Raw genomic sequence first — 114,591 nt, 5'->3', positions numbered from 1 at the left:
CCGCTCTACACGGTGGACGGATACGAGCTGGGCGCCGAGGCGGTCATCGACACCCTGCCCGGCTACGCCGGGTCCCGGCCGGTACGCGTCGGCAACCTCGCCAACCACCAGCTCCAGCTCGACGTCTTCGGCCCGGTGGCCGACCTGATCGCCGCCGTGGCCGACCTGCGCGGCTCGGTCCGCGAGACGGAGTGGCGGGTGCTGGAGTCGATGGTCGAGGCGGTCAGCCGCCGCTGGCACGAGCCCGACCACGGCATCTGGGAGGCCCGCCTCCCACCCCGGCACCACATCTTCTCCAAGGTGATGTGCTGGATGACCGTGGACCGGGCGCTGCACGTCGTACGGCAGCACGGCGGCGAGGACCGCCCGGAGTGGGTGGACCTGCGCGACCGGATCGCCGCCAACGTGCTGGAGTACGGCTGGCACGAGCACGCCGAGGCGTACAGCGTCGCGTACGGCGACGAGGACATGGACGCCTCCTCGCTCTGGATCGGCCTCTCCGGTCTGCTCCCGGGCGACGACCCGCGCTTCCTGTCCACCGTGCTCAAGATCGAGGCCGACCTGCGTAGCGGCCCGGTGGTCTACCGCTACCACTGGGACGACGGCCTGCCCGGCCGGGAGGGCGGCTTCCACATCTGCACGGCGTGGCTCATCGAGGCGTACCTGCGCACCGGTCGGCGCACCGATGCCGAGGAGCTCTTCACCCAGATGATCGACACCGCTGGGCCGACGGGTCTGCTCCCCGAGCAGTACGACCCGCTCGCCGAGCGTGGTCTGGGCAACCACCCGCAGGCGTACAGCCACCTCGGCCTGGTCCGCTGCGCCCTGCTGCTGGACAACATGCTCAAGCAGTAACCCGAGCACGGAGGAACGGCGGCCGGGGGACGTGTCCCCCCGGCCGCCGTCGCACATCTGGCGTCGCCCGGGCCGGCGTTCCCCGGCCGGCGTCGCGCGTCTGGCGTCGATCATGAAGTTGTTGCTGCGACCCGCCGGGGCGGGCGGCAACAACGTCATGATCACGCACGCCTCGCGGGAGGAGGTGGGGGTGGGGGTTAGGGGGTTAGGGGGTTAGGGCGGTCACTACGTCGCCGATGACCACCACGGCGGGTGGACGCAGGTCGGCGGCCGTGACGTCGGCGGCGACCGCGCCGAGGGTCGAGCGGATCGTCCGCTGCGCGCCCGTGGTGCCCTCCTGCACGACGGCGACCGGGGTCTGCGCGGGGCGGCCGTGCGCGACCAGGGTCGCGGAGATCGCGGCCAGGTTCTTCAACCCCATCAGGATCACCAGGGTGCCGCGGAGCGCGGCGAGCGCGTCCCAGCGCACCAGCGAGGCCGGCGAATCCGGCGCCACATGCCCGGACACCACCGTGAACTCGTGGGCCACCGCCCGGTGGGTGACCGGTACGCCGGCCACGGCGGGCACCGCGACCGCGCTGGTCACCCCGGGTACCACGGTCACCGGCACGCCCGCCGCCGCGCAGGCCAGCAACTCCTCACCACCCCGGCCGAAGACGTACGGGTCGCCGCCCTTGAGCCGTACGACGAACCGCCCCGCCAACGCCCGGTCGACGATGATCCGGTTGATCTCCTCCTGGGTACGGGCCGGCCCGTACGGGATCTTGGAGGCGTCGACCAGCTCCACGTCGGCCCGCAGCTCGTCCAGGAGCAGGCCGGGCACCAGCCGGTCGGCGACCACCACCTCCGCCTCGGTGAGCAGCCGCAGCCCCTTCACCGTGATCAGCTCAGGATCTCCCGGCCCGGCGCCGACCAGGGCCACCCGCCCACCGGGGACGTTCGCCGGGACCCCGGCGCCAACCGGCTCGTTCGACAGTGGCTGCCCCGCAGCCAGCAGGTCGCGCACCGCGTCCCGGACGGTCATCGCCCGGCGCGGGTCGCCACCGCCGAACACCGCCACGGTCACCGGACCGTGCCGGGTCACCGCGGGTGTCCAGGCGGTCGCGGCATCCCGGTCGTCGGCGCGCACACAGAAGATGCGCCGCTGCGCCGCCGCGGCACTGACCGAGGCCGCGGCGAGCGGGTCGTCGATCGCGACCTGGACCAGCCAGGCCCCGTCGAGGTCGGCGGGGGTGAACGGGCGCTCCACCCAGCGCAGCCGGCCGGCGTCGACGTGCGCGCGCAGGGCCGGGGTCAACTCCGGGGCGACCAGCAGCACGTCCGCACCGGCGTTCAACAGCGCCGGTACCCGCCGGGTGGCGACCGTCCCGCCGCCCACCACGACCACCCGCAGCCCGGCCAGCCGCAGCCCGAGCGGGTACGGGGCCGCGCTCACGCCGCCACCCCCGCCGCGACGCGCGACGCCGACAGCGCGCCACTCTTCCCGCCGACTGCCGGACGGCTTCGAGGCACGTTGCCGGGCTGCTCGCCCGACCCGCTCCGCCCGTTCACTTCTCGGCCACGCCCGCGGAGTCGAACGTGGCCACCTCGTGCAGCACCCGGACCGCCCCGGTGACCACCGGCAGGGCCAGCAGCGCGCCGGTGCCCTCGCCGAGGCGCAGCCCGAGGTCGATCAGCGGCTCGAGACCGAGTCGCCGCAGCGCGAGCGTGGCGCCGGGCTCGGCCGAACGGTGCCCGGCGACCATCGCGCCCACCGCGTCCGGGGCGAACACCGCGGCGGCCAGCGCGGCGGAGCCGGCGATCACCCCGTCCAGCAGCACCGGGACCCGCCGCGCGGCCGCGCCGAGGATCAGCCCGGTCAGTGCGGCGTGCTCCAGGCCACCGACCGCGGCCAACACACCCAGCGGGTCACCGGGGTCCGGCCGGTGCCGGTCCAGCGCGGTCCGCACCACCTCGACCTTCCGCCGGTACGTCGGATCGTCCACGCCGGTGCCCCGCCCCGTCGCCTCGGCCGCGTCCGCGCCGGTGAAGGCCGCGATCAGCGCGGCGGCCGGAGTGGTGTTTCCGATACCCATGTCGCCGGTGAGGAGGATGCCGGCGCCGGCCCCGATCAGCTCGTCGGCGACCCGGATACCCGCCTCCACCCCGGCCCGGGCCTCGTCGCGGGTGAGGGCGGCGGTCAGCGTGAGGTCCCGCGTGCCGCGCCGGACGGTGGCGCCGACCAGCCGGGGCACGGCCGGGTCGAGCGGGACGACCGCACCGCCGGAGACCGGGTCGGCGGGAGCACCGGGAATCGGGGTGGCCACGCCGACGTCGACGACGGTGACCCTGGCACCCGCCTGCCGGGCGAACGCGTTGACGACCGCGCCGCCGGCCAGGAAGTTGGCGATCATCTGGGCGGTCACCTCCTGCGGCCAGGGGCTCACCCCCTGGGCGTGCACGCCGTGGTCGCCCGCGAAGATCGCCACAGCGGGAGCGCCCGGCAGCGGGGGCGGACAGGCGCCGGCGAGGCCGGCGAGGCGTACCGACAGCTCCTCCAGGGCGCCGAGCGAACCGGCCGGTTTGGTCAGCCGCCCGTGCAGCTCACGAGCCTCGGCCATGGCGGCCTCGTCCAGCGGCTCGATCGCCGCGATCGTGCTCTCCAGCATCATGCCTCCAGGATCTCGCCCAGTACCCGGGTGAAAGCGTCGGTGGTGGCCCGGTCCCGGACGGCCACCCGCAGCCAGTCGGGCCCGAGACCGGGGAAGGTGTCGCCCCGGCGTACCGCCCAACCGCGCTCGCGCAGTCTGACCCGGACCGCTGCGGCGCCCGGCAGGTGGATCAGCACGAACGCGCTCGCCGGCCGGCCGGCGACGCGTACGCCCGGCAGGTCGGCGAGGCGGGCGACCAGGTGGTCGCGGTCGGCGGTGAGCTGCGCGGCGATGGCGCGCTCGGCCTCGACGGCGACGGGGCCGGCGCAGGCGGCAGCCGCCGCCAGCGCGGGCGAGGAGACCGGCCAGAGCGGCTGTACGGCGGCGAGCCGGGCCAGCAGCTCCGGCGCGCCGAGCAGGTAGCCGATCCGGAGTCCGGCCAGTCCCCAGGTCTTGGTGAGGCTGCGCACCACCAACAGACCGGGCAGATCGCGGCGGGCGGCGAGCGACTCGGGCTCGCCGGGCCGGCCGGGGGCGGCGGTCGTGTCGGCGAAGGCCTCGTCGACCACCAGCACCCGCCCCGGCCGGGCCAGCGCGGCGACGTCCCCCGCCGGATGCAGCACGGAGGTGGGATTGGTCGGGTTGCCGATCATGACGAGGTCGGCGTCGGAGGGAACCCGGGCCGGGTCCAGACGGAAGCCGTCGGCGGCGTCGAGCAGGACCCGTTCGACCTGGTGCCCGGCTGCCCGTAGCGCCGCTTCCGGTTCGGTGAACTGCGGATGTACCACCACCGGACGGCGTACGCCGCGCAGCGCCTGGGCGATCAGCACGAACCCCTCGGCGGCACCGGCGGTGAGCAGCACCTCGTCCGGGTCGCGGTCGTGCCGGGCGGCGACCGCGGCCCGGGCCGGCTCGGACTCCGGGTAGCTGGCGAGGTCGGCCAGCGACTCGGTGATCGGTCCGGCGAGCCACGGCGGCAGCGGTGCCCGCCGGACGTTGACCGCGAGGTCCACCAGCCCCTCCCTCACCTCCACGTCGCCGTGGTGGCCGAGGTCGTGCTCGGGGTGAGCGGCCGGGTCGATGACGTCGGGGCCGGCCGGGTCGCCGGCGCGGACTGGGACTTCGACGCCCGGGACTGTCCCGCTCGGCTGACCACGCATGCCCGCGATCCTGCCGGGAAGGCAGCGTGTGGGACAGCTGATCACGGCGTGGGCCGCGTCACCACCCATTCGCCGTACGGCCGTTTATGAATTCTTCTCATTTCCGAATCGGAAATGTCATAGCTTGACCGTGTGAGCAACCGACCCCTTGCTGCCGCTGGTCGTACCGTTCCTCTTCTCCGCGCCGGCCTCATCGCCGGCATCGTGATCGCCGCCCTCGCCTATCCCCTCGCCGCCGTCACCGGGTTGGGCGCGAAGGCCACCGCGCACGCCACGGAGCACAAGACCAGGCTGCTGGCCAAAGCCCTTCCCGCCGAGACCTCGTACCTCTACGCACCGGACGGCAAGACCATGCTGACGATGTTCTACGAGGAGTACCGGCAGTACACGAAGCTGTCGGACATGTCGCCGAACATCCAGCAGGCCATCGTGGCCGCCGAGGATTCGCGCTTCTACCAGCACAAGGGCGTCGACCCGAAGGGCGTCGTCCGGGCCTTCGTGGCCAACGCCCAGGCCAGCGGGGTGTCCCAGGGCGCGTCCACGCTGACCATGCAGTACGTCCGGATGGCGCTGCGGGACAGCGCGACGACCCCCAAGGAAGTCCAGGAGGCCACTCAGCAGACCAGCCTGCGCAAGATCAAGGAGATGCGGCTGGCGCTGGACCTGGAGAAGGAACTCAGCAAGGAAGAGATCATCGAGCGCTACCTGAACTCGGCGTACTTCGGGCACCGCGCGTACGGCATCTACGCGGCCAGCGAGATCTTCTTCTCCAAGACCCCCAAGGACCTCACGCCGGTCGAGGCGGCGACACTCGCCGGGCTGGTCAAGTCCCCGAGCCAGTACGACCCGGCGACCTCGGACCAGAAGGAGGCCACCGCGCGGCGCAACTACGTCCTCGACCGGATGTCCCAGCTGGGCTACCTCTCCCCGGACGCGGCCACGTCGGCCAAGGCCGAGCCGATCCGGCTCAAGCTCACCAACCCGCCGAACGACTGCGCCGCCGTGCCGGAGAAGTTCAACAGCTGGGGCTTCATCTGCGACTACCTGAAGAACTGGTGGAGCTCGCAGCCCGCGTTCGGGCAGAACCGGCTGGAACGGATGGACAAGCTGCGCCGTGGCGGCTACCGGATCGTGCTCAGCATCGACCCGAAGATCCAGGAGGCGGCCGAGAAGAACCTCGGGGCCGGTACCGGCAGCCCGTTCGCCAACGGCATCGTGCTCAGCGAACCGGGAACCGGACGGGTCAAGGCGATGGCGGTGAACCGGACGTACTCGCTCGACCTGAGCGAGAACCCGCCGAGCTCGAACCCGGAGGCCGGGCCGAAGGTGAAGGCGAACTACCCGAACACGGTGGCGCCGCTGCTCGGCGGTGGTGACCTGCCGGGCTACCAGGCCGGGTCCACGTTCAAGATGTTCCCGATGCTGGCCGCCCTCAACGAGGGGATGCCGCTGTCCACCTCGTTCAACGCGCCGCACCGGTACCAGTCGGCGATCTACGACGGGTGGGCGCCGACGAACGCGAGCGGCGCGATGACCGGCATGCAGACCATGTGGTCCGGCTTCGGCAAGTCCGTCAACACGTACTTCGTCTGGCTCGAGGAGCGGGTCGGCGCGGACAAGGCGGTACGCCTCGCCGAACAGCTCGGGCTGCGCTGGCGTACCGACGTCGACCGCGAGCAGGCCTCCCCGTCCAAGGTGAAGAAGTGGGGTGCGTTCACCCTGGGTGTCTCCGACGCCACCCCACTCGAGATGGCGAACGCCTACGCGGCGGTCGCGGCGGACGGCCGGTACTGCGAGGCGATGCCGGTGCAGGGCATCTTCAACCGGGACGGCACACCGGCGACGTACACCACCGCCTCCGGGATCAGCCGGGAAGTTGCCAAGCCGCGCTGCCGGCAGGTGGTGACCGCCGACGCCGCCCGGGCGGCCACCGACGCGGCGCGCTGCCCGACCGGGGACACCCCGGCGCGGGGAGGCTGCGGTGGCTGGTCGACGGCGGACAGCGTGCGAGGCACGGTCGGACGGCCGGTGGCCGGCAAGACGGGTACCACGGACAGCACCCGGTCAGCCTGGTTCGTGGGATACACACCGGAGCTGGCGGCGGCGAGCTTCATCTCCGATCCGGACAACCCGTTCAACGCGGTCGGTGACGGCCAGTCGCAGATCCCGGTCAACACGGTCGCGGAGACCCTGCGGGACGCCCTGAAGGGCAAACCGACCCGCGAGTTCACCCCACCCAGCGACGCCATCGTCGGCTGACCGCCCCGCCCCTCCCGGACCCGATGATCATGAGTTGGCGGCGCGGAATCGGACAGGTCCGCCCGCTGACCTCATGATCATCGGCGGAATCGAGGCGGTCAGTCGATCAGTGGAGATCGGCGGCCACGAAGGACCACAGTTCCAGGTCGGCCCGGGCACCGCGGACGTAACCGGCGTTGCGGAGCAGGCCCTCGTAGCTGAAACCGGCCTTCTCGGCCACCCGCCGGGACGGCGTGTTACCGGGCGCCACCCGCAGTTCGACCCGTTGGAAGCCGTGCTCCAGGATCAGCGCGATGGCCACCGCGTCCACCGCCTCGACAGCCAGCCCGAAGCCACGCGCGTGCGGCGCCATCGCGTACGAGATCTCGGTGAGCCGGGCGCCCCAGTCGGTACGCCGGGTCCAGAGGCAACCGACCAGCTGGGCGTCCTCCCGGCGGATCACCCCGTAGTGGTCGCCGTCGCCACTGTCCCGCCGCTGCCGGGCCAGGTCCGTGCACCAGGCGAGCCCGTCGATCGGGCCGGAGTCGTCGGCGAGCGGCAGCCAGCGCCGGGTCAGCTTGTCGGCGAAGATCTCCCCGGCCGCCGCCGCGTCCACCTCCCCCAGCTGCCGCACCTCGGTACGGGGCGTGGAGACGGTCAGCGCCGGGAAACGGCGCACCGCGACCTGACCGATCACGCCGGCACCCCACCGGGCCCGGCCGGCACCAGCGCGGACGCGGGCTCTGCCGCCGCGGCGGCCACCAGCCGGGTGGCGATCCCCGGATGGCCCGCCCAGTTCAGGGCCAGCTGCGAGGCGTGCACGTTACGCCAGACGAAGCCCTCCGCCGGGCCGCCGTCCCAACTCCACGCCGGACGCCGGCCCGCCCGCGGACTGAGCACCGCCCGGTGCTCCTTGTGCCCGACGAGCACCGCGCCCTCCGCGGCGACCACGCTCGTGGTACGGGCCGTCGCCGTCCGGTAGCCGACGACCAGGCCGTCCCGGCTGGCGCCAACCGCGTCCAGCACCCCGCACATCGGCAACCCGTCGAGCTCCCGCGCCAGCCAGAGCAGGCCGGCCCCCTCGGCGATGACCGGCCGACCGGTACGGGCCAGCTCGGCGACCGCGATGCAGAGGCGCCGGTTCGCCGACAGCTGTTCGGCGTACGACTCGGGAAGCGCCCCGCCGACGATCAGCGCGCGGGTGCCCGGCGGGAGCGCCTCGTCGCGCAGCGGGTCGAGCATCACCACCTGGGCGCCGGCCGCCCGCAACAGCTCGGCGGTCTCCGGCGTGCTGTAGCTGCCGCCCGAGGCCCCGGCCAGCGCGACCACCGGGGGATCCGCCGGGACGGCCGGGGCGGCCAGCGCCCCGCGGGGCGACCAGGCCACGGCGGGCAGGGGCGGAGCGGACCGGGCCAGCCCGATCAACCGCTCCAGGTCCACGGTCGCGGCGACCGCCTCCCCCAGGCGGCGTACCGCCCGGCTCGCCTCGCCGGAGCCGTCGATCACCGGCACCACCCCGTGCCGCCGATCGGGCAGCACCGCGGGCAGGTCCTGCCGGCGCAACGCCCCGTAGACCGGCACCCCGGCGTCGTCGAGCGCTTCCCGCAGCATCGCATCGTGACGGGAGGAGGCCACCCGGGTGAGGATCACGCCGCCGAGCCAGAGCTGCTCGTCGTACGACCGGAAGCCGTGCACCAGGGCGGCCACTGACTGCCCCATCGCCGCGACGTCGACGACCAGCACCACCGGGCTGCGCAGCGCGGTCGCCACCGCGGCGGTGGAGTCCTGGTCGGGGCGACCGGTGACGCTGTCGTACAGCCCCATGCTGCCCTGGACCACGGCGAGGTCGGCGCCCTCGGCGCCGTGGGCCAGCAGCGGGGCGAGCCGGTCGGCGCCGACCAGCAGGGGGTCGAGGGTACGGCCGGGACGGCCGGCGGCCAGCCCGAGGTAGGCGGCGTCGACCCGGTCCGGTCCGACCTTGAACCCGGCGACCTCGACATCGCGGTCGGCGAGCGCGGCGAGCAACCCGATCGTCAGCGCGTTCCTGCCGTGCCCGGAGGACGGCGCGCTGAGCACCAGGCGCGGCACGACGGTCATCATCGACTCCTCGGGTGCAGCGGGTACGCGGTTGCGGGCCCGTGGGAGCGGTTCGCCCGGTGACGATACCGGCCCACACCGGTGGACGAGCGACACGCAACGGCCCTGTCGCGCCCCGCAGCCGGACCATCGCGGGCAGTGGTGCCGGTCATACGGGTAGCCTCGTGGCTGTGTACCGGTTCCTGCTGACTCCGCGCTGGCTCGGCTATCTGGCGCTGGCCCTGGTCGCCGCCGTGGTGATGGTGTTCCTGGGTAACTGGCAGCTGGACCGCTACCGCGGACGCACGGAGATCAACGAGCGGATCGACGCGGGCCAGCGGATGACCCCGGCGCCGTTGCGCGACGCGCTGCCCGCCCCCACCGGCGGCGCGGGCACGGCCGGTCCGGCTCCGGCCGAGGAGAAGGTCTACACCCGGGTCACCGTCACCGGCCGGTACGACGCGACGAACACGGTGCTGGTCCGCGGTCGCACGGTGGACAGCCGGGTCGGGTTCGAGGTGCTCACGCCGCTCGTGCTGCCCGACGGCAGCGCGGTGCTGGTCGACCGGGGCTGGATCCCGCCGGCGCCGGGCGGGGCGACCGCCCGACCGGAGGTGCCCGCCGCCCCCACCGGCGACGTGACGGTGGTCGGCCGGGTGCACGAGAGCGAGAGCCGTCCCGGCCCGGTCGAACGGCGCGACGGGCGGTTGGAGACCCGCCGGATCGCCGTCCCCCGGCTGGCCGGCGAGTTGCCGTACCCGGTCTACGGCGCGTACGTGCTGCTGGACGAGCAGACTCCCCAGGCCGACCCGACCTTCATCGCGGTACCGGTCGGGCACACCAACAACTGGCAGAACCTCGGCTACATCGTGCAGTGGTGGCTCTTCGCCGTGATGACGCTGTTCGCCTACGGCTGGGCGGCCCGCCGGGAGGCCCGAAGGGCAGCGGGCCTCGACGCCCGGCCGGTCGACCGGGCCGCCGAGCCGGCACCGAGCACCCCGGTCTGACGGCGGGTCAGCCGCTCGACGGGCCGGCGGGCGCAGCCCCCGGTGCTCAGGCGGTGGGGCGACCGGCGTGGATAGCCCGGACCGCATCGATGGTGTCCGCCTCGGCGGCCGTCTTGTCCGTGCGGTAGCGCACCACCCGGGCGAAGCGCAGCGCCATCCCGCCCGGGTAGCGGGAGCTGGTCTGCACCCCGTCGAAGGCGATCTCGACGACCTGCTCGGGGCGAACACGCACCACCCAGTCGCCCTTCTCCACGGCCAGGTCGAGGAACCGTTCGGTCTGCCAGCGCAGCAACTCGTCGGTGAGGCCCTTGAACGTCTTGCCGAGCATCACGAACTCACCGGTGCGCGGGTCGCGGGCGCCCAGGTGGAGGTTGGACAGCCAGCCCTGGCGTCGGCCGCTGCCCCACTCGACCGCGAGCACCACCAGGTCGAGCGTGTGCCGGGGCTTGACCTTGACCCAGGCCGCGCCGCGCCGGCCGGCGTCGTAGGGCGCGTCCGGCGCCTTGACCACCACGCCCTCCTGGCCGGCTTCGATCGCCGCCGCGAACGTCGCGCCCGCCTGCTCCGCGTCGTCGACCAGCACCCGGCCGACCAGCAGCGACTCGTCGACCGCGCCGGCCAGCGCGGCCCACCGGTCGCGGCCGGGCAGGTCGATCAGATCGTCGCCGTCGAGGTGCAGCAGGTCGAAGAAGTAGGGCGTCAGCACCGTCTGGCCGGTGGCTTCGGCCGCGGCGAGCACTGCGGGAGCGACCGGCGTGCGGCCGGAGGTGCTCGGTGTGGTGCGCCGGGCGGCGCGGCTCGAGGTCTGCTGGAACGGCAGGGGCCGCCCGGCCTCGTCGAGCCCGATCGCCTCGCCGTCGAGGACCAGCTCCCGGGCCGGCAGGGCGCGCACCGCGGCCACCACCTCGGGCACCCGGGAGGTGATCTCGTCGAGGCTGCGCGTGAACACGGCGATGTCCTGGCCGGAACGGTGCACCTGGATCCTGATGCCGTCGAGCTTGACGTCGACCACCGCAGGCGTACCGGTCGCGGTGAGCGCCTCGTCGACCGAGGGCGCGCTCTGCGCCAACATCGGGGCCAGCGGGCGCCCTACCTGGAGACCGAACCCGGCCAGCGCGGCGGCGCCCCCGTCGAGCGCGGCCACCGCGACCGTGCGCAGGTCACCGGAGAGCAGCAGAGCCCTTCGGACGGCCGCCACCGGCACTTCGGCGGCCCGCGCGATGGCGTCCGCGAGCAGCCCGGCCTGAGCACCCTGGCGCAGCTCGCCGCTGAAGAGGCCGGTCAGCAGGCGTTGCTCCTCGGCCGTGGCCGCTGCGTAGAGCGCGCCGAGCAGCGCCCGGCGGCGGGCCTGCGAACCGGCGCCGTGCACCGCCGCGATCCGATCGATCTCCGCGTCGACGGCAGCCACCGTCAACGTCGGTTCGGCGGTGGGTGGGGGGAGGTCGCGCAGGCTCGCGTAGCCCACGCCGGTCTGCCGCTGCCGCAGCTCGCCGGCGAGCCAACCGGCGCCCGCCGGCACCTCGGCCGGGTCGAGCGCCCGCAGCGCGCCGGCCAGCAGCTCCACCTTGGCCCGCCGGCCGCTGGTGGCGGCCACGGCGGCGGAGGTGGCTGCCAGATCGAGGAACCGCACGAGTTCATCCTGCCAGCCACCTCCGACACCACCCGGGCATTGCCGTGCCCGGGAGCTGACGAACCGCCACCGCCCCGCCGGCCGGGGCGGTGGCGCCCCAGTGCCGGCGGAGCCGCATGGTCAGGCCGAGACGGGCTCCTCGATCCGGAGCCCGCGCGCGCGGACCTCATCGGCGACCCGGGTGAGCATCGAGTCGAGTGCGACCAGAGCTGCGGAGAGCTCACCGAGCTGTTCCTTGAGCGTGTCCTCGGGCCACGCGGAGACGTCGACGTCCCCCAGAGCGCTGACGGCGGCCTGCAACCGGGCCATCACCTCGTTCGTACTCATGTTCGAAAGGCTATACCAGTTGCGCGTACGACACGCCGTAAAGTCCAGAATCGACCGCGCCGTTACGGTTTCGACGCACGCGCTCGCTTCGGGTTCGACACCCGCCCTAGCTTCGGGCCGTCTCCGCGACCTTGCCGAGCAGCAACGCCTCGGCGAGGCAGACCCGGGCGAACTCGCCCAGGTGCAGGCTCTCGTTCGGCCCGTGCGCCCGGGCGTGCGGGTCCTCCACACCGGTCACCAGGATCGCGGCCTGGGGGAACATCTCCTGGAACGTGGCGATGAACGGGATCGAGCCGCCCACCCCGATGTCGACCGGGTCGGTGCCGTCCCAGGCGGCGCGGAAGGCCGACCGGGCGGCGTCGAACATCGGGCCGGTCGCGTCGATCACGCACGGGTCCCCGTCGTGTTCGAAGGTGACCGTCACCTGGGCGCCCCACGGCGCGTGCTTCTCCAGGTGGGTGCGGACCGCCTCGTACGCCCGCTTCCGGTCGTCGCCGGGCGCGAGCCGTACGCTGAGCTTGGCCTTCGCGGACGGCACCAGCGCGTTCGGCGCCTCCCCGGTGGCCGGCGCGTCGATGCCGAGCACGGACAGGGCCGGCTTGGTCCAGAGCCGGTCGGTGAGCCGGCCGGTGCCGATGAACTCCACGCCCTCGACGACGCCGGCCTCGGCGCGGATCCGCTCCTCCGGGTAGTCGACCGTCGCGCCCTCCTGGCCGACCAGCCCCTCGACGGCGACGTCACCGGCGTCGGTGTGCAACGTGGCGAGCAGCCGCACCAGGGTGGTCAGCGCGTCCGGGACGGGGCCGCCGAACATGCCGCTGTGCACGGCCTGTCCCAGCGTCCGGACCTCGACGAAGCAGTTCACGATGCCGCGCAGCGAGGTGGTCAGCGCCGGTACGCCGACGTCCCAGTTTCCGGAGTCGGCGATCACGATGACATCCGAGGCGATCTCGTCGCGGTGCTCCTCGAGCAGCCGCTCCAGCGAGTCGGAGCCGTACTCCTCCTCGCCCTCGATGAACAGGACCACGCCGACCGGCAGCCGGTCGCCGTAGGCGCGCAGCGCGGCCACGTGCGCCATGACGCCGGCCTTGTCGTCCGCCGCGCCCCGGCCGTAGAGCCGACCGTCGCGCTCGACCGGCTCGAACGGGTCCGACTCCCACAGTGACAGGTCGCCGACCGGCTGCACGTCGTGGTGCGCGTAGAGGAGCACCGTCGGCGCGCCGGGCGGGGCCGCCTTCTTTCCGATCACCGCCGGCTGCCCGCCGGAACGCGCGATCTTCACGTCCAGGCCGCAGCCGCGCAGCAGCTCGGCCACCGCCTCGGCGGAGCGCTCCACGTGCGAGTGGTCGAAGCCGTCGAACGCGATGCCGGGGATGCGGACGAGGCGTTCCAGGTCGGCGCGGACGCCGGGCAACTCCCGCTCGACGGCGGCCCGCACCTCGGACTCGGACATGATCGGTGTGGTCATGACCGGCATCGTATTCCGGCCTTACGGCTGCCTGCCGCCTGGGCCGCGAAGCCGGTGGCCCGGCGCCGTCGGCACGGCCGCCCGGACCGGTCAGCCGAGACGCACGTAGTAGCGGGTGCGATCGTGCGGCAGCCCCGGCGCGCCGTCGACCACCAGGTCGGCGTGCTGGGCCGTACCGTCGGCGGCGAAGTGCGCCGACTCGCCGGCGTGCCAGCGACGCAGCTCCGGCAGGATCTCCGGCCCGTCCCGAGCGACCGCACGGGCCAGCCGCAACGGCGCCGGCGCGGTGACGAAGACGGCAAGGGTCAGCTCCGGACGTGCCGCCGCCCGCGCCGTGCTCACCCCCTCGACGATCAGCACCGGGCCGACCGGCACCGGCACCGCGTCGGGCAGGAAGCTCCGCCGCACCCAGCTGTACCGGTGGTACGCGCCGGCCCTACCGGCGCGCAGCGGCGCCAGTACCCGCGCCTCGAGCCGGGTCCAGAAGGTGAGCTGATCGTCCCAGCCGTCGAGCAGGTCGTCGGTGTGCACCACGGGCGGCCGGGCATCAGCGTGCAGTGCGGTGAGGGCGTCCGCGAGGTGCGCCGCGAACCGGCTCTTGCCCGCGCCACTCGGCCCGTCGATCGCCACCATCCGGGTACGCCCCAGCCGCGCCGGGCCGGCGAGCACCCGCCGGGCCAGTTCGGCGTACGCCTCGACGACCGCGACCGGGGTCGCGCGGCCGAGTGCTCGGTCCACCGGCGCGGGGTCGGGGCGGGCGATGTGCGGCACCGCGCCAGTATGCGGGCGGGGCTCGAGCTCTCGGCAGGCTCCTGGCGGGCTGGCGCGGCTTTGCGCGGGCGGCGGGGCCGAGCGCACCGGCTGACGCGGGGTCACGCGGGTTGACGCGGATTGGCGGCCGACCCGCATCAGCTCGGCCACCAGCCGTCACGCGACGTCACTGTGCAGGCCGGGACCGACACCCCTTCTCGCTCCCTTTGCTCTGCACCCCAATACGCACCAAACGCGCTGTGTCACTCCGGCTGGACGACACCTCGGCAACCATTCCGCGTTCCAGCAGGTCACAGTGGTGGCGCGTCCGCAGGTGCGGAGCAAAGCATCGGAATGGGATGCACTGCATTCCGCAGTCAGTAACGCTCCGCTACATCACGAAAGTGATGCCCGAGGGCACGCTCCCGGTCGGTCGTGTCCCCGTTGGGAGTACCGGCTCAGCAACCACTTGTCACGTCCGGGGGAATCACGTCACCCGCCGGTTGGCACCGATCTGTTCACCCGGCGGGGCAGCCGGCAGCTGGGCATGATCGGGAGGTGCTCCGTGACGTGATGAGCCCCGGTGTCGAGGCCCTGCTGGAACAGGCCCGCTCCGGGCTGCAACGGTTGACTCCGCACGAGACCGTCGCGGCGGTGCGTGGCGGTGCGCTGCTGATCGACACCCGCGCCGAACGCCATCGCCGGGAGCAGGGCGACCTGCCCGGCGCGATCGTCATCGATCGGACGGTGCTGGAATGGCGGCTCGACCCAGCGAGCCCTTGGCGCATCCCGGAGGCCACCGGCTACGACCGGGAGATCGTGGTGGTGTGCCGGCACGGCTACAGTTCCAGCCTCGCGGCGGCGAGCTTGCAGACGCTGGGGCTGCGGCGGGCGACCGACATGATCGGCGGCGTCCAGGGCTGGATCTCCGCAGGTCTGCCCCTCTCCGAGCACCCCGCCGACGTACGCCCCTGACCTGTCGCGCCGCCGCCCCGGTCCGCGCCTACCCGGGTGGGGCGCCCGGCGGTATGAACGGGAGGCCCGGGGGTGGACCGGTCTCGATGAGACGCCAGAGCGCGTCGGTGTCCAGGTGCTCCTCGACGAGGTCGCCGAGCACGTCCAGCGAGCGTTCCCTGGCGGCCGCGAAGGAGGTGTCGGCGGCGACCCGGAATCCGTGCCGCCCGGCGAGCCGAGCCGCGTCGGCGAGGAACCGGCGACGGAACCCGTCGGACTCGAAGGCACCGTGCCAGTGGGTGCCGGTCACCGCACCGAGCACCATTCCCTCGCCGCTGCCGTCGGCGCAGGTGATCAGCGGGGCGACCGCCGGGTCGGCCGACGACACGTACCCGTGATGGATCTCGTACCCACGGACCGGCAGGTCGGGAGCCGCGGTGCCGACCGACTGCCGGACGGTCTTACGCTGCTCGAAGCCGATCTCCAAGGGGAGCAGGCCGAGGCCGGGGACGGTGCCCAGTCGGCTCTCCACCGGATCGTGGATCGACCGGGCCAGCATCTGAAAACCGCCGCAGATGCCGAGCAGGGGCTTTCCGGCTGCCGCGTGGGCCAGCACCGCGTCGGCGAGACCGGTTTCGCGCAGCCAGGCGAGGTCCGCCACGGTCGACTTGGAGCCGGGCAGGACGACCAGGTCGGCGGCGGCCAGCTCGGCCGGCTCCACGGTGAGCCGTACCCGCACGCCGGGCTCGGTGGCGAGCGCCTCGACGTCGGTGGCGTTACTGATCCGGGGCAGCCGTACCACGGCCACGTCGAGCCACTCGGTGCCGTGCGGGGTGGCCGGTCGACCGAGCACCTGGCCGTACGCGAGGGAGTCCTCGGCATCCAGCCAGAGGTCGAGCGACCAGGGCAGCACCCCGTACGTGGGGCGGCCGGTGACCCGGTGCAGCATGTCCAGCCCGGGGCGGAGCAGACCGAGGTCACCCCGGAACTTATTGATCACAAAGCCGGAGATCAACGCCTGGTCGGCCGGGTCCAGCAACGCGACCGTGCCGAACATGGATGCGAACACGCCACCGCGATCGATGTCGCCGACCACGATGGCGGGCCATCCGGTGTGTCGGGCCAGCCCCATGTTCACGTAGTCACCGGCACGCAGGTTGATCTCGGCCGGGCTGCCGGCGCCCTCGCAGATGACCACGTCGTACGCGGCTCGCAACTCGGCGAGGGCCGCGTACGCGGTCTCCGCCAGCCGGGGTCGCAGCTCGCGGAAGGTGCCCGCGGTGACGGTGTCGACCGCCTCGCCGAGCAGCACCACCTGGCTGGCCAGATCGCTGCCCGGTTTCAGCAGCACCGGATTGAAGCGCAGGTCGGGGGCGAGCCCGCAGGCGGCGGCCTGCATCGCCTGGGCCCGGCCGATCTCGCCGCCCCGCCCGTCCGGCCCGACCACCACCGCCGAGTTGTTGGACATGTTCTGCGCCTTGAACGGCGCCACCTTCACGCCCTGCCGGTGCAACCAGCGACAGATGCCTGCGGTGAGGACACTCTTGCCGGCGTCGGAGGTGGTGCCGGCCACCAGCAGGCCCCCACTCATCGCCGCCACCCGCGCCCGGCCGCCGCCCTGCCGACGATGGCGGCAGGCGGACCACCGGCCCTGTCGTCCCGCACCGGGCCGGACGGCGCGGGACGGGCGCCGACCGGCCGGCCGACGCGCCGCACAGCCCGTGGCAGTGTGTGCAGGACCCGGCGGCCGGCAGCGGAGACCAGCCGCCCGGCGGTCAGCGGATAGGCGGCCGCCACTGCGAGAGCGAACAGCCCGACCGCGCCGGAGATGCGGGCGGTGCGGGCGAGGTGTTGCGCTTCGGGACGTGGACCGTCGCCGAGGAACGGCCGGACCTCCGACCGGCCGAAGTAGACGTTGCGTCCACCGAGTCGTACCCCGAGCGCCCCGGCCATCGCCGCCTCGCACTGGCCGGCGTTCGGGCTGGGGTGGTCGTTGCGGTCCCGCCGCCACACCCGCCACGCCCGCTCGCGGTCGCCGTCCGCGTGCGGGGCGACGGCCACGGTGAGCAGCCCGGTCAGCCGCGCCGGCACCAGGTTGAGCAGGTCGTCGAGCCGGGCGGCGGGCGTGCCGAACCGGGCGTACCGGGGAGAGCGGTGCCCCACCATCGCGTCGAGCGTGTTCGCCGCTCGGTAGCCGAGCAGACCGGGCAGTCCCGCCACCGCGCCCCAGATCAGCGGGGCGACCACCGCGTCGGAGGTGTTCTCGGCGACCGACTCGACGGTGGCGCGCGCCAGCTCCGGCTCGTCCAGGCTCGACGGGTCACGACCGCAGAGGTGGCTCAGCCGCTGGCGGGCGGCCGGCAGGTCGCCGTCGCGCAGCGCCCGACCCATCACCTCGGCCTCGTGCCGCAGCGTACGGCCACCCAGCACGGTCCAGGTGCCCGCCGCGACGAGGGCCGCCCGAGCGATCGGCCGGTGCCGGGTGGCCGCCGTCGCCGCCACACCGAGCAGCACCGGCGCGCCGACGGCCAGGGCGGTGAACGCGGCCCCCGCGCCCCGGTTCGGGCGGTAGAGGCGCCGTTCCAGCGCGCCGGCCGCCCGGCCGTATCCCGCCACCGGGTGCCACCGGCGCGGGTCGCCGAGCAGCCTGTCCAGGGCATACCCCGCCACCAGTCCCGCCGCGTTCGCCAACGGCGCCGCCTGCCGCACGTGTACCACCTCCGGCCGGCCAGCCTAGACGAAAGCCTTCTTCGGACTCGTTCGCGCGGACCGGGGTCAGCCACCGCAGCGCGGCCAACCATGCCTCCGCACCGACCCGGCAACCTCCCGGTGACGGCCCGGCCCTGCGGGGTGACGGCGACGAAGCCGTCGCCACCCCGCCCCCCGGTCGCGTCGGCTGGGACCGCCCACGCGGCTTCGCGTCGACGCGTTGGCGGGTCCTCGCCGGCGTCACGCGGGCTGCGGCACCCGCCCACGGCGGCTCCGGCCCGACGGTCGACCGTTCGACGACGCCTCGTCGGGCGCCGGGGAGAGCTCGCCATCGCCGTCGTCGGATCCGTCGACCAACGGCGCGAGCTCGTCGGGGTCACTCTCGGGGCTCCCCGCACCGTCGGGCATTCCGCCAAGGAAGTCCCCGGCTTCCGGAGCGAACGGGGATGTGGTGTCGGCGGAGGGCACGTCCCGGACGGCCCGCGGCGCGACGAAGTCCGGCAGCTCGAAGTCCTCGTCGAGGGGCCGGTCGTCGGGCAACGCCGGGGCCTGATCGTCCGGCACGGGCTCGGTCGGCTCCCCCTTCACCCGGCTCTCCGCCTCCGCGTCCTCGACCGTGCTGGTGGTGACGCCCGGGCGGTTGCGCAGGAACCGGGCCCGACCGCGGGACAGGTCGTGCCCGACGGCGACGGCCTCCAACTCGTAGAGGGTGCGGTGGTTTCCGGCGTCGTCGGTCCAGTCCCGGGTGTAGAGGCGGCCGCAGACGACCACCGGGTCACCGACCATCACCGAGGCGGCCACACCCTCGGCGAGCTTCCGCCAGCAGTTCACGCGGACGCGCAGGCTGTTGCCGTCGACCCAGCGGCCGGTGTCCCGGTCGAGGCGGCGGGCCGTCGAGGCGACCTTGAAGTTGGCCACCAGGGTGTTGCTCTGGGTGGTGCGTCGCCATTCCGGCGCGGTCAGCACATTTCCGACGATCGTGACGTAGGTGTCGAACATCGTCCCTCCAGGGATCGGGGCTGCCATCGCGAGTCGACTCGTGCCGAGCCTGCGCCCGGCACGGGCCGCGCGCCACCGCCGCCGGCCGCACCTGTGGACGACGTGCCCGCCTGTGGAAAACGCCCTGATCAAGCTCACATTTGCTACGCGAACGGTTCCGAACCGGGTCGGGCTGGGTAAGGAGTTGATCAAGAAACGCCCCGGCGCGCAGGCCCCCGGCGACGCGCACCGACGGCACCGACGAGAGGACAGCGACCATGACGACGAGCACCACTCGTACCGCCCGCGTTCCGGCGCAGGTTCGGCGATGAGCGCCGTGGACAACCCGGCGACGGTCGCCCAGTGCCTGCGGGTCGGCGCTGGGTTCTCACAGGGCGACCGGAACTGGATCGTGGAGCAGTTCGCCACCCTGGACGCGCGGCTCGCCGCGTTCCATGCCGACGCCACCGAGCTGGAGGTGTCGGTCAAGGACCGCAACGCCCGCGGCCAGAAGGTCACCCTGGAGTGCTGGATCGCCGGCCGCCAGAAGATCGTCACCACCTCTACCGAGGAGGACCTGCGGGCCGCGCTCAACGACGCACGCGACGACCTGCGCCGACGCCTGAACGACGCGAAGACCCGCCAGGAGCCCAGGCACAACAAGCACGTACGCGAGATCGGCCGGCCGGAGGCCGAGGCGGCGGCCGCCGATGCGGAGCGCGCCGACGTCGAAACCGTCTGAGTCGTACGCCCGTGGCCCCCGCCGCCCCCGATCGGCCCGCGGGGGCCACGGCACGGACCGCGACCGGAGGGGCTACCGCCCGGTAGCGTGCCGGCGTACCGTCGGATCGTGGAACCGGACGTGCTGGGCCTGCCCTACGAGCGGCAGACGATCGATCTGGGCACCGACGACGAGGGACCGATCGTCGCCACCCTGGTCCGGCGGCGCGCCGAACGACCCACCCGACGCGCCGTGCTTTACGTGCACGGCTTCGTGGACTACTTCTTCCAGACCCACCTGGCCGACTTCTTCGCCGAGCGTGGCTGGGACTTCTACGCGCTCGACCTGCGGAAGTACGGCCGCAGCCTGCTCACCCACCAGACCCCGAACTTCTGCCGCGACCTCACGGACTACCACGCGGAACTGGACGCCGCGGCGAAGATCATCCGTGCCGATGACGGGTACGACACGCTGCTCGCCGTCGGCCACTCCACGGGCGGCCTGATCGTCTCGCTCTGGGCGCATGCCCGACGCGATGCCGGGATCGTCGACGGCATCGTCCTCAACAGCCCGTTCTTCGACATCAATGCGCCCTGGCTGGTACGACGCCCCCTCCTGGCCGCCGTCTCCCGCCTGGGCCGCCGCGCGCCGCACCGAGTGCTGCCCTTCGACCTCGGCACCGTGTACGGCGAGAGCATCCACTCCGACCACCGGGGCGAGTGGAGCTACGACCTGGCGTGGAAGCCCCTGGCCGGGTTCCCGGTCCGGGCCGGCTGGCTGGCCGCGATCCGCACCGCGCAGCGGCAACTCCGCGCCGGACTGGACCTCCCCATGCCCGTACTGCTGGCCTGCTCGACCCGATCCTTCCGGGGCAGGAGATGGCGCGATTCGGCCGGGCTCGCCGACGCCGTCCTGGACGTCGAGCACATGGTCCGGTACGCCCCTCGCCTCGGCCGGCACGTCACTCTGGCCCGCTTCGACGGCGGCCTGCACGATCTCACCCTCAGCGGCCCCGGCGTACGGGAGAAGGTCTTCACCGAGATCGGCCGGTGGACCGAGGCGTTCCTCGGCGCGGGTCCGACGGCCCCAGCCGACGGCGCTGACGTGGGCGCCACCCGCACGGCGCAGGCCGACGGGACCGGCCCGACGGACGAGGCGGGTGCGGACTCTGCGGCGGGCCCGCCGGGAAGCCGCCGCCCCGCCGACTCGGCGGGTGCCGCCCTGAGCTGACCCGGGCCTGCTCAGGCCTCGCCGGTGGTCGGCAGCATCGCGCGGATCCGGTCGAACGTGGCCACCGGGTGGCTCTCCGTGCCCGGCAGCACCAGACCCAGGCAGTGCAGGGCCATCCCACCGTCGGCGGCCGCCTCGACGCCGAAGACCGGGGCCCCGACATAGCCGGCCGGCAGACCCGCGCCGATCCGCACCTCGTCACCGACGCGGGACACCCGCTCGATCGCCACCTCCAGCGGCCGGTCGCCGTCCTCCGGCAGACCGTGGGCGAGCACGAAGGCCGAGCCCGGCGTCGCGTCGATCCGGGCGACCACGTCGGCGTTGGCCGCGACGATGTCCACCACCGGTTGCATACGGAACGCCCAGCCGGCCGCCGCCGCCACCGCGTGCAGGCCGGCCACCGGCAGGATCGCCACACCGACCTCCGGACGGCGGACCCAACCGGCGACGGACAGCGTCGCCGGGGCCACACCGGCCGGCTCCGTGACGCTCGCCCGCAGACCCAAATCACCCGCGCCGCCGGCCACCGAGTCGGCCGTCAGCAGGTACTCCCCACCGGGGTCCTGGAAGAGGAAGGCCGTGCCGGCGCCGTCGGGGTCGAACCCATCGGCGCGCCGGTACGGCAGGATCGCGCGGCCGACGAGCTGGCAGAGCTCGTAGGCGACGTCGTTCTCCATGTCGGGGTCAAGCAGCACGCAGCCGAGGGTACGTCGTGTCCGGCCCCGTTTCCGGCAGGCGTCCGGCCACCGACCGGTGTGCGCCGGCTCACGTCCGATGCGCGGCCGTCCATGACCCGGAAACCCGATGCCGGGCGCTGCCGACGCATGCGAACCTTGTCGGCGTACGACGCCAGGACGGAACGTCGGCCAGCCAGCGCGCGGGCGGTACCCTCTTGGCGCGACGCCACGCGCCCGTAGCTCAGCGGATAGAGCAGGGGACTTCTAATCCCAAGGCCGCAGGTTCGAATCCTGCCGGGCGCACCCTTCCCACCGCAGGGCGGCGGCTTTCCGCTCCCGTTCACGACGATCACCAGGCCTCCGTACAGCCAAGCCTGTCAGCCAACGCCGACGCCAGGGGCTGACGGCCCGAGGAGGACAGCAACTCCCTACGCCCGCACCCCGCCCGGAAGCTCGCTCCCGCTAAGCGATCGGCGAAGCTCACGCGACGGTCCCGGCGACGTGGTCGACGAAACCGAGGCGCCGGTTCATGGCTATCGCGGATGCGTTGCGCGGATGATGGATCGTCGCGAGCCACCGGTAGCCGGACGATCGAACGTAACGGATCGCCAGCAACTTCATCGCGAGCGACAGGCCCTGCCCCCTGTATGGCGCGAGGACACCGGTCATCTCGCTGAATGCGTACCCGTTGTCCGGGTGCAGCGAGGTGCTCGACATCCCGATCCACTCGTCGCCCCGGAGGGCGAGGATGACGCCGCCAGGGTCGAACGTCGGCACGTCGACGCGTTGGGTGAGGTACTCCTCGTACGTGTAGAACTCTCCCCGGTCGGGGATGTCGGCCGAGCACGTCCTGTTCAGCTCGTAGAGCGCCCGTCTGCGCTGGGGAGTGTCCCCGAGTTGGGCCATGGTCGTGAGGTCGATGCCGGACTCGCGCGCCCTGCGGAGGTACGGCTCGAACGTCTGGTCGTCGAAGCCGTCGATGTCCAGCTGAAGGCGAACCCATTCCGGCATGACCGGACCGTACCCGGGCAGCCGTTCGCGCAGCCGAGGCTGTCCGTCGACGCGACCCCAGACCGCCTGCCTTGTCTGCCCCACCTGTGACCATCGACATAGTTCGTCCCAGCGGATATGTAGCATGATCATTTGGCCGGGCCGAACGAAGGACCAGGCGCGGTGCGGACGGGGGCCGCTACCTCCCCTGAGGTCCGAAGGAGTACGCCATGCCCACCGCCGAGCCCGTACCCGCCCCTGAGCACGTCGCCGTCATCGGTGCGGGGATGGTCGGGCTGGCCACCGCCTGGTTCCTTCAGGAGCGCGGAATACAGGTCACCGTGCTCGAGCGCACCGGCGTCGCGGCGGGCGCGTCGTGGGGCAACGCCGGATGGCTCACCCCCGGCATCACCACTCCCCTGCCTGAGCCGGCGGTCCTCCGCTACGGGTTGCGCGCCCTGCTCAGCCCGTCGTCGCCGGTGTATGTGCCGCCGCGCGCGGATCCCCGGCTGCTGCGGTTCCTGACGGGCTTCGCCCTGCACAGCACCCAGGCGAAGTGGCAGGCCGCGATGGCGGCCTACATCCCGATGAATCGGCGCGCGTTCGAGGCGTACGACGTGTTGGCGGCCGGCGGGGTCGGATCGGTGGCGCACGAGGCGAAGTCGTTCATGGCGGCGTACCGGACCGAGGCCGAGCGGTCGGTCCTCCTCGACGAGCTGGGGCACATCCGCTCCGCCGGGCAGGAGATCGAGTTCGACGTGCTGACCGGTGCCGAGGCGCGGGAGGTGGAGCCCTCGCTGTCGGACGCCGTGGGCGCCGCCATCCGCCTGCACGGTCAACGGTTCGTCAACCCGGGACAGTACGTGCACGCGCTCGCCGAGGCTGTTCGCGCCCGCGGCGCGTCGATCGTGACCGACGCCGACGTGGTGGACGTACGCGACGAGGGGGCCGGGGTGCGGGTGGTGACCGCCGCCGGCGCGGACGACCGCTACGACGCGGCGGTGTTGGCGACCGGCACCTGGCTCGGCGCCCTGGCGCGGCGCTTCGGCGTACGGACCGTCGTGCAGGCCGGCCGTGGGTACAGCTTCAGCGTCGCCATCGAGCACCTGCCGTCCGGCCCGGTGTACTTCCCCGCGCAGCGCGTCGCCTGCACGCCGCTGGGTGACCGGCTGCGCGTCGCCGGGATGATGGAGTTCCGCAGCGCCGAGGCGCCGCTGGACCAGCGTCGGATCCGGGCGATCACCGAGGCGGCCCGTCCACTGCTGCGCGGCGCGGACCTGGACGCGCGCGCCGACGAGTGGGTCGGATCGCGACCGTGCACTCCGGACGGACTGCCGCTCATCGGCCGGACCAACTCACCCCGGGTCTACGCCGCCGGCGGGCACGGCATGTGGGGCATCACCCTCGGCCCGCTCACCGGCGAACTGCTCGCCGAACAGATCACCAGCGGACGGCAGCCCGTGGAACTCCGCCCCTTCGACCCGCTGCGCTGAGAGAACCCTGGTCCAGCGGCCGCGGGACGGACCGGCGGCAACTCCTAGCGTCCTCCGGCACGTCGACGGAGCCGACGCACCAGCAGGAGGACGGCGAGCAGCGACGGTACGGCGAGTGTGGCGTACAACCACGGCGGTGCGGCGAACGGGGAGGGGCGGGGTTCCGGACCGCCGAACGCCGCTCGGGCCAGCAGGTCACCGGGCACCTCCAGGTCGCTCACGCCGTTCGGGGCGGTCACGAGCACCTGCTCCCGGCCGCCCGCGCCGACCGCCGTGAGCACGGTGCGCCGCTCCGCCTCGTCCTCCTCAATGGACTGATGTTCCACCACCGGCTCGCCGTCGCGCCAGGCGACCAGCTCCACGGCCGACCCGTTCACCGGGATCGCGTCACCGACCGGCCGGCCGGTGGCGGCGTCGAGGAACTCGATCCGCCAGGAGCGTCGCAAGGACTCGGCCAGGTCGGCGCATCGGAGCGCGCAGCCGTCGTACGTCAGCAGGGCGATCCACCGGCCGTCGCGGGTCCAGGCGGCTCGGCCGGCCAGCCCCCGCCGCTCGCCCAGCTCGACCTGCCAGCGCACCCCACCGCCCGGGTCGGTCACCACGAGCCGTTCCCGCTGGGCGACCTCGGCCGCCGGATCCACCCGGCCGGTGACGGCGAGCAGCGAGCCGTCCGGGGACCAGGCGGCCCTGCTGTGGCTGGCGAAGGTGCCGATCGGCAACACCCGCTCGGTGCCGCTCCACGGGTCGAGGATCAGCAGGTCGTCCGGCTTCGACGGGTCGTTGACCGGCCGGTTGTCCGGACCGTACGTGATCACGTCGTCGTCGTTCGATCTGGAGGCGACGACCGACTTCCCGTCCGGCGACCAGGCGAGCAGGTCCAGCCTCGGCTGGTGCGTACGCCGATCGTCACCGCTGCGTAGGTCGGTCATGCTTCCCTGGCCGGGGCGGAGATACCACCGGCCGTCCGGGGAGAGCAATCCGTGCCCCTCGCCCACGCTGATCGGCAGCAGCCGGTAGCCGCCGTCCCGGCCGACCACGACCCCCGTGGACTCGAAGTAGCGGGTCTGCGCGGTGAAGAAGAGCACCGAGGCGGGGCCGACCGGATGCTGGCCGACGGTCGCCTGCCAGAGCCACGGCTCGCGCACCTGGCCGGGAACGACCTCGGCAGGCGGAGCGGCTCGCCGCGCGGCGAGCCAGCCGGGCACGTAGATGGCGACGAGGCCGAGGGCCGCCACGGCAACGAGGATGGCGACCTTCCGTACGCAGCCGATCGACACGACTCCATTCAACCCCACCGACCGGCGGCGAACCCTGAACGCGCCACGGTGTCGATCCGGCCGGTACCCTCGTCGTCGTGAAAAGGTGGGTTCTGGTGCTGGTGGCGGTGCTGGGCGCTCCGGTGGCGCTGCTGCCAGCCGGCGCGGTCACGGCCGGCTACCTGGCAGTTCGCAGCGACTCGACGCGTCAATCAACCTGCCAGGAGTTGCTGCCGGTCGAGGAGGCGAAGGTACGCACCGTCCGGTGGGACCCGCCGGAGGAACTGCCGGACCTCGGCGACTACCCCGAGATCCACTGGCAGGGCCGTGCGAAGGGAAACCCGTGCTCCCGGGCGCCCGGTCCGACGGACTGGGCGTACCAGGGTGTGGTCGAGCTTCGCCCGGAGGACGCGCAGGCGTTGGCGAAACGGTACGGGTTCGTGGCGTACGACCCCGTCGGCTCCCAGGAGTACGCGAGCAGCCGGACCCCCGAGGACGTGTGGCCGGCCCTGGCGCCGTTCCTGCCGTCCGAACCGCGATGGCTGACCAGCAGGGTCTACGACGAGTTGGACACGTCCTCCCGATGGCGGATCGTGTACCTCGATGTCGCGCATGCGACGGTCCTGTTCATGCTCGACGACCACTGATCAGCGGGCCGAACGTAGCGGGAGCAGGGGCGACCGGCCCGAAGATCACCGCTGCGGCAGACGGTAGACGGACACGTGGGACCGCGAGTCGGCGGTGAACTCGGCACCGGTCCAGTCCGCGTGCCGGCTCTCCAGCTCGAACCCGGCCAGCTGCGCCATGAGGTCCAATTCGGACGGCCAGATGTACCGGTGCGGGCTGCGGCCCAAATGGGCCTGCCGGCCCTCGTCGAACCGGAAGTGGTGCGACACGACGTACTGGTTGAGCACGTCGTACGTGTCCAGCCCGATGTAGCCGGGCTCGGAGTTCCAGACCACCGCCTGCTGCCCCGGCGGGAGCTTGCGCAGCTCCGGCACCCAGAGCTCGATCACGAAGCAGCCGCCCGGTACGAGGTGCCGGGCGGCGTTGCGGAAGCACTCGACCTGCTCGGCCTGGCTGAGCAGATTCGAGATCGTGTTGAAGACGAGGTAGACGAGGCTGTAGTCACCCGGCACGACCGTGGTGGCCATGTCGCCGACGGTCACCGGGATCGTCGCCGCGTCCACCTTGGCCCGGAGCCGGTCGATCATCGGGCGGGACAGTTCGACGCCGGTGACGGGTATCCCCCGCTGCGCGAGTGGGATGGCCACCCGGCCGGTGCCGATGGCGAACTCGAGGGCCCGGCCGCCGTCGGCCAGCTCGGCGAGACGGTCCACTGCGGGCTCGATGACCTCCGGCGCGAACATCCCGGTGCCCGGGGTGTCGTACCGTTCGGCGGTCTCGGCGTCCCAGATCTCTGCCTGCAGCATGCCGACCACCCTGCCCTCGGCGGAGAAACGGCTCAATGCATTTTCGCCGCGGTGGACGGGTTCGGCGCCGGTCTGACCCGCGGAAGGCAGTGCGCCGCCTCCGCCGCCGCCCAACTGTTGACACGCTGTAACCGGTTCCGATGCGACGCGAAGCGCTGACCAGCTTCGAAGAGCAGGAATCGCGCTGTCGCACACCGTGTGTGACGACATGCATCGCCCTCGTGTTATTCTTGCTCGTCGATCTATGCCGCGAGACCCCGGATCGGGTCGTCGCCGGAAGGACCCTCCCCCGATGCCGGCCGTTCCCGTTCGGACCGTGCCACCCGCCGTGCTGGACAGCCCGGCCGGCGGCGCGCTCAGCCTCACCTTCGCCACCCTGCCGGCTCTGCTCCGGCTGACCTGCGGGATCGTCGGCGCGGTCGTGGCCCTCTCCGTTCGTACGCCGCCGGTGCAGGCCGTTCCCCTGATCTCCGCTGTCGTGGTGCTGACCGCCTGGTCGATCCGGTACGCGGTACGTGCCCTGCGTGGCGGCGTCACCCCGGCCATGGTCGTCGGGGACGTGGCGCTCACCACGGGGGCCTGCCTGCTCATTCCCTGGTTGGTGGCCCCCGAGGTGCTGCCCGGCGAGGGAAGCTGGATCGCGGTACTCGCCAGCACCACGGTGATCAACACGCAGGTCACCGCCCCGGCACGCTGGTCGATCCCGGCCGGTCTGCTGGTCGCGACAGGCTACGCGACCGGCGCGCACGCGGCGGGCAACCCGCGCGAGGCCGTGGCACACACCGCGACCCTGCTGGTGCAGGTCGGCTGCGCGGCGATGATGAGCGCGGTCATGGGTCGCCGGATCTCCCGCGCCGACCGGGCCTTCGCCACACACCAACGGCTGGTCCGGGAGGCGCTGGTGGCCCGTACCGCACGGGAGTCGGAACGCCGGCAGAATCGCGACCTGCACGACACGGTGCTCGGCACGCTCACCATGGTCGGCCTCGGCGCGGTCAGCGGCCCGTCAGCGGAGCTGCGCCGACGGTGCGCCGCCGACCTGCGTACCCTCGCCGCCCACGCCCACGCCGACGCCCGGGCGGTCCCCGCCGACGGTCCGGTATCGCTCGACGACCGGCTGCGGACGGTGCGTGACCGGTTGCCGGCGCTGCCGACGGCGCTCGAACTGGCACCGTGCACGGCGCCTGCGGCGGTGGCGGACGCGGTCGCGGAGAGCGTCTACGCGGCACTGTCCAACGTCGTCCGGCACGCGCCGGGATCGACGGCCGAGCTGCGCCTGCGCCGGGTCGCCGGCGGCGTCGTGGTCGAGGTGGCCGACGACGGGCCGGGCTTCGACCCGGCCACCGTCCCACCGCACCGGTACGGGCTGCGCGAGTCGGTCCGGGGGCGGATGACGGCGATCGGCGGCAGCGCCCACATCGACACCGCCCCTGGTGCGGGCACCCGGGTCCGCCTGGAGTGGCCCGGTGTCGGCTGAACTCCACACCGCGGTCGGGCAGGGGTACGACCCGACGGCGCCCGCCGTCCCGCCGCCACCCGCCCCGGACCCGAGCCCGACCGGCGACGCGCCGCCCCCGACGTCGGTGGGTCAGGTCGCGGCCGCGGTGGGACGGGCCTCGGACCGCAGCGCCCGGATAGCGGCGATCGCCATCGCGCTGGCCTGGCACTCCGCGATCGGGCTGCCGGCGGTGCTGGCCGACCGGTCGGAGTTGAGCAACGCCGCCGTGGTGCTCGCCGCCTGGATGCTGGTGGCCGTGATCGGGGTCCTGGCCGGTGCCGGGCTGCTGCGGAACGCCCCGCTGCCGGCGTGGCCACTCGCCGGGCTGCTGCTCGCGGTCGACGCGATAGTCTTCGCCACCGCCGGCGAGCGGCAACTCTTCACCACCGCCAACTGGGTGTGGGGGACGCTCGGCTGGTTCTTCGTGCTGGCGCTCTGGGGTCGGCGGGTCGCGGGACTGATCGCCCTGCTCACCGCGCACTCGCTCATCGCCCTCGCGGCAGTCGTCGGGTACGCCGCGACCGCCCCGGCCGACCTGGCCCGATTCGTGATGTACGTCTACGGCACGTCATCGCTACCGATCGCGGCGTTCGCGGGCAGCGCGGTGATCGCCGCGCTGGCCAGGGAGCGGGCGGCCACCGCCGCGGCCAGCCACGCCATGACGGCCGAGCGGGACGCCGCCGAGCAGGCCCGGCGGGACCGACGGGAGCGGCTGGCCCTGGTCGGCGATGCCGCCGGGGCGCTGCTCGCGGAGCTGGCCGACGGGCGTGCCGATCCGGCCGACCCCCTGGTGCAGCGCCGGGCGGCGCTAGCCGCGGCCCGGCTACGGCGGCTGATCGCCGAGTCGGACGACGTACCCGATCCGCTGCTGCACGAGCTGCGCGCCGCCGCGGACCTGGCCGAACGCAACGGACTGCCGATCGACCTCGTGATCATCGGTACGCCGCCGCCGCTGCCGGTGCAGGTCCGTCGTCGACTCGCGGACCCGCTCACGGCCACTCTCGCGGACGCGCGGGAGTGGGCCCGGTTGACGGTCGTCTCGGGCCCGGACGAGGTGGTGGTCAGCCTCGTCACCCCGGACCGGGACGGCCCCGACGCGACCGGCCCGCCGGGCGAGTGGGACGACGATTCGCACGACGGTCGAGTTGATCGGCTCTACGAGCGGGACGGGGAGATCAGATGGGCGCAGACCCGGTGGCGGCGATGAGCGGCGAACGACCGATCGGGGTGGCCATCGTGGACGACCATCCGGTGGTCGTGGACGGGGTGCGTGCCTGGCTGGCCACCGAGCCGCGGCTGACCGTACTGGCCACTGGGGACGATCCGGACGAGGTGCTGCTTGCCGCACCGGACGCCGACGTCGTCCTGCTCGACCTGCGGCTGCACGGCCGGATGGCGCTGGGCAAGCTGGCCGAGCTGAGCGCCGCGGGGCGCCGGGTGGTGGTCTACTCGGAGCACACCGACCCGGAGACGATGCTGGCCGCGCTGGACGCCGGGGCCGTCGCCTTCCTCGCCAAGCACGAGGGGCGCGAGCACTGCGTGGCCACCGTGCTCGCCGCGGCGAGCGATCGCCCGTACGTGCCGCCGGCGCTGGCGGGGGCGATGGTCGGTGATCCGCGGCCGGATCGCCCGGTCCTCTCCGACAAGGAACGCGAGGCGCTGCTGCTCTGGTTCCAGTCGATGTCGAAGGCGTCGGTGGCCCGCCGGATGCGGATCAGCGAGCACACGGTCAAGCAATACGTCGACCGGGCGCGGATCAAGTACACCCGGGCGGGCCGGCCGGCCGCCACAAAGGCGGCGCTGCTCGCCCGCGCGATCGAGGACGGCCTCATCCGGCCGGAAGAGATCGGCATCTACCGGTCGCAGGCGAGGTACGACCGGCCGACCCCCTAACGGGTGTCATGACAGGCGGGCGGTGATTCCGCCACGCTCGACGGAGGGTGAGCTCTGTGGGAGGTCGTGACGATGCAGGCTGACGCGTCCCCCTTCTTCATCGGTCCGCACCGGTTCGACGCGCCGGACGATGAGGTGGGGCCGTTACTCGACCGCCGGTACGAGCTGATGCCGGCCCTGGGCGAACAGGTCCTCTGGCGGCACCGGCTGGAGGTCGCGGGACACCTGCTCGGCCCCAGCGAGATCCGACGGGTGTGGGCCCTGCCCGGCCCGGTCGCGGTGACCGTCACGGATCAGCGGATCGTCTGGGTGGGCGAGGGCTCACAGCTGGCGGTGATGTCCGGCGGGCGGGCCGTGGGCATCGCCCGGCACCGCCAACCGGTCCGGCTGCCCGGCCTGCTCAGCGGGCAGATCCGCTGGCAGTGGCCGTCCCGACTGGAGTTGGCGTCGACCGGCCCGGACGACCCTGCCCGGCTGCTGATCGTGTGCGACGCGCTGCGGACCATTCAGCAGCCGGCGCTCGCCCTGACCGGCCCGGCCGACGAGATCGCCAGGCTGGCTCGGCAGGTGTGCCGGGCGGTGGCCGCCTTCCGGTTGGGCCGGCCCCAGATGGTCGACCTGTCGCCGCAGGAACGCGACGTGTTGGCGCTGCGGTCCGCTGGGCGGGTCATCGGGGAGGAGCGCATCACCCTGCCCGGGTCGCTGCCGGTCGAGTTCCGGTCTCGGGACGACTACTACCGGCGGGCAGCGGATCCGGCACCCGACCGGTCCGGGCACGCAGGCGACGCAGCATCCGGGCATCGGTGAAGCCGACGGTCCGGGCGGCCGACTCCACCGTGGCGCCGTGCCCGATCAGGTGCTCCGCCCGCTCGACCCGGAGAAGCTGCTGGTAGCCGAGCGGGGTGAGGCCGGTGGCCCGGCGGAACAGGCGGTTCAGCGTCCGCTCGGCGACCCCGCCGACGGCGGCCAGTTCCGCCAGCGGCAACGGCTCGGCGTAGCGGTGGTCGATCAGGTCCTGCACCCGGTGCACCGCCTCGGACAGGTGCGACCGGTGCCGCAGCATCACGCTGGCCTGCTGCTCGAGACCGTTGCGGCGGGCGTACACCACCAGTTCGCGGGCCACGCGGGCGGCGACGGCGGGGCCGTGCCGGACGGCCACCAGGTGCAGTGCGACGTCGATGCCACTGGCGATACCGGCGGAGGTGACCACGCGGTCGTCGACCACGTGGAGCACGTCCCGGATCACCCGCGCCGCCGGATGGCGACGGGCGAGGTCCTCCTGCACGTCGTGGTGGGTGGTGCAGCGGCGACCGTCCAGCAGGCCGGCTCGGCCGAGGGCGTAGGCGCCCGCGCAGACACCGGCCACGGTGCCGCCGGCCGCGTGGTGCGCGGCCAGCCGGCGCAGGTCGTCCGGGCTGACCGGGCCGGCCGGCCCATGGGCGGTCGGCCGCCAGCCGGGCACCATCAGCAGGTCGTCGGGCGTCAGCTCGGGCCATTCGGTACGGGCGACCAGCGACACACCCTGCACGGTGGGCACCTGTTCCCGCTCGGACACGTAGTGCAGCTCGTACTCGTGACCGAGGTCGGCGGCGCTGGAGAAGACCTGGGCCGGCCCGGCGAGGTCCAGCAAGTGCAGCTGCGGGACGAGCAGGAAGACGACCCGGGTCATCAGTCAGCTCCGCGCGCCGGCCGGGATCCCGCCGGTCACCTCGTCCACCGTGCGTACGGTGGCGAACCGGCCGGCCAGGGCGTACTCGGTGCGACGGACGATCTCCTCGTTCGGCAGGGTGCGCGGGTCGGCGAGGACCTCCGCCAGGCCGACGGTCTCCGGGACGTCCCGGTGCGGGATCGGAAACGTCATCGTCGCGTCGGTCACGAACGTCATCCGGTAGCCGAGATCGGCACCGATCCGGGTGGTGGTCTCGACGCACTGCTCCGTACGGATGCCGCACACGGTCACGTCGCGGACTCCGGCGAACGTGAGCAGCTGCTGGAGGTTGGTGGTGGTGAAGGCGTTGTGCGACGTCTTGACCAGCGTCGGCTCCCCCTCGCCCGGTGCCAGCCCGTCGATCAGCCGTACGTGTCCGAGGGCCGGGTCGAAGACCCCGCCGGTGCCGGGCTCGGCGTGCAGGACCCAGACCACCAGGTCACCGCGACCGCGGGCGGCGCGCACCAGCCGGTCCACCTGGCCGACGATGTCGGGGTTCGAGCCGTACGCCCAGATGGGGCGCTGGCGAAAGGACTCCTGGACGTCGATCACGACGAGTGCTGCTCTGCTCATGAGACGATCCTGGCCGGGCGGAGGCGGGAACGGCAGACACCATCATGCCCGGCAGCGGAACGATCCGGCCAACGCCGAGGGCCGGTGAGCTGGCCGGACGCCTCGGGTTCCGGCCAGCCGGCGGCGCTCCGCCGCCCCCGTACCACGGGCGGAGCTCAGTCGAGCAGGTTGTGCGCCTCCAACCGGCCCCGGGCGAAGGCGTCCACCCGGCCCCAGCGGCCCGGGATGTCCAGCACCTCGATCCGGCCCATGCCGACCGGCAGTCGCGGGTCCACCGACAGGTGTCCCTCGTGCGGCTCCAGGCCGAGCATGGTCCGCAGGAGCAGCAACGGCGTACCGGTCGACCATGCCTGAGGGCTGCACGCCGTCGGATACTCCACCGGGAACTTGGTCAGATCCCGCTGGTAGCCACCGAACGCCTCGGGGAGCCGGCCGTCGAAGAACGTCGCCGCGTCCAGGATGCCGCTGGCGATGATGGCCGCCTCCTCCGGGAAGCCGTACCGGCGCAGACCCCAGGCGATGAACGAGTTGTCGAACGGCCAGATCGTGCCGTTGTGGTAGCCGATCGGGTTGTAGCGGATCTCCCCCTCAGCGAGGGTACGCACGCCCCAACCGGAGAAGAGTCGCGGACCGACCAGGTGCTGGGCGATCTTCTCGGCCCGCTCGTGGGAGACGATTCCGCTCCACAGCAGGTGACCGATGTTCGAGCTCAGCACGTCGCACTGGCGTCCGTCGGCGTCGAGCGCGAGGGCGAAGTACTCGCCGTCCTCCACCCAGAAGTCGCGGTTGAACCGCTCCTTCAGCTTCGCCGCCTCCTGCTCGAGCTGGTCGGCGTACGCGTCATCGCCCCAGAACTCCCGGGCCAGGCGGGCGGCCCGCGTCTTCGCGTCGTACGCGTACCCCTGCACCTCGCAGGTCGCCCGGGGAAACGGCGGCAGTTTGCCGTCCGAGTAGGAGATCGAGTCCCAGGAGTCCTTCCAGCACTGGTTCTCCAGGCCGGTGTCGGTGTTGCGCCGCTCGTACCAGATGTAGCCGGTGCCGACCAGGTCCGCGTACTCGTCGATCCACCGTAGGGCGGCCCGTGACTCCTGCTCCAACTCCTTGACCAACGCGACGTCGCCGGTCCACCGCTCGTACTCGTCGAGCAGGATCAGGAACAGCGGGGTGGCGTCCACCGAGCCGTAGTACGGCGAGTGCGGCTGTTCCTCGAAGGCGGCGGTCTCGCCGTACCGCATCTCGTGCAGGATCCGGCCGGGATCCTCGTCTCGGAAGTCGTCGAAGCGGGTGCCCTGAAGTGACGCCAGGATCCGCAGCGTCGTCTTCGACAGAGCCGGTGTGAACGGCAACGTCTGCAGGCAGGTCAGGATGCTGTCCCGCCCGAACATGGTCATGAACCACGGCAGTCCGGCGGCGGGGAGGGTCGCCCCGCCCAGGGACAGCGGCGAGAAGCGCAGCGCGGCCAGGTCGACCAGGCTGCGCTGGTACGTCTGGGCGAGGGCCTCGTGCTGGCTGTTGAGTTTCGGCGCGTCCGCTATCCACTTCTCCAGGTCGTGCTGGAGCGCCAGCCGCTCGACGTTGCGCGTGCCCACGCCCAGCCGCAGGTCCCGCCCGCCCGGTCCGACGGCGGTGGTCTCCACGTCGATGCGGGTGTTCCACTGCTCGTTCGGTTCCAGATGGATGGAGTACGCGAACCCGTCCCGGTCGTACCGGGCCGGGGCGGAGGAGACGATCGCGGTCTCCCGTACGAAGTTGCCGCGGCGGTAGCCAAGCCGCAGGCAGTTGGCCTCGACCTCGCTGTAGATCTCGCCCTTCTTGTTCAAGATCTCGTCCTTGACCTGGAACAGATCGGCGAAGTCGGAGCCGGCGTCGATCCGGATCTCCAGGTCGACGGGCTTCTCGTCATGGTTGAGGATGATGAGCTGCTCGCGGAAACTGCCACCCACGGCCCGTTCCCGGATGATCGACAGCTTGGCGTCGATGTAGTGGGTGGCCATGCCCGGCACCAGGAAGAATCGTGCCTCGTAGTACTGGAGGTCGTCGAACGAGAGGGCGTTGAGGCGCTCACCGTTGACGGTCAGCACCCACTTCGACAGGAACCGGGTGTCGAGCGAGAAGAGCCCGGTGGGCTCGTTCGGCGTCGCCTCGATGTCCCCGGTGTCCTCGGAGACCACGAAGGTGTTGCCGTCCAGGATCCGGATCGTGTTGGTCGAAGCCATCACCGCACCTCCTGCTCGAACCTGCGGCGCGGCCCACGGGCGTCCGGGTTACCCGGGAAGGTCCGCTCGATCTGCACGAACAGGCGTGGGTCGCCGGCCACCGTCATGTCGCCACGCAGTACCGCCGCGATCCCGTGTTCGCGTCCGGCCGCGATGTCCTCGAACAGCCCGGGGCTGGTGCCGATCACCGTGTCGGCCTCCTGGTTCACCCGGCTCACCGAGATCCGGCCGTGGTCGATCCTGAGGAACCAGTGCATGGTGTGCGGCCCCTCCTGCAGGTCCACCCGCATGGTGCCGGCGGTCTTGGCGAGCCTCGGCTCGTACTCTCGCCGATCGATCTCCTCGAAGAATCTCGCGGTGGCGTCCAAGGGTCCCCTCCTCCCACGGTCCGTCACGCCCGGCGGCCGCCCGGTCGGGGTTGTCGCCTGTCCTCCGGATGGCCGTTCGGCGTCCGAGCACGGGTGCCCGTCCGGCGAGCCGTCAACCTCGCCCGGATCGGGTGAGCCCGCAGCCGGCCACGTGCCTCCCGCGGGGCGGAGGCGATCACCGCGGCCGGCCAGGTGCTTCCGGTGGGGCGGAGGCGGTCCCGCAACTGCGGCGGGCGAAACCGTCGACGTACGCACACCGCCGGGCCGGGGCCGGCTGCCGCGTACCCTCCGCGTCAGACGGATGCGACGCGCCGGCCCCCCGATTCCTCGGGGAGCCGGCGCACGCCCGCGGCGGACGTCAGTTGTTCGGATCGTCGGCGCTGATGTCGGCGAGCACGGACTGGGGCTCACGCTCCACAGCAAGGTCGCCCATCGAGACGAGGCCGACGAGGCGCCCGTCCTGGACGACCGGCAGTCGTCGCACCGCGTAGGTACGCATCAGGTCCGCGGCGGAGACCGCGTCGTCGTACTGGCTCACGGTGATCACGTCCTTGGTGGTGATCTCGTTGAGCCGGGTGGTGGCGGGGTTCATGTTCTCCGCCACGGCACGGACCGTAATGTCACGATCCGTCACGATGCCGACCACGTTGTCACCATCGGTGACCACCACGTCGCCGATCGCCATGTCACGCATCTCCTGCGCCGCGGCGGTGAGCGTGTCGCTGCCGTCCATCGTCACCAACCGGGTCGTCATGAACTCTCCGACCGTTGTCACGGTGCCCCCTCTCGGTGTCGGCACCGGCGGTCTACCCGCCGCCCCCACCGGGGTAACGCCCGCAGACCGGCCAGCCCGCCGCCCCCACCGGGGTAACGTCCGCAGACCGGGGGCCCGCAGACCGGGCGGGTAACATCCGCAGATCGGGCAGCGCCGGCCCGAAGGCGGCCACACCGAACATCCACGGCCGTTTTCCGGGCCGTAGCGGTGCGGGGTCAGCCGCGCGGCGGGAGGCCGTAGACGCGCTCGACGTGCAGACGCAGCACCAGACGACGGTCGGCGACCATCGCCCGCCGGTAGTCGTCCCAGTCGGGGTGCTCGCCCTGCAACGACCGGTAGACCTCGATCAGCTCCTCGACCGTGGCGTCGTCCGGAGCGGCGGCGATCGGGGTCAGCTCGGCCCGCGCCTCGGCCACCGCGTACGCCCAGCCGTCCTCGCTGCTCACCTGGAAGGTGGCGCGCGGGTCGCGCCGCAGGTTGACGGTCTTCGCGCGATCATCGGTCACCGAGGCCCGGATCAGGCCCGCTTCCCGGTCGAACGAGTAGATGACGGTGGACAGTTGCGGCCGTCCGTCCCGCTTGATGGTCGCCAGCACGCCCATCCGGCGCGCGGCGATCAGGTCGATCAGCGCCTGCTGCGTACGCTCGTCCGGCACGGTTCCTCCACCTCGCCCTGGTCGGGTTTTCATCCAAGCATGGTCCGGGGGCGGCCGCAGGCCGTGGTCGACCCGGCTTCCTGTGATGTCGGACCGTCCGGGTGGGCGGGTTACCGCGAGTTCGATGAAGTCGTACGGGCCACTCGACAGCACTGGCCGCCCGGCCCGAGCCAGGGGGCCGGGGCCGGGCGGTCAGTGGGTGTGTCAGCGGCGCTCGGCGAGCAGCAGCTCGGCGACCTGCACGGCGTTGAGCGCGGCGCCCTTGCGGAGGTTGTCGTTCGAGCAGAACAGTGCCAGCCCGTTCTCAACGGTCTCGTCGGCCCGGATCCGCCCGACGTAGACCGGGTCCCTGCCGGCCGCCCGCAGCGGGGTGGGCACGTCGGTCAGTGCCACACCGGGGGCGTCGGCGAGCAGTTCCCGGGCCCGCTGCGGAGTGATCGGGCGGGCGAACCGGGCGTTCATCTGGAGCGAGTGGCCGGTGAAGACCGGCACCCGCACGCAGGTGCCGGAGACCTTCAGGTCCGGAATCTCCAGAATCTTGCGGCTCTCGTTGCGCAGCTTCTGCTCCTCCTCGGTCTCGAAGGAGCCGTCGTCGACGATCGCGCCGGCGAGCGGGAGCACGTTGTAGGCGATGGGCTCGGCGAACGAACGCGGCGCGGGGAATTCGACGGCCGCCCCGTCGAACGCGAGGCCGGCGGCGTGCTCGGCGACCTTGCGGACCTGCTCGTCCAGCTCGGCGACGCCGGCCAGGCCGGCACCGGAGACCGCCTGGTACGTCGACACGACCAGGCTGACCAGCCCCGCCTCGGCGTGCAGCGGACGCAGCGCCGGCACGGCCGCCATCGTGGTGCAGTTCGGGTTGGCGATGATGCCCTTCGGGCGTACGGCGGCGGCGTGCGGGTTCACCTCGGCGACGACCAGCGGCACGTCCGGATCCATGCGGAACGCCGACGAATTGTCGATCACCACGGCGCCGGCCTCGGCGACCCGGGGAGCGAGCTCGATCGACGTGTACTTGCCGGCCGAGAAGAGCACGATGTCCAGCCCGGAGTAGTCGGCAGTGGCCGCGTCCTCGACGGTGATCTCCGTGTCCCGCCAGGGCAGGGTGCGGCCGGCGGACCGCGCCGAGGCGAACAACCGCAACTGCTCCGCCGGGAACTCCCGTTCCGCCAGCACCTGCCGCATCACGCCACCGACCTGGCCGGTGGCCCCCACAATGCCGATCCTCATGCCCGCGAGGCTACCGAGGACGCCGCCCGGAACGGGAACCCTTCCCACTCCCCGCGCCCGATGTCACACCCCGTCACCCCACCCCCACCCCCGCACCCCGGGAGGGGCCACGTTCACGGAAAGAGTGGCCTCCCGACGGGAAATGGCCACTCTTTCCGGGAGAGTGTGCTCGAAGGACGGGTTGGGTGGATCAGGAGGTGATTTCGCCCAGGTCGGTGGCGGCCAGGTCGTCGCGGATCATCGCGGCGTCACCCTCCACCACGAGGGTGAGCGAGTCGGGATGCAGGTGGGTGGCGGCCGCCGCGCTCACCTGGTCGACGTCGGCGGCGAGCAGCGCCGCACGCAGCCGGGCGTGGTAGTCGTCCGGCAGGTCGTGCACCACCAGCGTGGTCAGCGCCGAGGCGATCGCCCGTGGGGACTGCAGCTCCACCGACAGCTGCCCGGCCCGCCAGGAGCGGGCCACCGCCAACTCCTCCTCGGTCACCCCACCGCTGCGCGTACGGGAGATCTCGCCGACCGCCTCGACCAGCGCCGGCGCGGTCACCGCGGTCTGCACGCCGGAGCTGACCCCGAACCGCCCGAACCGCCGTGACGAGGCGAAGTCGCCCCGGATCCCGTACGTGTAGCCACGCACCTCCCGGATCAGGTGGTTCAGCCGTGACGTGAAGGCGCCACCGAGGATGGTGCCGGCCAGCGCCATCGGCACGTGGTCGGGGTGGGCGCGGTGCGGGGCCGGATGTCCCAGCCGCAGCGTGGACTGTACCGAGCCGGGCCGGTCCACCAGGATGATCCGCCGCCCCTCCCGCAACGGCGCCTCGACCGGACCGCCTCGCTCGACCGGACCGCCGCCGGCCCCGGCGAACGCGGCCGCGGCGAGCGTGTCCAGGTCGATCCGGTCCAGGTCACCGGCGACGATCAGGGTGCCGGGCCGGATGAACCACTCCGAGTGGAAGACCCGGATGTCCTCGACGTCCAGTCCGGCGACCGAGTCCGGGTCGCCGTACATCGGGCGGCCCCAGCGGTTCTGCGCACCGAACAGGTCGGCGCGCAGCGCCGCGTCCGCCCTCGGCCCCGGGTTGGCCCAGTCCATCCGCAGCGCCGTCGCCTCGTCGTCGCGTACCCGCGCCACGTCCGCCGGGTCGAGCCGGGGCGTACGCACGGCCTCGGCGAGCAGCTCCACGGCGGCGGTCAGCCGGTCCACCGGCACCTGCACGCTGACCTGGAACGAGTCCCAGTCCAGCCCGGTCACCAGCTCGGTGCCGAGCCCTTCGACGGCGAGCGCGTACGCGGCCGCGTCCCGCCGGGCGGTGCCCTCCTCCAGCGCCTTGGCGAGCACCCCGCCGAGCCCTTCCCTGCCGAGCGGCTCCCGCTCGGCGCCGGCGTCGAGCAGCAGCAGCGCGACGGCGAGGTTCTGCCCGGGCAGGTGCGCGGCGACGACCTGACCGCCGGCCACGGCACGGCGGACGACCGGCGGGAACCGGTACGGGCGGGCGGCTCCCGGCCCGGGGCGCGTGGCGATCAGCGTCATGGCTTCTCCTCGGCGAGGTAGGTCAGGGTCACCCGGTCGTCCGCGGCGAGCACCTCCGCGGCGACCTCGGCGATCTGCTCGGCGGTCACCGCCAGCCACGCCGGGAGGCGCTCAGCGGCCTTCGCCGGGTCACCGAACTGGGTGGCGTACCGGCCGAGCGTGTCCGCCCGTCCGTCCACGGTGGACATCTGCCGCCACCAGGCGGTGCTGAGCAGCGCCTTGGCCCGATCCAGCTCGGTGGCGGTGACCGGCACGGTGGCCAGCTCGTCCATGACCGCGTGCAGCCCGGCGGCCAGGTGTTCGGCGCTCACCCCGGGACGGGCGGTCGCGGTCGCGATCAGCGGCGCCGGGGCGTGCGCCAGGTCGACCCCGTACGAGCCGACCAGGTCCGGCTGGGCGAGCCGCTCGCCGTCCGCGAGCCGCTGGTAGAGGCGACTGCCCCGGCCGCTGCCGAGCACGGTGGCCAGCACGGTGACCACGTCGTACTCGGCACTGCCGAACGGGTGGGTGCGGTGCGCCACGTACACCCGCGGGGCCGGCACGTCGGTGACCACGGTCTCCGTGGCGGGCCGCCCGGTGGCCGCCACCGTCCGGCCGTCCGGCGCGGCCGGGATGTCCGCCAGCGGCGCGATGACACCGAAGTACTTCTCGGCCAGCTTGAAGACCTCGGCGGCGGTGGCGTCGCCGACCACGGTGAGCACGGCGTTGTTCGGCGCGTAGTACGTCCGATGGAACGCCTGGAACGTGGCCAGGTCGGCGGCGTTCAGGTCGGCCATGGAGCCGATCGTCGCGTGATGGTACGGGTGTCCCGGCGGGTAGAGCAGCGGCAGGAGCCGGAGCCAGGCGTCGCCGTACGGCACGTTCTCGTAGCGCTGGCGCCGCTCGTTCTTGACCACCTCACGCTGGTTGTCGAGCGTTTCCTGGGTCAGCGCGGGAACCAGTCCGCCCATCCGGTCCGCCTCCAACCAGAGCGCCAGTTCGAGGTGCTCGGCCGGGACCGTCTCGAAGTAGTTCGTACGGTCCGGGTTGGTGGTGGCGTTGAGCGACCCGCCGGAGCCCTGAATGAGCTTCATGTGTTCGGTCTTCGCGACATTCAGCGAACCCTCGAACATCAGGTGCTCGAAGAGGTGGGCGAAGCCGGTCTGCCCCTGCGGCTCGTGCCGGGAACCGACGTCGTACCAGAGATTCACCGCCACCGCGGGCGCGGTGCGGTCCTCGCTCACCACCACGCGCAGGCCGTTGTCCAGCCGGGTCGTCTCGATTGGCCAGGGGTAACCGCTGTCGGGCATGGGACGACGCTATCCGATCGCCCGGGCGGAAAGGTGACGCGTCGTCGCCGGGCGAGCCGTTGCCGCATCCGCGAACAGCCGCTCGCTGGGCGCATCGACCGGCCGGGCCCGGGTACCGGAGGGGCATGTCCGCGCCCACCGCCCGCCCGTCCGCCTTCGCGACGCGTGCGGGCGACGCCGTCTGTCACGCCGCCGCCGCCCTGACCCGCCTGCGGGGAGCGCGCCTGTTCCACCCCGCCGGCCGGTCGTTCGCGGGCGAGGTGACGATCTGGGGTACGCCCGGCCCTCCGACCGGCGTCAGCTTCCTGGACGAGCCGGGCCGTTACCCGGCGACGATCCGGCTCTCCAAGGGCTCGTCCACCCCGGGGAGCTGGCCGGACCTGCTCGGGCTCGCGGTTCGGGTGCACACCGACGACGCCCGTCCGGTCGACCTGCTGGTCAGTTCCAGCGGCGCGCCGCCGGTGCTGCGGGTGATACCGCTGCCCCGTCGACGGTTCGCCGGGACGTACACCACGATCGTGCCGTTGCGCGCCGGTCCGCGTCGGCTCTGGTTGGCCGCGCTGGCCGACCCGGACTCGCCCGACCTGGGCCGGAGCCTCACCGAGGCGGCCGCCGCGACCCGCACGGACGAGCCGCGCCTGGTGCTCGCGACGGCCTCCGCGGTGGGGCCGTGGCGGCCCTTCGGTCAGGTCAGCATCGGTACCCAGCTCAGCGCCCGACAGGACGCCGCGCTCGCGTTCGACCCGATCGACAACCTGCCGGCCGGGCTGCGTGCGGTCGGCCCGCTCGCGTGGCTGCGGGCCCAGTCCTACCGGGGTTCCCGCCGGGCACGCGGAGTGGAGGTTCAGTCCGGGGGCTCGCTCGGGGTCACCGTCTGATCCGACGTCCGGTGTTCGAGCACCGTGTCGGGTGCCATATTCCGATCCTCGCGGGCGTCGGACTCGGTGAGGATCGCCTCGGCCTGCGCTTCCGGGTCGTCGCTGCCCGCCGCCGTCTCCTCCGGCAGCAGCTGTGCGCGGGATTCGACCCGGTCCAGCTCACTCTGCTCATCGCTCATGCCGCGCCTCCCTTCGGTCGGCACCGGCCTGGGACTCGACCGCACGGTGCCCAACGATTCGCGCGCTACGCTTCCTCATACCGCCCTCATACCCCGGCCTCGGGCACTGCACGCGCACCACAGGCGTGGGACGTCAGCGGCGTCGGGCTGAACGTCGCCCGATGCGTCAGGTACGCTGGCTCCCGTGACGCGGTCGTATCGATGGTTTAGGCAGCCGGCTGGAGGAGCCGGTGACTTCACCATGATTTGACGTCACCTCTCTTCGAGCCGGCTGGGCAGGGCCTCATGGTCCTGCCCTTTCTGTACGAGCAGCCGGCTCGACCCGGGCACCGGCCCCGGGACACGGTCGGCGGAAGGAAGCCCACCGTGACGACCCCGGAGACCGATCAGGTCAGCGATCAGCGGATCGACCGCGTCGTGCCGCTGACCACCCCCGCCCTGCTCCACCACGAGCTGCCACTGGACAAACCGCTCGCCTCGGCCGTGCTGGCCGGTCGGCGTGCGGTCGGCCGGGTGCTCGACCGCGCCGACGACCGCCTGTTGGTGGTGGTCGGTCCCTGCTCGGTGCACGACCCGGCCGCCGCGCTCGAATACGCCGGGCGGCTGCGTGAGGCGGCGGACCGGTTCGCCGACGACCTGCTGATCGTGATGCGCGTCTACTTCGAGAAGCCCCGCTCCACGGTCGGCTGGAAGGGGCTGATCAACGATCCGCGGCTGGACGGCTCCGGTGACGTGAACACCGGCCTGCGGCTGGCCCGCGCGCTCCTGCTGGACGTGCTGCGCCTCGGCCTGCCGGTCGGTTGCGAGTTCCTCGACCCGATCACCCCCCAGTACATCGCCGACACCGTGGCGTGGGGCGCCATCGGCGCCCGCACGGTGGAGAGCCAGGTGCACCGGCAGCTCGCCTCCGGACTCTCCATGCCGATCGGCATGAAGAACCGTCCGGACGGCAGCATCGGAACCGCCGTGGACGCGATCCGGGCGGCCGGCGTACCGCACGTCTTCCCCGGTATCGACTTCTCCGGCACGCCGGCGATCATGCACACCCGGGGCAACGCCGACGGGCACCTGGTGCTGCGCGGTGGCGGCGGCCGGCCCAACTACGACGCGGAGTCGGTCGCCGGTGCGCTCGACCTGCTGCGGGCGGCCGCACTACCCGAGCGGGTCGTGATCGACGCCAGCCACGCCAACAGCGGCAAGAACCACCGCAACCAGCCGCTCGTGGCCGCCGACGTGGCCGGCCAGCTCGCAGCCGGGCAGCGCGGTGTCGTCGGGATCATGCTGGAGTCCTTCCTGCAGGCGGGCCGGCAGGACCTCGACCCGACCCGGGAGCTGGAGTACGGCAAGTCGATCACCGACGCGTGCATCGGCTGGGACACCACCGCCGACGTCCTCGACCAACTCGCCGCTGCCGTCCGGGCGCGCCGCGCATCGCTCCCCACCCTGGCCTGACCGTCCACCGCGGTATCGGGAGCCGCACGGCGGACCGGGCGGCTCCCCGGTACGGCGAGCAGACGGACCTCGGGCGCGTGTGACGCGGGACACAGGACGGCGCGGAAGACTCGCGGGGGTGCCGCGGTTGAGTGGAGTGTCGGTGTGTCCAGTGTCCCCGGGCCTCACCCAATTGCCTTCGCGGAATACCGTCCGGCTGGAGCCGCGTCGAGCCACTCGCCGAGAGGCGACCTGCACACCGACGCCCAGCGGCGCCCCGGCCATCCGGCCGGGGCGCCGCTGTCTTTCCTCCCGGCGTTTGACCGTTTCCGGCGCGGGTAGCCGATCGCCGTGACCGACGACGCACCTGTGACAGAAGAACTCGACACCCGGCGCCTCGACGACCTGCTCGAGGACCTGTACCACGGCCAGGAACGGGTCAGCCGGTCGGACATCTACCGGCGGGCGGTGGCTGCCGAACTTCCCGCCGACTGGCTCACCCGGATCGGCGCGCTGCCCGAGGGGGAGTACTCGGTCGACGAGGCGGCCGACCTGCTCGGTGGCTCGGTCACCTGAGACCCCACCCCCGCTGAGAGGAGCGAGATGTCCCACCACGAGGAGGAGCACGAGAAGATCCCCGCGCTGGCTCAGCCTCCGGCGGGCATGGACAACCTGCCCGACCCGGACTTCGCCAACGAGCACGACCGGACGGCGGTGGACCGCAGGGTGATCACCGACGAGGACAAGGGCGAGCGGGAGCCGGAGGCGTCCCGCGGCTGGGCGGGCGAGAACGGCGGTACGACACCGACCTGACCAGGACGCTCACCGAGAAGGGCCGGCTCTGCACGCGCCGGCCCCTGCTCGTCGGTCGGCGGCTACTCCTCGTGCTGCCCGCCGCCCTCGGCGGCCTGCTGTGCGATGGCGTACCCCATCTGCAGGAAGTCGGAAGCGGCCACCGCGGTCAGCGCCGTGGCCACCAGGCGGGTCAGCCGCGGCGCGAGCACCAGGCCGCCGGTGAGTCCGGTGGCGACCCAGACCGCGAGGCAGAACGGACAGCTGAGCAGTTCCCCGATCGCATGCCGGGTGGCACTGCCGGAGTCGCGGACCTGTTCCATCACCTCGCCGCTGCCGATCGGCCGGTCGTAGCGGGTGAACGGGGCACGCAGCGGGCTGGTGATCGCATCCTTCGACAGCAACCGGCTCAGTTTGTGCGTGGCGACGGCGAGCAGCAACACGTCGGCCGGGGCGGGTCGCTCGGGCACGGGGCGACCGGTCGCCCGGACCAGGCCCGCGATGGCCCCGGTCACCCCCGCGTACGTGCCCATCGCCGCCAGGTAGCCGCCCAGCGGGCGGTGCTCGTGCGGCGCGTACGCCTGGCGCAGCCGCGCCGCCTTCTTCCTCAAGCCGTACGGGGTCACCCGGTCTCCTCGTCGTCGCACCTGCGCTCCGCCGGCCGGGTGGCCGACGGTTCCGGCCTGCCGACCGGCGGGGTGTTGCGCGGGTCAGCCCGCCTGAAGGTTGTCGGCCACCTCGCGGGCCAGGCTGTCCAACGCCTCGACGGCCAGCCGGTCTGCGTCCTGCCCGCCGGACCCGCCGGAGAAGTCGAGCCGGATCCGCGCGCCGCCGGAGTTCTCCGGGTCCACCCGGATCTCCGCCATGGACTCGGTCGGGGACGAGACCTGCCACCGAGCGCGCAGCTCCTCGCCGCGGATCTCCGGGGTCGGAACGCCGTCGGTACGCAGGAAGTCGGGCAACCAGGCGGCGGCCCGGTCCGGGTCGGTAGCGGTGTTGAAGACGACCTCCGGCGGCGCGGACATGCCGCGCTCCGCGTGCGCCATCACTCGTCCCGCAGCCGGCTCGGGTCGACCTCCCGGCTCGGGTACCTGGCCAGGTATTCGGTCTCCAGCTCCGCGGTCCGCCGCAGGTGGTGGGCGAGCGCCGAGTCGGACGCGTGCCGCAACGTGTCGAGCCGGGTGCGATGCAGGCTGTGGATCTCGCGGATCAGATCGTCGTCGGTCAGCTCGCCGGGGTCGACACCCAACTCGCCGTCCAGGTCCGGGCCGAGCGTGGTGGGGTCGGCGAGGTGGTCGCCGCTCCACTCGATGACCCGCTCCTCCGGGCTGGCCGCGCCGCCCGGCAGGTAGCCTTCCTGTCTCATCTCGCCCCCCTGGTCTCGTTTGGGCTGGCGTCTAGACGGTTGCCCACACCGGGTGGCACCAAACGTCCCGGGCCGCGACAACTACGACACCTCGTCGGAGAGGGCGGCCGGTGCCGGTACCCTCGATGCCATGAAGCGGCTCTGGACCCCGGCGTGGATCGCACGCCACGTGGTCACGGTCGTGCTCGTCCTCGCGTTCCTCGCGCTGGGTTGGTGGCAGATCAGCCGGGCCGCCGGAGGCAACACGCTCAGCTGGGCGTACGCCTTCGAGTGGCCGATCTTCGCGGGGTTCGTGGTCTTCGTCTGGTGGCGTGAGGCACGACACACGCTGCGCGGCGACGAGCCGGAACGGCCGGCCGAACCGGTCGCTGCCGGGGACGATCCGGTCGGCGGCGACATGGGTTCCGCTACGCGACCGGTGGTACGCCGGCCGGTCCGGGTGGCCCGGGTCCCGGCGGCGACGGACGGCATGGAGGACGCCGACCTGGCCGCGTACAACCGCTACCTGTCATGGTTGAACGCGAATCCGGGCGCTCGGCCCGGTGACTACCCCGGCTGAGCCGGGTTCGGAAGGACGGACAGAGGTGGGCGGAGCCCTTACCCGGTACCGTGTGATCGCCTGGATCGTGGGCGTGGTGCTGATCGTGCTGGTCGTGATCGGCATGCCGCTGAAGTACGTGTTCGACAGCCCGGTCGTGGTGGAGACCGTCGGCCCGGCGCACGGTTTCCTCTACATGGTCTACCTGGTGGCCGCGTTCGACCTGGCCCGTCGCGCGGACTGGCCGTTGAAGCGGATGCTCGGCGTGATGCTGGCCGGCACCGTGCCCTTCGTCTCCTTCTACGCCGAGCGTCGAGCGACGGCGTGGCTCAAGAAGCCGGCTGAGCGCACTCCGGAGCCCGTCGCCGGCTGACCGGCCGGACGGGGCGGGTCAGCGGCTCGGCCGCCACGGGTCGGCCGAGGCCAGCGGCTCGTTCCACCCGCCGTACCGGTTCATCTCCCGGGCCCGCACCAGGGCCCGGGTGACCTGACCGAACTGCCGCTCGTCGTCGGTGCTGAACAGCAGGATCCGCTCGCCCCGGTACATGCCCCACAGTTCGTACGCCGGCGGCCGCCACCGGTCGCCGGCGAGCCCCAGCAGCGCCGGCACCAGCAGCACGGCGCCGAAGATGAGGTACGCGCTCGCGGTGAGCCGTTGCAGCCCGCCGGTGAAGCCGAGCAGCAGGCCCACCCCGCCGATCATCGCCCCGCTGGTGATCACCGCCCGTACGGCGATCCGATCGTGTGGACCTCGGGTGGTGCGCAGGTGGGTGAGGTGGGCGACGCGGAAGGTGTTTCGGCCGACGGTGAACCGGTCGACCGTGACGACGATTCCGGGGCGTGCGTAGAGCAAGGTGTTCTTGGCCCCGGTCACCCTGGGTGATCCAGGTGCTGTGGTCGCGCCTTCAGGATTCACGGCTACCTCCCGCGGCGGTACGTCGGGGCGGCCCGTCGCGGGGGGTACCAGGCATCAGTGCTGGTCGACGGGAATCCCGGCTACGGGTTCATTGTGTTGCCGTGATGCCAGCGCAGATCGGGATTTGCCGGCCAGGTCACAGCGCCGGCAACGGCCCATGGACGGGAATGGGAATCCATTTCCGTCTTTATCGGTTATGAGGCGTCGCCATCCGGCGGCATACGTCCAGAACGACGAATGTCATTGTCTGGGCAAATGCCGCAACCCCGGCGCACCTAGCGCACGGCCGCCTCGTTAATGATCACGGTCGGTCACCTGTCGCAGGCGGCACTTGCGGCCACTATGCCAACATTCGTCCCGACTTCCACTGCGCACCACACCCGTCCCGGGTTAGGTTTGGCGAGCCGGTCCGGCCCAGTGCCCACCATCCGGAGGGCCCCGGCCCGGTGCCATCGGGGGCGTCAGCACCCATCGGTGGCCGTGGGAGAGGAGCCTTCCGCTCTTGTCATCCCTGAAAACAATGCTGCGCACACTGGCGGTCACCGGCCTGGCGGCCGCGCTGGTCGCACCGGCCACGGCGGCCCGGGCAGAGCCCTCCCCCGCCGATCTCACCCGCCAGATCGAGCGCTCCTCGACGCAACTGGAGCGGGTCGTCGAGTCGTACAACAAGCTCCGCGAGGACATCAAAACCAACAAGGCCGCGGTGGACCGATTACAGGCCCGCATCGGCCCGCTGGAACGGCAGACCGAGCAGAGCCGAGCGGACGTCGCGGAGATCGCCGCGACCGCGTACAAGACAGGTGGCTTGCAGGCCGCGGACGCACTGCTCCGTCCCGGCGGCTCGGCCGCCATGCTGGACCGCCTCGGCACGATCGAGCACCTGACCCGGCAACGCCAGGCTCGAATCTCCGGATTCACCGAGAGCCAGCGACGGCTGGTCGACGAGAAGACCCGGCTGAACAGGGTGCTCGTCCGGCAGGACGCCCAGGCCCGGGCGTTGACCAACACCAAGTCACGCATCGAGCGGGATCTCGCTCGCCTCTACGACCTGCGCCGCACGGCGTACGGCCGGGCGACCGAGGCACCCGCGGACCCCGCAGCCCGGCCCGACCCCGACCGGCAGGCACCCGCCGTCTCCGGTCAGGCCGGCGTCGCCGTTCGATACGCCTACGGGGCCATCGGGAAGCCGTACGTCTGGGGTGGGTCCGGCCCCAACGGCTACGACTGTTCGGGCCTGACCTCGGCCGCCTGGCGGACGGCCGGAAAGTCCCTGCCACACAACGCCCGGATGCAGTGGGGGGCGGTGGCCCACATCGGCCGCGGCGAGCTACGCCCGGGTGACCTGATCTTCTACCGCGGGCTCGGACACGTCGCCCTGTACGTCGGCGACGGCCAGGTGATCGACGCGCCGAGCGCCGGCCGGAACGTACTCAAGAGGGGCATGAACATGATGTCCATCCATGGCTACGGCCGGGTGCGCTGATCCCACCTGACGACGAACGGCCGGCGTCCCCCTATCGGACACCGGCCGTTCGTCGTGTTGGTTGGTACGTCAGGCCGCCTGGAGCCCCTCCGCCCGGGCCAGCTCACGAAGCCGGCCGAGGGCCTGGATCTCCAGCTGCCGGATCCGCTCGCGGGAGAGCGAGAACCGCGACGCGACCTCGGTGAGCGAGTGCTCGCGCCCGTCCTCCAGCCCGTAGCGGGCCCGCATGATGCCGGCGGAGCGGTCGTCGAGGTGGTTCAGCAGACCCTCGATCCGCTGCCGCTCCAGGCCGGTCAGCACGATGTCCTCCGGCGACGGGGCGTCGCTGTCGGCCACCAGGTCACCGAGGTTGGTGTCGCCGTCGTCGCCGACCGGCGTGTCCAGCGACACGGTGTCCTGCGACCAGCGCACCAGCTCGTTGACCCGCTCGACGGTCACGCCGAGCGCCGCCGCGATCTGCTCCGGCTCCGGGTCGCTGCCCAGCTCGCGGGTGAGCTGCCGGGCCACGTTGCGCATCCGGTTGACGTCCTCCACCAGGTGCACCGGCAGTCGGACGGTGCGCTCCTGCTGGGCGATCGCCCGGCTGATCGCCTGGCGGATCCACCAGGTGGCGTAGGTGGAGAACTTGTAGCCGCGCTCGTAGTCGAACTTCTCGACCGCCCGGACCAGTCCGGTGTTGCCCTCCTGGATCAGGTCCAGCATGGGCATGCCCGAACGCACGTACCGACGGGCGATCGACACGACCAGTCGGAGGTTCGCGCGGATGAAGAGGTCCTTCGCCCGCTCCCCCTCGACGACCAGGCGCTCCAGATCCTCCCGCGCGACACCGGCGGGGACGCGGTCCTCGTCGAGCAGGTGCTCGGCGTAGAGGCCGGCCTCGATCGCCTTGGAGAGATCGACCTCCTTGGCGGCGTCCAGCAGCGGCGTCCGGGAGATCTCGTGCAGGTAGACGCCGACCAGGTCACGCTCCTCGGCGACCTCGTCGGTTCGCATGCCGATGTTCTTGTCCACGTTGCCCACGGTCCCCTCGCTCGCGCCGGTTGCCCGGTTCCTTGCCATCCCCACGTCCATCAGCCCTCCCCCGAGACTTCCGCTGTGCCCGTCGGTGGTGACACCTACACAACAGTTGAGACGTGTCGGGGATTCCATGTCGTGAGTCGAAACTGTCACGAATGCCTGAGTAGTAGCTGAAAGCGCGATCCATGTTTGCTGTCAGCACCCCGCCGGGTGGCTCGCCTTGGGCACCACGTACGGGTCGGTGGCACGACCGCTCACCGTCGCCCCTGATATGGCAGCACTGCGGATAGGAGGGGGACAGCGACCCGGGTCACCACCAGGGGTGCGATCCTGGTCACTGCCGAATACGCACCGGTGGACGGGGCGGTTCATCCACGGAGTTGGTAATACCCCACGCCTCGATGAACAATCCGAAGCCGGGTTCTATGCCCGCCCGCCGGACGGGTCCCCGACCGGCTCGGACACCGCCTGCGCGGCCTCCGCGTTCGCCCCGGATCGCGCCCAGCGCACCCTCGCGCCGGGTGACGTCACGATTACCTTTCGACGTCCGCTCAGGGGGCGAGCAGGGTGAGCGCCCCGCGTACCTGGTCGTCGGCGCGGGCCAGGGCGGCCCGGGCGGCCGGTACTCCGGCGCCGGAGACGAGCGAGACCAGGGCGGTCTTCAGGTCACCCTCGGCCTCGGTGAGCGCCCGCCGGGAAACCTCCTCCGAGCACCCGGTGGCCTCGATCAGTATCGAGATCATCCGACCACGGAGTTTGGCGTTGGTGGCCACCATGTCGATCATGAGGTTCGAGTAGACCCGTCCCAGCCGAACCATGACGGCGGTGGAGAACGCGTTCAGCACCAGCTTCTGCGCGGTGCCCGCCTTCATCCGGGTCGACCCGGTGACCACCTCCGGTCCGGTATCCACCCCGATGAAGACGTCCACCGACCGGGCGGCCTCCGCCTCCGGATTGGCGCAGAGCAGCACCGTCGAGGCGCCCTTGGCGCGGGATGCGGCGAGCGCACCCAGGACGTACGGGGTGCGGCCGCTGGCGGCCAGCCCGACCACCAGGTCACCTGCGCGTACGCAGTCGGCCGCCTCGACCGCTCCGCCCCGGTCGTCGTCCTCGGCGTTCTCCACGGCCCGCCACACGGCGTCCGGTCCACCGGCGAGGTGAGCGCAGACCCAGTCCCGAGGCGAGTTGAAGGTGGGTGCGAGCTCGGCGGCGTCCAGGACGCCGAGACGGCCCGAGGTGCCGGCACCGAAGTAGTGCACGCGGTGGCCGCCGCGCAGGGCCGCCACGGCCAGATCGACCGCGGCGGCGATCTCGTCGAGCACGTCCGCGACCGCGGCCGGTACCAGCCGATCCGCCTCGTTGATGACCGCGAGCACGTCTCGGGTGGCCATCAGGTCCAGATCGACGCTGAGCGGGTTGCGGCGCTCGGTGGGGGCGCCCACCCGGACGACCGGGCGGGCATCCGGGGCGGGCGACGACACCTCATCCGGCTCGACGGCGCCGGTGGTCATGCCCGCCTCCGTCCGCTGCCCACCCGGTGGGACTGGACGGCCTCGGCGGTCACCTCGAGGGCCTTCTTGGCACGGGCCCGGTTACGGGCGGCCACCCCCACGAAGAGGCAGTCGACCACGGTGAGCTGCGCCAACCGGCTCGCCATCGCCCCGGATCGGTAGGTGGTCTCCCGCGCCGCGGTGGTGAGCACGAAGTCGGCGACGTCGGTGATCGGTGAACGGGGGAAGTTGGTGAGCGCAACGGTGGCGGCACCCCGGGCCCGGGCCTGTTCCAACACCTCGATCACGTCGGAGGTGGTGCCGGTGTGCGAGATGCCGACGGCCACGTCGCCGCGACCGAGCAGCGCGGCCGAGGTCAGCGCGGTGTGCACGTCCGGGAAGTAGAAGGCGGTGCGGCCGATCCGGTGCAGCTTCTGCTGGAAGTCGGAGGCCACGAAACCGCTGGCGCCGGCCCCGTAGACGTCGATCCGGCCGGCGCCGGCGATCGCGTCGACCACCCGCTCGCAGACGGCCGGGTCGAGCTGCTCGGCGGTCTCCTCGACCGCACGGGCGTCGTTGAAGGCGATCGTGGCGATGATCTGAGCCAGGTCGGCACCGGGCGGGATGTCACCTCCGACCACCCGGGCGTCGGGCGGCTCGATCCGGCGGGCGGCCTCGGCGGCGAGCCGGATGCGCAGCTGGGGGTAGCCGTCCATGCCGACGGACCGGCAGAACCGGATGACCGTCGCCTCGGAGGTCTCGGCTGCGGTGGCGAGATCCGTGATCGTCCGGCGCGCGGCGTCGGCCGGGTCGGCCACGACCAGCCGGGCGACCCGCTGCTCGGCCGGCGACAGCGACGGGAGCAAGCCACTGATGTGGACGATCAGCCCACCGGGCTCGTGACTCGCAGAAATCTTCGGACTCTTCGCCACGGATGAAACTTACTTTCACGACGCGTGAGCGTCAACCATGACTGCGCGTGTTGGGGTAGTACCGCCGACGGTGGCCCACCATCCGGGACAGCGTGCCACCCCCGCCGAACCCGGCGCGTCAGCCGCCAGGGCCGGGTCCGCCGTCCCCGACGGTGGCGAGCGACACGGGCATCCGACCCGTTCCAACCGTACGGCGGCGCACGACATCCGGTCCGGCAGTCCGGGATCGGACGACTCGCCGTCGTCGCCCCGGACACCCGCGTGAAGCCGCACTTCCGCCGGGGTTAGCGTGTGCCGTATGGCGCGACACAGTGTGCTCGTCACCGGCGGGGCAGGCGGGCTGGGCACGGCGGTCACCACCGCCTTCGTCGAGGCGGGTTGGCGGGTGGTCGTACCGGGGCGGAGCGACCGGTCCGCGGCGGAGCCGGCGGCCGACGGCGTACACCGCCTGGTCGCGGACGTCGCCGACCCGGACGGCGCGGCCCGGGCGGTGCAGGCGGCCGCCGACGACCCGGACGCGCCGCTGCGCGCGGTGGTCAACCTGGTCGGCGGATACGCCAGCAGCGGGCTGGTACACGAAACGTCGATCGACGAGTTCGAGCGGATGCTCACCGTCAACCTGCGCCCCACCCACCTGGTCACCCGGGAGGCGCTGCCGCATCTGGTGGCCGCCGGTGGCGGTGCCGTGGTCTGCGTCTCCGCCCGCGCCGCGATCAGCCCGTTCCCCGGCGCGGCCGGCTACGCGACCGCCAAGGCGGCGGTGCTCGCCTTCTCCAATGCGGTGGCCGTCGAGTACCGACGTTCCGGTGTGCGGTCCAACACGGTGCTGCCGAGCGTCATCGACACCCCGGCCAACCGGGCCGCCCAGCCGGACGCCGACCATTCGCGCTGGGTCCCCCCGGCCGAGATCGCCGCGGTGATCCGGTTCCTCGCCTCCGACGAGTCCGCCCCGACGAGCGGAGCGACAGTGCCGGTGTACGGCCGGGCCTGATCCGGTCGCCGGCCACCGCCGGCGCCGTGGCGATCGCCGCCGCGTCCCAGCGGCTGGTCACGCCGATCTCAGTGATTCCGGCTGGTTCTCCCGCCCGCCGCTCGTCAGCGGCGGGCCGGTCGCGGCTTCGGCGGCGCCGAACCAGTCCGCGAGGTGGTGCCGGATCTGTCGGGACACCTCGTCGGCCGACCGGCCGGCGTCCACCAGGATGAAGGTCGGGTACTCCGGCAGGGTCCGGTAGGCCGTGTCGGCGGCGGTCAGCCAGCCCAGCGTCTCGTGGTCGGTGCCGCGCCGCTCGATCCGCCGGTACGCCTCAGCCGGGTCGAGGGAGAGCAGGAAGGTCACCTGCGGCTGCGGGAAGACGCGGTAGCCGACCCGGGCCAGCCGCTCCCAGCGGTGCCCACCGTGCGCCCGGATGCTCGCGTACTGGCAGGCGGCGTAGCGGTCCATCACGGCCGTCCGCCCGGTGACCAGGCAACTGACCAGCGCGAGGGCGATGGCGAGCCAACGCAGCACGGACTCCACGGCCAGTAGCCCGTCCCGCCCGACCAGCCGCTGCGCGTCCGGGCGACCGAGTCGTTGGGCGATCCGGCCGAGCCAGCGTCGGCCGCCGGCGTTGCGGTGATAGGTGGCGGGACGCCCGGCCGCGGCGAGCGCGTCGGCGAGCAGGTGCGCCTGGGTGGTCTTGCCCGAGCCGTCGATGCCGATCAGGGCGACGCTGCGCAACCGGGCTCGGCGACGTCGCGCCCGTAGTGATCTGACCACCTTGCACAGGCTATCGGACCCGCGCCCCCCTGGCCGTGGCTTATATACCATTTACGCCCGTTTCGCGCCCACCCGCCACCGCCGCAGGTGTGGGCGACCCGAATGCCGGGTACCGAAGCCGGAATCAACCGCCTGTTACGACCGACGGGAGACCCAGATGGCCGAGCGCGGGGACGAGAGTCTTCTGCACACCCTCAAGAAGGTCGCCGCCGTGCTCAAGCAGTCCGACATCCCCTTCGCGCTCGGCGGCAGCTTCGCCGTGTACGCACACGGTGGTCACTCCAGCGACCACGACGTCGACTTCCTGATCCGGGAGGTCGACGTCGACCAGGCGTTGGAGGCCCTCGTGGAGGCGGGTTTCACCGCCGAGCGCCCGCCGGAGGACTGGCTGGTGAAGGTCTACGACGACGAACGGATGGTGGACCTCATCCACCGGCCGATCGAGACGCCGGTGACGGAGGAGACGTTCGCCGACACCCTGGTACGGCCCGTCGACGCGATCCACATGCCGGTGCTCTCCGCCACCCAACTGATGGTGCACAAGTTGCTCAGCTTCTCCCAGCACTACTGCGACTTCGCCCGCGGCCTTCCCCTCGCGCGCTCGTTGCGGGAGCAGATCGACTGGGAACGGGTACGGAAGGAGACGCAGCACTCGCCGTACGCCGAGGCGTTCCTGGTGCTGCTGGACCGGCTGGAGGTGGTGCCGCACTCCGGCACCCCGGCAGAGGAGGGGACATCGTGACCCAGCACCGTGGCACCAGCACCGGGCCACCCGACGAGTACCTCGAGGCGGAGATCCAGCGAGCGCTGGCCGAGGATCCGTCCATCGCCGAGCAGGGCATCACCGTCGTCCGCCGGGAGACCGGTCTCGTGCTCTACGGCGAGGTCGAGAGCCCCCACCGGCGCGAAGAGATCCTCCGCCGCGTCGCGGGCCGCTTCCCGAACCTACCGGTCACCAGCGAGATCGGGGTGGTCCGCACCGAGGCGCCGACGCAGATCGAGCAACTGCCCTGAGGAGGTTCCATGGTGATAAGGATCGCTGCCGTCGGCGACGTGCACCTCGACGAGGACGTGGTGGGCCGCTTCCGGCCGGCCCTGGAGGAACTGTCCGACTGCGCGGACGTGCTGCTGCTCGCCGGTGACCTGACCCGGCACGGGACCGAGGCGGAGGCGCGCTGCGTGGCGCAGGAGTTCGGTGGGTTGGACGTGCCGGTGATCACCGTGCTGGGCAACCACGACCATCAGTGCAACCAGGTGCCCCAGGTGGTCAAGGTGCTGGAGGACGCGGGCATCACCGTGCTGGAGGGCAACGGCGTGGTGCTGGAGTGCACCGGTGGCAGGCTCGGCGTGGCCGGGGTGAAGGGCTTCGGGGGCGGCTTCGCCGGGCGCTGCGCCAGCGACTTCGGCGAGCCGGAGATGAAGGCGTTCGTCCACACCACCACGGAGAGCGCGGACCGACTGGCCGAGGCGCTCCTCAGCCTGGACTGCGACCTGCTGGTGGCGCTCACCCACTACGCACCGGTGCCGGACACGCTCGCCGGCGAGCCGCCGGAGATCTACCCGTTCCTCGGCGCGTACCAGCTCGGCCAGGCGATCGACTCCGCGCCGACCGCGCTCGCCGTGCACGGGCACGCGCACGCCGGCAGTTCGCGGGGCACCACCCCGGGCGGGGTACGGGTCCGCAACGTCGCCCACCCGGTGATCAAGCAGGCGTACAGCGTCTTCCACCTGGGCGATCACCTTGATCATGGAGAGGTTTCTCGTTTGAGCGCGTCGGGTATTTGATCGACATGGAGCTGATTCTTTGGATTCTCGCGGTCGTACTGGTCGTTGCCGGCATCCTGGCGCTGTTCCGCCGGCAGATCCTGTGGGGCATCGTCCTCATCATCGTCGGGCTGCTCGTGGGCCCGGGAGGTGTCAGCATCTTCACCAATTGACGCCGCCACACCCCCTCACCACTGGACCCGCCGGGGTCGTCGTGGCCGGCCGCTCCGTCCTCCCGACAGGAGCACCGGTCCCGGCGGCCCCGGCGCCGTGACATCCGGACCCGCCCGCCAGCGGCCTACCACCGAGGGATGAGCATGAACACGTCACGTCTGGCACGGCGTATCGGCACCCGAGCGAAATGGGCGCTGCTCGGCTTCGGCGCGGCGGTCGCGGTGGCCGCCACCGTCGGCGCGCTCGGTGTACGCGGCACCTCCGCCGAGTACGCGGCGCTGGATCGTCCCTCCTGGGCCCCGCCCGGATGGCTCTTCGGCCCGGTCTGGACCCTGCTCTACGTGATGATCGCGCTGGCCGGCTGGCTGGCCTGGCGACGCGTCGGAATCGGCGCCGCCTTCTGGGCCTGGGTCGCCCAGCTCGTGCTCAACGCCGCTTGGACGCCGCTCTTCTTCGGTGCCCGCCGTTACGGGGCGGCCTTCGCCGAGATCGTCGTGCTGTGGCTGGCGATCGCGCTCACCGTCCTGCTGTTCGCTCGCGTGTCCCGCCCGGCGGCGCTGCTCATGCTTCCCTACCTGGCCTGGGTCACCTTCGCGGCGGCCCTCAACTTCGCCATCTGGCGGCTCAATCCCTGACCGACGCCGGCCGTCGCGCCGACACCGGCGGTCGTACGGCTGCCGGCGCTGGTCCGCGCCGGTGGGCCCGGCCGGGTCCGGTCGGGCCCACCGGTCAGGTCAGCACCGTGGCACGCCCGGAATGAACCCGTCGTACCCGGTGTACACGTACGCGTCGGAGATGAACCGCCCGGAGCCGATCCGGTCCCAGATCGAGCTGGTGCCGTAGGTGCCGGTGACCGTGGTGCCCGTGGTCTGGCAGTGGATGGTCACCTGGGCACCATCCGCGACCGTGCCGACCGAGGCGTAGCCGGTGCCGGGTCCGGAGCGAACGGTCAGCGCGGTGCCGCTGGTGTTGACGGTGCCGGTGGCAGTGCCGCCGGACGAGCACCCGTTGTCACTGGTGTAGTTCTTCGTCCCCCAGTAGAGGGCGAGCGCGCCGTTGAACCGGACCTTGATGTCGCCGCCGTCGAGGCGCTGCTCGTAGTGCAGGTGCGGACCGGTCGAGCCGCCGGTGCTGCCGACCCAGCCGATCACCCTTCCGTAGCCCACCGCCTGGCCGACCGAGACGTTGAAGCCGCTCAGGTGCGCGTAGTAGGTGTGGTAGCCGCCGGCGTGGCTGATCCGGACGTACTTGCCGTAGCTCGTGCCGCCGAGGTCGGTCACCCGGTCGACGGTGCCCGGCGCGCTGGCGACCACCGGATCCCCCGAATCGTCGGTGCGGTTGAAGTCGACCGCGTTCGCCGGGCTGTGGTTGGTCCGCGTCTGGCCGGACCAGACCTGACCGCATGGGAAGGGCACCTTGAAGGTCGGCGCGGCCATTGCCGGCGTCGCGGGGACCAGAGTCCCCGCGACGAGCAGGCCGGCCGCCACCAGGCTGAACCATCGCTTACTCATCCAGCTCCTCCTATGTCGATATCCTTCAATGAGTCGCATACAGCTTGACAGATATTGACGGATATCGAAAGAGGGCGTGTCTCTGCGGTGGGAGCGTGCCCACTCCGCTACCTGGAGGTTTCCGGATTGTTACTCGGTCGTGTCTGACGGGGGCTGGACCACGCGCCATGCAAGCGCTTACATGTTGGGACGCCCATCGGACCGGCGCCGGTTCTACTACGACCGCGCCGGCAAGAAAGGAGGACGGCATGGCGGTCTTCACCAGACCACGCCAGGCCTTCGCGATCGCCGGCGTACTGGGGCTGGCGCTCAGCGCCACCGCCTGCGGCACCGGCAACGACAAGGGAAGCAGCAACGCGAACTCCGCGGAGTGTGCCGCATACGACAAGTACAAGGGCCACGACGGCAAGAAGGTCACGATCTACTCGTCGATCCGTGACCTCGAGGCCGACCGCCTCGACGAGTCCTGGAAGACCTTCGAGGACTGCACCGGGATCGACATCGACCACGAGGGCAGCCCCGAGTTCGAGGCTCAGCTCCCCGTGCGGGTTGACGGCGGCAACGCCCCCGACCTGGCCTTCATCCCGCAGCCGGGTCTGCTCAAGCGGTTCGTCGACTCGGGCAAGCTGAAGCCGGCCAGCGCCGACACCAAGACGATGGCCGAGCAGAACTACTCGCCCGACTGGCTGAAGTACAGCACCGTGAACGGCCAGTTCTACGGCGCCCCGCTCGGCTCGAACGTGAAGTCCTTCGTCTGGTACTCCCCGAAGATGTTCAAGGAGAAGGGCTGGACCCCGCCGACCACGTGGGACGACCTGATCAAGCTCAGCGACACGATCGCAGCCAGCGGCATCAAGCCGTGGTGCGCCGGCATCGAGTCGGGTGAGGCCACCGGCTGGCCGGCCACCGACTGGATCGAGGACCTGATGCTGCGGACGCAGACCCCCGAGGTCTACGACCAGTGGACCACCCACGGCATCCCGTTCAACGACCCGCGGGTCGCCGAGGCGGTCGACCGCGCCGGCCAGATCCTCAAGAACGAGAAGTACGTCAACGGCGGCTTCGGCAACGTGAAGAGCATCGCCACCACCGCCTTCGGTGAGGCCGGCCTGCCGATCACCACCGGCAAGTGCGCGCTGCACCGGCAGGCGTCCTTCTACGCCAACCAGTGGCCCGAGGGCACCAAGGTGGCCGAGGACGGCGACGTCTTCGCGTTCTACTTCCCGGCCATCGACCCGGCCAAGGGCAAGCCGGTCCTGGGCGGCGGCGAGTTCGTCGCGGCCTTCGCCGACCGGCCCGAGGTGCAGGCCGTCCAGACCTACCTGGCGTCCGGCGAGTACGCCAACAGCCGCGCCAAGATCGGCGACTGGGTGTCGGCGAACAAGCAGCTGGACCTGGCCAACGTCCCCAACCCGGTGGACAAGCTCTCCGTCCAGATCCTGCAGGACAAGAGCACGGTCTTCCGCTTCGACGGTTCCGACCTGATGCCGGCCGCCGTCGGCGCGGGGACGTTCTGGAAGGGCATGGTCGACTGGATCAACGGCAAGGACACCGCGTCGGTGCTGCAGGGCATCGAGAGCAGCTGGAAGTGATCTGAACCGGTGGGCCGGCTCGCGGAACGCGGGCCGGCCCACCGGCCAATGAGGACCTGGGAGGGTCGATGGAGTTCGACTTCGCGGAGGAACAGCCGAAGTTCCTCATGCTGATGTACGGGCTGATCGCTTTCGTCGCGGTGGTGGGTGGTCTGCTCCTGCTTCTCGACGTGGTGCCGGCCTGGTTCGCCCGCCGCCGGGAGGCGCGGCTCGTCGCCGCCTCCGCCAGCGGCGCCCCGCTCCCCCGCAGGCCGAGACAGCGGGAGGGCTTCTTCGCCCTCTTCTTCCTGCTGCCGACGCTGCTGCTGCTCACCATCGGGCTGGTGGTCCCGGCCATCCGCACCGTGTTGCTCTCCTTCATGGATTCGAACAGCACCAACTGGGTGGGGCTGCACAACTACGGCTGGATGTTCTCCGACGGCTCGATCGTCCGGGTGCTGATCAACAGCCTGGTCTGGGTGCTCCTGGTTCCGCTCGTGGCCACCGCCTTCGGCCTCATCTACGCCGTGCTGGTGGACCGAGTCCGGTTCGAGGCGTTCGCCAAGTCCCTGATCTTCCTGCCGATGGCGATCTCCTTCGTCGGCGCCAGCATCATCTGGAAGTTCGTCTACGCGTACCGAGGCGACGGCCAGGAGCAGATCGGTCTGCTCAACCAGATCGTGGTCAGCCTCGGCGGTGAGCCCAAGCAGTGGCTGCTCGAGTCGCCGCTGAACACGCTGCTGCTGATCGTCATCATGGTCTGGATCCAGGCCGGTTTCGCCATGGTGGTGCTCTCCGCCGCCATCAAGGCCATCCCCGCCGACATCATCGAAGCGGCCCGGCTCGACGGGGTCAGCCCGTGGCAGATGTTCTGGCAGATCACCATGCCGAGCATCCGCCCCGCGCTGATCGTCGTGGTCGTGACCATCACCATCGCCACGCTCAAGGTCTTCGACATCGTCCGGACCTCGACGAACGGCAACTACGACACCAGCGTGATCGCCAACGAGATGTACAACCAGGCGTTCCGCTACGGCGAGAACGGGCAGGGCTCCGCGCTCGCGGTCTTCCTGTTCATCCTGGTGATCCCGGTCGTGATCTACCAGATCCGCAACCTCCGTCAGCAGCGGAAGGGCTGAGATGACCACCGCCACGCCCACTGTCGCCGTCGGCACCCAGCGGACCGACGCTCCGAAGACCGTCGCCGGCCGGGTCCGCAAGCGGCTGAACAGCCGCACGGCCACCCTGATGTCGATCCTCATCGCGCTCTTCTGGACCGTCCCCACCTTCGGCCTGTTCATCTCCTCCTTCCGGCCGGAGGACCAGATCAAGACCACCGGCTGGTGGACGTTCTTCACCGACCCGCAGTTCACGCTGGAGAACTATCAGCAGGTCCTGTTCGGCCGATCCTCGTCCTCCGGGCAGCTCGCCAGCTACTTCATCAACTCGTTGGCGATCACCATCCCGTCGGTGCTCTTCCCGATCGCCTTCGCGGCCCTGGCCGCGTACGCGCTGGCCTGGATCAACTTCCGAGGCCGGGAATGGGTCTACATCGCGATCTTCGCGCTGCAGATCGTGCCGCTGCAGATGGCCCTGGTGCCGCTGCTGAAGTTCTTCTCCACCGGCGTCACCGTCGCCGGCATCCAGGTGCTGCCGGCCTGGGACCTGGTCGACGAACAGAAGTTCGCCCAGGTGTGGTTCGCCCACACCTGCTTCGCGCTCCCGTTCGCGGTCTTCCTGCTGCACAACTTCATCTCGCAGCTGCCGGGTGACCTGATGGAGGCGGCCCGGGTCGACGGGGCCAGCCACCCGAAGATCTTCCGCACCATCGTGCTGCCGCTGATCACCCCGGCGCTCGCCGCGTTGGGCATCTTCCAGTTCCTCTGGGTCTGGAACGATCTGCTGGTCGCGCTCATCTTCGCCGGGGGCGGGGACGAGACCGCCCCGCTCACCGTCCGGCTGGCCGAGATGGCCGGTACCCGCGGCAACGAGTGGCAGCGACTCACCGCGGGTGCGTTCGTGTCGATCATCGTACCGCTGATCGTGTTCCTGTCCCTGCAGCGCTACTTCGTGCGCGGGCTCCTCGCCGGAAGCGTGAAGGGCTGAGGCACGTCGTCCGCCGCCGCCCGCGATCCGGTGGGCGGCGGCGGACGCGGCCACGGAGCTGGGGGGAACCGTGACCACGATCGATGATGTCGCCCGGTTGGCCGGGGTCTCCACGGCGACCGTCTCCCGGGCGCTGCGCGGCCTCCCGACGGTCTCGCCCGCGACGCGGCACCGGGTGCTCGCCGCAGCCGAGAAGCTGCAGTACGCCGTCTCGCCGAGCGCGTCACGCCTGGCCGGTGGCCGGACCGGTACGATCGCCGTGGTGGTCCCGCAGATCACCCGCTGGTTCTTCGCCACCGTCGTGGAGGCGGTCGAGAAGTTCCTCCACGAGTCGGGGTACGACCTGCTGCTCTACAACCTCGGCGGCCGTGAGCAGTCCCGGCAGCGGGTGCTGCGGACGGCCAACCTCCACAAGCGCGCGGACGCCATCATGCTGGTGGCCACCCCGCTCTTCCCCGCCGACGTCAGCGCGCTCACCGCGCTGGAGGTGCCCGGCGTGACGATCAGTTCGGGCACTCCGGTACCGGGGTGGCCCTGCGTACGGATCGACGATCTGACCACCGCGCGGACGGCCACCCGGCACCTGCTCGACCTCGGGCACCGCCGGATCGCGCACATCTCCGGCTACCCCCACGACGCGCTCTCCTTCACCGCGCACGCCGAACGGCGGCGCGGCTACCAGGAGGCGATGCGGGCGGCCGGGCTGCGGCCGGATCCGAGCCTGGACGTCGAGTCCCAGTTCACGATCGCGGGCGGCACCCGGGCCACCGCCGAGCTGTTGGCTCGCGGGGAACCGCCTACGGCGATCGTCGCGGCCTGCGACGAGATGGCGATGGGCGCGCTGGCGGCGCTGCGTGACGCGGGGTTGCGGGTACCCCACGACGTCAGCGTGATCGGCATCGACGACCACGACCTGGCCGGCGTGCTCGGCCTCAGCACCGTGGCCCAGCCGGCGGCGGAGCAGGGCCGGCTGGCCGCGCGCATCCTGCTCGACCCGCTCGGCGGGCACGCCCTCGACACGGTCGACGGCCGGCCGCTCACCGCATCCGGCCCGTCCCGGCCGGACACGCAGAACCCGCCGGTGATCCTGCCCACTCGGCTGGTCGTACGCGAGTCGACCGCACCGCCCCGGGCACACTGAACGCACCGCCCGCCGGCGACGCCGGCGGCCACACCGCACCACACGCACGACACACGGGAGAAGGCCCTGAACACCAACGTGAGCAAGGAAGACCGATCCGGCGGCCCGATCGCCGGCTGGTGGACCGAAGTGGTCATCTACCAGATCTACCCGCGCTCGTTCGCCGACTCGAACGGGGACGGGATCGGGGACCTGCCCGGCATCACCGCCCGCCTCGACCACCTCGTCGAACTGGGCGTCGACGCGGTGTGGCTCTCCCCCTTCTACCCCTCGCCGCAGGCGGACGCCGGGTACGACGTGGCCGACTACCGCGACGTCGACCCGCTCTTCGGCCGGTTGCCGGACGCGGACGAGCTGATCGCCGGGGCGCACTCCCGTGGCCTGCGGGTGATCGTCGACCTCGTGCCCAACCACACCTCGTCGGCGCACCCGTGGTTCACCGCCGCCCTGGCCACCGCGCCGGGCAGCCTCGAACGGAGCCGGTACGTCTTCCGGGACGGCCGGGGTCCGGACGGTGGGCAGCCGCCGAACGACTGGCAGAGCGTCTTCGGCGGACCGGCGTGGACCCGCGTCGTCGAACCCGACGGTCGGCCCGGCCAGTGGTACCTGCACCTGTTCGACACCGGCCAGCCGGACCTGAACTGGGACAACCCCGAGGTGCGCACGGAGTTCCTCGACGTCCTGCGCTTCTGGCTGGACCGGGGCGTGGACGGTTTCCGGGTCGACGTGGCGCACGGTCTCATCAAGCAGGCCGACCTGGCCGACTGGCAGGAGCCGCAGGAGATCCTCTCCGGCAACGAAGCGGACCGGCCCCGCCCGCCCATGTGGGACCAGGACGGGGTGCACGAGATCTACCGCGACTGGCGCCGGGTGCTGGACGGCTACCCGGGTGAGCGGATCCTCGTCGCCGAGGCGTGGGTGGAGCCGGCCGAGCGGCTCGCCCGCTACGTGCGGCCCGACGAGATGCACCAGGCGTTCAACTTCGAGTACCTCCTCGCAGCCTGGACCGCGCCCGCCCAGTACGCGGTGATCACCCGCTCGTTGGAAGCGACCGACTCGGTCGGCGCGCCGACGACCTGGGTGCTCTCCAACCACGACGTGGTGCGGCACGCCTCCCGTCTCGGCCTGCCGATCGGCACGCCGCGCCCGAACGGCATCGGCGTCGGCGACCCGCAGCCGGACGCCGCGCTCGGCCTGCGCCGGGCCCGGGCGGCCACCCTGTTGATGCTCGCCCTGCCCGGCTCGGCCTACCTGTACCAGGGTGAGGAACTGGGGCTGCCGGAGCACACCACGATGCCCGACGAGGCCCGGCAGGACCCGACCTGGGCCCGTAGCGGGCACACCCAGCGCGGCCGCGACGGCTGCCGGGTGCCGATCCCGTGGGAGGCCGACGCGCCGTCGTACGGCTTCGGCCCGACCGACGCGAGCTGGCTGCCGCAGCCGGAGGTCTGGGCCGAGTACGCCCTGGACCGGCAGCGGGAGGTGCCCGGCTCGACGTACGAGATGTACCGGACCGCCCTGCGGCTGCGCCGGGAGCACGGGCTGGGCCAGGGCACGCTGCGCTGGCGTGAGTCCGGCGATGCCGTGCTGACCTTCGACAACGGCGACCTGACCGTGCTCACCAACTTCGGCGAGGCGGCGGTCGCCCTGCCGGCCGGCGCCGAGGTGCTGCACACCAGCGAGCCGCTGACCGACGACGGGTCGGTGCCGACCGACGTGACGGTCTGGTTCCGCGCCTGAGCCGTCGACTTCGGGCCCCGGCCGACGCTCGGCGTCGACCGGGGCCCTCGTTCACTCCAGGCGCTCGGCGCGTTCGTGCAACAACCCCCGCACCGCCGCGATGTCGGCCGGTGAGTGGCGTGCGGCGAGCCAGTACATGACGCCGGTGGGCACGAAGAAGAGCTGGAACGCGGCCAGCCCGACGGCGTAGTTCAGCGGCGGCGGAAAGGCCGTCTGCAGCACCGGGAAGGCCACGCCGACCAGCCCGTTGCCCGACGCCCGGCCGACACCGTTCACCAGGTTGCCGAGGCTGTAGACCGTGCCGCGGTGCTCCGGCGGGTTGACGTCGGCGATGAGCGCGAACCAGTTCGGCGAGTTGGCCGACGTGAGGGCGAGCGCGACCACCGCGGTCAGCAGGCCGAACCCGACCGTCGGCTCGGTCACCACGCTGGCCAGCACGGCCGCGATCACCGCGCCGGCGCTCGCCCCGTCCGGCACGTCGATACGCATCGGCACGAAGAACAACACCAGGTAGAGCGGCACCGCGGCGAGGACCCCGACCGCCGCGACCAGACCCCGCCCTCGCGGCGTACGGCGCTGCACCGCGTCGCCGACCAACCCGCCCACGATCGAGAAGACCCCGCCGAGCTGGAACAGCGTGGCGAAGACGCTGCCCACCAGCACCGCGGTGGCGGTCGAGAGACCCTGGGCCTCGGCCCGCTCGGCGAAGAGCACCGGCAGCCAGACCAGCGAACCGAACGCGGCCTGCGCGGTCAGCCCCTGCAGGACGAGCCAGCGGTTGGTCCGCCGGGCGAGGATCCGCGGCAGGTCGGCCCGGCTGATCCGGTAGTCGTAGTCGGCCCCGGCGGCGAGCGCGTCGACCAGCTCCGGCTCGCTCTGGCCGCGCCGGATGTCGTAGGTGAACAGGTACGCCACCGTGGCCGCCAGGCCGACGACGGTGAGCACCAGGAACGGCCGACGCCAGTCCACGCTCCCGAGCAGGCCGGCGACCAGCGTGCCGGCCAGCGTGCCGACCCCCTGGGACAGCCCCCAGAAGCTCATCACCAGACCCCTGCGGCGGGGCGAGATCAGGTCGGTGACCACGGAGAACCCGACCGAGCCGACCGCGCCCAGGCCGATCGCCGCGACCACCTGCGCGACCAGGAACGTCAGGTAGTTCCCGGCCAGGGCGCCGCCCCCGGTGCCCACCGCCCAGATCAGGGTGCCGGCCATGAGCAGCGGCTTACGGTTCGCCCGGTCGCCGACGTACGCCCAGCCGACGGCCGCCGCGGCGCTCACCACGAACGTCGCGGCGGTGACCAGGCCGAGCAGCCGCTGGGGCACCTCGAACGCGTCGGCGATCGGGCCGTACAGCGGTGGGACCAGCCCGATCGCCACGTTGTCCAGCGAGGCGAGCAGCACGAAGACCACGACGCTGTACCCGCGGTGCACCGCGGTCCCGCCCCAGGCGCGCGCCCTCCCACCCCGGCTCATGGTCATGCCTGGCAGCCAAGCAGCCCCGGGACACCAGCGGGCGGCGGCCCGCCGGGGCGGATCGGTTTCACAGGTAACCGCCGATCGTCACGGCCGGCTCCGCCGTGACCGGCGCACCGGCGCGGAGCGCGTACAGCTCGGCGAGCGTGGCATCGCCCGCCGGCACGGCGGCCGTGTCGTCGCCCAGCCAGGCGGTCGCCTCGGCGTGCGACAGCCGTCCGACCTCGACCCGGGCCAGACACCGGCCGGGGCGGACGACCGCGGGGTGCAGCCGCGACAGGTCCTCGTTCGTGGTGATCGCGACCAGGACGTTGCGGCCCTGGCCGAGCAGCCCGTCGGTCAGGTTGAGCAGCCTGGACAACGCCTGCCCGGTCGTCTGCCGGGCCTCCCCCCGGATCAGCTCGTCGCAGTCCTCCAGAATCAGCAGCCGCCAGGACCGCTCCGGGTCGTCGTCCTTCTCGTCCTCGCCCTCGCCGACCGCGACCTCCATCAGGTACGCCGGGTCGGCGAAGAGCTCCTCCGGATCGAGGACGCAGTCGACCTGGCACCACCGGCGCCAGTGCCGGGCCAGCGCGCGCAGCGCCGTGGTCTTGCCCGTGCCGGGTGGTCCGTGCAGCAGCAGCAACCGGCCCGACACCGCCTCGGGGGCCAGCTCCATCAGGTCGGTCAGCGCCGCCGCGGCCTCAGCCGGGTAGTTGGACCGGATGGTCTCCCAGGTCGGGGCCTGGATCCCGCGTGTGTCCCGCTGACCCCCGCCCTGCTGGTTGCGGTGCCAGAAGCCCATCGACACGTGGGCGGCGTCCAGCGGCTCGGCACCCTGCTCGACGATCTCGGCGAGCACGCCCGCCCCGGTCTCGGCGTCGACGGCGGTGACGGTCACCTCCACACCCCGGCCCCGCCCCTGTACGACGCGGGCCAGCCAGCCGTCGCCGGCGGCGAGACGGGAGACCCGGTTGCGCTCCATGGCCGTACGGATCAGCCGAGCCCGCTGCGGGAGCAGTTCCGTCCCCGGCCGGGGCTTCGCCAGCTGCACCGTCCTGGCCCAGGGGTGCCGGCCGCTGACGAACTCGGCGAGCAGCAGGGCATCCACCACGTCGCACGGACTGTCGAAGTCGTCGTACTGCATGACCGGCAGCGGGGTGGGTCCGGTCGGCGGAGCCGACGGCAGGGGCGGGGAAGGCACGTGAAGATCATCCCCGACGGCGCGGTACGCGTACAGCCCGTGGCGTCGCCGGGCCGGACGCCGTGCCTCCGGCCGGCCCGGCAGGCGACGAGCCGCGCGGTTCCCGGGGCGGGTGGCCACCCGCCCCGGGAACCGGTCAGCGCTCGATGACGTGGTCCCGGGCGACGGCGTACCGCTCCCGGATCGCGGGGACCGGCTCGGCGGCGTACTCCTCGGTGCCGTCGAGCTGCCAGGCGGGTGGCCGATCACCACCCAGGGCGACCCACGCAGCCTGGCGTGCGGCGCCGTCGGCGACGTACTCGCCGGGCGGGGGCACGACCACGCGGCAGCCGAACACCTGCGGCGCGATGCGCCGCACCGCGATCGAGCGGGCCCCACCACCGACGAGGATCACCCGACGGACCTCGGCGCCCTGGGCGACGAGCGCGTCGAGCCCGTCGGCGAGCGCGGAGAGCATCCCTTCCACGGCGGCCCGGGCGAGGTGGGCCGGAGTCGAGTTGCGCAGCGTCAGCCCGTGCACGGCGCCGGTGGCGGTGGGCCGGTTCGGGGTCCGCTCCCCCTCCAGGTACGGAACCATGACCAGTCCGTCCGCGCCCGGCGGCGCGGCGAGCGCCAGGTCGGCCAACTCGTCCAAATCGACCCGCAGTATCGACGCGGCGGCGTCCAGCACCCGCGCCGCGTTGAGCGTGCAGACCAACGGCAGGAACCGGCCGGTGGCGTCGGCGAAGCCGGCCACGATTCCGGTGGGATCGGCGGACGGTCCCGAGGCGACGCTGAACACGGTGCCCGACGTGCCGATCGAGACCACCACGTCGCCGGGGCCGGCGCCCACGCCGAGCGCGGCCGCAGCGTTGTCGCCGGTGCCCGGTCCGAGCAGCACTCCGCTGCCGGCGGGTCCCGCCGGTACCCCGTCGGTGGCCAGCGCGCCCAGGTGCAGCTCACCCGCGACCTCGGTCGGGCCGAGCACCGTCGGCACCGCGAGGCGCCGGCCGAAGGCCCGCTCCAGCAGGTCGAACCGGTAGTCGCCGGTGGCCGGCGACCAGTAGCCGGTGCCGCTGGCGTCACCGCGGTCGGTGCGCAGCCCGGCGAGTCCGGGCGCCCCGGCCAGCCGCCAGGTGAGCCAGTCGTGCGGCAGGCAGACCGCGGCGACCCGGGCCGCGTTCTCCGGCTCGTGCCGGGCCAGCCAGCGCAGCTTCGTGGCCGTGAAGCTGGCCACCGGCACGCTGCCCACCGCGTCCGCCCAGTACCGCCGGCCGGTCTCGCCGCCCCCGGCCTCGGCGATCAGTTCCTCGGCCGCGTCGGCCGAACGGGTGTCGTTCCACAGCAGCGCCGGCCGGACCACCTGGCCGACTTCGTCCAGGGCGACCATGCCGTGCTGCTGGCCGCCGATCGAGACGGCCGCCACGTCGGCCAGCCCGCCGGCGGCGTCGACCGCCGCCCGCAGCGCCGTCCACCACGCGGCCGGGTCGACCTCGGTCCCGTCCGGGTGCGGGGCACGGCCCTGACGGACCAGCGCCCCCGTCTCCGCGTCCCGGATCACGACCTTGCACGACTGGGTGGACGAGTCCACCCCCGCTACGAGCGGCATGGCGACCGCCTCAGCGCGCGCCGAGCAGGTGCTCGACGGCGAGCTGGTTGAGCCGGACGAAACCGAAGCCACGAGCGGCGGCCGCGTCCACGTCGAACTCCTCGAAGGCGGAGCGGTCGGTCAGCAGCTCGGCGTAGCTCTCCCCGTCGCCCAGGGTCGGCGTGGCCAGCTCCCCGACCTTGCTGACAGCCAGTGCCTCGGCCACCTCCGGGTCGGCGCGGAACGCCGCGGCCCGCTCCTTGAGCAGCAGGTAGGTCGCCATGTTCGCCTCGGCCGACGCCCAGACCCCGGCGATGTCCTCGGTGCGGGACGGCTTGTAGTCGAAGTGCCGCGGGCCGTCGTACGCGGGCCCGCCCCCGGGGCCACCGTTCTCGAGCAGGTCGACCAGGGCGAACGCGTTCATCAGGTCACCGTGGCCGAAGACCAGATCCTGGTCGTACTTGATGCCGCGCTGGCCGTTGAGGTCGAGGTGGAACAGCTTGCCCTGCCAGAGCGCCTGAGCGATGCCGTGGGCGTAGTTCAACCCGGCCATCTGCTCGTGGCCGACCTCGGGGTTGAGGCCGACCAGCTCCGGGTGGGCCAGGGTGGAGATGAAGGCGAGCGCGTGCCCGACGGTGGGCAGCAGGATGTCACCGCGCGGCTCGTTCGGCTTGGGCTCGAGCGCGAAGCGCAGGTCGTAGCCGCGGTCGACGACGTACTGGGTGAGCAGGTCGACGGCCTCGCGGTAGCGCTCCAGCGCGGCGCGGACGTCCTTGGCGACGTCGTACTCGGAGCCCTCGCGGCCGCCCCACATCACGAAGGTCTTGGCACCGAGCTCGGCGGCGAGGTCGACGTTGCGCAGCACCTTGCGCAGCGCGTAGCGGCGGACGTCCCGGTCGTTGCTGGTGAACCCGCCGTCCTTGAAGACCGGGTGGGTGAAGAGGTTGGTGGTGACCATCGGAACGACCATGCCGGTCTCGTCGAGGGCCTTGCGGAACCGGGCGATGTGCTGGTCGCGGGTGGCGGCGTCGGCGCCGAACGGGATCAGGTCGTCGTCGTGGAACGTGATGCCGTACGCGCCGAGCTCCGCGAGCCGGTGCACCGCCTCGACCGCGTCCAGCTCGGGACGGGTGGCGTCGCCGAACGGGTCACGGGCCTGCCAGCCCACGGTCCAGAGCCCGAAGGAGAACTTGTCGGCGGGAGTGGGACGGGGTGCCATGGCAGCCTCCGAGGGGTGGGGTCGGCTATTTGTTCAGTGATTGAATTATTTGGCTGACCTGTGGCACTGTCAAGGGGTGACCCCTACCCCCGGTCCCGTCGGCGCGGTCCGCCAGGGCAGCCTGCGTGAGCTCAACCTCGCCGTGGTGCTCGACCGGATCGCCGCCGCCGACCGCCCGCCGTCCCGGGCCGTCCTCGCCACCGAGACCGGTCTCACCCGGGCCACCGTCTCCGCGGTCGTCGAGGACCTGATCACCGGCCGGCTGGTCACCGAGGCCGAACCGGCGCCGCGTTCCGGGGCGGGACGCCCGGCCCGCAGGCTGGTGCTCGCCGGCAACGGGCCGGCCGGTCTCGGGCTGGAGATCAACGTCGACTACCTGGCCGTCTGCGTGGTCGACCTCGCCGGCCGGGTACGGCACCACACCGTGCACCGCGCCGACCTGCGGCCGATCTCCCCCGCCGACGCACTCAACCGACTGGTCGAGCTGGCCGGTCAGGCCCGGGCCGAGGCCGCGTCGCAGGGACTCACCCTCGCCGGGGCCGCACTCGGCGTGCCCGGGCTGGTCGACGACGCCGGCACGGTCCGACTCGCGCCCAACCTCGGCTGGCGGGACGTCCCGGTGCCGGCGCTGCTCGCCGCACTGCCCCCGCTGACCGAACGGGTCGACGGCGTGCCCCCGATCGTGGTCGACAACGAGGCGAACCTCTCCGCGCTCGGCGAGCTGCACGCCGGCCCCGGCGGGCCGGCCAGCTTCCTGCACATCTCCGGGGAGGTCGGCATCGGCGCCGGCATCGTGCTGGACGGCGACCTCTTCCGCGGCGCCCGAGGATGGAGCGGCGAGATCGGGCACATCCCGGTCCACTCCGCGGGGCGGGCCTGCCGCTGCGGCGGACGCGGCTGCCTGGAGCAGTACGCCGGGCAGGAGGCGATCCTGGCCGCCGCCGGGCTGGACCGGGCCGACCTGCCGGCCGACACGGCCTCCGTCCGGCTGGCCGAACTCGCTGAGACCGGCTCGGTGGACGCGCTACGCGCGCTGCACGAGGCCGGCACCGCGCTCGGCATCGCGGTCGCCTCGGTGGTGAACCTGCTCGACCTGGACACCGTGGTGCTCGGCGGCGGCTACGCCCCGCTCACCCCGTGGCTGCGCCCACCCGTGCTCGACGAGATCTCCCGCCGGGTGCTCACCGCCGCCTGGTCACCGGTCACCGTACGACCGGCGGCTCTCGGCGCCGACGCCGCCGCGGTCGGTGCGGCCGGCTCGGTGGTCCGCCGGATCATCGCGCGGCCCGCTGGCTGGCTCGCGCGCACCGGCTGAGCGACCCGCGGCGGGCGGACCCGACCGACCCGGGCGTAAAGCCACCCGGCGTGCGGCCGGTCAGGCCGTACGCGCCACCGGTGACCCGTCCGACCAGTCGCGCGGCGCCGGCAGAGGCGCGTCGTCGCCGTCGAACGCGTCCGGCCGGACCGGCACCGGCTCCATCGGCGCGGACTCCGCCTCCTGCCGGCGAGCGGTCTCGTCGAACTCGCGCATGCCGTGCAGCAGCGCCTCCCGCCCCTGCGCGGTCATCCCGGAAAGGATGCGGGCGAGCTGCTCGCGCCGATCCTCCCGCAGTTCGGTGAGGAGACGGCGGGCCTCCGGGGTGAGGTGCAGCGCGATCTCCCGACGATCGAGCCGTCCCGGCTCACGCTCCAGCATCCCGGCGGCCACGAGGCGGTCGCAGAGCCGGCTGGCCGAGCTGAGCAACATGTCCAGCCGGCTGGCCAGCCGGCGCAGGTTGATCCCGTCATGCTGTTCGATCACCATCACCGCGCGCAACTGGGCGCCCGAGACGCGGCTGGTCGTCCGCTCCCGCGCCGCTTCCCATACGGTGAGTAGTGCACCCGCCGCCGCGTCCAGTGCGGCGGCGGTACTCAGCGCGGAGTCCCGTGGATCGTGCAGTTCGGCCATGGTGGCCCGAGAGTACTCCGCAGACCCGGCGAACGAGCCGCTGAGCGAGGAGTGGGAGTGAACGAACCGGCCAATCAGGCACGAGAGGCCCTCATCGTCGCGCCGGCCCACCGGCTGGTCGATGCGGTCGCCGACGTCCTCGCCGAGCGGTACGGGATCACCGCCACCGAACTCTTCCAGGTCGACTACCGGCTCGCGGTCCTGCTACCACTCGGCGCGGGTGCGGGGATCACGACTCCGGGGCATCCCGCCTGGCGCTGCTTCGATCATCAGGAGCCGGTGCTGGACGGCACGACCGGATACTTCCCGGTGACCATGCGGGGCGAGCAGCGTGGCGTCCTGCGCCTGGCCCCGGTGCCCGACGAACCGGCCGTACGGGACGAGCTGGCCGAGATCGCCACCACGCTCGCGCACGAACTGGCCGCCGTCGCCGCCGGCACCGACGTCTACCGCACCGCCCGCCGCAGTAGACGCCTGACCCTCGCCGCGGAGATTCAGTGGGAGCTGCTGCCCGGGCGCAGCCGCACCCGACCCGCGTTCAGTCTGGCCGGGCAGCTGGAGCCGGCGTACGCGGTGCGGGGCGACAGCTTCGACTGGTCCGACGACGGGGAGCGGCTCTGGATCGCCGTCATCAACGGGATGGGTGAGGGCGTCGCGGCGTCGATGCTGACCGCGCTGACCACCAGCGCGCTGCGCAACGCCCGCCGGGCCCGGCTCGCCCTGGCCGACCAGGCCGCTCTGGCCGACCAGGCGATCTACGACCTGTACCGGGGTGACCAGTACCTCTCCGCCCTGCTGCTGGAGCTCGACCTGCGCAGTGGAGTGATGACGGCCGTCGACGCCGGATCCCCCCGGCTGGTACGCGTCCGCGACGGCGACGTCACCGGCCAGGAGCTGGAGGCCCAGTTCCCGCTCGGCATGTTCGAGGCGACCGACTACCGGGAGCAGCGCTTCCCGCTGCACCGGGGGGAGCGGCTCTTCGTGCTCAGCGACGGGGTGATCGACGCGGTCGGCCAGCACGGCCGCTACGGCGAGATGGCGATGGAGCGTTTCCTCCGTCGTACCGGGCCCATGGAGCCGCTGAACGCGGTCCGTTCACTCCTCGGCGACCTGCGCGCGTTCGTGGCCGGCGACCTGGTCGACGACGCCGTCGTCGTGTGCGTGGACTGGACCGGCTGGCAGCCCTGACCCGCCCGCTCAGTACGCCCCGCGACCGTTGACCACCGCGCCGAAGGTCTTCCAGAGGATGGTGAGGTCGGCCGCGAGCGACCAGTTCTCCACATAGTAGAGATCGAGGCGGATGCCGTCCTCCCAGCTCAGGTCGGACCGGCCGCTGACCTGCCAGAGCCCGGTCATGCCCGGCTTGACCAGCAGCCGACGGGCCACGTCTCCGTCGTAGCGGGCCACCTCGGACGGCAACGGCGGTCGGGGACCGACCAGACTCATCTGGCCGAGCAGGACGTTGACCAGCTGTGGCAGCTCGTCCAGCGACCACTTGCGCAGCAGCCGGCCGACCCGGGTCACCCGCGGGTCGTCGCGCATCTTGAACATCAGGCCGTCGGTCTCGTTGCGGGCGGTCAGCTCGGCCAGCAGAGCGTCGGCGTTGACCACCATCGTGCGGAACTTCCACACTCCGAACTCGCCGCCACCCCGGCCGACCCGGGTCTGGCGGAACAGCACCGGACCGCGGCTGTCCAACCGGATGGCCAGCGCGATGACAGCCAGGATCGGCAGCAGCAGGGTCAACGCGACCAGGGCGGCGGATCGGTCGACGAAACCCTTGACCAGCTTGCGGGTGCCTCGGAACTCCGGCGCCTCGACGTGGATCAGTGGCAGGCCGGCGACCGGACGGGTGTGGATACGGGGACCGGCGACGTCGGTCAGCGCCGGAGCGACGACCAGGTCGACCCCGGTGCCCTCGAGTTGCCAGCCGAGCCGGCGCAGCCGCGTGGCGGTCAGCTCGCCGGACGCGGTGACGGCGACCGTGTCCGCACCGATCGCGGCGGCCGCCTCGGGTATGCCCCGAAAGGATCCGACCACCGGCACGTCACCGAGCCGCTGGGGCACCGGGGCGAGCAACGCGTCCGGGATGCAGGCCCCGACCACGTGGTAGCCGGCGTACGGCTCACGCCGCAGGGTCTGCACCAACTCCAGCACGTGCGCGGTGTCGCCGACCACCAGGACCTTGCGCGACCAGCCGCCTCCGCGCGAACGCGCCCGGTGCAGCCGTTTCCGGGCGGCGAACCGGGCCACCTCCAGGCCCAGGGTGCCGACGGCGAACGAGATCGCCAGGAAGCCCCGGGACACGCCGACGTCGGCCACGTAGCCGACGATGGCGATCCCGCCGGCCAGACGCAGACTCGCGGTGCTCACCCGGCGGTACTCGTCCGCGCCGTAGCCGATCACCCGGTCGTCGTAGCAGCCCAGCGCCTTCAGCGAGACCAGCCAGAGGAGCACCAGCCCGGGGGCGACCAGCACGTAGGGGACCTTCGAGCCGCTCGGCTCCTCGTCACCGAAGCGGGCGAGGTAGCCGACGAGCAGGGCGATGGTCAGGACGGCGCTGTCCAGCACGACGAGGACCCGGATGTAGGCCCGTTCGTCGATGCGGGTCGCGGCTCCGGACGGGGCGCCCTCCGGGGTCCACGGCGTCCTGGCAGGGGTCAACAGCGTAGCCGAGGTCACCAGCCCTCCCACTTCGCTCAGGACGGCCCCGGGTCGACATCGGGCCGGGCAGGGGCCGACGGCGCCGGGGCACGTCGACATCCTCCCTGACAACCATGGCGGCCGATTGCTTTCGACATATTGCCGTCACTTTTCCCGGCCGTCGGTACCGACGGAAGAGGGCCCGCCGTACCGGATTTCTCGGTACGACGGGCCCTTGGTCTGCTGTCCGGCGGGTCAGCGCGGCGCCGGTGGGCGCAACGCGATGGCCTTCAGGAAGATGCCCCCGATCTCGGTCGGGTTCTTGGCGACGAAGCTTCCGCCACCGGTCTGCTTCGTGATCGAGTCCAGCTCCGCCTTGCTGACGCCGTCCCCGATACCGATCAGGATGACCTGCACCGGCCGCTCCGGATCGGCCAGCCGCTTCAGGTCCGCGAGCAGCTTCGCCTGGGAGATGCCGGACTTGTCGTCGTTCTTGCCGTCGGTGAAGAGCACCACCGAGTTCACCCGGCCCGCCTGCCAGTCGCCCTGCACCGTCTTGTAGGCCGCGAGGATGGTGTCGTAGAGGCCGGTGTCACCGTTCGAGGGCCGGATGGTGCTCAACGCCGACTCCAGTCTGCCCCGGTTGCCGGAGAGTGGCGCGATGCCCACCAGTTCCCGGTAGTCCCGGCTGCCGACCAGATTCGTGGAGAAGGTCCAGAGACCGATCGACCACGAGTCGTCGAAGAGGCCGAGGCCACGGCGGGCGGCCTCGACCGTGACCTCTTCCCGGCTGCGGTTGTTGGCGGCCGGCACTTCCGCCTTCATCGAGCCGGAGACGTCGATGACGGCGAGCATCCGGCCGGTCTGGGTGGCGATGGACCAGCTGGACACGACGCGGTCGATCGAGTCGCCGTCCAGCCCGCCGGCCGCCGTTCCGCCGCCGCTCGGCGTGGCCGGCGACTCGGCGGGGCCGGGAGCGCCCTCCGGCGCCTCGAACCCGGCACCGTAGTTGCCGTCCGGCGCCCGCAGGCCCAGCGCGGCCAGCCGGTCCCGGAAATCGGCGGTGGTCAGGAGTTCGAAGAGCACCCGTGCGGCCGAAGCCTTGTCCGGCTCGATGCCGGGCAGTACGGCGAACGGGTAGTCCAGCGGAGCCGGCGCCGGCTCCAGGTAGAGCGCGGCCAGCGGGACCGGAGGCTTCGTCTTGTTGTACGCGATGACGTCCTCCTCGGAGAGCGCCGCCGCGCCGAGCCCGCTCGCGATCGCCGCCGGGTCGGTCGACTTCGGGAACCGCGCGAGCAGGTCGTTCCGCAGGGCGGAACGACCTGTCGCCAGGGCACGCAACGCACCGACCGTGGTCTGCTGGTCGCCGCTGGCACCGCCCGCCGCGGCGGTCAAGGACATCAGTCCGGAGAGTCCGGCCGCGTCGCGGGTGGGTTCGACGATGCCCGTGGAGAGCGGCTTGCTGCTGTTGACCTGCTTGAGCAGGTCGGTCCACTTCAGCTTCGCGTTCGGCCAGCCCAACCGGCTGGCGATCGGTTGGGGCATCGCGACGACCACCGGGCTGCGTGCGATCGAGGCGCCGTTGGTCGGCGCGAACGCCGTCGCCTCCTTCTTGAGTCGCACCAGCCAGGTCGACGAGTCCGGGATCCAGACGTCCGGTGCGACGGCCGTACCGCTGGCCTGACCCACACCGGCCAGGACCGCGCCGTGCTTACCGGCTACCACCGCGGCGACGTCGACCGGCTCGCTGGCGCTGACGTTGACCGCGATGCAGGTACCTCCCACCGCTGCGCCGTCCTTCACCCACTGCCCGGCGGCGGCGTCGACTGCGGGGGCCAGCTCGGCGGACACCGCCACCGAGAGCTGGATCTGCCCTGAACAGGATGGTCGTATCAACTCTCGGTAACCAAACCAGGCACCCGCCGCAACAACGACGAGCGCCGTCGCCGATGCGGCGGCGGCGACTCCGGGAATCTTCGAACGCATGCGATGGCGGCCTGCAGACACGCAGACAATCTTGCGTACCCGTTCCCTGAACTGCCATAACCGTTCGTACGAAAGTTACGCAGGAGAAACAGTTGATCAACGTTTAGCAACGGATTGTGATCGCCCGGCCCCGTGGTGTGGCTGAATGATCGAATCGCGCCCGGCTCAGGGCAGCACACACGTCGGGCTCGGCACCGACAGCGGCTCACCAACCGCCTCGAGCACGCCCGTCGATCGGTCCACCGAGAACGTGCGGACCATGTGCGCCCGCTCGTCCGCCACGTAGAGATGCGCACCGAACAACGCGAAGTGGCGGGGCCATTCCCCACCGGTGTCCACCTCGCCCACCAGTTCCGGTCGGTCACCCCGCAGGTCGAAGACGGCGATGGTGCCGACGCCCCGGTTGGCGACGTAGAGGAAAGTCCCGTCCGGCCGCACCGCGATCTCCGACGGCTGCACGTGCCCGGGCCGTCCGCTCGCCTCGACGCGGATGCGCTGGTGCAGCGACCCGTCGGCGGTCAACTCGTACGCGGTGACCGTCCCGTCCAACTCGCCGACCAGGTAACAGCGCCGCCCGTCCGGGTGGCGGGCCAGGTGTCGCGGGCCTGATCCGGCCACCGCGTGCACCCGCGGCGCTCGGGGCACCAGCCGTCCGGTGGCCCCGTCCAGGTCGTACCGGTAGACCGAGTCGGTTCCGAGGTCGACCGCGAGCAGCGGACCGTTGGCGGGATCCGGGGAGACCATGTGCGTGTGCGCCCGGTCCTGCCGCCGCGGATCGGGGCCGTGCCCCTCGTGCACCACCAGGTCGCTGCGCTCGCCGGGAACCCCCGCGGAATCGAGCGGGAAGACGGTCACGCTGCCGCCTGCGTAGTTGGCGGCCACGAGGTACCCGCCGCCGGGGAGCACGGCCAGGTGGCACGGCTCACCACCACCCGTGGCCCGAGTGGCCAACGCCGTCAGCTCGCCCGCGGACCCGACCCGCCACGCGCTGACCGCCCCGTCCGGCAGCTCGTTCACGGCGTACAGCACGGGCAGGCTCGGGTGGCGGGCGAGGAAGGACGGCGAGGCGGTCGGCGCAACGGTGTCCAGCAGTGTCAACGCGCCCGACGCCGGATCGCGGCGAGCCGCCATGATCCCGGTGCCGCGCCCACCGCTCTCCGCCGTGTAGCAGCCGATGTGGACCACCTCGCCCCGACCGTTCACCGATCCCGCCCTTCGCCGACGCCTCCGTCAAATCCAACCAGAGACCTTCCCCGGCGCCGGCCGGGTCAGTCATCAACGAGTGACTTCTGCCGGGCGATCGAGCCGAACGGCGAGCTCCGGCGGCGGCGCCCATCGGCACGGCTCAGGCCACGGGTACCGGCTCACCCCGCTGCCGGGCCACGTGCTCGACCAGGCTGATCAGCACCAGCTTCCCGGACTGCCGGTCCCGCGCGTCGCAGAGCACCAATGGCACCTCCGGATCGAGGTCCAGCGCACGGCGTACGGTCGGCAGGTCGAAACGGCGGGAGCCGTCGAAGCAGTTCACTCCCACCACGAACGGAATGCCACGCTGCTCGAAGTAGTCGATCGAGGGAAAGCAGTCGGCCAGCCGGCGGGTGTCGGCGAGCACCACCGCACCGAGCGCTCCGAAGGCCAGCTCGTCCCAGAGGAACCAGAAGCGGTCCTGCCCCGGGGTGCCGAACAGGTAGAGCTGGAGGTCGTCGTTGATGGTGATCCGGCCGAAGTCCATCGCGACAGTGGTGGTCGCCTTGCCCTCCACCCCGGAGAGATCATCGGTGTCGGCCCCCGCGCCGGTGAGGATCTCCTCGGTCTGCAACGGTCGGACCTCGCTCAACGCGCTGACCAACGTCGTCTTGCCGGCGCCGAACCCACCGGCGACGAGGATCTTCAACGCCAGGGGGACCCGGGTGCCGGTGCCCGTCGGGTCATAGCGCACGGAGTCCACTGACCACCGCCTTGAGGATGTCGTCGTCGGGGATGGAGGACATGGACAGCGGCTCGTGCACCGCGATCAGGCCGCGCGCGAGGAGGTCGCCGAGCAGCACCCGGACGACGCCGACCGCGAGATCCAACTCGGCCGCCAACTCCGCCACCGGCACCGGCCGATGGGTCAGCTCGACGAGTCGCCGATGCTCCGGCGCCAGCTGCGGATCGGCCGCGTTCGCGTGCGGCCCGGCCAGAATGAACGCGACCAGGTCGAACCCGTCCGCGGCGGAACGGACCCGGCCGCCCGTGAGGGTGTAGGGACGGACGACCGGGCCGGCCGCGTCGTCCAGCCACTCGTGCTGCGGTCCGGGCGGCTCAGTCAGCATCGGCGGCACCCGCGGTCGGCCGGGCCGGCGCTGTCAGGTACTCGCCCACCCGGATGACCAGCATCGCCATCTCGTACGCCACCAGGCCCAGGTCCGCGTCCGCCTCGCTGACGACCGCGAGGCAGGCGCCCTGCCCGGCGGCGGTGACGAAGAGGTACGCCGACTCCATCTCCACCACCGTCTGCCGCACCGGTCCGCCGTCGACGTGGCGGCTCGCGCCGCGCGCCAGGCTGGCGAAACCGGAGGCCAGGGCGCACAGGTGCTCGGCATCGGCCCGATCCAGGTCGGCGCTCGCCCCGAGGAGCAGCCCGTCCGCCGACAGCACCACCGCCTCGCGGGCGGCCGGTACCCGCTGCACCAGATCGTCGAGCAGCCAGTCGAGATCGGCGCTCTGCTTCGTCGATTGCTGCACTAGGCATCCCTTTCAGTCTCGGTCGGTTCTCCGCCGGCCGCCGGAGTGTCGGACGACGGGGCCGGGTCGGGGGCGGTACGAGGTGCGGGGCGGGTCGCCCCGGCGGCGCGTCCCCGGGCCGTGCCCGCCTGCAGCGCCGACATCACCCGGCGTACCTCCTCGGGGGTGCGCGGCGTCGGCGGGTCGTCGGCCGGGTGCGGGGCGCGGGCGGACGGGGGCCGTTGGCGGACCCGCCTGGGCAGGCCGTCCACGTCGCCCGGGGCCGCCGGCGGCGGCGCCTCGATGGCCCGGGCCGGTGCCGCCGCGCGCGTCGGAAGACCCTCCGCCGTCACGGCGGCGGGCCCGACGGCCGTCGCCACCGGATCCGGCGCGGGGTCGCGGCGGCGGCTCGCGGCCGCCCGGGGCCGGAGCGTCGCGCGGCTCCGCACGACGGCGCGGCGGCGGTCCGGCGCACGGCCCACGACGTCGCCCACGCCCGGGGCCGGTTCGTCGGTGATCAGGTCGGTCGGGACGAGCACCACGGCCGTGATCCCGCCCGCCGCCGAACGGAGCAGGTTCACCCGTACGGCGTGCCGCGCGGCGAGCCGCGCCACCACGAACAACCCGAGCCGGGCACTCTCGGCCGGGTCGAACTCGGGCGAGCGGGACAGCCGCCGGTTCGCCTCCTCCAGAGCGACGTCGGACATGCCCAGGCCACGGTCGGTGACCTCCAGGGCGTACCCGTTGGCCACCCGCTGACCGTTGACGCTGACGCGGGTGGCCGGCGGAGAGAAGGCGGTGGCGTTCTCGACCAGTTCAGCGAGCAGGTGGATCACGTCGCCGACCGCCCGCCCGAGCACGCCGGCCGGCTGCACGTCGACGATGTCCACCCGGTCGTACGCCTCGACCTCGGAGATCGCCCCCCGAACGAGGTCGACGACCGCGACGGGATTGCGCCAGCCCCGGCCGGGGGCGGCACCGGCCAGGATGACCAAGTCCTCGGCGTGCCGGCGCAGCCGGGTGGCGAGGTGGTCCACCTGGAACAGCTCGGCCAGCTCGTCGGGATCCTCGGTGTCCCGCTCCATCCGGTCGAGCAGGGCGAGCTGCCGGTGCACCAGGCTCTGGCTGCGCCGGGCGATGTTCAGGAAGACCTCGTTGAGCCCTCGCCGCAGGGTGACCTCGTCGACCGCCGCCCGGATCGCGGTGCGCTGCACCTCGTTGAACGCGCGGCCGACCTGGCCGATCTCGTCGTCGCCGTACTCCAGGGGCGGCGCCTCGCGGCCGACGTCCACCTGCTCGCCACGGCGCAGCCGGGTGACCACCTCCGGCAACCGCTGTTCGGCGAGTTCCAGGGCGGCGGTCCGTACGCCGCTGAGCCGGCGGGCCAGCGTGCGGCCGACCCGTACCGCAACCAGCACGGAGGCGACGACGGCGACCAGCCCGAGTACTCCGGCGACGGCGAGCCGGATGAGGATCCGGACGGCGGTCGGCACCGACCGGTCGGCCAGCCCGTCGGAGGCGTCCAGCTCGTACTCCCGCAGCTGCCGCTCGACCTCGTCGTAGCTGGCCTGCCAGCGGGCCGGGTCCACGGTGGGCACTGCCCGGGGATCCGCGGCGACCAGGTTGTCCTGCATCGCCCGCAGGCGCGCGAAGTCGGCCTGCTCGGTGAGGCGCTGGTAGGCGGCCCGCTCGGCGGAGGGCAGGTCGGCCACCGCGTCCTCGATGAGGAAGCGCTGGTTGCCGATGATCTGTACCAGCCGGGCGTGCTCCCCCTCGGCGAACCGTCCCGCGGTCACGACCCCGCTCAGCAGGGCGTCGGCCTGTGCCAGAAGTTCCCGGGACCGGCCGAGCGCGGTCAATGCGCTCGCCTCCCGGTTGAGGTCCGGCTCGGGCAGCGTCGCGGTGGCGGAGAACGCCTGGAACGCCGAGGCGATCATTCCGTTGTAGAGGCCGAAGGCGCCGGCTCGGTCCAGTTTCCGCTGGTCGATGAAGCCCCGACCGGCGGGGAGCGCGTCGAGGGCGGTGACCATTTGATCGATGCGCGCCTCCAGCGACGCGTCGGCGGCGTCCCGCAGTTCCTCGCCCGCGACCCGGCGGCGCAGCTCGGCGAGCGCCCGGTCGGTCCGCTCCCGCTGCTCGGCGAGGGCGGCCAGCGGCTCGGTGCCGGCCAGCTGCACGACGGTGAGTCGGCGCTCCCGTTGCAGCTCGGCCACGACCGCTTCGCCGGGTCGACCCAGGTCGTAGAGGAACGTGCGGGCGGCGAGCAGGTCGAGGGCCGGTCCGAAGGTGAGCGTGGTCGCGAAGATCCAGAGCGCCAGCAGGGCGGTCACCGGCACGACAACCAGCGCCGTCAGCTTCGAGCGGATCGGCCAGTCGCGCGTTCTCATCGGACCTCGCCCGGGCGGTATGGCAGGAGGAGCGCCGGCGACGGCCGGGCAGCGCTTTCGCCGGGCAGCCTCCCGGCGCCGGCGCCGGGCACCGGCACGGGCGCCTTGGGCAGGATACGTAATCAAGACGAGATGCACTACCGCCCGTTGCGGTCACCACAACGCTCCGATGTGGAGCCGGGCCTGGACGATCCACCGCCCCGGGGCGGCCGAAGGGCCCTCACCCAGGCGACGTCCTGGGAACTCGGTCCGGCGACCTTCTTGGAACGAGTCAAATTTCTGTCTCTACCCCCGGGCCCGCTCGCGCCGATCACCCGACGAGGATGAAACCGGACAAGCAGGGCGATGACGACGTACCGGCGTGCCGCGGCCGAACGGATCGCCCAGGAAAAGTGCGGCGGATCGGGATTGGCGATCAGTGAGCCGAGGGAATACCGGGTGACGAAGGAGGAGCCATGTCGCCCACGCAGATAATCGTCATCGTCATCGCCGTACTGGTGGTCGTGGCGGTGGCCGTCGCCGCCCGGTCACTGGCCCGCCGCCGCTCGCTGCGGATCGGCCCGGAGTACGACCGGATGGTCGCCGAACGGGACAGTCGCGCCGCCGCCGAGCGGGAACTGCGGGAGCGCGAACGCCGGCACTCGGAGCTGTCGCTCACCCCGCTCTCTCCGGATTCCCGGGCCCGGTACGCCGCCGCCTGGGAGGAACTCCAGGCCCGCTTCATCGACTCCCCGGCCGATACCGTCGGGGAGGCGGACGAACTGGTCACCCGGCTGATCGCCGAGCGCGGGTACCCCACAGGTGACTTCTCCAACCAGATCGCCCATCTCTCCGTCGAGCACGCTCGCACGCTGACCCACTACCGCGACGCGCACGAGATCCACCTGCGTAACACCCGGGGCGAGGCCGGTACCGAGGAGCTGCGGCAGGCCGTCGTGCACTACCGCGCGCTCTTCGCCGACCTGCTCGGCGAGGAGCCGGTGCGCCCCCGGCTACCGGAACAGCGCCGACCGGAGGAAGCGCACCCCGAGCCGCGTGAGCAGGAGGCCCAGCTGGAGCCGCGTGAGCCGCAGGAAGACCACCTGGAGCCGCGCGAGCCGGAGGGCAGGGACCCGGGCGGGCACCGGCTGGAGCAGTCCCACGACGCCACCAACCGTTGAGGAGGCACCGCGATGCGCCAGGACAAGCAGCAGGTGAGCAACGACCGCACCGAGGCCGTCCGGTCCACCCCGGTACCCGTGTCGCCCGACAGCGGCCGGACGGAGGTGCCGGAGGACGCGCTGGACGACCGGGGCACCTTCGACGACCCGTCGGTCGCCGGTGACGGCCACCGGACCGGGCGCACCGACGCCGACGACGACACCCGCGTCGCCCGCACCGCGGAACGAGACGCCGGTGAGGGCGGCTTCCACGAGCCGGGGCCGGTGCCGACCGCGTTCGGCGCCCCCACGGTGGCCGGCGCGGTCGCCGCGTCGGCGCTGGCCAGCCCACGGCCGGAGGACGAGCCGGACGCCCGGGAGGAGCAGACGGCCCGCCCGGGCGACGGTGCCGAGGAGGGCGACCGTGAGGGTCTGCGGGCCGATCCGACCGCCGAACTGCACCGCCGCGGCACCACTGTCACCGCTGCGGCCGCCGCGCCCGGAGCTGTCCGGACGGACCCGTCGGCGGCCGGAGTTGCGGGCCCGGCCACTGCCGGTCAACCCGGCACCCTCACCTCGGCGGGAACCGCCCGACCGGCTGGCTCCACCGTGGCGGCCGAGCCGGCGAGCCTCTTCGACTCGCTGACGGCCCAGGGGTTCCGCGACCGCTGGCGGGACGTCCAACTGCGCTTCGTGGACGACCCCCGGGCGGCGGCCGGCGACGCCGAGGCGCTCGTCGAGGAGGCCATCGAGGCACTCTCGGCGGCGCTGGCGGCGCAGAAGAGCACCCTCGGCGGCTGGCAGGAGGCCAGCTCCGCGGACACGGAGGAACTGCGGATGGCGGTCCGCCGGTACCGGGACTTCCTGGACCGCGTGCTCGGTCGCTGACCGGTCCCGCAGCGCGCCCCGGCCACCGGCCGGGGCGCGCTCGCGTCCCGGTCCGTCCAGAGTGGGCGATGGGTCGTCCGCCGCAGGCGTGGATCTCGGCGAGCTCGGGTACTAGGGCGCCCGCGAGACACGACTGGCGGACGAGAGGTGACGTGGATGGACGGCGGCGGACTTCGGCTCGACATGAATGCCCTGGACTACGTCCTGCTCGGGCTCTACTTCGTCACGGTGCTCGGTGTCGGCTTCGCCGCCCGCCGCGCGATCCGCACGAGCGTCGACTTCTTCCTCTCCGGCCGCTCGTTGCCCGCCTGGGTGACCGGCCTGGCCTTCGTCTCCGCCAACCTGGGGGCGCTGGAAATCATCGGAATGGCCGCGAACGGCGCCCAGTACGGTGTGATGACGGTCCACTACTACTGGATCGGCGCCGTGCCGGCGATGGTCTTCCTGGGCATCGTGATGATGCCCTTCTACTACGGCTCCAAGGTCCGCAGCGTGCCGGAGTACCTGCGGCTACGGTTCAACCGCCCGACCCACCTGCTGAACGCGATCAGCTTCGCGGTCGCCCAGGTGCTCATCGCCGGGGTGAACCTCTACGCGCTGGCGCTGGTCATGCAGGCGCTGCTCGGTTGGCCGCTCTGGGTGGCCATCATCGTGGGCGCGGCGATCGTGCTGGCGTACATCACCATCGGCGGCCTCTCCGGCGCGATCTACAACGAGGTGCTCCAGTTCTTCGTGATCCTGGCCGGTCTGATCCCGGTCACCGTGATCGGCCTGGTGAAGGTGGGCGGCGTCTCGGGGCTGATGGACGCGGTCCGCGACTCGAAGCTCGGCGAGGCGGGCCTGCACGCCTGGCAGGACACCGGCACGACGGCCAACCCACTCGGGGCGCACTGGCTCGGCATCGTCTTCGGCCTGGGCTTCGTGCTCTCGTTCGGCTACTGGACGACCAACTTCGCCGAGGTGCAGCGGGCCCTGTCGGCGAAGAACATGAGCGCGGCCCGGCGTACTCCGATCATCGCCGCGTACCCGAAGCTGCTCATCCCGGTCGTCACCGTCATCCCCGGCCTGATCGCCCTGGTGACCGTCAAGGGTCTGGGCGCGCCGAGCGGTGACCTCCAGTACAACAACGCGATCCCGCTGTTGATGCGGGACCTGCTCCCCAACGGCGTGCTGGGAGTGGCCGTCACCGGCCTGCTCGCCTCGTTCATGGCCGGCATGGCGGCCAACGTGAGCGGATTCAACACCGTGTTCACCTACGACATCTGGCAGGCGTACGTCCGTCGCGATCGGCCGGACGACTACTACCTGCGGATCGGCCGGTACGCCACGGTCGCGGCTGTGGTGATCGGCATCGGCACCGCGTTCATCGCCGCCGGCTTCAGCAACATCATGAACTACATCCAGGCGTTGTTCTCGCTGTTCAACGCCCCGCTGTTCGCCACCTTCATCATCGGCATGTTCTGGAAGCGGATGAGCGCGCTGGCCGGGTTCTGGTCGCTGCTGCTCGGCACGCTGGCGGCGCTCGCCACCTACCTGCTCTACAAGAGCGGCATGATCCACTTCAACTCCGATCTGGAGGAGAGCTTCTGGGGTGCCGGCATCGCGTTCGTCACGGTGGCCGTGGTCGCCGTGATCCTCACCCCGCTGACCGCACCGAAACGTGACGAGGATCTGCGCGGGCTGGTCTACGGCACCGGCGGCATCGACCTGAAGGCCGGCGTGCTGGCCGGGGATGCCGCCTGGTACCGCTCCCCGGTGCTGCTCGGCGTGATCGCGCTCGCGCTCGCCGTCGTCCTCTACATCCCGGTCTTCTAGGAAAGGTGTTCGCGAGATGGACAACCACAGCGAGCCGGCCCGCGATCCGCTGGTCGACGGGGCCGAAGCGGACGAGCGCCGCTCGGCCGCGGCGCGCCTGTTCGACATCCGCCGGGTGATCGGTGGCCTCTTCGCGGTGTACGGGATCGTCGTCACCCTGACGGGGGTCTTCGACAGCCAGGCCGAGATCGACAAGGCGCAGGGTGTTCGGATCAACCTCTGGGCCGGACTCGCGATGCTCGCGTTCGGCCTGCTCATGCTCTTCTGGCAGTGGGTCCGCCCCGCCGAGCCGCCCGCCACCGAGCCGGACCGGGCGATCGGTCAGCCGGACGACGCGGGGTCCGCCCACCCGGAAGGTTCCTGAGCCGGCGCGAACACCCCGCCGCACCCCAGGCATGACAGGCCACCCACGGGGTACGCGATCGGATCAGGAAACGTTCGGGAGGGGCCACGGGACAGGAGGGCAGCAGCATGAGCGATCGTGACCGCCAACCGCCGCTGGAGGAGAGCCCGGAGATGGCCGCGGCGGCGGACGACGACAGCACCGTCCCGCAGCTCCGGACGGGAGGCGGGGGCGACCGGGACAATCCGGCCTTCGCCCAGCCGGGCGACCCCACGGACCAGGGTGCGCCGACCGAAGATCTGATCGGTGATCCGTACGCGGCGGGCACCGGAGCCACCGGCACCGGCACCGGCGCGGGGGGAGACAACATCCGCACCGGGGTTGAACAGCCGTGGGATCCGGAGGACCTGGTGATGGCCCGGGGGCAGGACCTCACGCCGGAGAACCTCGAACGTGCCCGCCGGGACCTCGACGAGCTGGGCCAGGCCGCCGTGGAGCGCACCGTGCCCTGACCCGTCGGCCGCCCAGGCCCCCACCTGACCGTAGGACCGGTCGGGTGGGGGCCTCTTCGTGTGCCGTCCCCGCCCCCTGAGCTGATAGTCCGCCCCGAACTCCTCGTCGTGGTGACCTCGCATGCCGGACACGGCGCTAGCAAGGAGCCCTAGGGGGACTGGCAGGGCAGAAAGCCGCGTAACACTCGGTTAGGGCGTACACCCTATGTACGTAGGAACACGAATCTTTCCCTTGATAAGTCATGAAACGGTCTAACGTCGGTCTTAGCTCGGGCGCAGCCGAGTTCAGGACAACAGGGATGGAGTGACGCAGGTCATGGCTAAGAAGATGCTCGGGAAGGTCGTCGCGGGCGCCGCCCTCGGTGGGGCGTCCCTCCTCGTGTTCACCCCCGGGATCGCGCTCGCGGACGGGCACCACGACGGCAAGGACCGGGACGGCAAGGTCCTGGCCAAGCCCCACGTCGTGAAGGCCGGCGAAACGGTCAAGCTTCTCGAGATCTGCTCCGAGAAGCAGGAGCACGCCTTCGTGTGGTCGAAGGTCACCGGCAAGGTCGACCTCAAGCCCGTGAAGAAGGACGACCGCGGCGAGGACCGCGGCGACTGGGGCCGCGAGGACGACAAGGGCAAGGACGAGCACGGCAAGGACGAGCACGGCAAGGACGAGCACGGCAAGGACCAAAACGGCAAGGACGAGCACGGCAAGGACCAAAACGGCAAGGACGAGCACGGCAAGGACGAGCACGGCAAGGACCAAAACGGCAAGGACGAGCACGGCAAGGACGACAAGGGCCGCGAGGACTCGGGCCGTGAGCAGGAAGGCCGCTACGACAACGGCGGCGACTACGAGAACGGCCGTTCGGGCGGCCAGGGTGCCGGCGCCGCGGACTCCGCCGACGACCACAAGAAGGAAGAGGACCGCAAGAAGGAAGAGGACCGCAAGAAGGAGGAAGACCGCAAGAAGGAAGAGGACCGCAAGCACGAGGACAACAAGGACAAGGACTGGAACGGCTACGAAACCGGCCAGGACGCCGAGGGCCGTGGGGACTACGGCGACAACGGCGACAAGAAGGACCACGAGAACGGCGACAAGAAGGACCACGAGAACGGCTGGAACGGCGAGAAGTCGGGCGACTACGGCCGCGAGGACAGCCGCAAGGGCGAGGAGTCGCGCGACTACGGCCGCGAGGACAGCTGGGAGCACAAGCGTGACTTCGTCTACTACGGCGAGGCCAAGGTCGACAAGGACGCCAAGCCGGGCCACTACGAGCTGAAGGGCTCCTGCGGCGAGGGCAAGTTGATCGTCCTGCCGCGCGGCGGGGTCGACGGCGGTGACGGCGGCATGACCGGCGGCACCGACATGAACCTGGCCGCGGGTGGCGCCAGCCTCCTCGGCGCTGCCGCCCTGGGCGGGATCGTGCTGATGCGTCGTCGGCGGACCGATGAGTCGGTCGCCTGACGCGACGGCGACACGGGCCGGCGGCCGTCACGGGAAACCGTGGCGTGCCGCCGGCACCGCCGTTGTCGCCCTGCTCGCAGTGGTCGGCGCGGGCATGATCGGTGCCGCCCTGAAGACCACGCCCGCGCCCCGTCCGCCCCAGCCCCAGGCCCAGGCCCAGACCGCCCCCGAGTCCAGCCTGTTCGCCGAGGCGGACCAGCCGGCTGAGGGGGACCAGTCGGCGCAGGCAGGGGACGCGCCGCCGACCGGGCTTCCACGCGCCACGCCCACCACCATCGAGATCCCCCGGATCGGGGTGGACGCGAAGATCATGTCGCTCGGGACAAACCCCGACGGGACGGTCGAGGTGCCGCCACTGGACCAGGCCGAACTGGCGGGCTGGTACGAGCCGGGACCGAGCCCCGGCGAGGTCGGCAACGCCGTGATCGTCGGCCACGTGGACTCGGCCAAGATCGGCCCCGCGGTCTTCTTCGACCTGGGGGCCCTGCAACCCGGTGACACCGTCACGGTGAACCGGTCGGACGGCAAGCCGGCCACCTTCCGGGTCGACTCGGTCAAGTCGTACCCGAAGGACGAGTTCCCCACCGAGTTGGTCTACGGGCCGAGCGAGGAACCCGGCTTGCGGGTGGTCACCTGCGGTGGCCAGTTCGACGAGACGGCACGCAGCTACCTGAACAACGTGATCGTCTTTGCCAGCCTGATCACCTGAGAAGGCGGCGCGGTCCGGCGAGTCGGGATGTCCCGACCCGCCGGACCGCGTCCGGCATCGGTCAGGCCGCGGCGGAGGTCCGCACCAGGGTGCGGATCTGACGCAGCAGCACCGACAACGCGGCGAGATCCGCCCGGGACTCGTCGAACTCGCCCATCGCCCGCCGGGTCCGGTGGATCGAGGTCGAGTTCGACTTCTCCCACCGTTGGACCCGTTCCTGCGGCGACATGTCGTCGGGCGTGGAGTCGAGCACCTCCGCGGTGAGCGCGGCCAGCGCGGCGTACAGGTCGTAGCGCAGCGCCATCCGGGCGAGCGTCTGCCACCGGTCCTCGCGCGGCAGCAGGGAGATCTTCGACAGCAGCGCGTCGACCCGGAAGAGGTCGGAGAGCACGAAGTAGACCGGTGCCACCTCGCCGACGTCCCGTCCCCGGTTCGCCGCCGTCTCCACCACGTCCAGCAGGCCGAAGCTGTACATCAGCCGGGTCGCCTGCTCGGCGAGTTCGCGCGGCAGACCCCGCTCGGTCATCGAGTCGATGTGGGCCGTGATGGCCTCCCGCTCGCTGCCGTAGAAGAGGTCCTCGAGCCCGGGCAGCAGCCGGGCCACACCGTCGCGAAGCCGGCTGATCTCTGCCGGCACGTCGATCGGCGAGCGACGGTTGGTCACCAACCACCGGACCGCCCGATCGAGCAACCGGCGGGTGTCCAGGTAGACGCTGGTCTGCAGCTCCGGCGAGATCCTGTTGTCCAGGGCCTCGACCGCGTCCCACAGCTCACGCAGCCCGAACACCTCGCGGACCACCACGTACGCCCGGATCACGTCGGCCGGGGAGGCCGCCGTCTCCTCCATCACCCGGAACACGAACGAGATGCCGCCCCGGTTGATCGACTCGTTCACCAGCACCGTGGTGACGATCTCCCGGCGGAGCCGGTGCCGGGCCATCCGGTCGGCGAAACGCTCCCGCATCGGAGTCGGGAAGTAGTTGACCAGGACATCGGTCGTCCACTCCTCGTCGGCCAGCCCATCGGCCAGGATGTCCCGTTCAAGGACGATCTTGACGTACGCGAGCAGCACCGCGAACTCCGGCGCGGTCAGCCCGGACTCGACCCGGACCGCGAGTTCCTCGTCCGGCGGCAGCGCCTCGAGCGCCCGGTCGAGCCCGCCGGAGCGCTCCAGCTCGTTGATCATCCGTCGGTGCACCGGGAGCAGCGACGCGGCCTGCGCCTGAGCGTTGTTGATCGCCCGGGCCTGGTCGTAGTTGTCCCGCAGCACCAGCTCGCTGACCTCGTCGGTCATCCCGGCGAGCAGCTCGTCCCGCTCCGCCGTGGTGAGTTCACCGTCGGCGACCGCGGTGTTGAGCAGGATCTTGATGTTCACCTCGTGGTCGGAGGTGTCCACCCCGGCCGCGTTGTCGATGAAGTCGGTGTAGATGCGACCGCCGGTCAGGGCGTACTCGATCCGGCCGAGCTGGGTGAAGCCCAGGTTGCCACCCTCACCGACGACCCGGCAGCGCAGGCTCTTGCCGTCGACCCGGATCGCGTCGTTGGACTTGTCGCCCACCTCCGCGTCCGTCTGGCTGGACGCCTTGACGTAGGTGCCGATACCGCCGTTCCACAGCAGGTCCACCGGCGCGGTCAGGATCGCCTTCATGAGCTCCTGCGGCGAGATCTGGTCCACGTCGTCGTCCAGGCCGAGCCGGGCCCGGACCTGCGGCGAGACCGGGATGGACTTGGCAGTACGCGGGTAGATGCCGCCGCCGGCCGAGATCAGCTCCGGGTTGTAGTCCTCCCACGACGACCGGGGCATCTCGAACAGCCGCTTCCGCTCGGCGTACGAGGTGGCCGCGTCCGGATCGGGGTCGAGGATGATGTGCCGGTGGTCGAAGGCGGCCACCAACCGGATGTGCTCGGAGAGCAGCATCCCGTTACCGAACACGTCGCCCGACATGTCGCCGACGCCGACCACTGTGAAGTCCTCGGTCTGGGTGTCGTGCCCCAGCTCCCGGAAGTGCCGCTTGACGGACTCCCAGGCGCCACGGGCGGTGATGCCCATCTTCTTGTGGTCGTACCCGGCGGAGCCGCCGGAGGCGAACGCGTCGCCGAGCCAGAAGTTGTGCGCCGTGGAGACCTCGTTGGCGATGTCGGAGAAGGTGGCGGTGCCCTTGTCCGCCGCGACCACCATGTACGGGTCGTCGCCGTCGTGCCGGACGACGTCCTCCGGCGGCACGATCTGCCCGCCGACGATGTTGTCCGTCACGTCGAGCAGCCCGGAGACGAACTTCTTGTAGCAGGCGACCGCCTCGTCCCGGTCCCCCGGCTTCTGCTTGAGCACGAAGCCGCCCTTGGCACCGACCGGCACGATGACGGTGTTCTTCACCATCTGTGCCTTGACCAGGCCCAGCACCTCGGTACGGAAGTCCTCCCGCCGGTCCGACCAGCGCAGACCACCGCGGGCCACCGGCCCGAAGCGGAGGTGGACGCCCTCGAACCGGGGCGAGTACACGAAGATCTCGAACTTCGGCCGGGGCGCCGGCAGGTCCGGGATGGCCTGCGGGTCGAGCTTGAAGGCCACGTACAGCTTGGGCCGCCCGTCGGAGCGCCGCTGGTAGAAGCTGGTACGCAGGGTCGCCTGGATCAGCGTCAGGTACGAGCGCAGGATCCGGTCCTGGTCGAGGCTGGCGACCTCGTCCAGCGCCGTGCGGATGCTCTCCACCAGTTCGGCACTGTTCCGCTGCCGCTGCTCGGTGTCCGTGTCACCGGGCGCGAAGCGGGACTCGAAGAGCTGCACCAGCAGCTCGGCGATCCGCGGGTACGCGATGAACGTCTGCTCCATGTAGTCCTGCGAGAAGACCGTGCCGGCCTGCCGCAGGTACTTCGCGTAGGCCCGGAGCACCACCACCTGCCGCCAGGTCAACCCGGCGCGCAGCACCAGCTCGTTGAAGCGGTCGACCTCGGCCTCGCCCCGCCATGCCGCGGCGAAGGCGTTCTCCACGTGCGGGCGCACCTCGGCCAGTTCCTGGTGCGCCTCGGGCAGCTGCAGCCCGAAGTCGTACAGCCAGATCCGGCCGTCGATCCGGTCCACCTCGTACGGGTGCTCGTCGATCACGCGTACGCCGAGCGAGTGCAGCACCGGCAGCACGGCGGAGAGCATCATCGGCTCGCCGTACCGGTAGACCTTGAACCGTACGTCCATCGGCTCGTCCTGGTCCGCCCCGGTCGCCCGCGCGCCCAGCCGGGGGGCGGACTGCTTGCGGAACAGGTGCATCTCCAGCTGGCCGGGCTCCTCCAGCAGCTCCAGCTTGGCCAGGTCCTTCATCGCCTCGTACGGCGTGTGCCCGTCCTTGTAGCCCTCCGGGAACGCGTCGGCGTACCGGGCGAAGAGATGCTTGGCCTGCTCGTCGCCGAGCTTGCGTTCGAGCACCAGCCGGTAGTCGTCGTCCCAGAGCCGGGTCGCGTCGGCCAGCTCCTCGGCGAGCAGGTCGGCGTCGATGTCGCCGGGCGGGTTCGTCGGGTCGGTACGGACGATGAAGTGCACCCGGGCGAGCATCGACTCGGTGACCCGGGTGGTGTAGTCCACTCCGACACCGTTCAGCTCGCGCAGCAGGATGTCCTGCATGCGCAGCCGGTTCTGCGTGGTGAACCGGTCCCGCGGCAGGTAGATCAAGCACGAGATGAACCGTCCGTACGCGTCCTTGCGCAGGAACACCCGCAGCTGGCGACGCCCGGCCATGCGCAGGACACCGATCACCGCGTGGTAGAGGTCGTCGGTCTTGATCTGGAACAACTCGTCGCGCGGGTAGGTCTCCAGGATCTGGAGCAGGTCCTTGCCGGAGTGGCTGCGCCGGCTGAGGCCGGAGCGTTCCAGCACCTCGGCGACCTTGCGACGCACCACCGGCAGCTCGCGCACGCTGGTGCGGTACGCGGCGGTCGAGAACAGGCCCAGGAAGCGCCGCTCCCCGACGACCTCGCCCGCCTCGTCGAACACCTTGAAGCCGATGTAGTCCAGGTAGGCCGAGCGGTGCACGGTGGCCCGCGAGTTGGCCTTCGTGATGATCAGCAGGCGCTTCTCCAGCACCTTCTCGTGGGCCTCGGGCGTCATCGACGACAGCGCCCGCGCCTCCGGCGCGTCCTGCCGCAGGATGCCGAGCCCGGTGCCGAGCACCGCTTCCAGCGCCTGGCCACCCTGCGGGGTCTCGACCAACCGGTACTCGCGGTAGCCCAGGAACGTGAAGTGATCGTGGGCGAGCCAACGGAGCAACTCGACCGAGTCCGTGATGTCCTTCTCCGGCACCGGAGGGCGGTTGTCGCTGGTCCGGGCGGCGGCCAACTCGTCGGCGAGCGACAGGGCCCGCTGGCGCATCTTTGGCCAGTCCTCCACCGCCTCACGGACGTCGGTGAGGACCCGCTGCAACTCCCGGCGGATCCGGTCCCGCTCGGCGGCGTCGCGGACCGGATCTATCTCGATCCGCATCCAGCTTTCCACCAGGTCACCGGCGATCGCGTCGTCCGGTTCGACGTCCGCGGCCACCTCGGCCAGCCGGCCCAGCGGCTCCCGGCGCACCACCACCAGCGGGTGGACCAGCAGATGTACGTCGAGGTGGTGCGAGTTGAGCAGCGCCGTCACCGAGTCGACGAGGAAGGGCATGTCGTCGGCGACGATCTCGACAACGGTGTGGTGCTGCTCGGCGTCGGGCTCGTGGATGCGCAGCTTCAGCTCGCCGGGCACCCGCTGCTGCGCGAGGTCCCGGTGCGCGCGGGCCGCGTCGAGCATCTCCTCGGCGGTGAAGCCGATCAGCTCCTCGTCCGGGGCGAACCGCCAGAAACGGCTGACCAGGGTCGCCGCGTCCTGGTCGTCCCCGGCGAGCGCAACGGCCTGAGCCACCAGGCGCTCCGCGTTGGGTACAGGTTCGTCGAGCTCGGCGTCCTCCACGTCCTCGGCCAAGGCCTCCGTCGGCAGGCCGAGTTCGTAGATGGTGTCGATGCTCGACCCGGTCAACCCGGTGACGCCCGTGTCGAGCCGGCCGTAGCCGTCTCCGTCGGTCGCCGAATCGAAGCTGTCGTCGTTCCGGCCATTGTCGTTCGGCCGGAGGTCGGGTTCCGGTTTGATCGCCGGACGCCGGTCCATCGGTGCCACTCCCCTCGACGACCCACCGCATTGTGGGTCACTCTGCCGCCCAGCCTAGGCCCTGCCGGTCCACCCCTTCGCGGGCGGACCACGTGCCGGACGTCCGAATCGGGACTTTGTTCATTCGCCCCTGGCGGGTCCGAGGTTCGCCGCCTGCCGAGTACCCCGTCGCGCGATGTTCATCACACCGGCCCCGCGCCGTCTTTCACCGCGTCGCAGCTCACCCGGGCAGTGGGGACGCCGCTCGCGTACTACGGTGAGGCGACCCGACTGCGGAGGGCCCTGCTACATGCGTCTGTCGTACCCGCGCCATCCTGGCCGCACCCGCCTCAACCGCCATCTCGTCGCTCTCACCGCGGCCCTGCTCGCCGCCGGCACGCTCACCGCGTGCTCGGGCGAGGACGGCCCGGAGCGCACCGTGGAGGCGTTCCTGTCCGGCTGGCGCTCCGGCAACCTCCAGACGGTCGGCTTCGTCGACGCCACCGGCGCCAAGATGCCGGCGGACGAGGTGCTCAAGGAGCTCAAGGAGCTCTCCGGCGAGCTGGCGGCCACGCCGCCGACCTTGCGCCGGCAGGGCGACGTGAAGATCACCGCCGACACCGCCACCGCCGGGTTCCGGATCGAGTGGCCGCTGCCGGGTGACACCCGCTGGGCGTACGACCGCCAGGTGCGGCTGACCCAGGCCGACGACGGCCAGTGGCAGGTGATCTGGGAGCCGCAGGTCGTGCAGGAGCAGCTCACCAGGGGTGACCGGCTCGGGCTGCGACGGGACGCCGGACCGCGCGCCGGCGTGCTGGACGCCGCTGGTCGACCCATCGTGCAGCCGCGTCCGATCGTCCGGGTCGGTGTGCAGCCCAACCAGGTCAGCGACGTGCCGGGGCTCGTCGAGAAGCTCGACGCCGCGTTCCGGGCGATCCGGCCGGCGATCGTGCCGGCCGTCGACCTGTCGGACCTGCCCAAGCGCCTCGCGGAGGCCGACGGCGGCGCGTTCGTCGAGGTGGTGACGCTGCGGGACGAGGCGTACCGACAGATCAAGCCACGCATCTACGACCTGCCCGGCACGAAGTTCCAGTCCGACAAGCTGGACCTCGCGCCCACCCGGGAGTTCGCCCGGGCGCTGCTCGGCTCGGTGGATCCCGCGCAGGCCGACGACCTGACCGCCCACCCCGAGAAGTACCTGCGCGGCGACCTCGTCGGCCACGGCGGGTTGCAGGGCCGGTACGACGATCGGCTGCGTGGCCGGCCCGGCCTCGCGGTGATCATCAAGCGCCCGGGCGAGGACGGCACGCTGGTACCGACCGACACCGAGGTGTTCCACCGCGATCCGCAGCCGGGCCAGCCGTTGAAGACGACGCTCGACGTGGCCGTGCAGAACGCGGCCGACGACGCGCTGCGCGCGGAGAAGCACCGCTCCGCCCTGGTGGCCGTCCGCATCAGCGACGGCGCGGTGCTCGCGGCGGCGAACGGCCCGGGTCCGGCCGGGGAGAACCTCGCCTTCAACGCCCAGGTCCCGCCCGGCTCGACGTTCAAGATGGTCAGTGCCCTCGGCCTGCTGGACCGGGGGGCGGTCAAGCCGGACACGACGGTCGACTGCGACAAGACGTTCACCGTGGACGGCCGGTCGTTCAAGAACTCGGACAACTTCGCGTTGGGCGCGGTGCCCTTCCGCACCGACTTCGCAAAATCCTGCAACACCGCGTTCGCGGCCTTGGCGCCGAAGCTGGGCGGCGACGGCCTGGCCGTCGCCGGCCGTTCGCTCGGCCTGGAGGGGCAGTGGGATCTCGGCGTCGACGCGTTCACCGGCAAGGTGTCGGCGAACGGGTCTCCGGCCGAGCAGGCCGCCGCCGCCTTCGGCCAGGGCACCACGCTGGTCAGCCCACTCGCCATGGCAGCCGCCACCGCGGCTGTCGCGCGAGGCCATTTCGAGCAGCCGAAGTTGCTGCTGGACCCGGCCCCCGCCGAGCCGGCCGCCGCCGGGCAGCCGCTGAAGGCCGAGTCGGCGCAGGCCGTACGGGCCATGATGCGTGAAGTGGTCACCAGCGGCACCGGCAGCACGCTCAAGGACGTGCCGGGGCAGCCGGTGTACGGCAAGACCGGCACCGCCGAGTACGACAACAACCCGGCGCACACCCACGCCTGGTTCGTCGGCTGGCAGGGGGACGTTGCCGTCGCCGTCTTCGTCGAGAAGGGCGGTGCCAGTACCGCCTCCGCCGTGCCGATCGCCGAACGCTTCCTCCGCGCCCTACCGCGCTGACGACCCACCTCGGACCGGCCGATGTCGAGGCCGCCCGCCCGTGATCGACTCGGCTTCAGCGAAGTCGGGGTGTCCAGCCGGATGCCCCGACTTCGCGGTGAACCGAGTCGATCAACCGGCTGTGCAGATCAGGCGGAGTCGGCCGCCGACGCGGGCGGCCCGGGAACGGCCGGCACCGGGCCCCCGGACACCGGGTCGGCCGACACGGGCCCGGGCGACCTGCCCGCCGACGGGGACGTGCCCTGAGCGACCGAAGGCCTCGTCGCGTCGACCGCCGGCCTTCCGTTGCCCCGGCGCGGGGCGGGGGCCGGCGCGTCCGTCGGGCCGGGAAGCAACCGGGGCGGCACGGCTTCCGGAGAAGTCACCGGCGTGAGCCCGGCCACGACGGTGTTCACGATCTCGGCGGCGTACGCGCCGTCGGGGTCGTAGTCGGGATCGAAGACGGTCAGCTCCACGCCCAGGCAGTGCGGGGTGTCCACCAGACCGGCGAGCAGGATCTCCAGTTCCGCGAAGGCGATCCCGCCGGGATCGGGCGCGTCGACCGCCGGCATCACGGCGGGGTCGAGCACGTCCACGTCGATGTGCACCCAGTAGCCGGCACACTCGGCGAGCTGCTCGTGCGCCCACTGGGCGGTCCGCGCGGCGCCCTCGGCGCGCAGCGCCGGCACGGGCCGGGTCAGGATCCCGGCGGCCTGGAGGTCGAGACGGTACTCGTCCTGGGCGCGGATGCCCAGCACCACCACGTCGATGTCTCGGAAGTACGGCCGGCGCCCCTCGATGGCGGCCAGATCGGCCTGTCCCCGGCCGGTGACGAGAGCGAGGTCCTCGCCGGCCGCGGCGCCGACGTACGAGGCGTTTCCGGGGTGCCGGAAGTCCGAGTGACCGTCGACGAAGACCAGCCCGATCCGCCCGCCGACCGCCTCACCGAGGCGGTGCATGGCCAGCGCGGAGCCCAGCAGTACGGAGCAGTCGCCGCCCAGCACCAGGGGGAACTCACTGCGATCGATGATCGCGCCGATCCGGTCGGCGAGCGCCACCGAGTACGCGGAGATCTCCCGGGCGTGGCAGACGCCGTCACCGGGACGCCAGTCACCCGGGTCGTACCGGGGTGGGGTGAGGTGACCGGCGTCCCGCGCCCGCAGCCGGGCCAGCAGGCCCTGGTCGCGTAACGCGCCCGGCGCTTTCGCACAGCCCGGGACCGAGCTGGGCGTGGGCGGGCGCAGGCCCAGGTTCGTCGGTGCGTCGAGGACGGCGATCCGGCGCATCATGGGCTCCCGTCCTCGGCGGTCGGGCGGGCCGGCAGGTGTGCCGGCCCGCACTGGTCTGCTACGTGCTCGGAACCGTTTCGCTGCTCAGAACAGGGCGCTGGCCAGGGCCCGCCGGGCGGAGGCGACCGCCGGGTCGTCCGGACCAGCGATGGTGAAGAGGCCGATCAGGTGCTGGCGTACCTTCTCCCGATCGTCGCCGGCGGTGCGGCGGACCGTGTCCACCAGGCGCTTGTAGGCCTGCTCGGCCAGCCCGCTGAGCACCTCGATGTCGGCGGCGAGCAGCTGCGCGTCGACGTCGTCGGGGTTGGCCGCCGCGGCGAGCGCGCTCTGCGGGTCGGCGCCGGCAACCCGGCGGGCCAGGCCCACCTGGGCCAGGCCGGCCTCGGCGGCGGCGTCCGCCGGGGCGTCCGCCAGGATCTTGCGGTACGCCCGCTCGGCGGCGTCCAGGTCGCCGGCCATCAGGGCGTCGTCGGCCTCGTCGAGGCGTGGGTCGGCCGGCTCGGTGAGGGCCACGCCACCAGCCTTGAGCACCGCCTGGATCCACTGCTTCAGCTGTGCCTCCGGCACCACGCCGGAGAAGGCGTCGACCGGCTGACCGCCGACGACGGCGTAGACCATCGGGATGCCCTGCACCCGGAACATCTGGGCGAGGCGGGGGTTGGCGTCCACGTCGATCTTGGCGAGCACCCAGGCTCCGCCGCCCTCGACCGCGAGCCGTTCCAGCACCGGCGAGAGCTGCTTGCACGGCTCGCACCACTCGGCCCAGAAGTCGATCACCACGGGTGTGTTGAGCGAGCGCTCCAGCACCTCGGACTGGAATGTCGCCTCCGTGACGTCGATGACGGTGACGCCGCCGACGGCGCCACCGGGCGCGCCGGCAGGCGGACCGGCCTGGGCCGGCGTGGAGGTGGGGGCGGGGGCGCGGAGGGCGCTGAGGTCGACCGCGCCGCGAGTGAAGATCGACGAGGTGATCCGTGGGTCGCTCATGGTTATCTAGTTTGGCACGGCCGTCGCCGAACTCAGATCAACCGCGACGGCGACAGTTGCAGTTCTCACCCTGCTCATCCCACCCGTACGGCGTAGACCGCACCGCGCCGCGCGGACGCGCGGCGCGGTGCGGGTGAGAACGTGGTCCGCCGAAGGGTCAGAAGCGGGCGGGTTCGCGGTAGGTGCCCCACTCCGCCCGTAGGGCGTCGCAGATCTCGCCGAGCGTGGCCTCGGCCCGGACCGCGTCGAGCATGGCCGGGATCATGTTCTCCCCGGTCCGGCTGACCTCCACCATCCGGCTCACCGCGGCCTTCACGGCGGCGTCGTCCCGGGCCACCTTCCGCTCGGCCAGCACCCGGCGCTGCTCCAGCTCGACCTCGTGCGAGATGCGCAGGATCTCCAGGTCCTTGGCGACCGTGTTGGTGTGGCAGTTGACCCCGACGATCCGCTTCTCGCCCTTCTCCAGCGCCTGCTGGTAGACGAACGCGGCCTCGGCGATCTGGCTGGTGAACCAGCCGTCCTCGATGCCACGCAGGATGCCGGAGGTCATCGGACCGATCTGGTGCGGACCCTCACCGCCGAGCTGACGGATCCGGGCGAAGATCTCCTCCGCCTCGGCCTCGATCTTGTCGGTGAGCGCCTCGACGTACCAGGAGCCGCCGAGCGGGTCCGCCACGTTGGTCACCCCGGTCTCCTCCATCAGCACCTGCTGGGTACGCAGCGCGATCTCGGCGGACTCGTCGGTCGGCAGCGCGAGGGTCTCGTCCAGCGCGTTGGTGTGCAGCGAGTTCGTGCCGCCGAGCACGGCGGCGAGGGCCTCGACGGCGGTGCGTACCACGTTGTTCACCGGCTGCTGGGCGGTCAGCGACACCCCGGCCGTCTGAGTGTGGAAGCGCAGCCAGAGCGCCTTCTCGCTGGTGGCGCCGTACACGTCGCGCAGCCACCGGGCCCAGATCCGGCGGGCGGCCCGGAACTTGGCGATCTCCTCGAAGAAGTCCACGTGCGAATCGAAGAAGAAACTCAGCCCCGGGGCGAAGACGTTGACGTCCAGCCCACGGGAGAGCCCCAGCTCGACGTAGCCGAAGCCGTCGGCGAGCGTGTACGCCAACTCCTGCGCGGCGGTCGACCCGGCCTCGCGGATGTGGTAGCCGGAGACCGAGAGCGGCTTGTAGCGCGGAATCTCCCGGGCGCAGTACTCCATGAGGTCGCCGATCAGGCGCAGGTGCGGCTCCGGGTCGAAGAGCCACTCCTTCTGCGCGATGTACTCCTTGAAGATGTCGGTCTGCAGGGTGCCGTCCAGCGTGGACAGGTCGGCTCCCTGCCGCTCCGCGGCGACCAGGTACATGCAGAACACCGGCACGGCCGGGCCGGAGATGGTCATCGAGGTGGTGACGCCGGCCAGGTCGATGCCGTCGAAGAGCGTCTGCATGTCGGTGGCGGTGTCGATCGCCACGCCGCAGTGGCCGACCTCGCCGAGCGCCTGCGGGTCGTCCGAGTCGCGGCCCATCAGGGTCGGCATGTCGAAGGCGACCGAGAGGCCACCGCCACCGGCGCCGAGGATCATCTTGTAGCGCTCGTTGGTCTGCCGAGCGTTACCGAAGCCGGCGAACTGGCGGATGGTCCAGGTCCGCCCGCGGTAGCCGGTCGGGTAGAGCCCTCGGGTGTACGGGTACTCGCCCGGCCAGCCGATCCGCTCGAAGCCCGGGTGGTCGGCGCCCTCCGGCGGCCCGTAGACCGGGTCGACGGACATCCCGGAGAGGGTGGTGAAGTCGGCGTCCCGCTTGCGCGCGGCGTCGTACCGGGCCTGCCAGCGGGCCCGACCGGCGGCGATCTCGTCGGCGTTCATGCGCGGGGCTCCTCCTCGAGTCCTGGACTGCACATCGAGTGTAGAACCCCTGCCTGAACGATCGCTAAGGATAGTCGTACCGGCGGGTAACGTGGCCGGCCCGGCACGCCGGGACGCCGCAGGTCAGGCCGTCGGCGGCGCGGCCGGGTCGGTCAGGGCCACGTCGTCGACCCGGATGTTCACCTGGTCGACCCGCAGCCCGTACGCCTCGACCGCCTCGGTCACCTTCGCCCGGACCGCCTCGGTCACCTCGGGTACCGTCCGGCCGGCGTCGATCACGATGACCAGGTTGATCACCGCGCCGCCGTTCGTGACCTTCGCCGAGGCGCCCCGGGTGGCATCGCCGACCTTGTCGAGGCCGACCTTGTCGAGCACCGAGTTGAGCATCCGCTCCGCGTCCCCGCCCAGGTCGGCCACGCCGGGCACCGACCGGGCGGCGGCCACCGCGATCTTCTCCAACACGTCGTCGTCGACTGACGTCGTGCCGCCCGCCACCGCCTCCGGTGTCACCGTCTGCCCCTGCGTCGCGTCCTCAGCCATGATCTCCCCAAATCTCGCCCCGCCCCACGTGGCCCGTGGGGCGGTGCGAGCGTACTAGGCAGAGGAGGTCCGTAGTGGACGTCAGGTGCCGAGCTGCGCCAGCAACTCGTCGGCGGCCGCGTACGGGTCGATCGCCCCCTCGGCGACCTTCGCGGCGAGCGACGGCAGCTCCGTACCGTCGCGCAGCGAGCCGATCCGGTCGCGGAGCACGCCGAGCGCGATCGCCTCGACCTCGGCGGCGGCCCGCGCCTCCTGCCGGCGGCGCAGCTCGCCGTGCTCGACCAGCCAGTTCCGGTGCTTGTCGATGGCGGCGGCGATGTCGTCGATCCCCTCGCCCCGCGCGGCGATCGCGCGCGTCACCTGCGGCCGCCAGTGCCCCGCGGCGCGCTCGCCGAGCGCGATCATGCCCTGGATGTCGCGGTACGTCGCGTCGGCGCCGTCCCGGTCGGCCTTGTTCACCACGAAGACGTCGGCGATCTCCAGGATGCCGGCCTTCACCGCCTGGATCGCGTCACCCATACCGGGGGCGAGCAGCACCAGCGTGGTGTCGGCCAGCGAGGCGACCTCCACCTCGGCCTGCCCGACACCGACCGTCTCCACCAGCACCACGTCGCAGCCCGCGCCCTCCAGCACCCGCACCGCCTGCGGGGTGGCCGCGGCCAGCCCGCCCAGGTGACCACGGCTGGACATCGAGCGGATGTAGACACCGGGATCGGTGGCGTGGTCCTGCATCCGGACCCGGTCACCCAGGATCGCCCCACCGGTGAACGGGCTGGACGGGTCGACCGCCAGTACGCCGACCCGGTGCCCCCGCGCGCGCAGCGCCCGCACCAACTCGTTGGTGGTCGTGGACTTGCCCACGCCGGGCGACCCGGTCAGCCCCACCACCTGGGCCTGGCCGGCGTACGGGGCGAGCGCCGCCGCGACGTCGCGCAGCAGGTCGTCGCCGTTCTCCACCAGCGTGATCAGGCGAGCCACCGCGCGGTGGTCACCCGCGCGGGCCCGCTCGACCAGCATGGGCACGTCCCGGCTGCGGCGCACCGAAGCGGTGGCCGCGACCGGGGCGTTCTCGATGGTTCCGCTCACGGGGCTACTTTCGTTCGGCGAGCGCGGGCCCGCGGACCCGACCGCTCATCTTGCTCACTGACCGCTCTCGCCTCGGGCCGGGACGTGGATGATCAGCGCGTCGCCCTGCCCACCGCCGCCGCAGAGTGCCGCCGCGCCGGTGCCACCGCCACGCCGCCGCAGCTCCAGTGCGAGGGTGAGGACCAGGCGGGCGCCGGACATGCCGATCGGGTGGCCGAGCGCGATGGCGCCGCCGTTGACGTTGACCTTCGCCGGGCTGATCCCGAGGTCGCGGACGGACTGGACGCCGACCTGGGCGAAGGCCTCGTTGATCTCGATGAGGTCGAGGTCGGCGACGGTCAGCCCGGCCTTGCGCAGCGCGTGGCGGATCGCGTTCGACGGCTGGGAGTGCAGGGAGTTGTCCGGGCCGGCGACGTTGCCGTGCGCGCCGACCTCCGCGATCCAGGTCAGCCCCAGCTCCTTCGCCTTGGCCTTGCTCATCACGATCACCGCGGCCGCGCCGTCGGAGATCGGCGAGGAACTGCCGGCGGTGATGGTGCCGTCCTTGGCGAAGGCGGGGCGCAGCTTCGCCAGCGACTCGACCGTGGTGTCCGGGCGGATGCCCTCGTCCTCGCTGATCACCACCGGGTCACCCTTGCGCTGCGGGATCACCACCGGGGTGATCTCGTCGGAGAAGTGCCCGTTCTTCTGCGCGGCGGCGGCCTTCTGGTGGCTCGCTGCGGCGAAGGCGTCCTGCTCCTCGCGGGTGATGCCGAGCTTGACGCCGAGCCGCTCGGTGGACTCCCCCATGGAGCAGCAGTCCCAGGCGTCGCTGAGGCCGTCGTGCGCCATGTGGTCCTTGATCACCACGTCGCCGTACTTGTAGCCGACCCGCTGACCCATCAGCAGGTGCGGAGCGTTCGTCATCGACTCCATGCCGCCGGCGACGACGATGTCGAACTCGCCGGCCCGGATGAGCTGGTCGGCCAGGGCGATCGCGTCCAGACCGGAGAGGCAGACCTTGTTGATGGTCAGCGCCGGCACGGACATCGGGATACCCGCCTCGACCGCCGCCTGCCGGGCCGGGATCTGACCGGCGCCGGCCTGGAGCACCTGCCCCATGATCACGTACTGCACCTGGTCGGGGCTGACGCCGCCCCGCTCCAGGGCCGCCTTGATGGCGATCCCGCCGAGCTTCGTGGCCGGGAGGTCCTTGAGGTTGCCCAGCAGGCGCCCCATCGGGGTCCGCGCGCCGCTGACGATCACCGAAGCCATACCTGCCTCCGAGGGGGGGTGCCGACCTGTACGCCTTAACGATTGTTCGGCCAGACTAGCGTCATGGCAGAGAACTCCCCCGTCGAGCCCGCTGCGGACTACGTCACAGACATCGGGCTACGGCGGATCGATCACGTCGGCATCGCCGTCGCCGACCTGGACACCGCGATCGACTTCTACCAGCGGACGTTCGGGATGCGTTGCGTGCACACCGAGACCAACGCCGAGCAGGGCGTACGAGAGGCGATGCTGGCCGTCGGCCCCGACGTCGAGGGGGGCTGCGTGCAGCTGCTCGCCCCGCTCACGCCGGAGTCCACCATCGCGAAGTTCCTCGATCGCAACGGTCCCGGAGTGCAGCAGGTGGCGTACACCGTCGCGGACATCGACGCGGCCTGCGCGGCGCTGCGGGAGCGGGGTATGCGCCTGCTCTACGACGAACCGCGGCGGGGCACCGCGAACTCCCGCATCAACTTCGTCCACCCGAAGGATGCCGGCGGCGTCCTGGTGGAACTGGTCGAGCCCGCCGCCACGCACTGAGGAACGCACCGGGACCCGCGTCGATCATGAGGTTCGCGGGCGGGACAGCGGCGTGTCGCGCCGCGAACCTCATGACCGACCAGCCTGCGGCGGGCCGGCGCGGGGCCACGGGGCGAGGTCCGGGCGTGCGCTGGTGCGCGGTGCGACGCTCTCCCGGGCACCTTCACGCATCGGTGGATGCAATTGTTCACATGGGACTTCCCGACCTAACTACCGTTCAGTAACGTCCGCCCCCAACAGGAGCGCGACCGGTCGACGATGTGTCGGACGCCGACATGGTGGCCGATCGCACCGATGCCGACGATGGCAGCACCCAGTCCCGCGCGTGCGGGTGCGGACGAACGGGAGGTCACCGTGCAGGACATCCTCGAAGCGATCATGGCCGCTGAGGGCTCCGACCAGCCGCAGCGGGAACTCGCCGGGATCGCCGGCCTGCCGGTGCCGGAGAGCTACCGGGGCGTCGTGGTGCGCGCAGCCGAGACCCGGATGTTCGACGGGATGGCGAGCCGCGACAAGGACCCGCGCAAGGCGCTGCACGTCCAGGAGGTGCCGACGCCCGAGCTCGGCCCGGGTGAGGCGCTGGTGGCGGTGATGGCCAGCGCCATCAACTACAACACGGTCTGGACGAGCATCTTCGAGCCGCTGCCCACCTTCACGTTCCTCCGGCGCTACGGCCGGGTCTCCGAGCTGACCCGCCGGCACGACCTGCCGTACCACGTGGTCGGTTCGGACGCGGCCGGCGTGGTGCTGCGCACCGGTCCCGGGGTGACCCGGTGGCGGCCCGGCGACGAGGTCGTGGCGCACTGCCTCTCCGTGGAGCTGGAGGACTCGGCCGGCCACGACGACACCATGCTCGACCCGCAGCAGCGGATCTGGGGATTCGAGACCAACTTCGGCGGCCTCGCCGAACTGGCCGTGGTCAAGGCCAACCAGCTGATGCCGAAGCCGCGGCACCTGAGCTGGGAGGAGGCGGCCAGCCCCGGGCTGGTCAACTCGACCGCGTACCGGCAGCTCGTCTCGCACCACGGCGCCGACATGAAGCAGGGCGACGTGGTGCTGATCTGGGGCGCGTCCGGCGGCCTCGGCGGGTACGCCACCCAGCTGGCGCTCAACGGTGGCGCGATCCCGGTCTGCGTCGTCTCCTCGCCGGAGAAGGCCGAGCTGTGCCGCAGCATGGGCGCGGAGCTGGTCATCAACCGGGCCGCGGAGGGCTTCCGCTTCTGGAAGGACGACAAGACCCAGGATCCGGACGAGTGGCGGCGGTTCGGCGAACGGATCCGTGAGCTGACCGGCGGCGAGGACCCGGACATCGTCTTCGAGCACCCGGGGCGGGAGACGTTCGGCGCGAGCGTCTTCGTGGCCCGGCGCGGCGGGACGATCGTCACCTGCGCGTCCACGAGCGGCTTCCAGCACCAGTACGACAACCGCTACCTGTGGATGCACCTCAAGCGCATCGTCGGCAGCCACTTCGCCAACTACCACGAGGCGTGGCAGGCCAACCGCCTGGTCGCGCTCGGCAAGGTGCACCCGACGGTGTCGCGTACCTACCCGCTGGAGCAGACCGGCCAGGCCGCGTACGAGGTGCACCGCAACGCCCACCAGGGCAAGGTCGGTGTCCGCTGCCTCGCGCCGCGCGACGGGCTCGGTGTCCGCGACCCGCAGCTGCGTGCCCGGCACGAACAGGCGATCAACCGGTTCCGCGGTCACTGACCGCACTCCGGCGCTCCCCCGCCCGCTCCGGCCACCGCTGCGGCGGGACGGGGGCGGTCGTCCGCACGGCCACGCGCCGGGGCGCCGACTCCTCCACCATTGCGGGCGCCGCCGCCTTTCCCGTGGGTCGTCGGTGCCCCATTCGCGCACTCACGCGGGGTACGCACAAAGGGCCGGGCCGGCACCGTCGTGAGCGCTTTTCCACGTACTGGTGCGGCACCGTCCGACCCACCCCGGACCTGCCAAGATCGCCGCCCGGCCTGCTCCCGTGACGCCCGGAAGTTGACCATGTAAAGAGGACTCGAAAGGTTCGTACCGCTCTTGCGGAGCACCCTGGGGCGTCTGCCAGTATGTCCCAATGCCCCAGCAGCAATCCTCCCCTCTCGCGTTCTTCGATAACGCGAACTCACAGCCAGATTTCACGGTTGGCCTGCGCGGATACAACACCCACCAGGTTGACGACTTCATCGGCCGGATGACCGCCGCGCTCACCCAGTCCGAGCAGGCCCGCGCCGAGGCCGAGCAGCGGATGAACGACGCCCAGCGCCGGCTCCGCCAGGCCGACCAGCGCGTGGCCGCGCTGGAGCAGAAGGTCGCGGACACCAGCAAGCAGCTCGAGGAGAACAGCCGGCCGACGCTCTCCGGCCTGGGCACCCGCGTCGAGCAGATCCTCCGGCTGGCGGAGGAGCAGGCCAACGACCACCGCAACGAGGCCAAGCGCGAGTCGGAGGGGATCCTCTCCGCCGCCCGCCTCGAGGCCCGTGAGATCACCGACAAGGCCCGCGCCGAGGCGGCCGCGATGAAGGCCACCGCCGAGCGCGAGGCCGGCAACCTGCGCACCGCCGCCGAGCGGGAGGCCGCCGAGGTCCGCGTCCAGGCCCGCCGCGAGGCCGACACGCTGCGCGCCGACGCCGACCGCGAGACCAAGCAGCTGCGCACGGTGACCGCGCACGAGGTGGCCGAGCTGAAGTCCACCGTCGAGCGGGAGGTGGCCACCCTCCGGGCCACCGCCGAGCGGGAGATCACCCAGCAGCGGGCCAAGGCTGCCCGGGAGGCAGAGGAGAAGCGCGCCGAGGCGACGAAGCTGCTCACCGACGCGCGCGACAAGCGCGACAAGGACCTCCAGGCCCTGGAGCTCCAGCTCGCCGAGCGCCGGGAGAAGGCCGAACGCGAGGAGTCCGAGCGGCACGCCGCGCAGGTCGCGCAGACCCAGAAGCTGGTCAGCGAGGCCGAGCAGCGGGCCCGGGCCGCGCAGGAGCGGGCGAAGGAGATCGAGCAGCGGGCGGAGGCCCGCCGTGTCGAGTCGGAGCGCACGGCGAACGAGACGGTCGACAAGGCCAAGGCGCTGGCCGACAAGACCCTGAACGAGGCGAAGGCGGAGTCGCAGCGGCTGCTCAGCGAGGCGCGGACGGAAGCCGAGCTGACCACGCAGGCGGCTCGCCGGGAAGTCGAGGACCTCACCCGGCAGAAGGACGCGGTCACGTCGCAGCTGGGTCAGATGCTCTCCGGTCTCGCCGGCATCGTGCCGGGAGTGCCGAACGGGCAGGCCGCCGCGGCGGCCGCCACGCCGGAGGCCGACAAGGCCAACGGCGACAAGGTGGCCGCGGAGTCGGCCGGCTGACACACCGCAAGCTCGGGGCATGACGCGGCGCGGGAGGCACCGGACGACCGGTGCCACCCGCGCCGCATGCTTTCCACCACTCGGTGTCATCTACCCGTACGACACGAGTGAAGTAGGGCCGACAGGGCGTCCGTATCGCCCCAGCAGGGCCCGATGCGTGTGAGGATGAGGGCATGTCGCACGGCGAGGAACTGTTCGCTCTCGGCGGGGACGTGGCCACGGAGCCCAGCTTCGAGACCGCTCTGCGGGGGTACGAGAAGAAGCAGGTCGACCGATACGTCGCGCGGGCGGAGCATGAGATCACAGCTCTCGCGGCCGAACGCGAGCAGGCGTACACCCAGATCCACAAGCTCGCCGGTCAGGTCGAGGTGCTCCAGCGGGACCTCGCGCAGGTGCGCAAGCAGGTAGGTGTGGTGGACCGGGCCTCGTTCCGGCACCTCGGCCCCCGTGTCGAGCACATCCTCACCCTCGCCGAGGAGCAGGCGGAGGAGATCCTCCGTGTCGCCAACGATGAGATCGACTCCCGCCGGGCCGCCGCCGAGCACATCATCGAGGACGCCCGGGCGCAGGCCGAGAAGGCGTTGAAGGACTTCGAGATCGCCCTCGCCGCGCGGCGTGCGGAGGAGGAGCGGCAGGCCAACGCCCGCAAGGCCGAGTCGGAGACCGCGCTGCGGACCGCCAAGGAGGAATCCGCGAAGCTGCGCCGGAACGCGCAGGACGAGCTGGCCAGGGCGCAGCAGGAGGCGAGCCAGCTGCGGGAGGCGGCCAAGGAGATTCACACCCGGGCCCAGCAGGAGTCCACCAAGCTGCGCGAGACCGCTCGGACGACGCTGGCCAAGGCGCAGCAGGAGGCCACCGAACTGCGGGACGCCGCCAAGGAGGTGCACGCCAAGGCGCAGCAGGAGGCGAAGCGCCTCGTCGACCAGGCGACCGAGGCCGGGCGCGCCACCCATGCCAAGGCGCAGCGGGAGGCCAAGCAGATCATCGACGACGCCGCCATGGCGGGCCGGGCCACCCGGGCCAAGGCCCAGCAGGAGGCCGAGCGGATAACCACGCAGGCGTCGGAGGCGGCCAAGCGCGGCCGCGCCGAGACCGAGGCGTACGTGCAGCGGATGCGCACCGAGACCGAGGCGTACGTGCAGCAGTCCCGGGCGCAGACCCAGCAGGAGCTGGGCGCCTGGCGGGCCGGTGTGGAGAAGGAGGTCAGCTCCCGACGGGAGACCGCGGACCGCGAGCTGGCCCAGCGCCGGGCCGCCGCCGAGCAGGAGTTCGCCAAGCGTCGCGACGAGCTGGAGAAGCAGCACAAGTCTCGCCAGCAGGAGCTGGAGACGACCTTCACCCGCCGCCAGCAGGAGCTGGAGACGACCCTCAGCCGCCGCCAGCAGGAACTCGAGACCGAGTTCACCGCCCGGCGCGACCAGTTGGAGGCCGAGTACACGGCCCGTAAGAACGAGATCGAGCAGGGTGCCGACCGCGTCCGGCAGGCCGCCGAACGCGACGCCGCCACCTTGCGTCAGCAGGCGGAGGAGCAGGCCACCGAGCTGCTGCGCCGAGCCGAGGCCGACGCGAGCGACAAGCGCCGCAAGGCCGACGAGCACGTCGCGATGTCCCGGCGGCAGTTCGAGGAGTACGCGGCGACGACGCAGCAGGCCCTGGCCACCACCCAGCAGCACCTCGCGGCGACGCAGCAGGAGGTCGCGTCCGGTCGGCAGCAGCTCGCCCAGGTGATGCTGGAGATCGCGCAGGCCCAGCAACAGCTCGCGGATCTGCGCCAGGAGACCTGGAACTCCCGGCAGGAGTCCGACGAGCTCCAGCGACAGCTGGCCGAGCTGCGGGGGAAGGTGCCCGCGACGCCGACTGGTTCCGACGGGCCGACCTCGCCTCCGCCTGCGGGTGCGGCCGGAAACACGCCGGCCGCGGGGCCGGCCGTGGCGGCCCGGCCGGTCGACGCCGGGCGGGGTGCGGGCAACGACCCGACGGCGAAGCCGGCGGGTACGTCCCGCACGGGCGGCGCCAAGAGCGAGCCGGTCGCCGGCAAGGCTCAGCCGGACAGCAAGGCGCAGCCGGTCACCAGCAAGGCGCAGCCGGTCACCAGCACCGCACAGCCCGCCGATGCCACGGCACGGCCCGCCACCGCGGGTGCGGTCCCCGGCAAGGGGGCGGGTGGCGCGCAGGGCGGGACAGCGGCCGGGGCCGACAGCGCCGCCGGGGCGGGCGCGGCGACCGGGACCAAGCCGGAGCCGGAGCCGGCAACCGAAGAGGGTGAACCGCAGGCTGCCGGTCAGCCGAAGGCTCGCCCGGTGGCCGAGCCGGTCACGACGGTCGACGACGGGGCCGCCGGCGCGGCCGTGGACGGTGAGCCGACGGTCGCCGCGGTACCGGGCGAGGGTGGCCGGGGCGCCACCCCCACGAAGATCACCAGCACCGGTGAGAACGGCAAGCGCCCCAGCAAGCCGACCACCGACGAGCGGGCGGCCAAACCCAACACGGTGTCCGTCGAGAAGGAGTGACCCAGGCCCCGGTCGCCGGACGGCGGACGGCGGACGGCGGACGGGCACACAGCTACGGACGCAGCACGCCCACCGGGCGCCACTGCCGCACGAGCGTGATGCCTCTGGGTCATTTTCATGCCTCTGAGTCATCACGCTCGCACACGTCGACGTAGGCCAATCGCCGAGCCGGTGGAGCCGGGTGGCAGGCGTCGGGACGGCAGGACCGACTGATGCGGGCCGCGACGGGCCAGTAGTCTCCGGGCAGAGCCGGTGTCGGGAGTGCACCGGTTGCGCGGATGAGGCGACTCAGTCGCCGAGCCTGACCGGAGGACTGGTGACGCAGGACGGGCCGAGGGCCGACGGGCCGGACCCGGAACGGGCCGAGGCGGAGCAGCCGGCCCCGGAACGTGGCCGGGGACGGCGTACCCCCGCACCCCAGGGCGCGAAGCCGCCGCGCCCCGACGCCACGGCGGTGGGCGAGGGACCGGACGACCCGACGGAGCCGGCACCGGCCACCGGCTCGGGGCGCTTCGGGCCGCGCGGCCGTCCGCTGCGACGCAGCAGCTTCCTGGTCGGCTTCACCGGGGGGCTCGGCGCGCTGGCCGCGTACGCCCTCTATCTCGGTCTGCGCAACGCCCTCGGCATCCTGGTCCTGGTGGTGATCTCGCTCTTCCTCGCGATCGGTCTCCACCCGGCAGTGGCCCGGCTGCGCCGCTGGGGCCTGCCGCACGGGCTCTCCGTGGCGCTGGTCGCGTCCGCCGTGCTGCTGCTGCTCTGCGGCGGGGTGTTCGCGCTCGTGCCGCCCATCATCACCCAGTCCGGGCAGTTCATCGAGCAGCTACCGAACTACATCGAGCAGTTGCGCCGCAGCGAGACCGTCAACGAACTGGTCGAGCGGTACGACCTCGTGCAGAAGGTGCAGGGCGCGTTGAACGCGGACACCGTGGGGCGCGCCCTGGGCGGCGTGCTCGGCGGCGCCCAACTGATCTTCGGCACCATCTTCCGCGCCCTGACCGTACTGGTGCTGACCATCTACTTCCTGGCGTACTTCAACCGGTTGCGGGCGCTCGGCTACTCCCTGGTGCCCGCCTCCCGGCGGGAGCGGGTGCAGCTCATCGGCGACGAGATCCTCACCCGGGTCGGCGCGTACATGGTGGGCGCGCTCTGCATCGCGGTGCTCGCCGGCCTGAGCACGTTCGTCTTCGCCCTGATCGTCGGGCTGGCGTACCCGATGGCACTGGCCGTGGTGGTCGCGGTGACCGACCTGATCCCGCAGATCGGGGCGACCCTCGGCGCGGTGATCGTGACCCTGGTCGGCTTCGCCACCGACCTCTCCGCGGGCATCGCCTGCGTGGTCTTCTTCCTCGTGTACCAGCAGGTGGAGAACTACCTCATCTACCCGAAGGTGATGCGCCGTTCGGTGCACGTCAACGAGGTGGCCGCCCTGCTCGCCGCGCTGCTCGGCGTCGGGCTGATCGGTGTGGTGGGCGCGGTGATCGCCATCCCGACGGTGGCCGCCATCCAGATCATCCTGCGCGAGGTGGTGCTGCCCCGGCAGCAGTCACGCTGACGCCCACTCAGCGCCGCCCACGGCGGCCGGACGCCGGCGTGCCGCCGACTCGACCGCTCAGCCCGCGTGCGCCTGCGGCGGGCCCGGCACCGGCCGATCGGCGAAGGAGGCCACCGTCCGGTCGGCGTACGCGCTGACGTCGCCGGTCTCCATCGGGCCGTCCCAGGTGGTGGGCAGCGGCACGACGGCGGCCGGGTTGACCCGGTGGACCACCTCGTCGAGTACCCGCTCCGCGTCGCCGACCCAGAGATGCTTCGCCCCCGGCACCCCGACCACCTCGGCCTGCGGCACCGCCGCGAACCGCTTCCGCGCCTCCTCCGGACGCAGGTAGTCGTCGAACTCGGGCACCAGCGCCGTCACCGGCCGACCGGACTGCGCCCACTGGGCCAGGTCCTCCGGCTTGGAGTAACGCAGCGGCGGGGAGAGCAGGATCGCGCCGGCGACGGCGGGGTCACAGCCGTACTTCAGGATCAGGTCGGTGCCGAACGACCAACCCAGCAGCCAGATGCCGGGCAGCTCGTTGAACTCGGCGTACTCGATCGCGGCGGCCACGTCGTAGCGTTCGCCGACCGCGTTGTCGAACGCCCCCTCGCTGGTGCCACGGAGGCTGCTGGTGCCCCTGGTGTTGAACCGCAGCACCGCGACGTCGGCCAGGGCCGGCAGCCGCCAGGCGGCCTTGCGGAAGACGTGGCTGTCCATCATCCCGCCGTGCGTCGGCAGCGGATGCAGGCAGACCAGCGTCGCCACCGGCTCCCGGTCCAGCGGGCGAGCCAGCTCGCCGACCAGGCGCAGCCCGTCGGCGGTGTGCAGCTCGATGTCCTCCCGCTGTGCGGGCAGGACGGACGACGCGCGGATCGGTTTGCTCACCGGTCAAGTTTGGCGCTAAGGCGTCGGCGTCGCCCGCCCGGGGAGGAAACAGCGTGACCCAGATCGCTCAGCCGTAGCGGGGGGCGCTGCGGCCGCGCTGGATCACCGGGCCGCGCCGATCCCGCGCGCTCCAGCAGCCGCGGTGCCAGTGACGGCGGTCGCTCAGGTCGCCCCGGCCGTCCGCCGGCCAGGCGACCAGGTGCGGCACCCCGGGGCGGATCTCCTGATCACACCCGGGACAACGGTACGTCTTGACCGAGGAGCCCCCACTGATCCCGCGTACCTGCCACTCGCCGTCGCGCCACTGCTGCACCGAACCGATGCCCTGACGCGCCCGCTCGACGTCCAGGTCCTGGGTCTCGTCCCGGCGGGGACGGTTACGACGGGGACTCACGTCATCAAGCGTACGGCCGGCCCGCTGGCTCCCGAGTTCAGCGGTGTGTGTGGTCGCGGAATCCCCGGCCGGTCTTACGGCCGAGGTAGCCCGCGGTGACCAGGTGCTCCAGCAGCGGCGCGGGAGCGAAGCCCGGCTCCCGCAGCTCCAGGTAGAGCTCCCGCTGGATGGCCAGCGCGACGTCCAGCCCCACCACGTCGAGCAGCTCGAACGGGCCCATCGGGTAGCCGCAGCCGAGCTTCATGGCGTGGTCGATGTCGTCCGCGGTCGAGTAGCTCGCCTCCAGCATCTTCACCGCGTCGTTGAGGTACGGGAAGAGCAGCGCATTGACGACGAACCCGGAGCGGTCGCCACAGACGACCGAGGTCTTGCCGAGCGCGGCGCAGACCGCGCGGGCCGTGGCCACGGTCTCCGGCGAGGTGCGGATGGTGCGTACCACCTCGACCAGCTGCATGATCGGGGCTGGGTTGAAGAAGTGCAGCCCGACCACGTCCGCCGGCCGCTGGGTGGCCATCGCCATCTCGATCACCGGCAGCGAGGAGGTGGTGGTGGCGAGAACGACGCCCGGCTTGCAGATCTCGTCGAGGCTGGCGAAGAGCGCCTTCTTCACGCTCAGCTCCTCGACGACCGCCTCGACCACCAGGTCGACGTCGGCGAGGTGGTCGAGCGTGGCCGACCAGGTGATCCGGCCGAGCGCAGCGTCCCGCTCGTCCTCGCTGAGCTTGCCGCGTACGACGCCCTTGTTGAGCGAGGTCTTCACCGCCTCGCAGACCGTGGCGGACTTCTCCGCGCCCCGGGTCACGGAGACGACCTCGTAGCCGGCCTTGGCCAAGACCTCGATGATGCCGGTGGCCATCGTGCCGGAGCCGACGACGCCTACCTTCGCGGTCGCCCGGGCCCCCTCGGCGAGCGCGGCCCGGTCGGCCACGGGCGTCGCCTCGTCCGGTACGACCACCGGCGAGCCCGGCCGCTCGTAGGTGTAGAAGCCGCGGCCGGACTTGCGCCCCAGCAGACCCGCCGTGACCATCTGCTTGATCAGCGGCACCGGCGCGTGCCGACGGTCCCGCCCACCCCGCCGGTACATGGTGTCGAGGATCTCGTACGCGGTGTCCACACCGATCAGGTCCATCAACGCGAGCGGGCCCATCGGCAGGCCGCAGCCGAGCTTCATCGCGGCGTCGATGTCCTCCCGGCTGGCGTAGTTCGACTCGAACAGGGCCACCGCGTGGTTCAGGTAGCCGAAGAGCAGCGCGTTGGCGATGAATCCGGCCCGGTCGTTGATGGTGACGTCGACCTTGCCGAGCCGCGCGCAGAGCGCCTCCACGTCGGCGACCACGTCGGCCGAGGTGACCACCGTGCGGATCACCTCGACGAGCTTCATCACGGGTGCCGGGTTGAAGAAGTGGATGCCGATGACCTGGTTGGGCCGGCTGGTGGCGACGGAGATCTCGGTGACGCTCAACGACGAGGTGTTGGTGGCCAGGATGGCGTCGGGCTTGCAGACCCGGTCCAGCTCCGCGAAGATCCGCTGCTTCAGGTCGAGGTGCTCGGGGACCGCCTCGATGACCAGGTCGACCGCGTGCAGCGCGTCGAGGCCGACGGCGAACGTGACCCGGCCGAGCAGCGCGTCCCGGTCCGCGGGGTCGAGCTTGCCCTTGGCGACCGCCCGGTCGGTGGAGCGGGTGAGGGTGGCCTGACCGCGTTCCAGCGCCGCCGCGGAGATCTCGACCGCCACCACGTCGATGCCGTTGCGGGCGAAGACCTCCACGATGCCGGCACCCATGGTGCCCAGCCCGACAACGCCCACGCTGGTGAACTCGCGTGCCACGACCGGCCTCCCCAGTACGCTCCGCACGGCCGGTTGAACGGCCGCTAAGTTTATGCGCGCGAGTCTGCCATGCAGCGCCCGGTTGTCGAGATGCCGTGGCATATTTCACCCAGCGCGCCCGGTTCGGGGCGCCGACCACCACTGTCGGCTCGTCCGGGACGCCGTCGGCGCTGGTTGGGGCGGGGCCCGCGAGGGATCGTCAGACAGCCGCAGGCGTCCCGCCCGTCGTCGCGGATCCGACGCCGGTCAGCGCCAGCAGTTCGGCCACGAACTCCGCCGGTCGTTCGAGGTGCGGGCTGTGCCCGCAACCGGCGAGCACCACCTCGCGGTACGCGCCGCCGGCCGACGCGTACCGGTCCAGCACCGCCCGGGTCTGCCCGACCATCGGCTGCGGCGGGCACTCCACCTCGCCCGGCCAGCCGGGCACGGCACCGAGCGAGCCGAGGTACGCGAGGTCGAAGAGTGAGGAGTCCGACACGATCACGTCGGCGTCGCCGCGGATCCAGGTGATCGGCGGCTTCGGCGCGACCGCGACCAGGTCGTCGGCGAGCCGGAGGTACGTCGGCGCGAGGGCGTTCAGCACGCCGCGCTCCCCCGGGGCGACCCCCGGCCAGTTCGTCGAGGCGACCGAGGTGCCCGGGTAGTTGTCGTCGCCCGTGACGGTGGAGAGGAGGCTGTCCAGCAGCAACTCCTCGTCCACGCCGAGCGACGCCGGATCCGACACGTAGGTGGCCCGCAGCACGTTGCGCGGGCTGCCCTGGGCGTCGTCGCCGCGGTCCTGGGCGGCGAGGCGGGCCACGAAGTCGAGGTTGGCGGTGCCCGCGCCGGTGCCCGCGAAGTCGGGGGTGGTCGGGGTGCCGGTCACGTCACGGGTGCCACCGAAGCCGTACGGGGAGACGGGGGCGGCGAGCAGCAGTCCGGCGACCCGGTCGGGGTGGTCGATCAGCAGGCTCATCGCCACTCCCCCGCCGAGGGAGTGCCCGACCACCAGCGGGCGGACGTCCGCGGCGGGGAAGAGCGTCGCGTCGTCGAGCAGGGCGGCCACGTCGTCGGTGAAGTCGCGTAGACCACGGGTGGCGTCCACCGGGGCGGTCTGCGTGTCCCCGTAGCCGCGCAGGTCGGGGGCGACGATCCGGAGCGTCTCCGGCAGGCGCCGGATCAGGGGCTCCCAGAACGCCGCGGATGAGCAGTTGCCGTGTACGAGCAGCACCGGCACCCCGTCCGGCGGGCCGGCCACCCGTACCGACTGGGTGATGCCGTTCGCCATGACGACCCGCCGCTCGCTCTCCATCCGCGGCATGCTGCCACCCCGCCGGTCAGCGGTCCATGTGCTCGGCGCCCATCCGGTCCGATCCGCAGGTGTGGCCGGTCGCCGGGTCAACGCAGCAGCGGCGGCGTCGGCAACGGCAGGGGCAACGTCGGCCGGTGGTCCCGCCGGGGCGGGCCGAAGCGGATCCCGACGGGGTCGGTCCGGGCCACGCCCGGGTCGAAGAAGCGGAGTTCGGTACGTCCGAGCCGGATCACGTCCCCGTCGCTGAGCCGCGCCACGCCGGTGATCCGGTGATCGTTCAGCCAGGTGCCGTTGGTCGAGCCGAGGTCACGCAGGCAGGCACCCTCGGACGCGAGCCACACCTCGGCGTGCCGCCGGCTCAGATGTGGGTCGGCGACGGAGACGTGAGCCGTCGGGGCTCGGCCGATCAGCTGTACGTCGGGGCGTAGCCGAAAACTCGCCCCGCGCATCGGACCACCGGCGACCGTCAACAACGGCAGCAGTTCCGCAAGCTCCTCCATGGACAGTCAGCCCCTCCACCCCACACCGTGACTCCCCGCATCAGCGTGCCACCAGACGGTAGTTGCCTCCATGGCCGCGCGGACACCTCCACGCCTCCGGCCGTACACCTTCCGTTCCCCGATTCGGGCGGCGGAGTGACTGATTGGTCCTGGTCACGAGGGTTCAGGGCGCGCCGAAGGCCTGGGCACGGCGGTCGATTCGCCCCTACCGGCGAGTAATGCTCGGGTCTAGACTCCCGCCATGACGGCTGTGCATGTCCCCGGCGCCCCGGTCATCGAAGACGGCCTGCTGGTCTCCACCAGCCCGGCAACCGGCGTCGAGGCCGGGCGGTTCCCGGTCGCCACCTCG

Annotated in this window: 102 protein-coding genes, 1 tRNA gene and 3 pseudogenes (2 of these 106 cut by a window edge); 47 read left to right on the top strand and 59 right to left on the bottom strand. The window is 72.1% G+C overall.

Features of this window, described 5'->3' with window-relative positions; translation table 11 throughout:
* A protein-coding gene (otsB, locus tag AB0F98_RS08525) for a trehalose-phosphatase (RefSeq protein WP_357730959.1) crosses the window boundary here: on the top strand, positions 1-855 show its end. It extends 1,707 nt beyond the left edge of the window; 855 of the gene's 2,562 nt are visible here — the last part of the coding sequence; the start codon falls outside the window, past its left edge; the stop codon is at positions 853-855.
* 205 nt (positions 856-1,060) lie between these two features.
* On the opposite strand, the gene cobA is transcribed toward otsB, so the two are convergent.
* The 3 genes from cobA to cobC all read right to left on the bottom strand — a co-directional run bounded on the left by cobA (position 1,061) and on the right by cobC (position 4,645).
* On the bottom strand, positions 1,061-2,290 hold the full coding sequence (cobA, locus tag AB0F98_RS08520) for a uroporphyrinogen-III C-methyltransferase (protein ID WP_357730696.1): 1,230 nt from the start codon (positions 2,288-2,290) through the stop codon (positions 1,061-1,063).
* A gap of 112 nt (positions 2,291-2,402) precedes the next feature.
* Positions 2,403-3,503 carry a nicotinate-nucleotide--dimethylbenzimidazole phosphoribosyltransferase gene (cobT, locus tag AB0F98_RS08515; protein ID WP_357730955.1) on the bottom strand — a complete coding sequence of 367 codons (1,101 nt, stop codon included), beginning with the start codon at positions 3,501-3,503 and terminating at the stop codon, positions 2,403-2,405.
* Positions 3,503-4,645: an Rv2231c family pyridoxal phosphate-dependent protein CobC gene (cobC, locus tag AB0F98_RS08510; RefSeq protein ID WP_357730693.1), complete on the bottom strand. Its 1,143-nt coding sequence runs from the start codon at positions 4,643-4,645 to the stop codon at positions 3,503-3,505. The genes cobT and cobC overlap by 1 nt, the downstream gene beginning before the upstream one ends.
* Before the next feature lie 132 nt (positions 4,646-4,777).
* Here cobC and AB0F98_RS08505 point away from each other — a divergent pair, with 132 nt between their 5' ends.
* Positions 4,778-6,904: a transglycosylase domain-containing protein gene (locus AB0F98_RS08505; protein ID WP_357730690.1), complete on the top strand. Its 2,127-nt coding sequence runs from the start codon at positions 4,778-4,780 to the stop codon at positions 6,902-6,904.
* Between the two features lie 106 nt (positions 6,905-7,010).
* Here AB0F98_RS08505 and AB0F98_RS08500 read toward each other — a convergent pair whose 3' ends face one another.
* Both AB0F98_RS08500 and AB0F98_RS08495 read right to left on the bottom strand, forming a co-directional pair.
* The gene (locus tag AB0F98_RS08500; protein WP_357730687.1) at positions 7,011-7,580 is read right to left on the bottom strand and encodes a GNAT family protein; all 570 of its coding nucleotides are present in this window, start codon (positions 7,578-7,580) and stop codon (positions 7,011-7,013) included.
* Complete coding sequence (locus AB0F98_RS08495) at positions 7,577-8,980, bottom strand: cobyrinate a,c-diamide synthase (RefSeq protein ID WP_357730684.1); 1,404 nt, start codon at positions 8,978-8,980, stop codon at positions 7,577-7,579. The genes AB0F98_RS08500 and AB0F98_RS08495 overlap by 4 nt, the downstream gene beginning before the upstream one ends.
* Positions 8,981-9,144: 164 nt before the next feature.
* On the opposite strand from AB0F98_RS08495, the gene AB0F98_RS08490 reads away from it, so the two are divergent.
* Positions 9,145-9,966 (top strand): SURF1 family protein, encoded by an 822-nt coding sequence (locus AB0F98_RS08490; protein WP_357730681.1) that lies wholly within the window; start codon positions 9,145-9,147, stop codon positions 9,964-9,966.
* Between the two features lie 46 nt (positions 9,967-10,012).
* Here the strand turns inward: AB0F98_RS08490 and AB0F98_RS08485 are convergent, their stop codons facing one another.
* From AB0F98_RS08485 to AB0F98_RS08470, 4 genes are all read right to left on the bottom strand, one after another.
* Positions 10,013-11,596 (bottom strand): ATP-dependent DNA ligase, encoded by a 1,584-nt coding sequence (locus AB0F98_RS08485; protein WP_357730676.1) that lies wholly within the window; start codon positions 11,594-11,596, stop codon positions 10,013-10,015.
* A 120-nt stretch (positions 11,597-11,716) separates the two neighbouring features.
* Positions 11,717-11,923, bottom strand: a complete 207-nt coding sequence (locus AB0F98_RS08480; protein WP_355148235.1) for a hypothetical protein — start codon at positions 11,921-11,923, stop codon at positions 11,717-11,719.
* A gap of 106 nt (positions 11,924-12,029) precedes the next feature.
* Positions 12,030-13,376, bottom strand: coding sequence for a dipeptidase (locus AB0F98_RS08475; protein ID WP_357730952.1), 1,347 nt, complete (start codon positions 13,374-13,376; stop codon positions 12,030-12,032).
* 105 nt (positions 13,377-13,481) lie between these two features.
* Positions 13,482-14,300, bottom strand: a complete 819-nt coding sequence (locus AB0F98_RS08470; RefSeq protein ID WP_357730949.1) for a hypothetical protein — start codon at positions 14,298-14,300, stop codon at positions 13,482-13,484.
* A gap of 414 nt (positions 14,301-14,714) precedes the next feature.
* Here AB0F98_RS08470 and AB0F98_RS08465 point away from each other — a divergent pair, with 414 nt between their 5' ends.
* Positions 14,715-15,116 carry a rhodanese-like domain-containing protein gene (locus tag AB0F98_RS08465; protein WP_357730946.1) on the top strand — a complete coding sequence of 134 codons (402 nt, stop codon included), beginning with the start codon at positions 14,715-14,717 and terminating at the stop codon, positions 15,114-15,116.
* A gap of 28 nt (positions 15,117-15,144) precedes the next feature.
* Here the strand turns inward: AB0F98_RS08465 and AB0F98_RS08460 are convergent, their stop codons facing one another.
* The 3 genes and pseudogenes from AB0F98_RS08460 to AB0F98_RS08450 form a co-directional block, all read right to left on the bottom strand.
* A complete protein-coding gene (locus AB0F98_RS08460; RefSeq protein ID WP_357730673.1) occupies positions 15,145-16,686 on the bottom strand; it encodes a cobyric acid synthase in 1,542 nt (513 codons plus the stop codon).
* 146 nt (positions 16,687-16,832) lie between these two features.
* Positions 16,833-17,804 (bottom strand): annotated as a pseudogene (locus AB0F98_RS08455) (cobalamin biosynthesis protein); the annotation flags it as partial.
* Between the two features lie 240 nt (positions 17,805-18,044).
* On the bottom strand, positions 18,045-18,803 hold the full coding sequence (locus tag AB0F98_RS08450) for a single-stranded DNA-binding protein (RefSeq protein WP_357730670.1): 759 nt from the start codon (positions 18,801-18,803) through the stop codon (positions 18,045-18,047).
* A gap of 307 nt (positions 18,804-19,110) precedes the next feature.
* Between AB0F98_RS08450 and AB0F98_RS08445 the strand changes: the two genes are divergently transcribed.
* Together AB0F98_RS08445 and AB0F98_RS08440 are read left to right on the top strand one after the other, a co-directional pair.
* Complete coding sequence (locus AB0F98_RS08445; protein ID WP_357730944.1) at positions 19,111-19,524, top strand: HPF/RaiA family ribosome-associated protein; 414 nt, start codon at positions 19,111-19,113, stop codon at positions 19,522-19,524.
* A 108-nt stretch (positions 19,525-19,632) separates the two neighbouring features.
* A complete protein-coding gene (locus AB0F98_RS08440; RefSeq protein ID WP_357730667.1) occupies positions 19,633-20,733 on the top strand; it encodes an alpha/beta hydrolase in 1,101 nt (366 codons plus the stop codon).
* Positions 20,734-20,744: 11 nt separating this feature from the next.
* Here AB0F98_RS08440 and AB0F98_RS08435 read toward each other — a convergent pair whose 3' ends face one another.
* Complete coding sequence (locus AB0F98_RS08435; protein WP_357730664.1) at positions 20,745-21,428, bottom strand: hypothetical protein; 684 nt, start codon at positions 21,426-21,428, stop codon at positions 20,745-20,747.
* Between the two features lie 212 nt (positions 21,429-21,640).
* Between AB0F98_RS08435 and AB0F98_RS08430 the strand changes: the two genes are divergently transcribed.
* Positions 21,641-21,713 (top strand) — tRNA-Arg (locus tag AB0F98_RS08430).
* Positions 21,714-21,890: 177 nt separating this feature from the next.
* On the opposite strand, the gene AB0F98_RS08425 is transcribed toward AB0F98_RS08430, so the two are convergent.
* Positions 21,891-22,421, bottom strand: a complete 531-nt coding sequence (locus AB0F98_RS08425; RefSeq protein WP_357730661.1) for a GNAT family N-acetyltransferase — start codon at positions 22,419-22,421, stop codon at positions 21,891-21,893.
* Between the two features lie 209 nt (positions 22,422-22,630).
* On the opposite strand from AB0F98_RS08425, the gene AB0F98_RS08420 reads away from it, so the two are divergent.
* Positions 22,631-23,893, top strand: coding sequence for an FAD-dependent oxidoreductase (locus AB0F98_RS08420; RefSeq protein WP_357730658.1), 1,263 nt, complete (start codon positions 22,631-22,633; stop codon positions 23,891-23,893).
* A gap of 44 nt (positions 23,894-23,937) precedes the next feature.
* Here the strand turns inward: AB0F98_RS08420 and AB0F98_RS08415 are convergent, their stop codons facing one another.
* Positions 23,938-25,170, bottom strand: a complete 1,233-nt coding sequence (locus AB0F98_RS08415; protein WP_357730655.1) for a hypothetical protein — start codon at positions 25,168-25,170, stop codon at positions 23,938-23,940.
* Positions 25,171-25,247: 77 nt separating this feature from the next.
* Here AB0F98_RS08415 and AB0F98_RS08410 point away from each other — a divergent pair, with 77 nt between their 5' ends.
* Positions 25,248-25,796 (top strand): hypothetical protein, encoded by a 549-nt coding sequence (locus tag AB0F98_RS08410; RefSeq protein ID WP_357730651.1) that lies wholly within the window; start codon positions 25,248-25,250, stop codon positions 25,794-25,796.
* A gap of 45 nt (positions 25,797-25,841) precedes the next feature.
* Here the strand turns inward: AB0F98_RS08410 and AB0F98_RS08405 are convergent, their stop codons facing one another.
* Positions 25,842-26,582 carry a class I SAM-dependent methyltransferase gene (locus AB0F98_RS08405; protein ID WP_357730648.1) on the bottom strand — a complete coding sequence of 247 codons (741 nt, stop codon included), beginning with the start codon at positions 26,580-26,582 and terminating at the stop codon, positions 25,842-25,844.
* Positions 26,583-26,874: 292 nt separating this feature from the next.
* Here AB0F98_RS08405 and AB0F98_RS08400 point away from each other — a divergent pair, with 292 nt between their 5' ends.
* From AB0F98_RS08400 to AB0F98_RS08385, 4 genes are all read left to right on the top strand, one after another.
* Positions 26,875-28,059 carry an ATP-binding protein gene (locus AB0F98_RS08400; RefSeq protein WP_357730645.1) on the top strand — a complete coding sequence of 395 codons (1,185 nt, stop codon included), beginning with the start codon at positions 26,875-26,877 and terminating at the stop codon, positions 28,057-28,059.
* A gap of 106 nt (positions 28,060-28,165) precedes the next feature.
* The gene (locus AB0F98_RS08395; protein WP_357730942.1) at positions 28,166-29,287 is read left to right on the top strand and encodes a hypothetical protein; all 1,122 of its coding nucleotides are present in this window, start codon (positions 28,166-28,168) and stop codon (positions 29,285-29,287) included.
* Entirely contained in the window at positions 29,260-29,973 is a 714-nt protein-coding gene (locus AB0F98_RS08390) for a response regulator transcription factor (RefSeq protein WP_357730642.1), read from the top strand. Before AB0F98_RS08395 ends, AB0F98_RS08390 begins: the two co-directional genes overlap by 28 nt.
* 72 nt (positions 29,974-30,045) lie before the next feature.
* The gene (locus tag AB0F98_RS08385) at positions 30,046-30,780 is read left to right on the top strand and encodes a hypothetical protein (RefSeq protein WP_357730639.1); all 735 of its coding nucleotides are present in this window, start codon (positions 30,046-30,048) and stop codon (positions 30,778-30,780) included.
* Positions 30,781-30,793: 13 nt separating this feature from the next.
* Here AB0F98_RS08385 and AB0F98_RS08380 read toward each other — a convergent pair.
* From AB0F98_RS08380 to AB0F98_RS08340, 9 genes and pseudogenes are all read right to left on the bottom strand, one after another.
* A pseudogene (locus tag AB0F98_RS08380) lies at positions 30,794-31,642 on the bottom strand (AraC family transcriptional regulator); the annotation flags it as partial.
* 3 nt (positions 31,643-31,645) lie between these two features.
* Positions 31,646-32,254, bottom strand: coding sequence for an isochorismatase family protein (locus AB0F98_RS08375; RefSeq protein WP_357730635.1), 609 nt, complete (start codon positions 32,252-32,254; stop codon positions 31,646-31,648).
* 155 nt (positions 32,255-32,409) lie between these two features.
* Positions 32,410-34,470, bottom strand: coding sequence for a glycogen debranching N-terminal domain-containing protein (locus AB0F98_RS08370; RefSeq protein ID WP_357730632.1), 2,061 nt, complete (start codon positions 34,468-34,470; stop codon positions 32,410-32,412).
* Positions 34,470-34,838, bottom strand: coding sequence for an SCP2 sterol-binding domain-containing protein (locus AB0F98_RS08365; protein ID WP_357730629.1), 369 nt, complete (start codon positions 34,836-34,838; stop codon positions 34,470-34,472). Before AB0F98_RS08365 ends, AB0F98_RS08370 begins: the two co-directional genes overlap by 1 nt.
* Before the next feature lie 358 nt (positions 34,839-35,196).
* Positions 35,197-35,613 carry a CBS domain-containing protein gene (locus AB0F98_RS08360; protein WP_076472464.1) on the bottom strand — a complete coding sequence of 139 codons (417 nt, stop codon included), beginning with the start codon at positions 35,611-35,613 and terminating at the stop codon, positions 35,197-35,199.
* A gap of 215 nt (positions 35,614-35,828) precedes the next feature.
* The gene (locus tag AB0F98_RS08355) at positions 35,829-36,302 is read right to left on the bottom strand and encodes a PPOX class F420-dependent oxidoreductase (protein WP_357730623.1); all 474 of its coding nucleotides are present in this window, start codon (positions 36,300-36,302) and stop codon (positions 35,829-35,831) included.
* 171 nt (positions 36,303-36,473) lie between these two features.
* Positions 36,474-37,499: an aspartate-semialdehyde dehydrogenase gene (locus tag AB0F98_RS08350; RefSeq protein WP_357730619.1), complete on the bottom strand. Its 1,026-nt coding sequence runs from the start codon at positions 37,497-37,499 to the stop codon at positions 36,474-36,476.
* A gap of 190 nt (positions 37,500-37,689) precedes the next feature.
* Positions 37,690-39,027, bottom strand: a complete 1,338-nt coding sequence (locus tag AB0F98_RS08345) for a pitrilysin family protein (protein WP_357730616.1) — start codon at positions 39,025-39,027, stop codon at positions 37,690-37,692.
* Positions 39,024-40,316, bottom strand: a complete 1,293-nt coding sequence (locus tag AB0F98_RS08340) for a pitrilysin family protein (protein ID WP_357730613.1) — start codon at positions 40,314-40,316, stop codon at positions 39,024-39,026. Before AB0F98_RS08340 ends, AB0F98_RS08345 begins: the two co-directional genes overlap by 4 nt.
* A 125-nt stretch (positions 40,317-40,441) precedes the next feature.
* On the opposite strand from AB0F98_RS08340, the gene AB0F98_RS08335 reads away from it, so the two are divergent.
* Positions 40,442-41,194: a phosphodiesterase gene (locus AB0F98_RS08335; RefSeq protein ID WP_357730610.1), complete on the top strand. Its 753-nt coding sequence runs from the start codon at positions 40,442-40,444 to the stop codon at positions 41,192-41,194.
* Here AB0F98_RS08335 and AB0F98_RS08330 read toward each other — a convergent pair.
* Positions 41,161-41,373, bottom strand: a complete 213-nt coding sequence (locus tag AB0F98_RS08330; RefSeq protein ID WP_357730607.1) for a hypothetical protein — start codon at positions 41,371-41,373, stop codon at positions 41,161-41,163. The two genes, AB0F98_RS08335 and AB0F98_RS08330, sit on opposite strands and share 34 nt — an antisense overlap.
* A 366-nt stretch (positions 41,374-41,739) precedes the next feature.
* Between AB0F98_RS08330 and AB0F98_RS08325 the strand changes: the two genes are divergently transcribed.
* The 3 genes from AB0F98_RS08325 to AB0F98_RS08315 all read left to right on the top strand — a co-directional run bounded on the left by AB0F98_RS08325 (position 41,740) and on the right by AB0F98_RS08315 (position 43,617).
* Positions 41,740-42,825 carry a 3-deoxy-7-phosphoheptulonate synthase gene (locus AB0F98_RS08325; protein ID WP_357730604.1) on the top strand — a complete coding sequence of 362 codons (1,086 nt, stop codon included), beginning with the start codon at positions 41,740-41,742 and terminating at the stop codon, positions 42,823-42,825.
* Between the two features lie 330 nt (positions 42,826-43,155).
* The gene (locus tag AB0F98_RS08320) at positions 43,156-43,380 is read left to right on the top strand and encodes a hypothetical protein (protein WP_357730601.1); all 225 of its coding nucleotides are present in this window, start codon (positions 43,156-43,158) and stop codon (positions 43,378-43,380) included.
* Between the two features lie 27 nt (positions 43,381-43,407).
* Positions 43,408-43,617, top strand: a complete 210-nt coding sequence (locus tag AB0F98_RS08315) for a hypothetical protein (RefSeq protein WP_357730598.1) — start codon at positions 43,408-43,410, stop codon at positions 43,615-43,617.
* Between the two features lie 62 nt (positions 43,618-43,679).
* Here the strand turns inward: AB0F98_RS08315 and AB0F98_RS08310 are convergent, their stop codons facing one another.
* The 3 genes from AB0F98_RS08310 to AB0F98_RS08300 form a co-directional block, all read right to left on the bottom strand.
* A complete protein-coding gene (locus AB0F98_RS08310; RefSeq protein WP_357730595.1) occupies positions 43,680-44,222 on the bottom strand; it encodes a DUF1360 domain-containing protein in 543 nt (180 codons plus the stop codon).
* Between the two features lie 84 nt (positions 44,223-44,306).
* Positions 44,307-44,642, bottom strand: coding sequence for a hypothetical protein (locus tag AB0F98_RS08305; RefSeq protein WP_357730592.1), 336 nt, complete (start codon positions 44,640-44,642; stop codon positions 44,307-44,309).
* Complete coding sequence (locus tag AB0F98_RS08300) at positions 44,642-44,962, bottom strand: DUF6158 family protein (RefSeq protein WP_076472438.1); 321 nt, start codon at positions 44,960-44,962, stop codon at positions 44,642-44,644. The genes AB0F98_RS08305 and AB0F98_RS08300 overlap by 1 nt, the downstream gene beginning before the upstream one ends.
* Positions 44,963-45,092: 130 nt before the next feature.
* On the opposite strand from AB0F98_RS08300, the gene AB0F98_RS08295 reads away from it, so the two are divergent.
* Together AB0F98_RS08295 and AB0F98_RS08290 are read left to right on the top strand one after the other, a co-directional pair.
* Complete coding sequence (locus tag AB0F98_RS08295; protein WP_357730588.1) at positions 45,093-45,521, top strand: hypothetical protein; 429 nt, start codon at positions 45,093-45,095, stop codon at positions 45,519-45,521.
* 25 nt (positions 45,522-45,546) lie between these two features.
* Positions 45,547-45,873: a DUF3817 domain-containing protein gene (locus tag AB0F98_RS08290; RefSeq protein ID WP_357730585.1), complete on the top strand. Its 327-nt coding sequence runs from the start codon at positions 45,547-45,549 to the stop codon at positions 45,871-45,873.
* An 18-nt stretch (positions 45,874-45,891) separates the two neighbouring features.
* Here AB0F98_RS08290 and AB0F98_RS08285 read toward each other — a convergent pair whose 3' ends face one another.
* Complete coding sequence (locus AB0F98_RS08285; RefSeq protein WP_357730582.1) at positions 45,892-46,374, bottom strand: DUF6232 family protein; 483 nt, start codon at positions 46,372-46,374, stop codon at positions 45,892-45,894.
* A gap of 544 nt (positions 46,375-46,918) precedes the next feature.
* Between AB0F98_RS08285 and AB0F98_RS08280 the strand changes: the two genes are divergently transcribed.
* Positions 46,919-47,899 carry an NlpC/P60 family protein gene (locus tag AB0F98_RS08280; RefSeq protein WP_357730579.1) on the top strand — a complete coding sequence of 327 codons (981 nt, stop codon included), beginning with the start codon at positions 46,919-46,921 and terminating at the stop codon, positions 47,897-47,899.
* 69 nt (positions 47,900-47,968) lie between these two features.
* On the opposite strand, the gene AB0F98_RS08275 is transcribed toward AB0F98_RS08280, so the two are convergent.
* From AB0F98_RS08275 to AB0F98_RS08265, 3 genes are all read right to left on the bottom strand, one after another.
* The gene (locus AB0F98_RS08275; RefSeq protein WP_175649268.1) at positions 47,969-48,958 is read right to left on the bottom strand and encodes a sigma-70 family RNA polymerase sigma factor; all 990 of its coding nucleotides are present in this window, start codon (positions 48,956-48,958) and stop codon (positions 47,969-47,971) included.
* Between the two features lie 509 nt (positions 48,959-49,467).
* Entirely contained in the window at positions 49,468-50,427 is a 960-nt protein-coding gene (gene murQ, locus AB0F98_RS08270) for an N-acetylmuramic acid 6-phosphate etherase (protein WP_357730576.1), read from the bottom strand.
* Complete coding sequence (locus tag AB0F98_RS08265) at positions 50,424-51,338, bottom strand: MurR/RpiR family transcriptional regulator (protein ID WP_357730573.1); 915 nt, start codon at positions 51,336-51,338, stop codon at positions 50,424-50,426. Before AB0F98_RS08265 ends, murQ begins: the two co-directional genes overlap by 4 nt.
* 298 nt (positions 51,339-51,636) lie before the next feature.
* Here AB0F98_RS08265 and AB0F98_RS08260 point away from each other — a divergent pair, with 298 nt between their 5' ends.
* Positions 51,637-52,329 (top strand): SDR family NAD(P)-dependent oxidoreductase, encoded by a 693-nt coding sequence (locus AB0F98_RS08260; protein WP_357730569.1) that lies wholly within the window; start codon positions 51,637-51,639, stop codon positions 52,327-52,329.
* A gap of 57 nt (positions 52,330-52,386) precedes the next feature.
* Here the strand turns inward: AB0F98_RS08260 and AB0F98_RS08255 are convergent, their stop codons facing one another.
* Positions 52,387-53,094 carry a thymidylate kinase gene (locus AB0F98_RS08255; protein ID WP_357730566.1) on the bottom strand — a complete coding sequence of 236 codons (708 nt, stop codon included), beginning with the start codon at positions 53,092-53,094 and terminating at the stop codon, positions 52,387-52,389.
* Between AB0F98_RS08255 and AB0F98_RS08250 the strand changes: the two genes are divergently transcribed.
* The 5 genes from AB0F98_RS08250 to AB0F98_RS08230 all read left to right on the top strand — a co-directional run bounded on the left by AB0F98_RS08250 (position 53,030) and on the right by AB0F98_RS08230 (position 55,667).
* On the top strand, positions 53,030-53,836 hold the full coding sequence (locus AB0F98_RS08250) for a nucleotidyltransferase (RefSeq protein WP_357730563.1): 807 nt from the start codon (positions 53,030-53,032) through the stop codon (positions 53,834-53,836). The genes AB0F98_RS08255 and AB0F98_RS08250 overlap by 65 nt on opposite strands.
* Positions 53,833-54,108: a BON domain-containing protein gene (locus AB0F98_RS08245; RefSeq protein WP_357730560.1), complete on the top strand. Its 276-nt coding sequence runs from the start codon at positions 53,833-53,835 to the stop codon at positions 54,106-54,108. Before AB0F98_RS08250 ends, AB0F98_RS08245 begins: the two co-directional genes overlap by 4 nt.
* 9 nt (positions 54,109-54,117) lie before the next feature.
* Complete coding sequence (locus AB0F98_RS08240) at positions 54,118-54,879, top strand: metallophosphoesterase (protein ID WP_357730556.1); 762 nt, start codon at positions 54,118-54,120, stop codon at positions 54,877-54,879.
* Positions 54,880-54,884: 5 nt separating this feature from the next.
* Positions 54,885-55,031: a GPGG-motif small membrane protein gene (locus tag AB0F98_RS08235; RefSeq protein ID WP_167364351.1), complete on the top strand. Its 147-nt coding sequence runs from the start codon at positions 54,885-54,887 to the stop codon at positions 55,029-55,031.
* Positions 55,032-55,169: 138 nt separating this feature from the next.
* On the top strand, positions 55,170-55,667 hold the full coding sequence (locus AB0F98_RS08230) for a TspO/MBR family protein (RefSeq protein WP_357730551.1): 498 nt from the start codon (positions 55,170-55,172) through the stop codon (positions 55,665-55,667).
* Positions 55,668-55,766: 99 nt separating this feature from the next.
* On the opposite strand, the gene AB0F98_RS08225 is transcribed toward AB0F98_RS08230, so the two are convergent.
* Positions 55,767-56,543, bottom strand: a complete 777-nt coding sequence (locus tag AB0F98_RS08225) for a peptidoglycan DD-metalloendopeptidase family protein (RefSeq protein ID WP_357730547.1) — start codon at positions 56,541-56,543, stop codon at positions 55,767-55,769.
* 248 nt (positions 56,544-56,791) lie between these two features.
* Between AB0F98_RS08225 and AB0F98_RS08220 the strand changes: the two genes are divergently transcribed.
* The 5 genes from AB0F98_RS08220 (at position 56,792) to AB0F98_RS08200 (ending at position 63,101) form a co-directional block, all read left to right on the top strand.
* The gene (locus AB0F98_RS08220; protein WP_357730545.1) at positions 56,792-58,135 is read left to right on the top strand and encodes an ABC transporter substrate-binding protein; all 1,344 of its coding nucleotides are present in this window, start codon (positions 56,792-56,794) and stop codon (positions 58,133-58,135) included.
* A 68-nt stretch (positions 58,136-58,203) separates the two neighbouring features.
* Positions 58,204-59,253, top strand: coding sequence for a sugar ABC transporter permease (locus AB0F98_RS08215; protein ID WP_357730542.1), 1,050 nt, complete (start codon positions 58,204-58,206; stop codon positions 59,251-59,253).
* A gap of 1 nt (position 59,254) precedes the next feature.
* Positions 59,255-60,220: a carbohydrate ABC transporter permease gene (locus tag AB0F98_RS08210; protein ID WP_357730539.1), complete on the top strand. Its 966-nt coding sequence runs from the start codon at positions 59,255-59,257 to the stop codon at positions 60,218-60,220.
* Positions 60,221-60,290: 70 nt separating this feature from the next.
* A complete protein-coding gene (locus AB0F98_RS08205; protein WP_357730536.1) occupies positions 60,291-61,361 on the top strand; it encodes a LacI family DNA-binding transcriptional regulator in 1,071 nt (356 codons plus the stop codon).
* A gap of 78 nt (positions 61,362-61,439) precedes the next feature.
* Complete coding sequence (locus tag AB0F98_RS08200; RefSeq protein WP_357730533.1) at positions 61,440-63,101, top strand: glycoside hydrolase family 13 protein; 1,662 nt, start codon at positions 61,440-61,442, stop codon at positions 63,099-63,101.
* A 51-nt stretch (positions 63,102-63,152) separates the two neighbouring features.
* Here the strand turns inward: AB0F98_RS08200 and AB0F98_RS08195 are convergent, their stop codons facing one another.
* The 4 genes from AB0F98_RS08195 to xylA form a co-directional block, all read right to left on the bottom strand.
* Complete coding sequence (locus tag AB0F98_RS08195; protein WP_357730530.1) at positions 63,153-64,580, bottom strand: MFS transporter; 1,428 nt, start codon at positions 64,578-64,580, stop codon at positions 63,153-63,155.
* 61 nt (positions 64,581-64,641) lie between these two features.
* On the bottom strand, positions 64,642-65,757 hold the full coding sequence (locus AB0F98_RS08190) for a DUF5925 domain-containing protein (protein WP_357730526.1): 1,116 nt from the start codon (positions 65,755-65,757) through the stop codon (positions 64,642-64,644).
* 136 nt (positions 65,758-65,893) lie between these two features.
* Complete coding sequence (xylB, locus tag AB0F98_RS08185; RefSeq protein WP_357730522.1) at positions 65,894-67,345, bottom strand: xylulokinase; 1,452 nt, start codon at positions 67,343-67,345, stop codon at positions 65,894-65,896.
* A 10-nt stretch (positions 67,346-67,355) separates the two neighbouring features.
* Positions 67,356-68,543, bottom strand: a complete 1,188-nt coding sequence (xylA, locus tag AB0F98_RS08180) for a xylose isomerase (protein WP_357730519.1) — start codon at positions 68,541-68,543, stop codon at positions 67,356-67,358.
* Positions 68,544-68,619: 76 nt separating this feature from the next.
* Here xylA and AB0F98_RS08175 point away from each other — a divergent pair, with 76 nt between their 5' ends.
* Positions 68,620-69,858: an ROK family protein gene (locus AB0F98_RS08175; RefSeq protein ID WP_357730517.1), complete on the top strand. Its 1,239-nt coding sequence runs from the start codon at positions 68,620-68,622 to the stop codon at positions 69,856-69,858.
* 60 nt (positions 69,859-69,918) lie between these two features.
* On the opposite strand, the gene AB0F98_RS08170 is transcribed toward AB0F98_RS08175, so the two are convergent.
* Positions 69,919-70,491: a MarR family transcriptional regulator gene (locus AB0F98_RS08170; protein WP_357730514.1), complete on the bottom strand. Its 573-nt coding sequence runs from the start codon at positions 70,489-70,491 to the stop codon at positions 69,919-69,921.
* Between the two features lie 57 nt (positions 70,492-70,548).
* On the opposite strand from AB0F98_RS08170, the gene AB0F98_RS08165 reads away from it, so the two are divergent.
* Positions 70,549-71,679, top strand: coding sequence for a PP2C family protein-serine/threonine phosphatase (locus AB0F98_RS08165; protein ID WP_357730511.1), 1,131 nt, complete (start codon positions 70,549-70,551; stop codon positions 71,677-71,679).
* Between the two features lie 9 nt (positions 71,680-71,688).
* Here the strand turns inward: AB0F98_RS08165 and AB0F98_RS08160 are convergent, their stop codons facing one another.
* From AB0F98_RS08160 to AB0F98_RS08130, 7 genes are all read right to left on the bottom strand, one after another.
* The gene (locus AB0F98_RS08160) at positions 71,689-73,173 is read right to left on the bottom strand and encodes a sugar transferase (RefSeq protein ID WP_357730507.1); all 1,485 of its coding nucleotides are present in this window, start codon (positions 73,171-73,173) and stop codon (positions 71,689-71,691) included.
* Between the two features lie 216 nt (positions 73,174-73,389).
* Positions 73,390-75,141: a substrate-binding domain-containing protein gene (locus AB0F98_RS08155; protein ID WP_357730504.1), complete on the bottom strand. Its 1,752-nt coding sequence runs from the start codon at positions 75,139-75,141 to the stop codon at positions 73,390-73,392.
* A 144-nt stretch (positions 75,142-75,285) separates the two neighbouring features.
* Entirely contained in the window at positions 75,286-76,323 is a 1,038-nt protein-coding gene (locus AB0F98_RS08150) for a lactonase family protein (RefSeq protein ID WP_357730501.1), read from the bottom strand.
* 142 nt (positions 76,324-76,465) lie between these two features.
* The gene (locus AB0F98_RS08145; RefSeq protein WP_357730498.1) at positions 76,466-77,068 is read right to left on the bottom strand and encodes an ATP/GTP-binding protein; all 603 of its coding nucleotides are present in this window, start codon (positions 77,066-77,068) and stop codon (positions 76,466-76,468) included.
* A complete protein-coding gene (locus tag AB0F98_RS08140) occupies positions 77,049-77,435 on the bottom strand; it encodes a DUF742 domain-containing protein (RefSeq protein WP_357730494.1) in 387 nt (128 codons plus the stop codon). The genes AB0F98_RS08145 and AB0F98_RS08140 overlap by 20 nt, the downstream gene beginning before the upstream one ends.
* Positions 77,425-77,847 carry a roadblock/LC7 domain-containing protein gene (locus AB0F98_RS08135; protein WP_357730491.1) on the bottom strand — a complete coding sequence of 141 codons (423 nt, stop codon included), beginning with the start codon at positions 77,845-77,847 and terminating at the stop codon, positions 77,425-77,427. The genes AB0F98_RS08140 and AB0F98_RS08135 overlap by 11 nt, the downstream gene beginning before the upstream one ends.
* Positions 77,847-80,213 (bottom strand): nitrate- and nitrite sensing domain-containing protein, encoded by a 2,367-nt coding sequence (locus tag AB0F98_RS08130; protein WP_357730488.1) that lies wholly within the window; start codon positions 80,211-80,213, stop codon positions 77,847-77,849. Before AB0F98_RS08130 ends, AB0F98_RS08135 begins: the two co-directional genes overlap by 1 nt.
* Before the next feature lie 455 nt (positions 80,214-80,668).
* Between AB0F98_RS08130 and AB0F98_RS08125 the strand changes: the two genes are divergently transcribed.
* The 7 genes and pseudogenes from AB0F98_RS08125 to AB0F98_RS08095 all read left to right on the top strand — a co-directional run bounded on the left by AB0F98_RS08125 (position 80,669) and on the right by AB0F98_RS08095 (position 87,075).
* Entirely contained in the window at positions 80,669-81,373 is a 705-nt protein-coding gene (locus AB0F98_RS08125; RefSeq protein WP_357730485.1) for a hypothetical protein, read from the top strand.
* Between the two features lie 246 nt (positions 81,374-81,619).
* Positions 81,620-81,880 (top strand): annotated as a pseudogene (locus AB0F98_RS08120) (hypothetical protein); the annotation flags it as partial.
* Positions 81,881-82,396: 516 nt separating this feature from the next.
* On the top strand, positions 82,397-84,055 hold the full coding sequence (locus tag AB0F98_RS08115) for a sodium:solute symporter family protein (protein ID WP_357730482.1): 1,659 nt from the start codon (positions 82,397-82,399) through the stop codon (positions 84,053-84,055).
* Positions 84,056-84,071: 16 nt separating this feature from the next.
* The gene (locus tag AB0F98_RS08110; protein WP_357730479.1) at positions 84,072-84,419 is read left to right on the top strand and encodes a hypothetical protein; all 348 of its coding nucleotides are present in this window, start codon (positions 84,072-84,074) and stop codon (positions 84,417-84,419) included.
* Between the two features lie 107 nt (positions 84,420-84,526).
* On the top strand, positions 84,527-84,910 hold the full coding sequence (locus AB0F98_RS08105; RefSeq protein WP_357730476.1) for a hypothetical protein: 384 nt from the start codon (positions 84,527-84,529) through the stop codon (positions 84,908-84,910).
* 328 nt (positions 84,911-85,238) lie between these two features.
* Positions 85,239-86,366 carry a hypothetical protein gene (locus tag AB0F98_RS08100; protein WP_357730473.1) on the top strand — a complete coding sequence of 376 codons (1,128 nt, stop codon included), beginning with the start codon at positions 85,239-85,241 and terminating at the stop codon, positions 86,364-86,366.
* Positions 86,350-87,075, top strand: coding sequence for a class F sortase (locus AB0F98_RS08095; protein WP_357730470.1), 726 nt, complete (start codon positions 86,350-86,352; stop codon positions 87,073-87,075). The genes AB0F98_RS08100 and AB0F98_RS08095 overlap by 17 nt, the downstream gene beginning before the upstream one ends.
* A gap of 61 nt (positions 87,076-87,136) precedes the next feature.
* Here AB0F98_RS08095 and AB0F98_RS08090 read toward each other — a convergent pair whose 3' ends face one another.
* Entirely contained in the window at positions 87,137-92,197 is a 5,061-nt protein-coding gene (locus AB0F98_RS08090) for an NAD-glutamate dehydrogenase (protein WP_357730467.1), read from the bottom strand.
* A 289-nt stretch (positions 92,198-92,486) separates the two neighbouring features.
* Between AB0F98_RS08090 and AB0F98_RS08085 the strand changes: the two genes are divergently transcribed.
* Complete coding sequence (locus tag AB0F98_RS08085) at positions 92,487-94,451, top strand: penicillin-binding transpeptidase domain-containing protein (protein ID WP_357730464.1); 1,965 nt, start codon at positions 92,487-92,489, stop codon at positions 94,449-94,451.
* A 128-nt stretch (positions 94,452-94,579) separates the two neighbouring features.
* On the opposite strand, the gene AB0F98_RS08080 is transcribed toward AB0F98_RS08085, so the two are convergent.
* From AB0F98_RS08080 to AB0F98_RS08055, 6 genes are all read right to left on the bottom strand, one after another.
* Positions 94,580-95,719 carry an arginase family protein gene (locus AB0F98_RS08080; protein WP_357730461.1) on the bottom strand — a complete coding sequence of 380 codons (1,140 nt, stop codon included), beginning with the start codon at positions 95,717-95,719 and terminating at the stop codon, positions 94,580-94,582.
* Between the two features lie 84 nt (positions 95,720-95,803).
* A complete protein-coding gene (locus AB0F98_RS08075; protein ID WP_076472352.1) occupies positions 95,804-96,706 on the bottom strand; it encodes a tetratricopeptide repeat protein in 903 nt (300 codons plus the stop codon).
* A gap of 157 nt (positions 96,707-96,863) precedes the next feature.
* Entirely contained in the window at positions 96,864-98,552 is a 1,689-nt protein-coding gene (locus tag AB0F98_RS08070; protein WP_357730458.1) for a methylmalonyl-CoA mutase family protein, read from the bottom strand.
* 123 nt (positions 98,553-98,675) lie between these two features.
* Positions 98,676-99,092 carry an Asp23/Gls24 family envelope stress response protein gene (locus AB0F98_RS08065; RefSeq protein WP_357730455.1) on the bottom strand — a complete coding sequence of 139 codons (417 nt, stop codon included), beginning with the start codon at positions 99,090-99,092 and terminating at the stop codon, positions 98,676-98,678.
* An 81-nt stretch (positions 99,093-99,173) separates the two neighbouring features.
* On the bottom strand, positions 99,174-100,109 hold the full coding sequence (meaB, locus tag AB0F98_RS08060; protein ID WP_357730938.1) for a methylmalonyl Co-A mutase-associated GTPase MeaB: 936 nt from the start codon (positions 100,107-100,109) through the stop codon (positions 99,174-99,176).
* Between the two features lie 123 nt (positions 100,110-100,232).
* Positions 100,233-101,432 (bottom strand): acetyl-CoA C-acetyltransferase, encoded by a 1,200-nt coding sequence (locus AB0F98_RS08055; protein WP_357730452.1) that lies wholly within the window; start codon positions 101,430-101,432, stop codon positions 100,233-100,235.
* A gap of 63 nt (positions 101,433-101,495) precedes the next feature.
* Between AB0F98_RS08055 and mce the strand changes: the two genes are divergently transcribed.
* The 5 genes from mce to AB0F98_RS08030 all read left to right on the top strand — a co-directional run bounded on the left by mce (position 101,496) and on the right by AB0F98_RS08030 (position 109,362).
* A complete protein-coding gene (gene mce / locus AB0F98_RS08050) occupies positions 101,496-101,969 on the top strand; it encodes a methylmalonyl-CoA epimerase (protein WP_357730449.1) in 474 nt (157 codons plus the stop codon).
* A gap of 354 nt (positions 101,970-102,323) precedes the next feature.
* Positions 102,324-103,679, top strand: coding sequence for a crotonyl-CoA carboxylase/reductase (ccrA, locus tag AB0F98_RS08045; protein ID WP_357730933.1), 1,356 nt, complete (start codon positions 102,324-102,326; stop codon positions 103,677-103,679).
* Between the two features lie 358 nt (positions 103,680-104,037).
* Positions 104,038-105,300 (top strand): cell division protein DivIVA, encoded by a 1,263-nt coding sequence (locus AB0F98_RS08040; protein WP_357730446.1) that lies wholly within the window; start codon positions 104,038-104,040, stop codon positions 105,298-105,300.
* Positions 105,301-105,473: 173 nt separating this feature from the next.
* Positions 105,474-107,810, top strand: coding sequence for a hypothetical protein (locus tag AB0F98_RS08035; protein WP_357730443.1), 2,337 nt, complete (start codon positions 105,474-105,476; stop codon positions 107,808-107,810).
* A gap of 454 nt (positions 107,811-108,264) precedes the next feature.
* Positions 108,265-109,362 (top strand): AI-2E family transporter, encoded by a 1,098-nt coding sequence (locus AB0F98_RS08030; RefSeq protein WP_357730930.1) that lies wholly within the window; start codon positions 108,265-108,267, stop codon positions 109,360-109,362.
* Positions 109,363-109,419: 57 nt separating this feature from the next.
* On the opposite strand, the gene AB0F98_RS08025 is transcribed toward AB0F98_RS08030, so the two are convergent.
* The 5 genes from AB0F98_RS08025 to AB0F98_RS08005 form a co-directional block, all read right to left on the bottom strand.
* Complete coding sequence (locus tag AB0F98_RS08025) at positions 109,420-110,229, bottom strand: alpha/beta hydrolase (RefSeq protein WP_357730440.1); 810 nt, start codon at positions 110,227-110,229, stop codon at positions 109,420-109,422.
* A 67-nt stretch (positions 110,230-110,296) separates the two neighbouring features.
* Positions 110,297-110,578, bottom strand: a complete 282-nt coding sequence (locus AB0F98_RS08020; protein WP_357730927.1) for a hypothetical protein — start codon at positions 110,576-110,578, stop codon at positions 110,297-110,299.
* A gap of 82 nt (positions 110,579-110,660) precedes the next feature.
* The gene (locus AB0F98_RS08015) at positions 110,661-112,451 is read right to left on the bottom strand and encodes a 3-hydroxybutyryl-CoA dehydrogenase (RefSeq protein ID WP_357730437.1); all 1,791 of its coding nucleotides are present in this window, start codon (positions 112,449-112,451) and stop codon (positions 110,661-110,663) included.
* Positions 112,452-112,650: 199 nt separating this feature from the next.
* A complete protein-coding gene (locus tag AB0F98_RS08010; protein WP_357730434.1) occupies positions 112,651-113,751 on the bottom strand; it encodes an alpha/beta hydrolase in 1,101 nt (366 codons plus the stop codon).
* Positions 113,752-113,828: 77 nt separating this feature from the next.
* Positions 113,829-114,242, bottom strand: a complete 414-nt coding sequence (locus AB0F98_RS08005) for an FHA domain-containing protein (RefSeq protein WP_357730431.1) — start codon at positions 114,240-114,242, stop codon at positions 113,829-113,831.
* Positions 114,243-114,483: 241 nt separating this feature from the next.
* On the opposite strand from AB0F98_RS08005, the gene AB0F98_RS08000 reads away from it, so the two are divergent.
* A protein-coding gene (locus tag AB0F98_RS08000) for an aldehyde dehydrogenase family protein (RefSeq protein WP_357730428.1) crosses the window boundary here: on the top strand, positions 114,484-114,591 show its 5' portion. Its footprint extends 1,392 nt past the window's final position; the window shows 108 of its 1,500 coding nt (coding positions 1-108); the start codon lies at positions 114,484-114,486; the stop codon falls past the right edge of the window.

Source organism: Micromonospora sp. NPDC023737, from assembly GCF_040639715.1.
Taxonomy (GTDB): Bacteria; Actinomycetota; Actinomycetes; order Mycobacteriales; family Micromonosporaceae; genus Micromonospora.
This window is presented reverse-complemented; position numbering and strand designations above follow the sequence as displayed.

Coding starts and splice junctions, on each gene's coding strand:
- cobT (WP_357730955.1), bottom strand. CDS start 3,503: ATGCTGGAGAGCACGATCGCGGCGATCGAGCCGCTGGACGAGGCCGCC.
- cobC (WP_357730693.1), bottom strand. CDS start 4,645: ATGCGTGGTCAGCCGAGCGGGACAGTCCCGGGCGTCGAAGTCCCAGTC.
- AB0F98_RS08495 (WP_357730684.1), bottom strand. CDS start 8,980: ATGACCGTCGTGCCGCGCCTGGTGCTCAGCGCGCCGTCCTCCGGGCAC.
- AB0F98_RS08480 (WP_355148235.1), bottom strand. CDS start 11,923: ATGAGTACGAACGAGGTGATGGCCCGGTTGCAGGCCGCCGTCAGCGCT.
- AB0F98_RS08475 (WP_357730952.1), bottom strand. CDS start 13,376: ATGTCCGAGTCCGAGGTGCGGGCCGCCGTCGAGCGGGAGTTGCCCGGC.
- AB0F98_RS08470 (WP_357730949.1), bottom strand. CDS start 14,300: ATGCGGGTCGGCCGCCAATCCGCGTCAACCCGCGTGACCCCGCGTCAG.
- AB0F98_RS08465 (WP_357730946.1), top strand. CDS start 14,715: ATGAGCCCCGGTGTCGAGGCCCTGCTGGAACAGGCCCGCTCCGGGCTG.
- AB0F98_RS08460 (WP_357730673.1), bottom strand. CDS start 16,686: ATGAGTGGGGGCCTGCTGGTGGCCGGCACCACCTCCGACGCCGGCAAG.
- AB0F98_RS08450 (WP_357730670.1), bottom strand. CDS start 18,803: ATGTTCGACACCTACGTCACGATCGTCGGAAATGTGCTGACCGCGCCG.
- AB0F98_RS08445 (WP_357730944.1), top strand. CDS start 19,111: ATGAGCGCCGTGGACAACCCGGCGACGGTCGCCCAGTGCCTGCGGGTC.
- AB0F98_RS08425 (WP_357730661.1), bottom strand. CDS start 22,421: ATGCCGGAATGGGTTCGCCTTCAGCTGGACATCGACGGCTTCGACGAC.
- AB0F98_RS08420 (WP_357730658.1), top strand. CDS start 22,631: ATGCCCACCGCCGAGCCCGTACCCGCCCCTGAGCACGTCGCCGTCATC.
- AB0F98_RS08405 (WP_357730648.1), bottom strand. CDS start 26,582: ATGCTGCAGGCAGAGATCTGGGACGCCGAGACCGCCGAACGGTACGAC.
- AB0F98_RS08400 (WP_357730645.1), top strand. CDS start 26,875: ATGCCGGCCGTTCCCGTTCGGACCGTGCCACCCGCCGTGCTGGACAGC.
- AB0F98_RS08390 (WP_357730642.1), top strand. CDS start 29,260: ATGGGCGCAGACCCGGTGGCGGCGATGAGCGGCGAACGACCGATCGGG.
- AB0F98_RS08385 (WP_357730639.1), top strand. CDS start 30,046: ATGCAGGCTGACGCGTCCCCCTTCTTCATCGGTCCGCACCGGTTCGAC.
- AB0F98_RS08375 (WP_357730635.1), bottom strand. CDS start 32,254: ATGAGCAGAGCAGCACTCGTCGTGATCGACGTCCAGGAGTCCTTTCGC.
- AB0F98_RS08370 (WP_357730632.1), bottom strand. CDS start 34,470: ATGGCTTCGACCAACACGATCCGGATCCTGGACGGCAACACCTTCGTG.
- AB0F98_RS08355 (WP_357730623.1), bottom strand. CDS start 36,302: ATGAAAACCCGACCAGGGCGAGGTGGAGGAACCGTGCCGGACGAGCGT.
- AB0F98_RS08350 (WP_357730619.1), bottom strand. CDS start 37,499: ATGAGGATCGGCATTGTGGGGGCCACCGGCCAGGTCGGTGGCGTGATG.
- AB0F98_RS08345 (WP_357730616.1), bottom strand. CDS start 39,027: ATGACGCTGATCGCCACGCGCCCCGGGCCGGGAGCCGCCCGCCCGTAC.
- AB0F98_RS08340 (WP_357730613.1), bottom strand. CDS start 40,316: ATGCCCGACAGCGGTTACCCCTGGCCAATCGAGACGACCCGGCTGGAC.
- AB0F98_RS08335 (WP_357730610.1), top strand. CDS start 40,442: ATGTCCGCGCCCACCGCCCGCCCGTCCGCCTTCGCGACGCGTGCGGGC.
- AB0F98_RS08330 (WP_357730607.1), bottom strand. CDS start 41,373: ATGAGCGATGAGCAGAGTGAGCTGGACCGGGTCGAATCCCGCGCACAG.
- AB0F98_RS08315 (WP_357730598.1), top strand. CDS start 43,408: ATGTCCCACCACGAGGAGGAGCACGAGAAGATCCCCGCGCTGGCTCAG.
- AB0F98_RS08305 (WP_357730592.1), bottom strand. CDS start 44,642: ATGGCGCACGCGGAGCGCGGCATGTCCGCGCCGCCGGAGGTCGTCTTC.
- AB0F98_RS08300 (WP_076472438.1), bottom strand. CDS start 44,962: ATGAGACAGGAAGGCTACCTGCCGGGCGGCGCGGCCAGCCCGGAGGAG.
- AB0F98_RS08295 (WP_357730588.1), top strand. CDS start 45,093: ATGAAGCGGCTCTGGACCCCGGCGTGGATCGCACGCCACGTGGTCACG.
- AB0F98_RS08275 (WP_175649268.1), bottom strand. CDS start 48,958: ATGGCAAGGAACCGGGCAACCGGCGCGAGCGAGGGGACCGTGGGCAAC.
- murQ (WP_357730576.1), bottom strand. CDS start 50,427: ATGACCACCGGCGCCGTCGAGCCGGATGAGGTGTCGTCGCCCGCCCCG.
- AB0F98_RS08260 (WP_357730569.1), top strand. CDS start 51,637: ATGGCGCGACACAGTGTGCTCGTCACCGGCGGGGCAGGCGGGCTGGGC.
- AB0F98_RS08250 (WP_357730563.1), top strand. CDS start 53,030: ATGCCGATCAGGGCGACGCTGCGCAACCGGGCTCGGCGACGTCGCGCC.
- AB0F98_RS08240 (WP_357730556.1), top strand. CDS start 54,118: ATGGTGATAAGGATCGCTGCCGTCGGCGACGTGCACCTCGACGAGGAC.
- AB0F98_RS08235 (WP_167364351.1), top strand. CDS start 54,885: ATGGAGCTGATTCTTTGGATTCTCGCGGTCGTACTGGTCGTTGCCGGC.
- AB0F98_RS08230 (WP_357730551.1), top strand. CDS start 55,170: ATGAGCATGAACACGTCACGTCTGGCACGGCGTATCGGCACCCGAGCG.
- AB0F98_RS08225 (WP_357730547.1), bottom strand. CDS start 56,543: ATGAGTAAGCGATGGTTCAGCCTGGTGGCGGCCGGCCTGCTCGTCGCG.
- AB0F98_RS08220 (WP_357730545.1), top strand. CDS start 56,792: ATGGCGGTCTTCACCAGACCACGCCAGGCCTTCGCGATCGCCGGCGTA.
- AB0F98_RS08215 (WP_357730542.1), top strand. CDS start 58,204: ATGGAGTTCGACTTCGCGGAGGAACAGCCGAAGTTCCTCATGCTGATG.
- AB0F98_RS08210 (WP_357730539.1), top strand. CDS start 59,255: ATGACCACCGCCACGCCCACTGTCGCCGTCGGCACCCAGCGGACCGAC.
- AB0F98_RS08195 (WP_357730530.1), bottom strand. CDS start 64,580: ATGACCATGAGCCGGGGTGGGAGGGCGCGCGCCTGGGGCGGGACCGCG.
- xylB (WP_357730522.1), bottom strand. CDS start 67,345: ATGCCGCTCGTAGCGGGGGTGGACTCGTCCACCCAGTCGTGCAAGGTC.
- xylA (WP_357730519.1), bottom strand. CDS start 68,543: ATGGCACCCCGTCCCACTCCCGCCGACAAGTTCTCCTTCGGGCTCTGG.
- AB0F98_RS08170 (WP_357730514.1), bottom strand. CDS start 70,491: ATGGCCGAACTGCACGATCCACGGGACTCCGCGCTGAGTACCGCCGCC.
- AB0F98_RS08140 (WP_357730494.1), bottom strand. CDS start 77,435: ATGCTGACTGAGCCGCCCGGACCGCAGCACGAGTGGCTGGACGACGCG.
- AB0F98_RS08130 (WP_357730488.1), bottom strand. CDS start 80,213: ATGAGAACGCGCGACTGGCCGATCCGCTCGAAGCTGACGGCGCTGGTT.
- AB0F98_RS08125 (WP_357730485.1), top strand. CDS start 80,669: ATGTCGCCCACGCAGATAATCGTCATCGTCATCGCCGTACTGGTGGTC.
- AB0F98_RS08115 (WP_357730482.1), top strand. CDS start 82,397: ATGGACGGCGGCGGACTTCGGCTCGACATGAATGCCCTGGACTACGTC.
- AB0F98_RS08110 (WP_357730479.1), top strand. CDS start 84,072: ATGGACAACCACAGCGAGCCGGCCCGCGATCCGCTGGTCGACGGGGCC.
- AB0F98_RS08105 (WP_357730476.1), top strand. CDS start 84,527: ATGAGCGATCGTGACCGCCAACCGCCGCTGGAGGAGAGCCCGGAGATG.
- AB0F98_RS08100 (WP_357730473.1), top strand. CDS start 85,239: ATGCTCGGGAAGGTCGTCGCGGGCGCCGCCCTCGGTGGGGCGTCCCTC.
- AB0F98_RS08095 (WP_357730470.1), top strand. CDS start 86,350: ATGAGTCGGTCGCCTGACGCGACGGCGACACGGGCCGGCGGCCGTCAC.
- AB0F98_RS08090 (WP_357730467.1), bottom strand. CDS start 92,197: ATGGACCGGCGTCCGGCGATCAAACCGGAACCCGACCTCCGGCCGAAC.
- AB0F98_RS08085 (WP_357730464.1), top strand. CDS start 92,487: ATGCGTCTGTCGTACCCGCGCCATCCTGGCCGCACCCGCCTCAACCGC.
- AB0F98_RS08080 (WP_357730461.1), bottom strand. CDS start 95,719: ATGATGCGCCGGATCGCCGTCCTCGACGCACCGACGAACCTGGGCCTG.
- AB0F98_RS08075 (WP_076472352.1), bottom strand. CDS start 96,706: ATGAGCGACCCACGGATCACCTCGTCGATCTTCACTCGCGGCGCGGTC.
- AB0F98_RS08070 (WP_357730458.1), bottom strand. CDS start 98,552: ATGAACGCCGACGAGATCGCCGCCGGTCGGGCCCGCTGGCAGGCCCGG.
- AB0F98_RS08065 (WP_357730455.1), bottom strand. CDS start 99,092: ATGGCTGAGGACGCGACGCAGGGGCAGACGGTGACACCGGAGGCGGTG.
- meaB (WP_357730938.1), bottom strand. CDS start 100,109: ATGCTGGTCGAGCGGGCCCGCGCGGGTGACCACCGCGCGGTGGCTCGC.
- AB0F98_RS08055 (WP_357730452.1), bottom strand. CDS start 101,432: ATGGCTTCGGTGATCGTCAGCGGCGCGCGGACCCCGATGGGGCGCCTG.
- mce (WP_357730449.1), top strand. CDS start 101,496: ATGGCAGAGAACTCCCCCGTCGAGCCCGCTGCGGACTACGTCACAGAC.
- AB0F98_RS08040 (WP_357730446.1), top strand. CDS start 104,038: ATGCCCCAGCAGCAATCCTCCCCTCTCGCGTTCTTCGATAACGCGAAC.
- AB0F98_RS08035 (WP_357730443.1), top strand. CDS start 105,474: ATGTCGCACGGCGAGGAACTGTTCGCTCTCGGCGGGGACGTGGCCACG.
- AB0F98_RS08010 (WP_357730434.1), bottom strand. CDS start 113,751: ATGCCGCGGATGGAGAGCGAGCGGCGGGTCGTCATGGCGAACGGCATC.
- AB0F98_RS08005 (WP_357730431.1), bottom strand. CDS start 114,242: ATGGAGGAGCTTGCGGAACTGCTGCCGTTGTTGACGGTCGCCGGTGGT.